We start from the raw sequence: 115,343 nt of genomic DNA on the forward strand, positions 1-115,343 counted from the left end.
CGCTGGCCCCCCCCAAGTGGGGGAGATGTCCGGCAGGACAGAGGGGGGCGCGACGGAACGCGACCTTCGCAAACTCAGCTTTGCATTTCTTCTGGTCGCACTAATTACGCTCCTCGCCACCCCCGCTTCCGCCGCAAAAATCGACGACCAGTTCCGCACCTGGCTCAGCAAAGACCTCTGGCCGGAAGCCGACGCCAAGGGCATCTCCAGAAAAACCTTCGACGCCGCCTTCGACGGTGTCAAACCGAACCTCAAACTGCCCGACCTGGTGATGCCGGGCAAGAAGGCGACGACGCCGCAAAAGCAGCATCAGGCCGAGTTCGGTTCGCCCGGCGCCTATTTCGCCGAAAAGACGGTTCGCGCCGTGACCGCCGGTGGGCGGACGCACGCGGCGGCCAATGCCAGGACGATCGCCGCGATTGAGAAGCGCTACGGCGTGCCGGGCGAGGTGCTGCTGGCGATCTGGGGTCGCGAGACCGGCTTTGGCGCGGCGAAGATGCCTTACGACGCTTTCGAAGTGCTGGGCACCAAGGCGTTCATGGCGACCAGGAAGGATTTCTTCCGCACCGAGCTTATGGCGGCGCTCGAAATCATCGAGCGTGGGCTGGCCCCGGTCGGCGCGATGAAGTCGTCATGGGCAGGCGCGCTCGGCCAGCCGCAGTTCATGCCGAGTTCGTTCCTGAACCATGCCGTCGATTTCGATGAAGACGGTCGGGTCGACATCTGGAACTCGGTGCCGGACACGCTGGCCTCGATTGCCAACTATCTCGTCCACTATGGCTGGGTGAAAGGCCGCGGCTGGGGCTTCGAGGTGACGGTGCCGGAAGCGGTCTCCTGCTCGCTCGAAGGTCCGGACCAGGGCAAGAGGATTTCCGAATGGGCTGATATGGGCATCAAGCGCGTCGCGGCAAGACCGTTTCCGGCGCGCGAGTTGAAGGCCGAAGGCTTTCTTTTGATGCCGGCCGGGCGCAACGGCCCGGCCTTCATCGTCACGCCCAATTTCTACGTGCTGAAGCAATACAACACCAGCGATCTCTACGCCCTGTTCATTGGTCATGGCGCTGACCGCATCGCGAATGGCGACAGTAATTTTTCAGGGCGTTGGGGCGCGGTCGGCGGGCTCCACAGGTCTGATATCGCCACCTTGCAGCGGGCGCTGGAGGCCGAGGGCCACGATGTCGGCAGCGCCGACGGCCTGCCCGGTTTCAAGACACGCCGGTCGATCGGCAAATGGCAGGCCAGGAACGGTCGCGCCGCCACCTGTTTTCCCGACGCCGACCTGGTCACCGCGTTGAAATAGCTGCACTCCGGGTGTCGCTTTCGGCGATGCTGGCTGCCTGATCTGGTCCAACAAACAGCTTTGCAAATGCTCGTTGCCGCGCCTGAAACCGCCGGATATGGTGAGGCCGAACTGGATAAAAATCATCAAGACGACCGGTTCAGGGTCACCGTTCGATTTGGCAAGTAAATGCCAAATCCTTGAGCCGGGAACTCAGGTCAACAAAAACAGGGAACAGTTAAAAATGATGATGGAAAAGTTTGCTCTACGCTCCCGCGTCCTGCTCGCCGGCGCAGCCATGTCCGCGCTGTTTCTGGCAGGCGCGCCTGCCTTGGCGGTCACGCCCGCCGACACGCTGGTCGAGGGGTTCGCCATCGACGACATCATCTCGATGGATCCGGGCGAGGCGTTCGAACTGTCGACTGCCGAGGTCACCGGCAACACCTATGATCTTCTTGTCCGCCTTGATCTAAGCGATACCTCCAAGGTCAAGGGCGATCTCGCCGAAAGCTGGAGCGTCTCCGACGACGGCCTGACCTACACCTTCAAGCTCAAGCCCGGCCTGAAGTTCGCCTCGGGCAATCCGATCACGGCGGCGGACGTCGCCTATTCGTTCGAGCGCGCCATCAAGCTCGACAAGAGCCCGGCCTTCATCATCGGGCAGTTCGGCATCAATGGCGACAACGTCACTGAGAAGGCCAAGGCCGTCGACGACACGACGTTCCAGTTCACCGTCGACAAGGCCTATGCACCGAGTTTCGTCCTGAATTGCTTGTCGGCAACCGTCGCCTCGGTCGTCGACGCCAAGCTGGTCAAGGAGCATGTCGCCGCAGTCACGCCGAGTGCCGACTACAAATACGACAATGACTTCGGCAACGCCTGGCTGAAGACTGGCTATGCCGGCTCCGGCGCCTTCAAACTGCGCGAATGGCGGGCCAATGAGGTCGTCGTCATGGAGCGCAACGACAATTATCATGGCGAAAAGGCCAAGCTTGCCCGCGTCATCTATCGCAACATGAAGGAAAGCTCGGGCCAGCGCCTGGCGCTGGAGGCCGGCGACATCGACGTTGCCCGCAATCTCGAGCCGAACGACCTCGACGCCATCGCCAAGAACGCCGATCTCACCACCACCAGCGCACCAAAGGGCACGGTCTTTTACATCAGCCTCAATCAGAAGAATCCGAACCTCGCCAAGCCCGAGGTTCGCCAGGCCTTTAAATATCTTGTCGACTATGATGCCTTGAGCTCGACTATCCTCAAGGGCATCGGCGAGATCCACCAGACCTTCCTGCCGAAAGGCGTGCTCGGCGAACTGGACGAGAATCCGTTCAAATTCGATGTCGCCAAGGCCAAGGAACTGCTTGCCAAGGCCGGCCTCGCCGACGGCTTCAGTGTCACCATGGACGTGCGCAGCAGACAGCCGGAGACCGGCATGGCCGAATCGATCCAGCAGACGCTGGGACAGGCCGGCATCAAGCTGGAGATCATCCCCGGCGACGGCAAGCAGACGCTGACCAAATACCGCGCCCGCAATCACGACATCTATATCGGCCAGTGGGGCCAGGATTATTTCGATCCGAACTCCAATGCCCAGACCTTCGCCAGCAACCCCGACAATTCGGATGAAGGCAAGACCAAGACCCTAGCCTGGCGCAACGCCTGGGACATCCCGGAATTGACCAAGGAAACCGAGGCGGCTCTGCTCGAGAAGGATGCGGCCAAGCGCGCCGCAATGTACCAGGATCTGCAGAAGAAGGTTCTCGAAACCAGTCCTTTCATCATCATCCACCAGCAGCTGGAAGTGGCCGGCCTGCGCAAGAACCTCAAGGGCTTTGCGCTCGGCCCGAGCTTCGACACCAATTTCGTCGGCCAGATCTCCAAGGAGTGATGTCGGCGGACGCGCCGCATGAGCACTGTTGAAAGCGAAGCGACGGCAGGGCGCGATAGCGCCCGTGCTGTTGCTGTCGCGTCGTCGATCGCCCGTTTCCTGGTCATCGCGATAACCACCTATCTCGGTCTTCTCGCGGTCACCTTCTTCATCGGCCGGGTGATCCCCATTGACCCGGTGCTGGCGGTGCTCGGCGACCGGGCGCCGGCCAATGTCGTCGAGCGCACGCGCCGCGAGATGGGGCTCGACCTGCCGCTGATCGAACAGTTCTACATCTATGTGAAAAATGCCCTGAACGGCAATTTCGGCACCTCGGTGCTGACCACCAATCCGGTGATGACCGACATCCGCCGCGCCTTTCCGGCGACGATCGAGCTGGCGACGCTGGGAACTCTGATCGGTGCGTTCCTTGGTGTGCCGCTCGGCGTGCTGGCCGCGGTCCGGCGCGGCAGCATCATCGACCAGATCGTGCGCATCATCGGCCTGGTCGGCTACTCCGTGCCGATCTTCTGGCTTGGACTGCTGGCGCTTGTGCTGTTCTATGCCAGGCTGCAATGGGTGGCTTTTCCCGGCCGCCTCGATATCGTCTACGAATACACTTTCACGCCGATCACCGGCTTCTATCTCCTGGATGCGCTGTGGCAGCGGCAGTGGGATGTGTTTCGCGATGCCTTCCGCCACATCATCCTGCCGGCCTCGCTGCTTGGCTATTTCTCGCTCGCCTATATCAGCCGCATGACGCGATCGTTCATGCTGAACGAGCTTGCCCAGGAATATATCGTCGCAGCGCGCGCCAAAGGCCTGTCGGAAACACGCATCATCTGGGGCCACGCGCTGCGCAACGCGGCGGTACCAATGGTCACCGTGATTGCGCTCTCCTATGCCGGCCTGCTCGAAGGCTCGGTGCTGACCGAGACGGTGTTTTCGTGGCCGGGTATCGGCCTCTATATCACCAATTCCCTGCAGAACGCCGACATGAACGCGGTGCTCGGCGGGACCATTGTCATCGGCTCGGTCTTCATCGGCATCAACCTCCTGTCCGATCTGCTCTACCGGGTGCTCGATCCAAGGACCAAAGTACGATGAGCGCTGAAACGATACAAAGCCGTCGCGACTGGCTGCTCAGCGAGCGGCCGGCCTCGCGCATGCAGGCAAGGCTCGGCCGCGCCTATGTGGCGTGGCGGCGTTTTTCCACCAACCGGCTGGCGTTTCTCGGCCTGCTGATCATCATCGCTTTGCTGGTGGTCGCGGCCTTTGCCGATGTGCTGGCGCCCTATTCGCCGACATTCGGCGACCTGAAGGGCTCGCGCCTGCTGGCGCCAAGTGCTGAGCACTGGTTCGGCACCGACGACCTCGGCCGCGACATCCTTTCGCGCGTCATCTTCGGCTCGCGATGGACGCTTTACGTCGTCATTCTCGTCGCCGTCATCGCAGCCCCTATCGGCCTGCTGGTCGGCACCGTCGCCGGCTATGCCGGCGGCTGGATCGACGCGATCCTGATGCGCATTACCGACATCTTTCTGGCCTTTCCGAAGCTGATCCTGGCGCTGGCCTTTGTTGCGGCACTTGGCCCCGGCATCGAGAATGCGGTGCTCGCCATCGCCATCACCTCATGGCCACCTTACGCACGTATTGCGCGTGCCGAAACGCTGACCGTGCGCAATTCGGATTACATCAAGGCGGTGCAGTTGATGGGCGCCTCGCCATTCCGCATCGTGCTTCGCCACATCATGCCGCTCTGCATCTCCTCGCTGATCATCAGGGTGACGCTCGACATGGCCGGCATCATCCTGACCGCGGCCGGTCTCGGCTTCCTCGGCCTCGGCGCGCAACCGCCACTGCCGGAATGGGGCGCGATGATCGCTTCGGGCCGCCGCTTCGTGCTCGACCAATGGTGGGTGGCCGGTGCACCGGGCTTTGCCATCCTCATCGTCAGCCTGGGCTTCAACCTGCTCGGCGACGGCCTGCGCGACGCGCTCGACCCCCGAAGCGGCGACCAATGAACGGCGACCCAACGAGCACCCTGCTGGAGGTCGACAATCTGCGCGTCACCTTTCCGACGCGCACCGGCCGGATCGAGGCGGTGCGCGGCGTCTCCTTCTCGCTCGGCCGCGAACGGCTCGGCATCGTCGGCGAGAGCGGTTCTGGCAAGTCGCAGACCGGCCGCGCCATCATGGGCCTGACCCCGCCGCAGGCCGAGGTCACCGCCAGGAAACTTGCTTTCGATGGCATCGACCTGCTCGCGGCCTCGCCCCGCGATCGCCGGGCGCTGCGTGGCAAGCGCATCGCCATGATCCTGCAGGATCCGAAATATTCGCTCGACCCGGTGATGAGCATCGGCCGCCAGATCGTCGAGACGCTGCGAACGCATGAGAAGGTCGGCCAGGCGGAGGCCCGCGACCGCGCGCTCGCCATGCTGGAGGCGGTGCAGATCCGCGATCCCGCCCGTGTCTTCGACCTGCATCCGCATGAGGTGTCGGGCGGCATGGGCCAGCGCGCCATGATCGCCATGATGCTGATCGCCGGGCCTGAAATGATGATCGCCGACGAGCCGACCTCGGCGCTGGACGTCACCGTGCAACTCGACGTGCTCGGCATTCTCGACAGGCTGGTCAGCGAGCGCGGCATGGGGCTGATCTTCATCTCGCACGATCTGCGGCTGGTTTCGTCCTTCTGCGACCGGGTGATCGTCATGTATGCCGGCAAGGTGGTCGAGCAGCTCAAGGCATCGGAGCTCAGCCGCGCCCAGCATCCCTATACGCGCGGCCTGCTCAACTGCATGCCCAAGATCGGCGCCGACCGCCACCCGCTGCCGGTGCTCGACCGCAGGCCGGAGTGGGCGGCATGACGGCGGCGCTTTCCGTCGACAGGCTGGAGGTGATCTTCGACCGGTTTCGCGCGCTGAAGGGCGTCAGCCTCGAAGTGCAATCCGGCGAATCCTTCGGCCTGGTCGGCGAATCCGGCTCCGGCAAATCCACGCTGCTGAGGGCGATCGCCGGCCTCGCACCGGCCGCGTCGGGCAGCATCACGGTCAACGGCAAAAAACTCGGCGCCCGCCGCGACAAGGCCTTTTATCGCGAGGTGCAGATGGTCTTCCAGGACCCCTATGGCTCGCTGCATCCGCGCCAAACCGTCGACCGCCTGCTGCAGGAGCCGCTCGCCATCCACGGCTTTGCCGATAGTGAGAAGCGCATCCAACGGGCGCTGGATGAGGTTGGCCTCGGAACCGGCTTCCGCTTCCGTTATTCGCATCAATTATCGGGCGGCCAGCGCCAGCGCGTGGCGATCGCCCGCGCCCTGATCCTCGAACCGTCGATCCTGCTGCTCGACGAGCCGACCTCGGCACTCGACGCATCTGTGCAGGCCGAAGTGCTCAACCTGCTGGAGGAGATCCGGCGGCGGCGCAAACTGACCTTCCTGATGGTCAGCCACGACCTCGCCATCATCACCCATATGTGCGAGCGGCTGATGGTGATGCAGAACGGCGAGGCGGTCGAGCACCTCACCGCAGGCGACCTCGTCGAGCGCCGCGTCAGCAAGGATTATACGCGCAATTTGCTCAGGGCCAGCGAGGGGTTTGTGCGGACGGCGTGAGTCAAATTCAGCTGTTCGCGAAGGAACACGACGCCAACGGCGGCAGGCCCAATCGCCTGCCGCCAGTGCCAACTTGAGGAAAACGTGAAATAAGGTCAGAACAATTCCCGGCAGTCATCCAAACGAGAACCGGCGCCGCCGGGTGAGGGACATCATGAAGAATTCAGCCATTTCCGAACGCAAGAACCAGTCGATTTCGCGCGGCGTCGGCATGACAACGCAAATCTATGCCGACCGCGCCGAAAACTCGGAAATCTGGGATGTCGAAGGCCGCCGCTACATCGATTTCTCGTCCGGCATCGCCGTCGTCAACACCGGCCACCGCCATCCCAAGGTGATCGAGGCGGTCAAGGCGCAGCTCGACCGCTTCACCCATACCTGCCACCAGGTCGTTCCCTATGAGAGCTATGTCAGGTTGGCCGAACGGCTGAACGGCATGCTGCCGGGCAAATTCGACAAGAAGACGATATTCGTCACCACCGGCGCAGAGGCGGTGGAGAACGCCATCAAGATCGCCCGCAACGCCACAGGCCGGCCGGCGGTCATCGCCTTCGCCGGCGGCTTCCACGGCCGCACTTTCATGGGCATGGCGCTGACCGGCAAGGTCGTTCCCTATAAGGTCGGCTTCGGCGCCATGCCGGCCGATGTCTTCCACGCGCCGTTCCCGGTGGCGCTGCACGGGATCTCGGTCGCCGATTCGCTGGCCGCGCTCGACCGGCTGTTCAAGGCCGATGTCGATCCGGCCCGCGTCGCCGCCATCATCGTCGAGCCGGTGCAGGGCGAGGGCGGCTTCTACGAGGCGCCGCGCGAGTTTATGACGGCGCTGCGCAAGATCTGCGACCAGCACGGCATGCTGTTGATCGCCGACGAGGTGCAGACCGGCTTTGCCCGCACCGGAAAGATGTTCGCCATGGATCATCACGAAGTGGCGCCCGACATCACCACCATGGCGAAAAGCCTGGCCGGCGGCTTTCCGTTGGCGGCGGTCACCGGGCGTGCCGAGATCATGGATGCGCCGAACCCCGGCGGGCTCGGCGGCACCTATGGCGGCAGCCCGATCGGCGTCGCCGCGGCGCATGCCGTGCTCGACGTCATCGACGAGGAGAAACTCTGCGACCGCGCCAGCGCGCTGGGCGCGCGGCTGAAGCAGCGGCTGCAATCGATCCGCGACGACGCGCCGGAGATCGTCGATATCAGAGGCCCGGGCTTCATGAACGCTGTCGAGTTCAACGATGTGAAGAAAGGCTTGCCATCGGCCGAGATCGCCAATGCGGTCCGGCTCAAGGCGCTCGACAAGGGGCTGATCCTGCTCACCTGCGGCGTCTACGGCAACGTCATCCGCTTCCTGGCGCCGATCACCATCCAGGACGAAGTCATGAACGAAGCGCTCGACGTCCTGGAAAGCTCGATCCGCGAGGTCCGCGCCTCCTGACCCTCGTCTGCTCCGGGATGTGATGAGATTCAGGTCAGGCTGCGCCGAGAATGGTGGGTTCCGAGAACCGGAACGGAGCGTACTTTCGGGTACGTGAGTACCGGAAGCGCAGGAAACCGCCGTTCGCAGGCCGGCATCACCTGAATATCAACATATCCTTATTCAGCGGCGCGGACGGGCTCTTCCTGCTGGAAGGCGGCGAGCGCCGCCTTCAGTCCGTCCGGCCCCGTCGCAACTGTCTGCGGCATTGGCGAGAAGCCGGCGCCGAGCATCTTGCGGCCAAGCATATGGTCGCCCGGCCGATTGACCGATTCGATGCCGAGCAGACGATTTCCAGCATAGTGATAGATGGAGAATCTGTTCTCGTTGACATCGCCCAGCACGACATGGCTGTCGCCGCCCGAAATCAGGCCGACCATCTGCAGCTTCATGTCGCCGATGTCGGACCAGAACCATGGCACCGCCGCAAAGGCGTCCGCATGGCCGACGATGGTGCGGGCGGCAAGACGTGCCTGGTCGGTGGCATTCTGCACCGATTCCAGCCGCACATCGCCGCCGGTGAGCCAGTGCCGGTAGGAGGCGGCGTCGCCGATGGCGAGGATTTCGGGCACCGACGTGCGCATCTGCTGGTCGACGCTGATGCCGTTGGCGATAGCGATGCCTGCGGCTTGCGCCAGTTCGACATTCGGAACGACGCCGATGCCGACGATGACCATCTGCGCCGGCAGGCGCTCGCCGCTTGAGGTGACCGCGGCCGCGACACGGCCGCTCTCACCTTCGAGCCGCGCAATCGTGGTGCCGGTAAGGATGCGGACACCGGTCGCTTCCAGCCGCTGCCGTACATGGCGCGCGATGACCGGCGCCACTGCCCGGCCGAGCAGTCGGTCGACCGCCTCGACTACCGTGACCTTGCGGCCGGCCGCTTTGAGCGTTGCGGCGATCTCCAGTCCGATGAAGCCGCCGCCGAGGATGACGACATCCTCGCTCCGTGCGCTCAATTCACGGATCAGCCGCGCGTCGGCGAGCGAGCGCAGCGACACAACGCCTGAAAAATCCGAACCCGGCAGCGGCAGGATGCGCGGCCGCGAACCGGTCGCCAGGATGAGCCGGTCGAACGGCAGCACGCCACCCCCTGATATCTCCAGCCTGCGGCCGCCGGCATCGATGCGCTCGATTCGAATGCCCGGCCGGTAGTCGATCGCGCTGCCGGTATAAAACGCCTCACCGCGCAGCGGCTGCGGTTTGGCCTCTTGATCCTTGATGAAGGTCTTCGACAGCGGCGGCTTGTGGTAGGGCAGTTCGTGCTCGTCACTGACGAGGATCACGGGTCCGTCGTACCCGTCCTCGCGCAGGCTGGCGGCCGCTTGCACGCCCGCATGACCCGCACCGACAATGACCACACCGTTTTTCATCGCAGCCCCAATTCCTTAATCCAAGTCTAGGACGTCTCGCCAAGTGGCGATTGTCTGGCGCCGCCGCAAGACCGCCTTTGCGGGTCGCACCCGGAATGGCGGTCCGTCAATAGTGCCGTTTAACGACGACACGGTAAAATACGGCTAAAGTTGACACTTGCAGTTTAGAATAATTCTAAACTGTTGTTTCGATTGGCTTTTCTCTCTGAAATTGGTTGACTTCCGGTGCCTTCATCGCTTTATGGAAGCTTGCGCGTCAAGCGCATCCCTTTGATGTCTGGGCCTTGAACCCTTTCGATTGGAGGCATTTCGATGTCTTTCTTCCGCAAACCGCGCTATGCCGCGGCCTGTTTCTCGCCCAATGGCAGGGACCTGCCTTGGCGCCGATTGCCTGCCGACGCGCCTTTGGCGCCGGCATTTCACTGAATTCCGAGGAGATGACAATCATGAGAGCGATGATCCCGGCACGATATGGCAGGCTCGCCGCGATCGGCGCTACGGCGGCATTGACGGCGGCGATATTCGTGTTGCCGGCCAAGGCTGAAACCGATGCCAAGGCGGTCATCAAGACGTATTCCGACATTGCGCTCGCCAAGTATCAGGATTCGCTGACCGCGGCGCAGGCGCTCGACAAGGCCGTTGAGGCGCTGCTCGCCAAGCCTTCGGCGGAAACGCTGACTGCCGCCCGCGAGGCCTGGAAGGCGTCGCGCGTTCCCTATCAGCAGACCGAAGTGTACCGCTTCGGCAATGCCATCGTCGACGACTGGGAAGGCAAGGTGAATGCCTGGCCGCTGGACGAGGGGCTGATCGACTATGTCGCCGAGAACTACGGCACCGAGTCGGACGCGAATGCGCTCTACACCGCCAATGTGATCGCCAACAAGTCGATCGAGGTCGACGGCAAGAAGATCGACGCCACCAATCTGACGCCGGAGTTCCTCTCCGGCACTCTGCAGGAGGCCGGCGGCATCGAGGCCAATGTGGCGACCGGCTATCACGCCATCGAATTCCTGCTGTGGGGCCAGGACCTGCACGGCACCGGCCCGGGCGCCGGCGAGCGGCCCTACACGGACTACGATCTCGCCAACTGCACCGGCGGCAATTGCGATCGTCGCGCGCAGTATCTGAAGTCGGCGAGCGACCTTCTGGTTTCCGATCTGCAGGATATGGTCAACGATTGGAAGGAAGGCGGCGGCGCCCGTAAGAACCTCGTCGATGGCGAGCCGAAAGCCGGCATCTCGGCCATCCTCACCGGCATGGGCTCGCTGTCCTATGGCGAACTCGCCGGTGAGCGCATGAAGCTCGGCCTGCTGCTACACGATCCGGAAGAGGAGCACGACTGCTTCTCCGACAACACCTACGACTCGCATCTCTACGATGCCGTCGGCATTCGCGCCGCCTATCGTGGCAGCTACACGCGCCTCGACGGCACCGTCGTCGAAGGCCCTTCGGTGTCCGATATGGTCAAGGAGGCCGATCCGGCGATCGACAAGGAACTGTCGGACAAGCTGGATGTCACCGTGACCAAGATGGAAGCCATCAAGGCGCGGGCGCTTGGCGGCGAGTCCTATGACCAGCAGATCGGCGAAGGCAACGCGGAAGGCAATGCCACCGTGCAGGCGGCGATCGACGCGCTGGTCGACCAGACCAAATCGATCGAACGCGCCGTCGGCACCCTGAAACTCAATGCCATCGCGTTCGAGGGCTCCGACAGCCTCGATGCGCCAGACAAAGTGTTCCAGTAAGGCGTTGCCTTGAGCACGATCCCGAACTGAAGGTCCGCATAAAGAAAAGTGGAAATCGGTTTTCGGTTCGATTGAGAAATAAGCCACACGGCGCCGAGCAAGTGCCGTCAGCCATACAGAGCAAATAATGCTGATCTGCCATTGCAACATCATCACCGAAAAGGAGATTGAGCAGACGATCGTCGGGCTGCTGGATCAGGATCCCTGGCAGCTTATCGTGCCGGCGAAGATCTATCATGCCATGCAGAAGCGTGGTCGCTGTTGCGGCTGCTTCCCAAATGTGGTCGAAACGATCATTCGGGTAACCGAAAATTACCACACCCGCTCGGAGGCGAGCGGCGTGGATGTCGTTTCACACCTGGATCGCGTCAGAGGCCTGCGCGTCCAATACGGGAGCAGAACCCATGAAAGGCGAACAGCAGATCATAGAGCGGCTTAACGAGGCTCTGTTTCTGGAACTTGGAGCGGTCAATCAGTACTGGGTGCATTTCCGGCTGCTGGAAGACTGGGGATACGCCAAGCTGGCAAAGAAGGAACGCGCGGAATCGATCGAGGAGATGCACCATGCCGACCGGCTCGTGGCTCGCATCATCTTCCTCGAAGGCCATCCGAACCTGCAGTCCGTAGCACCGCTGCGCATCGGACAGAATGTCAAGGAAGTGCTCGAATCCGATCTTGCCGGCGAATATGACGCGCGCACTGCCTACAAGCGTTCGCGTGAGATTTGCGAAGAAGCAGGCGACTACGTGACGATGAAGCTGTTCGAGGATCTGCTGTCCGACGAGGAAGATCACATCGATTTCCTCGAGACGCAACTCGACCTGCTCGCCTCGATCGGCGAAGAAAAATACGGCCAGCTCAACGCGGCATCGGCCGACGAGGCGGATTAGGGACATGCAGGAATGCGGCGCCCCTTAGATTTCTTGCGCCGCTTGCGGCGGGCCGAGGATTACGGCCTGCCGTTCCAGCAAAACCCGCGATACAGCTGGCGTCGCTGGCTTTCGCTTGCCGTAGTGGTCGCACATACGGCCTCGGCGCTGGCCGGCGCGCCCGAACCGGCGGGCCTCGCCACCAGCCGCACCGATCTGACGCCGAAGGATCTGGCGCGCGTCATCGCAATAACCATGCCGACCAAGGATTTTTCCAAGCCCGAGCAGTTCGAGCCGATGCAGGGCGGCGCCGGCACGTCGCGGAAAGGTGTCAACAAAGACGCCTTCTCGCAATCCTCGACCAATATCACTTTCGAGGAAGAAGGTACCTTCAAGCTCGGCAATGCCCTCTTTCGCAAGAACTGGGTGTCGTCGCCCTCGTCGACGCAGGCATCGGACGGGCTTGGGCCGCTATTCAACGAGCGGGCGTGCCAGAATTGCCATCTGAAGGACGGTCGCGGTCATCCGCCGGAAGCCGACAGCGGTACCACCTCGATGTTCCTGAGGCTGGCGCGGCAAGCGAGCACCGAGGAGGAGAAGGCAGCGCTGGCCGCCCGCAAGGTGCTCAACTTCCCCGATCCGGTCTATGGCTCGCAATTGCAGGACCTGGCCGTTCCAGGCCTTCGGGGCGAAGGCCGGATGCGTGTCGACTATCAGGAGCAGAAAGTCACGCTGCCGGACGGCACGGTGGTTTCGCTGCGCAAGCCGAGCTATTCGGTCGATGATCTTGCCAACGGGCCGCTCGATCCGCACACCACGCTTTCGCCGCGCATGACGCCGCCGATGATCGGCCTCGGCCTGGTCGAGCAGATCGCGCCGGCGGACATTCTCACCCATGCCGATCCGGACGATCGGAATAGTGACGGCATCTCCGGCAGGCCCAACATCGTGCACGACGGCCAAAGCGGCGAACTGACGCTCGGCCGCTTCGGCTGGAAGGCGCAGACGCCATCGATCCGCCAGCAAGCGGCGGACGCATTCGCTGGCGACATCGGCATTTCGACGCCGGAAGTGCCAAACCACTGGGGCGATTGCACCGCGGCCGAAAAGGCATGTCTTGCCATGCCGAACGGCGTACAGGAGCGCCTCGGCCCGGTCGAGGCGCCGTCGCCGGTGATGGACCTCGTCACCTTCTATTCGCAAAATCTCGCCGTGCCGGCGCGACGCGACCTCGACAAGCCCGACGTGCTGGCCGGCAAAAAACTGTTCTACGACATGGGCTGCATTTCCTGTCATACGCCGAAATTCGTCACCCGGCGCGGCACGCCCAACAAGGCGCAGGCTTTCCAGTTGATCTGGCCCTATTCCGATTTTCTGCTGCACGATATGGGGCCCGGCCTCGCCGACGGGCAAGCGGTGGGCGAGGCTACCGGCAGCGAGTGGCGCACGCCGCCGCTGTGGGGCATCGGTCTTACCCAGACCGTCAACGGCAACAGCTTCTTCCTGCATGACGGGCGCGCGCGCACCCTGACCGAGGCGATCCTGTGGCATGGCGGCGAGGGGCAAAAGTCGCGCGACCGATTTGCCGCCGCCGATGCGGCCGATCGCCACGCACTGGTCAAATTCCTGGAGTCGTTCTGATGTCGAAGCGTCTGGCGCTTGTCCTGGTTCTCCCGCTGGTCCTCGCCGGCGCATTGCCGGCGTCCGCAGCGGTCAAGGCTTCCGACGTGATCCAGCGGGCCATCGACGGCTTTGTCCGCCCGGCCTATGCGCGCCTGCATGATCATGCGGGCAGCCTGACCAAGGCAATGCGCACGCTTTGCGACGCGCCCTCGCAGGACCATCTCGATGCAGCGCGCGCCGAGTTCTCCGGCACCGTGGATGCCTGGTCGATCGTCGAGATCATCCGCATCGGGCCTGTCACGCAGAACAACCGGCTGGAGCGCATGCTGTTCTGGCCGGACCGCAAGAGCATCGGCCTGAGGCAGGTGCAGGCGGCGCTGGCCAGTAAGGACCGGACCGCCGCCGATCCGGTCCAGCTGGCGACAAAGAGCGCCGCCATGCAAGGGCTCGGCGCGCTGGAATTCGTGCTTTACGGCGATGGCGCCGAGCGGCTCGCCGGCAAGGACGATCCGTATCGTTGCGCTTACGGCGCGGCCGTCGCCGGCAACATCAAAACGATTGCTGCCGAGGTCAGCGACGCCTGGAACAGGCCCGACGGTTTTGCAGCACTTTGGGCCAATCCGGGCCCGCAAAATTCGCTCTACCGCGACGGCACGGAAGCGGTGACCGAACTGGTCGGCGTCTTCATCAGCGAACTGGAGATGGTCCGTGACGTGCGCCTGAAAGGCTTTCTGGGCAGTAGCCCGGAGGCCGACAAGCCGAAACAGGCGATCTACTGGCGCTCGCAAAACACCGCGCGTTCGCTGACCGGTAATCTTGCGGGCATGGACGCGCTGTTCCAGGCCTCGCGGCTTGGCGATGCGCTGTCGCCCGACGCGCGCTGGATGGCGGAATCGATCCACATCCAGCTCGTCAACGGGGCCGCCGACGCCACGGCCATCAGAGGTCCGATCGACAAGGCGCTCGCCGATCCGTCGCTGCGCCAGAAGCTCGACCACTTTTCGCTGGTGACATCCAGCCTGACGACCCTGATCGGCACCAGGCTGACCGCCGAATTCGGCCTGACCGCTGGCTTCTCGTCGCTGGACGGCGACTAGTTATGCGCACGGCGCTGATCGATCGTCGTGATTTCCTCAGGGCCGCAGGCGTTGGCTTTGTTGCTGCGATGGTGCCTTCGGCATTGGCAAAGACGCTTGCCGCCGACGCCGTCTTCGCCACCGCGTTCGTCAAGCGCGACGGCAGCTATGGCGCGGCCATCCTGTCCGAAGCCGGCAAGGTCCTGCACGCTATCGACCTGCCCGCCCGCGGTCATGACGTCACCTTCGATCCGGTGTCGAAACGCTCCGTGGTCTTTGCCAGGCAGCCCGGCACCTTCGCGGTGGTCTTCGACCACACGGGCCGCGACGAGCCGCTGACCATTGCCAGCGTAAGTGGACGGCATTTCTTCGGCCATGGCGTGTTTTCGACCGACGGTGCGCTGCTCTACGCCACCGAGAACGATTTCGACAATGCCGCCGGCGTGGTCGGTGTCTACGACGCGCGTGCGAGATTCAAGCGGGTTGGTGAGTTCCCGACCTATGGCATGGGCCCGCACGAGCTTCTGCTGCTGGGCGACGGCAGGACGATTGCCGTCGCCAATGGCGGCATCGAGACGCATCCCGATTATGGCCGCGCCGAGCTCAACATTGCGACGATGAAGCCATCCTATGTTCTGGTCGACCGCCTCACCGGTGACCTCGTCGAAAAGCACGAATTGCCGCCGGCGCTGCACCAGCTTTCGATCCGGCACTTGGACACGGACAAATCCGGCACGGTCTGGTTCGGCGGCCAGTACAGGGGGCCGGGCAGCGATCGTCCGCTGCTGGTCGGCCGCGCCGCCCGCGGCAAGGATCTGCAACTGCTCGACATGCCGGGCGACGTGCTGTCCGGCTTCAGGAACTATATAGGCTCGGTCGCTGCCAACCCTGCTGCCGGTACCGTCGCCGTGTCCTCGCCGGAAGGCAACTCGCTTGCCGTCATCGATGCGGCCAGCGGCCGGATCGTCGCCACCAGCGCGCTGGCCGAGGTCTGCGGCGTGGCGCCCGACGGGGCGAGCTTCATGGCGACGACAGGCACCGGCGAAATCGTCGAAGCGGGCGGCGCAATAAGGTCCGAACCGGACTACGTCTGGGACAATCACATGCTGCGCATCGAGCAGGCCGGATAAGTGCGTCCGGCACCGGTTCCCAAACGGCTACGCTCGCTGGAAGGTACCGCCTTCGGGCGAGATCGAAGCGAAGCCGCCAAACGAATTATGCATTATCCCCTTGCGGGGACGAGCCATGGCAGGCACAGGGAAATTGTTTTTCGAACCCCTGTGCCCAATCGGGTGCTCCAACCGGCCGCCTCATGAAGTTGCTTGCCATCGACTGCGCCGCCAATCTCTGCGCCGCCTGCGTCTACGACGCGGCCGTCCGGAAGGAGCTCGGCCGTTCGGTGTTCGATCTCGGCAAGGGCCATGCCGAGCATTTGATGGCCGTGATCGAGGAGGCGTTGAAGGCGGCCGAGACCGACTATGCCGGCCTCGGCGCCATCGCTGTCTCCACCGGTCCGGGCTCCTTCACCGGCCTTCGCGTCGGTGTCTCGGCGGCGCGGGGCCTGGCGCTGGCGCTGAAAATTCCGGCAATCGGGGTGACGACGCTGGAAGCGCTGGCTGCGCAGGCGAAAGAGACATTTCCCGGCCGCGCCGTGCTGGTCGCGCTCGACGCCGGCCGCGAGGAAATCCATGCAGCACTTTACGACGAAGCATCCGTTTTGATTTACGGTCCCGCGGTGACCACGCTTTCGCAAGCCGCCGCCATGGCGGTGGATAGGTCTCCGGTTATGGCCGGCACGGCGACATCGCAAATTGCCGCTTCGGTCGGGCGCGCCTTCGACATCGGCCCGACGAGTGCCACTGCGGATATCGCAATCTATGCCCGGCTGGCCGCTACCAAGGGTGAAGGCGAAAAGCCGAAACCGCTTTATTTGCGCGGGGCGGACGCCAAGCCGCAGGCGGGGTTTATCCTGTCCAGGAAGAAAGCCGGGAAGAAAAACTGATGCGCATTCCTTTCCTCCAGCCGCGCCGCAGGGACTTTGCGCTCGAGCCGCTGACGATTGCCGACAGCGCGGCCATGTCGGTGCTGCATCGCGAGGATTTCGTCCGGCCGTGGACCGACGACGAATTCGCCGCACTGCTCGAGCAGGACACGGTGTTCGGCTATGCCGCGCGCGAGACCGGACAGGGTGCCAAGCCGCCGGTCGGTTTCGTGCTGGCGCGCCTGGCGGCCGGCGAAGGCGAGATCCTGACTGTCGCGGTGGCGCGCTCCCATCGCCGCCAGGGGCTCGGCTGGCAATTGATGGATGCCGTTCTGCGCGAACTGCACGCACAACGCGCCGAGGCGCTTTTCCTCGAGGTCGACGAGACCAACGTCGCCGCGATCGCGCTCTACCGGCGGCTCGGATTCCGCGAGGTCGGCAAACGTGCCAACTATTACAGATCGCCCGAGCACGGCCCGACCGGGGCGCTTGTCATGCGCCGCGATCTTCGGTAGCGCATCGGCCCGCAAATCGGAACCGATTTTCGGAAAGCACAATGCGTAGATTCGGATGCGCAGATTCAAAATGCTAGAGCGCACTTTGTGCGTACAATTGGGCGCACGTCGCTCTAGCCATCGATGGGGCAGGGCCAAGAGCGGATGATCGGAAAAATCAGGATTTTCCTGGCGCTGGGCCTCGTTGTCGTAGGCTCGTTGATCCTCGTGCCGTTGCAGATACTGTCGATGAAGACCGGGCTCTGGCGCGAGACGTTCATCCTGAAGATCTGGCACCGGCTCATCATCCGGGCGCTGGGCATGCGCATTCATGTCAAGGGGACCCTGTCCAATCAGCGCCCGCTATTGGTTGCGTCGAACCACGTCTCCTGGACCGACATCATGGTGCTGGGGTCGATGGCCGACGTGACGTTCATCGCCAGGGCCGACATGGCCGGCTGGCCACTGATCGGCATGTTGTCGAAGCTGCAGCGCACGGTTTTCATCGAGCGCGAGCGCAAGCGTTCGTCGGGCGACCAGGCGAGCGAGATCGCCAACCGCATGGCCAAGGGCGACGCCATGGTGCTGTTTGCCGAAGGTTCGACCGGCGACGGCAACATGATCTTGCCGTTCAAGAGCACGCTGTTCGGGGCCGCCTCGATGGCGATTTCGGAAGGGGCGGCCGAAAGGGTCTTCATCCAGCCGGTGGCGATCGTCTATACGCGCCTGCACGGCGTGCCGCTCGGCCGCAGGCACCGGCCGATTGCCGCCTGGGTCGGTGACGAGGATTTGATGCCGCATCTCAAGGTCCTGATGGCAGAGGGCGGGCTCGATGTCGAAGTGCATTTCGGCGAGCCGGTTGCCTTTTCCAAGGGTTCCAACCGCAAGGAAACGGCAAGGCTGATGGAGAGCCAGGTGCGCGATATGGTGCAGGCGGCGCTCGCCGATCCACACCCGAGCCGGTAGGCCGGAAAAGCTCCAGCGCAAATTCAAGTGCACCAGCATCCTTTGCGCGTCCAAGAGGACGCGCGGTGCTATAGAGTAGAATCGTCTGTTTTTTGTCGGGGAAAGGCGTTAGAAGCCGCCGGATGGAATTGAATACGATAGAACGGGACGACATCGATACTGCCGCCGAAAGTGCGGTCGCGCCGTCTGCCGCAAGCAGGAAGGTCTTCGTCAAGACCTATGGCTGCCAGATGAACGTCTACGATTCGCAGCGCATGACCGACGCGCTGGCCGCCGACGGCTATGTGGCGACGGACGCCATCGCCGAGGCCGATCTGGTGCTGCTCAACACCTGCCATATCCGCGAGAAAGCCGCCGAAAAGGTCTATTCCGAACTCGGCCGCATTCGTGAGATGAAGGCCGAACGGGCTCGGGCCGGCCGCGAGATGCTGGTCGGTGTCGCCGGCTGCGTGGCGCAGGCCGAGGGCTCCGAGATCATCCGCCGCTCGCCCGCCGTCGATCTGGTCATCGGCCCCCAGACTTATCACCGGCTGCCCGACGTGCTGGCACGGGTGCGCGGCGGCGAAAAGATCGTCGAGACCGACTATGCCATCGAGGACAAATTCGAGCATCTGCCGCAGCCGAAGCGCGCCGAGATCATCAGGCGCGGCGTTACGGCGTTTTTGACCGTGCAGGAGGGCTGCGACAAGTTCTGCACCTTCTGCGTCGTGCCCTATACCAGAGGCTCGGAAGTGTCGCGGCCGGTGGCGCAGATCGTCGCCGAGGCCGAGCGGCTGGCGCAAGCCGGCGTGCGCGAGGTGACGCTGCTTGGCCAGAACGTCAATGCCTGGCATGGCGAGGGCGAAGCCAAAGGGGGCAAGACCGAGGAATGGGGTCTTGGCCGCCTGCTGTTCCGGCTGGCCGAGATTCCCGGGCTGGCGCGGTTGCGCTATACCACCAGCCACCCGCGCGACATGGACGACGAATTGATCGCCGCCCACCGTGATTTGCCGGCGCTGATGCCCTATCTGCATTTGCCTGTGCAATCCGGCTCCGACCGCACACTCAAGGCGATGAACCGCAGGCATACGGCAAAGGACTATCTGACGCTGCTCGACCGGATCCGCGCCGCACGGAGCGATATCGCGCTTTCGGGCGACTTCATTGTCGGCTTTCCCGGCGAGACGGATGCGGATTTCGAGGCGACGATGGACCTTGTCCGCCAGGTGAACTATGCCTCGGCCTTCTCGTTCAAATATTCACCGCGCCCCGGCACGCCGGGCGCAGAAATGGCCGATCATGTGCCGGAAGCCGTCAAGGACGAGCGCCTGCAGCGGCTGCAGGCGCTGCTGCTGAAGCAGCAGCAGGATTTCGGCGCGAGCCTGGTCGGCAGCACCATCGACACGCTGATCGAGAAGCCGGGTCGCCAGGCCGGCCAGAAGGTCGGCCGCTCGCCGTGGCTGCAGCCGGTTATTGTTGATGAAATGTCCGGCGAAATCGGTGAGATTATCCAGGTACGAATCACGAAGACGGGTTACAACAGCCTGTTCGCCGAATTGGCCTGAAGGTCTCGGCAGATGAGGAGAGACGGTTGAGCGCTGCGGAAGTGAAGAACCTGCCCCAGAACCTACCATCGGGGGCTTCGGATATGGCGCACATCGTTCTGACTTTCGACAACAACAAGCTTGCCAGCGCCCTTTATGGCCAGTTCGACGAAAATCTGGCCAGGCTTGAGCAGAAGCTTGGCGTCGATATCCGCTCGCGAGGCAACCAGCTGACCATCAAGGGCTCCGCCTCGGCCGCCGAGCAGGCGCGCCGCGCCCTGGATAATCTCTACGGCATTCTCCAGAAAGGCGCTGACATCGGCCAATCGGACGTCGACGGCGCCGTGCGCATGGCGATCGCCGCCGACGACCAGCTGACGCTGCCGACGCTGGAGCGCAAGGGCAAGGTGTCCGCCGCCCAGATATCGACGCGCAAGAAGACGATCTATGCCCGTTCGCTCAACCAGGACGCCTATATGCGCGCGCTGGAGCGGTCCGAACTCGTCTTCGGCATCGGCCCGGCCGGCACTGGAAAAACCTTCCTCGCCGTGGCGCATGCGGCGATGCTGCTCGAACGCGGCATGGTCGAGCGCATCGTGCTGTCGCGGCCGGCCGTCGAGGCCGGCGAGCGGCTCGGCTTCCTGCCCGGCGACATGAAGGAGAAGGTCGATCCCTATCTGCGTCCGCTCTACGACGCGCTTTACGAGATGATGCCGGCCGACAAGGTCGAGCGGGCGATAGCCGCCGAGGTGATCGAGATCGCGCCGCTGGCCTTCATGCGCGGCCGCACGCTGGCGCACTCCGCCGTCATCCTCGACGAGGCGCAGAACACCACGCCGATGCAGATGAAGATGTTCCTGACCCGTCTCGGCGAGAATTCACGCATGATCGTCACCGGCGATCCGACCCAGATCGACCTGCCGCAAAACACCAAATCCGGTCTGGTCGAGGCGCTCAGGATCCTCGACGGCGTAACCGGCATGGTGACGGTGCGCTTCAACGAAGGCGACGTCGTCAGGCATCCGTTGGTCGCCGAGATCGTCAAGGCCTACGACCGCGACGGCAAGCTGGCCCGGGGCCTCGGCGCCGAAGGCTGATGATGCGGCCTTATGGCTGAGGACAAAAAGTCTGTAGGCGGGGACCTTCCGGTTCCCGTCGACATCGACATAGCGGTCGAAGCGGGCGACTGGCCGGATGAGGTCGCGCTGACGCGGCTGGTCGATCGCGCCGTCGCCGCTGCGTTTGCCGAAACCGGCGCGGCCGGCTATTCCGAGCTCAGCATCGTCTTTTCTGACGATGCCCATATCCGCAGCCTCAATGCCGGTTGGCGCGGCAAGGACAAACCGACCAACGTCTTGTCTTTCCCGGCTTTTCCGCTCGCGAAGGGCGGTCCGCTGCCCCCCATGCTGGGCGACATCGTGCTGGCCGCCGAGACGGTCGCGCGGGAAGCCGCACTGGAAGACAAGCCTGTCGAGAACCATATCATCCATCTCGTCATCCACGGCCTGCTGCATTTGCTGGGCTACGATCACGAGACCGACGCCGAGGCCGAGGAAATGGAAGCCGTCGAACGCGCAGCACTTGCGAGGCTTGCCATTCCCGATCCCTACGCGTAACTAAAAAGATCAAATGACCGGACGACGATGAACGACAAACCAGAGACTGCCGCCCGCCCAGACGCCGGCAGTGCGACCAAGCCATCCGAACAGACGGAAGAGGGCTCTAGTCCGAGTATCCCGACCGGCAGCTTCGACAGCGAGCCATCGCCTGCCGGTCCTTCCCTGTTCGATCGCGTGCTCGGCCTGTTCAGGCAGCGCAACGGCACCAGCCTGCGCGAGGAGATCGCCGACGCGCTTGCCGAAACGGCGAGCGATCCCGGATCCTTCTCGCCCGGCGAGCGGGCCATGCTCAACAACATCCTGCGCCTGCGCGAGGTGCGCGTCGAGGACGTCATGGTGCCGCGCGCCGATATCGAGGCGGTCGAGATCACGACGAACCTGGGCGATCTTCTGGGACTGTTCGAGCAGTCCGGCCATTCCCGCATGCCGGTCTATTCGGAAACGCTCGACGACCCGCGCGGCATGGTCCACATCCGCGACGTCCTCGCTCACATCACCAAGATCGCCCGCGTCAGGAAGGGCAGGACGACCAGGAAAGCCGCCGCCACCACGCTTCTCGATCTTGCCAAGGTCGATCTCGCGCGCACCATCGGCGACCTGAACCTGATCCGCCCGGTGCTTTTCGTGCCGCCGTCGATGCTCGCCTCCGATCTCATGGGGCGGATGCAGGCGATGCGCACCCAGATGGCGCTGGTCATCGATGAATATGGCGGCACTGATGGTCTGGCCTCGCTCGAGGATATCGTCGAGATGGTGGTCGGCGACATCGAGGACGAGCATGACGAGGACGAGCCGATGATCACCCAGACCGGCGAGGGCGTGTTCGTCGTCGACGGCAAGGCCGAGATCGACGAAGTCACCAAGATGATCGGCGAGGATTTCGCCGCCGGCGAGCATGGCGAATATGTCGACACGATCGGCGGCATGATCTTCAACACGCTTGGCCGTGTTCCGGCCCGCGGCGAAGTGGTGCAGGCCATACCTGGTTTCGAATTCCTTGTGCTCGACGCCGATCCACGCCGCGTCAAGCGCGTGCGCATCGTGGAGACCCAAAAGGGCGAGCGCCGCCGGCGCGCGGTGCGCGCCGAGCAGGCTTGAAAGACGCCGCTCGCCCGATGACGGTCGACGATCCGTTCAAGCACTCAACCTTGGGCTCTGGCATATTCTACAAGAATCCGCGCGCCGCATTGATCTGGCTTGAAAAGGCTTTCGGATTCGAGCCAAGCATGGTGGTCGGCGACGCTGATGGCAGGCTCGTCCACTCCGAGATGCGGTTCGGTGACGGCTATATCATCGTCGATGCCGAATGGGCCGACCATGTCGCCAGCCCCGCGTCGGTCGCCGGCAAGAACACGCAGTCAGTCGGTCTATGTGCGCCTCAAGGACGGCATTGATGCCCACTGCGATCGTGCAAGGGCGGCGGGAGCCGAGATCGTCCAGGAGCCTGCTGACCAGTTCTACGGTGAACGGCAGTACAGGGCGCGCGATCCTGAAGGTCACGTCTGGACCTTTTCCCAGACCGTACGCTCCGTTCCACGCGAGGAGGCTGAGCGGCTGGGCGATCTACACATCGAAGGCTGGCACCAATAGCGTCTCGTTACCCAACAATCAATGGTGGCTCCCGACCAGCCGGAGAAACCCGCTTCGCGCAGCCTTCGATATTCAACATTGTAGTCGTGCATCAGCGCATAATCTTCGATTCCGCAAATTTCCGCTACGGTTGGTGAGCGGAAGTTCCCACGCCTGTGCTCAATTGGGAAGATGCGCCGATACCGGTCATTCACGGCCGCGCAGCCTTAGCGCCCGGTTATGCACTCGCCCAGGCGCCTCCGGCAGCGTCGCACCCATCCAACACCACCCCAAATTTATCAAGTATCGCCCGCGCCGTCGGAACCGCTCACACCGGCACTCAGCCCCGGGCGGATGTTCTGGTTATGGTGGAAGACGTTGTCGGGGTCGTACGAGGACTTCACGTCAGCCAGCCGGTCAAAGACGGAGTCGCCGTACGCCTCTCGGACCCGGCCCGGGTCTTCGTCGCCGCCGAGGAAATTGACGTAGACGCCTTCGCGGAAGCGGCCAAGAGCGGCGAGGAACCCCCTCGTCCAGGCCGTCTCTCGGTCGCCGAAGTCCTCGCCGGGCCGCCACGCAGCGTGGACGATGATCGCGTGCGACGCTTGCCGGTTCCCGAACGCCGTCGCGCCCTCGGCCACTCGGCTCACCGCCCCCTTCAGATGGAACATTGCCACATACGACCGTGGCGACGAGCAGGAGAATGCGTGCCCGGCGATCACGTCGATGAGGTCGTCGCGGAGCGCGGGGAGGTGGGTGGCCTTCCAGTAGTAGTTCCAACCGTGGAGGACGGTCGAGTCGAGCGCGCTCTGGAATACCACGTACGGCTTGGGCCCGGCCAGATCGAGGAGGGGAGTCCGAAATGTGCGGAGCGGGCGGAGCGCCTTCTCACCGTCCTCGATCGGCCCGGCGTAGCACGCGCCCACCATCACCACCGGGCGCCAGTGCAGTTCCTCGGGAATGACCGATAGAGGCGGCACGGTGCAGAATTTTACGACCGTGCCGAGCTCGTCGGGAGCGTCGCGGATGAAGTCGCGGTAGAAACGGAGGACCTCCCCGGCGTCGCTCGCGTCCCAGAGGATAGGCCCGGCCAGAACCGTGGGCCCGACGGGGTGGAGGCGGAACTCGAACGAGGTGACCACGCCGAAGTTGCCGCCGCCGCCGCGCAACGCCCAGAACAGGTCGGGGTGCTCGTCCTCGGACGCCCGCAGCCGCTCGCCGTCGGCCGTCACGACGTCGGCGGCGAGGAGGTTGTCGACCGCGAGGCCATGCTTGCGCATCAGCCAGCCGATGCCACCGCCGAGGGTGAGCCCGGCGACTCCGGTATGGCTCACGATTCCGCCGGTGGTGGCCAGGCCGTGCGCCTGCGTCTCGCGGTCGACGTCGCCCCACAGCGCGCCACCCTGCACCCACGCCCTGCGGCCGGCGGGATCGACCCGCACGCCCCGCATCGCCGAGAGGTCGATGACGATCCCGTCGTCGCAAACGGCAGTGCCCGCCACGCCGTGGCCTCCGCCCCGTATGGCGATCTCTAGATCGTGGTCGCGAGCGAAGCGCACGGCCGCGACCACGTCGGCGGTCCCGATGCATCGGGCGATCAGATGCGGGCGCCGGTCAATGGCGCCGTTCCAGATTGCACGGGCGACATCGTAGTCGGCGTGGCTGGCATTGATCAGCCGGCCTCGGAACCCGTCGATTTCCACGACGGTTGGCTGCATGCTCCCGTGGTGGGCTTCTGCGTACGTTGTTGTCGTCATAGGTGTCGTCATCGTGTCCTCCTCACGTCGAGAGAGGCCACATCGGACCACGGCGGGCCGCTGCCGTATAGTCAACAATCTGGACTCCACAATCGGAGGCGGATGCGCAACACTGCTGTTGTGAGGACGTCCGTCATGAGGACATACGGCCAGTACTGCCCCATCGCCCGTGGCGCCGAGATTTTCGCCGAGCGCTGGACGCCGCTGATCATCCGCAACCTGTACCTTGGCTGCGGAAGCTTCAGCGAGATCCTGGAGGGCGCGCCCGGACTCTCCCGTACCCTGCTCTCAGAGCGGCTCAAGCAGCTCGAATGGGTCGGTGTCGTCGAGTCGAATCCCAAGCCAGACGGGCGCGGGCGCCACTACGAGCTCACGTCGGCGGGCCACGACCTCTTCACCGTCTGCCAGTCGCTCGGCGAGTGGGGCGCGCATTGGCTCGAGATCGCCCCCCAGCACCTAGACCCCTTTGTGGCCCTGTGGTCGATGTGCAAGGCGCTCCGCCGGGACCGGCTCCCGGATCGACGCGTCGTCATCCGCTTCGACTTCACCGGCCGCCCACACCGGGAGCGCTATTGGCTACTCATCGAGCTCGGAGACACAGAGATCTGCAAGACTTACCCTGGCTTCGACGAGGACCTCTACATCACGGCGGAAGCCGAAGCTTTCGTCAAATGGCACGCCGGCCAGCTCAGTTGGTCCCAAGCCACCCGCGAGGACCGAATCCAGCTAGACGGCGACCTGTCGCTCGCAAGAGCCTTCCCGACCTGGAACGCCCGCAGCATGTTCGCTCACATCATGCCGGTCTCCCGCACCGTCACGAGTCATGCAGGTTGACATTCCGGATGCGGCCTCCCGATGCGGCACCGCACCGCCGGCGTGTGACGTGAACAAACTCCCATACCTCACATGCTATCCGGAATGGAAAGCCGCCGGATTGCCGATCGTCTGATATTCACATAATTCGAAGCACTGATGCCGAGAGCGGGCGTATTACCAAGGTCCGGAAGACATCCAGTGTTTTGCCATTGGCTCGACGATTGCGAATGACAGCAACGGGTCGCGAGCCGAAATTCAATCCGGCACGCAGGCTGAAGCGTGGCCGTTTGGAACGTGGACCGCAGCCTGATAAATCTTCTGCCGTGATTCGAACGACTCGGAAGCATTGATGAAGCGCCTGGCCGGCCGGATAATTCTGCTGTGGGGTTGGCGTCGCGCCCTTGTGGCGTTTCTTGCCGGGGCGCTGGCGGTTCTTGCCCAGGCGCCTTACGATTTCTTCGCCGTCGGTTTCGTTTCGTTTCCGCTGCTGGTCTGGCTTCTCGATGGTGCGACCGGCGAAGCTTCCGATGGTTGGTTCCGGCGTTTGCGGCCGGCTTTCGCCATCGGCTCGTGGTTCGGCTTCGGCTATTTTCTCGCCGGCCTGTGGTGGATCGGCTCGGCACTTCTGGTCGAGGCCGACAGTTTCGCCTGGGCGCTTCCCTTCGCAGTGGTCGGAATTCCGCTGGCGCTCGCCTTTTTCTACGGTTTCGCAACAGCGGTTGCCCGGCTGCTGTGGAGCAACGACATCGGCCGCATCGCCGCTCTTGCCTTCGGCTTCGGCCTGGCGGAATGGCTGCGCGATTTTCTTTTCACCGGGTTCCCCTGGAATGCCGTCGGCTACGCGGCGATGCCGGTGCCCTTGCTTATGCAGAGCGTGTCGGTGACCGGCATAGTCGGCATGAACGCGCTGGCGGTCTTCGTCTTTGCACTGCCGGCCCTGCTTGCGGCGGGCCGGCATGTCCGCCTGGGAGCTGCACTGCTTGCCGTTCTAGTCGCGGCCCATGTCGGCTTCGGCTATGTCAGGCTTGCTGCCAAGGTCGAGCCCGCAACCCGCGCAATCGACGTCCGCATCGTGCAGCCGGCTGTCGACCTCAGCGAGAAGTGGGACGCTTCGGTGCCCGACCGGATCTTCGCCACGCTGATGGGGCTTTCGGCCAAGGCGCCGGAGGCCGGCCATGACAAGCCGCAATTGATTCTGTGGCCGGAAACCTCCGTGCCGTTTTTTTTCGCCGAACGTCCCGATGCGCTGACCGCGCTGGGAGAGATGCTTGGCGACGGCCAGATGCTGATCGCCGGCGTCGTCCGGGAGGAGGGCGGCTCGGCGGCAGATGCCGACAGGCGGTACTACAATTCGGTGGTGGCGATCGACGACAAAGGTGAAATCGCAGATGCTGTCGACAAGGTTCATCTGGTGCCCTTTGGCGAATATCTGCCTTTTGCCGACCTGCTTGGCCGCTTAGGGCTCAAACAGCTCGTCGCCGGGCCGACGACCTACGCGGCCGGCAATGAGCGGCATCCGATCACGCTGTCCGGTGGCATTCGCATGCTTCCGTTCATTTGCTATGAAGTCATCTTTCCCGATCTGGTGGCGATTGACGCTACGTCAGCTGAGCTTATTGTGAATGTCACGAACGACGCGTGGTTCGGTGACACGCCGGGTCCATACCAGCATTTCAGGCAGGCGCAGGTTCGTGCTGTGGAGAACGGGGTGCCCTTGTTGCGTGCAGCCAATAACGGCATCTCCGCTGTCGTCGATCCGCGCGGGCGCATCCTCGATGCACTGGCGATCGACGCACGCGGAGCCGTCGATGTCCATGTTCCGATTTCCAATCAAGCCATCGTTTCTTCCAGCCAAAGACGCATTAACGGACTGCTGATCTTGTTGCTGTTTGCCCTGGCCGCTTTCACATTGAATGTAAGGCAAAAGCTACGGGCGAATTGACAGTCGACACATTAGAAACTCATACTGTAACGGCCTGAAATTTCTCGAAGTCGGTACGTCGTTGTGTTGGGGCACTGGCCGCCGGCTTCGTTTGGGCAGAAAAACACAAAAAGCCGGAAAAATTCGGCGAGGAAAAAATGGCAGAAGAAAACAAGAAGAAGCCGAATCCTATCGACATCCATGTCGGAAGTCGCATCAGGCTTCGTCGCAATATGTTGGGAATGAGTCAGGAGAAGCTGGGCGAGAATCTCGGCATAACGTTTCAGCAGATACAGAAATACGAAAAGGGGACCAATCGCGTTGGCGCCAGCCGGTTGCAGGCAATCGCCTCGATACTCGGCGTTCCCGTCGCTTTCTTTTTCGAGGACGCGCCGGGCCAGGAGACCGTGGGCAACCGCGGATTTGCCGAGGATGCATCAATGGCTTTTGCCGTCGAATTCTGCGGCACTCCTGAAGGTCTTCAACTCAACCGGGCCTTCGTCAAGATCGCCGACGTGAAGATACGCCGCAAGATCATCGAGCTTGTGAAGGCCCTTTCCACCGACGAAGTCGATTGATTTGGGCCGATTGAGTTGGCGGGCCCTTGAAAAGCCGGAAATGGCGAGGCCGTCATAGCGGGGCAGGCAAATTCTCGCGATCTCGCGCATCGTGGAATTTACATCCCATAGGCATGCCGGAGAGCGGATCGATTTTGCTCGACGCCCGTGCTCAAAGTCTTTTTCATCAACGTGTTGAAGCTAAGCACGTGTTGGAGCTAAGGCACGCTGGCGGCATCCTGCCGCCGGTCACAGCCGGTCGCAGTTGGTATAAGATATAGCGCGATTTTTACACCAGAATGACCGCACCGCTTGACGAGCGCCGCCCGGCACAGCTAACACGTGGCGCGCCAATCGGCAGCGTGCCGATATTTTTTTTCAAGAGGGGACACCCGTGACGCGGCAAAACTATCTATTCACCTCGGAATCCGTTGCCGAGGGTCATCCCGACAAGGTTTGTGATCGTATCTCCGACGAGATCGTCGATCTGGTCTATCGCGAGGCCAGAAAGACCGGCATGGACCCTTGGAAGGTCCGCGTCGCCTGCGAAACGTTGGCAACCACGAATCGCGTCGTCATCGCCGGCGAGGTGCGCGTCCCCGAGACGCTGCTCAAGAAAGACAAGGCCGGCAACATCCTGATGGATGCCGCCGGTCATCCGCTCGTCAATCCAGCGAAATTCAAGTCGGCCGCCCGCAAGGCGATCCGCGAAATCGGCTATGAACAGGCCGGTTTCCACTGGAAGACGGCAAAGATCGAGGTTCTGCTGCACGGCCAGTCGCCGGATATCGGCCAGGGCGTCGACAATGCCTCCGACCGGCAAGGCGAGGAAGGGGCCGGCGACCAGGGCATCATGTTCGGCTATGCCTGCCGCGAGACGCCGGATCTGATGCCGGCACCAATCTACTACAGCCACAAGATCCTCGAATTGCTGGCCGCCGCGCGCCATGAGGGCAACGGCGATGCCGGCCGGCTCGGGCCGGACGCCAAGAGCCAGGTCACCGTCCGCTATGTCGACGGCAAGGCGGCGGAAGTGACGCAAATCGTGCTGTCCACCCAGCATCTCGACGCCAGCTGGGATTCGAAGAAGGTCCGCAACGTCGTCGAACCCTATATCCGCGAGGCGCTGGGCGAGCTGAAGATCGCCGACAGCTGCAACTGGTACATCAACCCGACGGGCAAATTCGTCATCGGCGGGCCAGACGGCGACGCCGGCCTGACCGGGCGCAAGATCATCGTCGACACTTACGGCGGTGCTGCACCCCATGGCGGCGGTGCTTTTTCCGGCAAGGACACCACCAAGGTCGACCGTTCCGCAGCCTATGCGGCACGCTACCTCGCCAAGAACGTGGTGGCCGCCAAGCTCGCCGATCGCTGCACCATTCAGCTTTCCTATGCCATTGGCGTCGCCCAGCCGCTGTCGGTCTATGTCGACCTGCACGGCACCGGCAAGGTCGATGAGGCAAAGCTCGAGCAGGCGCTGCGCACCGTGATGGACCTGTCGCCGTCCGGCATCCGCCGTCACCTCGATCTCAACAAGCCGATTTACGCCAAGACGTCGTCTTATGGCCATTTCGGCCGCAAGGCCGGCCGCGACGGGTCCTTCTCCTGGGAAAAGACCGACCTCGCCAAGGCGCTCAAGGATGCACTCGCCGAGGCGCCCGCCGAAGCAGTCGCGGCCTAGCCGCGGCGTCCATGGATCCGAAAGACCGGCCAAGCCGTGCGACCGAAGCATTTTTCGGTCGCCGGCGCGGCAAGACCATCCGTCCGCAGCAGGCAGCGGCACTGGAAAGCGGCTTCAGCACCTACCGGCTCGATCTGGCGGCTGGACCGCCGGCCGAATTGCGCAGCCTGTTCGAAGCCGATGTCCGCGCCATTCATCTCGAAATTGGTTTCGGCGGCGGCGAGCACCTGCTGCATCGGGCGACGGCGGCTCCTGAGACCGGTTTTGTCGGCGTCGAGCCTTTCGTCAACGGCATGGCCAAGCTGATGATGGCGGTCATGAAAAGGCCACTTGCCAATCTTCGGGTCTATGACGACGACGCCACACGCCTGCTCGACTGGCTCCCGCAAGCCTCGCTCGACGGCATCGACCTGCTCTATCCCGATCCCTGGCCGAAGAAGAAACACTGGAAGCGCCGCTTCGTCAGTCCGGTCAATCTCGACCGTCTCGCCCGCGTGCTGAAGTCAGGCGGAAAATTCCGCTTTGCGTCCGATATCGATAGCTATGTGAACTGGACGCTGCTGCACTGCCGGGCACATGGTGCGTTTGCGTGGCAGGCTGAAGAGGCAGCCGACTGGCAGCGGCCCTATGAGGGCTGGCCGGGTACCCGCTACGAGGCGAAGGCCATTCGCGAAGGCCGGCGGCCGGCCTATCTCACCTTCGTCCGAAGATAGGCATATTTCGTTAAGCATCGCGCATCGCGCGCTTTGCCGTCGACGAGGACCAAAGATGTCCTCGCCCTGCATCGCCGGTCTTAGAAGCGGCCGATCTTGTTGAAGGCGGCCGGATCCATGCCGAGATTGCGCAGATCGTGCGCGCGCGGCTTGCGCCCGGCTTCGACGGCGTGCGAAGCGGCGACGGCGCTGCCGAACACGGTGAAGAAATCGCCGATGGCCGAGAAAACCTTGCGGTTGGTCATGATTATGCCCTTTCACCGCTGCAATGCGTGATTGAATTTGTGCAGCGCAACATAAATAGGCGCGTATTGCCTGATATCACAGGGATGTCGCCGCATGGCCGCTATGCGTTCTGTGCAAGGCTGCCGCCTCCGGCAGTTTCGCCCGGCCCTGCATACGGGCCACGCATGCGGACTTGAAACGACGGCCGCGATCGTCTATATCAAGCTCAAATTCTTGGTCGGTATGGCGAAGAGTGGGTCCACCCGGTCCCGCTCTTTTTTATTACCTTCCGACCACCAATGAAGCGACAGGAATAGAATGACGGCAACGGTACCCGACAGCGACGACCGCATCATCCGCGAAAGCGGCATCGATGCGCGCATCGCGCTGATCGTGCAGCCGGTGCTGCGTGCCATCGGCTTCCGCCTTGTCAGGGTGCATCTGACAGGCCAGAACGGGCTGACGCTGCAGATCATGGCCGAGCGCGAGGACGGCACCATGACCGTCGAGGATTGCGAAGAGGTCAGCCGGGCGGTGTCGCCTGCGCTTGATGTCGATGATCCGATCGAAAAGGCATATCATCTCGAAGTGTCGTCGCCGGGTATCGACCGGCCGCTGGTCCGTAAGTCGGATTTCGCGACCTGGACGGGTCATCTGGTGAAGATGGAAACCTCGGTCCTTGTCGCCGACCGCAAGCGCTTCAAGGGCAAGATCGCCGAGAGCGACGCGGACGGCGTGCTGATCGAGCGCGACAAGGCGGCCTATGGCGAACAGCCGACGGTGCGTGTGCCCTACGGTGCGATTGCCGAAGCACGGCTGGTCCTGACCGACGACCTTATCCGCGACGCACTGTCGAAGGACAACAGGGCGCGCAAGGAAACTAAGAAGCGCCGCGGCGAACCCGAAGACGCGCCAGAGGGCGTAGAAGCGGGCGCGGAAGATGAAACCGAACAGGAAATGTGATTGGGCTGCCGGGCGCAAGGCTCGGCAACAAGCTCGGGAGAAAAACGATGGTTGTAAGCGCCAACAGGCTTGAACTGCTGCAGATCGCCGATGCGGTCGCGCGTGAAAAGTCGATCGACAAGTCGATCGTCATCGCCGCCATGGCCGATGCGATCCAGAAGGCGGCGCGCTCGCGCTATGGCCAGGAAACCAACATCCGTGCCGACATCAATCCGAATACCGGCGAGATGAAGCTGCAGCGGCTGATGGAGGTGGTCGAGAAGGTCGACGACTATGCGACGCAGATCGCCATTTCCTCGGCGCGCGAGCGCAATCCCGACGCCCAGCTCGGCGACTTCATTGCCGAACAGCTGCCGCCGATGGATTTCGGCCGCATCGCCGCCCAGTCGGCCAAGCAGGTCATTGTGCAGAAGGTGCGCGAGGCCGAGCGTGACCGCCAGTATGACGAGTACAAGGACCGCATCGGCGAGATCGTCAACGGCACCGTCAAGCGCGTCGAATACGGCAATGTCATCGTCGATCTCGGCCGCGGCGAGGCGATCATCCGCCGCGACGAGCTGATCCCGCGCGAAAACTACAAATATGGCGATCGCGTCCGCGCCTATGTCTATGACGTGCGCCGCGAGCAGCGCGGTCCGCAGATATTCCTGTCGCGCACCCATCCGCAGTTCATGGCGAAGCTGTTCACCATGGAAGTCCCGGAAATCTACGACGGCATCATCGAGATCAAGTCGGTCGCCCGCGATCCGGGTTCGCGCGCCAAGATCGCCGTCATCTCGCGTGACAGTTCCATCGATCCGGTCGGCGCCTGCGTCGGCATGCGCGGCAGCCGCGTTCAGGCGGTGGTCGGCGAATTGCAGGGCGAGAAGATCGACATCATTCCGTGGTCGCCTTCGGCCGCTTCCTTCATCGTCAACGCGCTGCAGCCGGCGGAAGTCGCCAAGGTCGTGCTCGACGAGGACGCCGAACGCATCGAGGTCGTGGTGCCGGACGACCAGCTGTCGCTGGCCATCGGCCGCCGCGGCCAGAACGTCCGGCTCGCCTCGCAGCTCACCGGCTGGGATATCGACATCCTGACCGAGCAGGAGGAGAGCGAGCGCCGCCAGAAGGAGTTCGTCGAACGCTCGGCTCTGTTCATGGATGCGCTCAACGTCGACGAGATGGTCGGCCAGGTGCTCGCCTCCGAAGGCTTCACCAGCGTCGAGGAAGTCGCCTATGTCGATGCTGACGAGATCGCGTCGATCGACGGCTTCGACGAGGACACCGCCTCGGAAATCCAGGCCCGCGCCCGCGAGTATCTGGAGAAGATCGAAGCCGAGCATGACGAGAAGCGCAAGGCGCTGGGCGTCAAGGACGAGCTGCGTGAGATTCCCGGCGTGACCACCGCCATGATGGTGACACTCGGCGAGGACGGCGTGAAGACGATCGAGGATTTCGCCGGCTATGCGGCCGATGACCTGACCGGCTGGAAGGAACGCAAGGACGGCGAGACGAAGGTGTTCCCCGGCGTGCTCGCCAGTCACGGCGTGTCGCGTGCCGATGCCGAGCAGATGGTTCTGGCCGCCCGCCTCAAGGCCGGCTGGATCACCGAAGACGAGCTTGCGGCCAAAGACGTGACGGCTGACGAAGCCGTTGGTGCGTGAGGTGAAACCGCATCGCACACAACCCGCCCTTGGACGAGATGAACGATCGCACTTGCATCGTCACGCGCAGACAGGCCGAACCGGATGAACTGATCCGTTTCGTCGTCGGCCCGGATTCGGCCGTCGTTCCGGATATCAGGAAAAACCTCCCCGGCCGCGGTTGCTGGGTGACCGCCGACCGCCTACATATCGACAAGGCGGCAGCGAAAAACCTGTTCGCTCGCGCCTTCAAGGCGCAGGTGACTGTGCCGACCGATCTTGGCGGCATGGTAGACGGGCTGCTTTCCAGATCCGCTCTGGGCATGCTCGGTCTTGCCCGCAAGGCAGGCGCGATCGCGCTCGGCGCCACTAAGGTCGAGAGCGCGGTACGTGGTGGGCTGGCGCTTTTCGTGTTGCATGCGACCGAGGCGTCAGATGACGGCGTCCGCAAGATCAGTCAGGCGCGACGGGCAACCGTCCACCTTGGCGGCCCCGCCATCCCTGCCTACAAACTTTTCTCCGAGGCCGAGTTGAGCTTGGCATTGGGGGGTACAAATGTGATACATGCTGCCGTTCTCGCGGGAGACGCGGGCAGGGCGGTCAAGAAGCGCATGGTTGCGCTCGACCGGTATCGGGGCGGTTCCCCGGACGATCTGGCAATGCTTGCGGCCGTTGCTGACGAAGATGATGCCGCAGAGGATATGGAATGAACGATACGAAATCGGGCGACGACAAGACGTTGAGTGTTACGCCGAAGAAGACTTTGACGCTGAAGCGCCCCGGTACGGAACAGGGCACCGTGCGCCAGAGCTTCTCGCATGGCCGCACCAAGGCGGTCGTGGTCGAGACCAAGAAGCGCAAGTTCTCGCTGCCCGGTGACAAGCCGGAGCCGGCCGCTGCCCCGTCCGTCTTCACGCCGAAGGCGCCGGTCGCGGCAGCGCCCGTTGTGCAGGAGGCGCCCAAGGCGCCGCCGCCTCTGCCGCCTGTCGAACGCGGCGGCATGGTGCTGAACGAATTGTCGCGCAATGAGATGGAGGCGCGCCGCCGGGCCCTTGAGGGCTCGAAGGTGCGCGACGTCGAGGATCGCCAGCGCGCCATCGACGAGGCCAAGCGCCGCGCCGAGGATGAAGAGCGCCGCCGTCGCGAGCGCGAGGAATCCGCGCGCCGCCAGGCCGAGGAAGAAGCCCGGCTGCAGGCCGAAGCGGAGTCCCGCCGGCGTGCCGAGGAAGAGGCGCGCCGCCGCGCGCCGCTGGCTGCCGAACTGGCGACGGTCGACGACGAGGACGTCAAGCCGAAGCGCACTGGCGCCGGAGCGCCGGTGCGCCGTCCGGTCACGCCCGAAGTGGCGCGTCCGGCCAAGCCGACCAAGGGCGAGGAAGATCGCCGCCGCGGCAAGCTGACGTTGAATGCCGCACTTTCCGATGAGGATGCGCGAGCGCGTTCGCTGTCGTCGATGCGTCGGCGCCAGGAGAAATTCAAGCGCGCGCTGCATAATGAACCGCGCGAGAAAGTCATGCGCGAAGTGATACTGCCCGAAACCATCACCATCCAGGAGCTGGCGCAGCGCATGTCCGAGCGCGCCGTCGATGTGGTCAAGTTCTTCATGAAACAGGGCCAAATCCTGAAGCCGGGCGACGTCATCGACGCCGACACGGCCGAGCTGGTCGCCACCGAATTCGGCCACACGGTTCGCCGCGTCGCCGAGTCCGACATCGAGGAAGGCCTGTTCAACATCGCCGATCGTCCCGAAGATCTCGAGCCGCGTCCGCCGGTGGTAACCATCATGGGCCATGTCGATCACGGCAAGACGTCGCTGCTCGATGCCATCCGCAATGCCAATGTCGTGTCCGGCGAGGCCGGCGGCATCACCCAGCATATCGGCGCCTATCAGGTCGAGAAGAACGGTCATAAGATCACCTTCATCGACACGCCCGGCCACGCCGCCTTCACGGCGATGCGCGCCCGCGGCGCCCAGGCGACAGACATCGCCATCCTCGTGGTGGCGGCCGACGACAGCGTGATGCCGCAGACGATCGAATCGATCAGCCATGCCAAGGCGGCCGGCGTTCCGATCATCGTGGCGATCAACAAGATCGACAAGCATGATGCCGACCCGCAGAAGGTGCGTTCGGAACTGCTGCGCCACGAAGTCTTCGTCGAATCGATGGGCGGCGAGGTGCTGGACGTCGAAGTGTCGGCGACCAAGGGTACCAATCTGGACAAGCTGCTCGAAGCGATCCTGCTGCAGGCCGAAATCCTCGACCTGAAGGCCAATCCGGACCGCACCGCCGAGGGCGTCGTCATCGAAGCCCAGCTCGACAAGGGCCGCGGCCCCGTCGCCACCGTGCTTGTCCAGACCGGCACGCTGATGCCTGGCGATATCCTCGTTGCCGGCAACGAATGGGGCCGGGTGCGCGCGCTGGTCAACGACCGCGGCGGGCAGATCAAGGAAGCGCCGCCGGCGATGCCGGTCGAGGTGCTCGGTCTGCAGGGAACCCCGCAGGCCGGCGACCGCTTCGCCGTGGTCAACAACGAAGCCCGCGCCCGCGAGATCACCGAATACCGTCAGCGTCTGGCGCGCGAGAAGGCGGTGGCCAAGCATGCCGGCCAGCGTGGTTCGCTCGAACAGATGATGTCGCAACTGCAGACGAGCGGGCTGAAGGAATTCCCGCTGGTCATCAAGGGCGATGTGCAGGGCTCGATCGAGGCGATCAACGCGGCGCTGGACAAGCTCGGCACCGACGAGGTGCGTGCGCGCATCGTCCATGCGGGCGCTGGCGGCATCACCGAAAGCGACGTGTCGCTGGCGGAAACATCGGGTGCCGCGATCATCGGTTTCAACGTCCGCGCCAATGTGCAGGCGCGCGCGGCTGCCGCGGCGGCAGGCATCGAGATCCGCTACTACTCCATCATCTACAATCTCGTGGATGACGTGAAGGCGGCGCTCTCCGGCCTGCTTTCGCCGGAGCGTCGCGAGACCTTCATCGGCAATGCGGAGATCCTCGAGATCTTCGACATCACCAAGGTCGGCAAGATCGCCGGCTGCCGTGTCACCGAAGGCAAGGTCGAGCGCGGTGCGGGCGTTCGCCTGATCCGCGACAACGTCGTCATCCACGAAGGCACGCTGAAGACCCTGAAGCGCTTCAAGGACGAAGTTGCGGAAGTCCCGGGCGGCCAGGAATGCGGCATGGCCTTCCAGAACTACGAAGACATGCGCGTCGGCGACGTCATCGAGTGCTTCCGCGTCGAGATGGTGACCAGGACGCTCTGAGTTTCGAGCAACTTGAGTTCGAGCATCTACTGAGACCCGGGCGGTGGTCGAAAGGCTGCCGCCTAAACCATGATCCCGAAAAGTGGAATCGGGTTTTCGGAGAAGATCATGGTCAAACAAAAAAATAGAGCCTGATCCATTCCGATTCTTATCGGGATGGGTCAGGCTCTAAAGCATATGAGACATGCGGCGCGGTCCCATCCCGTGCCTCACGATTTCAGGATAGAGAAAAATGCCCCGTTCAACCACGTCAGGTCCATCCCAGCGCATGCTTCGCGTCGGCGAGCAGGTGCGCCATGCGCTGTCGGAAACCTTGCAACGCGGCGAGATCATCGATCCGCTGATCGAGAACGCCGTGGTTTCGGTCTCGGAGGTGCGCATGTCGCCCGATCTGAAGATCGCCACCGCCTTCGTCTCGCCGCTCGGCGCTGGCGATGCCGATGCGGTGGTCGAAGCGCTCAACAAGCATGCGAAATTCGTGCGCGGCCGCGTTTCCGGCGCGCTCCGGCAGATGAAGTACATGCCGGAATTCCGCTTCCGGCTCGACACCAGCTACGACAATTTCCAGAAGATCAACGAATTGTTGCACTCGCCCGAAGTGGCGCGCGATCTCTGCCCCGACGATCAGAATAAAGACAACGACAAGGACGAAAAATAGTGGCGCGTCGCGGCAAGAAGAAGGGCCGGCCGATCTCCGGCTGGCTGGTGCTGGACAAGCCCGTCGGCATGGGCTCGACCGAAGCCGTCTCCAAGATCAAATGGTTGTTCCAGGCGGAAAAGGCCGGCCATGCTGGCACGCTCGACCCGCTCGCTTCCGGCATGCTGCCGATTGCGCTCGGCGAAGCGACCAAGACCGTGCCCTATGTCCAGGATGGCGCCAAGGTCTACCGCTTCACGGTTGCCTGGGGTGAGGAGCGTTCGACCGATGATCTCGAAGGGCCGGTGACGAAAAGCTCCGACCAGCGTCCGGCGGAAGCCGATGTGCTTTTGCTGATGCCGAAATATACCGGCGTCATCATGCAAACGCCGCCGCAATTTTCGGCCATCAAGATCGCAGGCGAGCGCGCCTATGACCTTGCCCGCGACGGCGCGACGGTCGACATCCCGGCGCGGGAGGTCGAGATCGGCCGTCTCGACCTGATTGAGCACAGTGCTGATCGCACCATTTTCGAGGTCGAATGCGGCAAGGGCACTTATGTGCGGTCGCTGGCACGCGACATGGGCCGCGACCTCGGCTGTTTCGGTCATATCGCCGAACTGCGCCGGATCGAGGTCGAGCCGTTCACGCAGGAAGACTTCGTCACCATCGCCGAGCTGGAAGCCGCTCGCTTCGGCGAACAGGGCGATGAACGTTCGGATTCAGCGGACACGGTGCCGGTCGATTTCGACGCCATCGATGCGCTTCTGGTCGACACATCAGCCGCGCTCGACTGCCTGCCGCAAATCGCGATCAGCGACGACGCTGCAACAAAAATCCGCCTCGGCAATCCGGTCATCATCCGTGGCCGCGACGCGCCGGTGGAAGCCGAGGAAGCCTGCGCTACGGCGCGCGGCAAGCTGGTCGCCATCGGCGCCGTCGAACAAGGCATGTTCAAGCCGAAGCGGGTCTTTGCCGGGTGAGTCCCGTCGTCTAATCTCGATCAGACGTAGCATCCGAGGGGCACATGGCAAAGGCCGAGACGATCAAGAAGCGGGCGCCGGTGACAGCGCGGCGGCCGCCGGTCGGCGCATCACCGGGCACGCTGATCGCCGACCCGGCGGCGCGGCGCAGTGAACTGCGACTGACGCTGATGTCGCTCGACAAATTCGAGACAATCGAAAATGCCAGCATCGACGACGTCAACGCTCATTGCGACACATGGCCGGTCATTTGGCTCGATTGTACCGGTCTCGCCAACATCCCGCTGATCGAGGAGATCGGCCGGATTTTCAGCCTGCATCCGCTGGCGCTGGAAGACGTCGTCAACACCGGCCAGCGGCCGAAGGTGGATTTCTTCGAGGACCATGCCTTCGTCGTCGTCAGGATGATCGACGACGTCACCGCGCATCGTTACGAGCAGATCGCGGTCTTCTTCGGCAGGAACTTCGTCGTCACCTTCCAGGAGCGCGAAGGCGATCCGTTCGATCCCGTGCGCAAGCGCATCGCAAGCTCGATGCCCAACCGGCTGCGCGCACGCGGCGCTGACTATCTCGCCTATGCGCTGATCGACGCCATTGTCGACAGCTATTTCCCGCCGATCGAGACTGCCGGCGAATTGGTCGACAGCATCGAGGATCAGATGCTGCGCGCGGCGGACAAGCACCAGATGCGGCGGCTTCACGAGTTGCGGCGCGACGCCAATGTGCTGAAGGGGGTGCTTTGGCCGATGCGCGATGCGCTGGCGACGCTGATCCGCAACGACGTGCCCTATGTGAAGCCCGAGACCAAGATCTTCCTGAACGACACGCTCGATCACTCGCTTCGGCTCATCGAACTGGTCGAAACCCAGCGCGACATGCTGACCGGTCTGATCGAGATGCATCTGTCGCTGAGCCAGGCGCGCACCAGCGATGTCATCAGCTATCTGACGATCGTCTCGGTGATCTTCATCCCGCTCACCTTTCTCGCTGGCGTTTGGGGCATGAACTTCGATCCCGAAACCTCGCCATGGAACATGCCGGAGCTGAAGGCCCAATACGGATATCCGGCGGCGCTCGTGTTCATGGCTGTTGTCGCGCTCGGGCTTATCGCTTTCTTCAGATGGAAGAAGTGGCTTTAGCCGAAGACAAATCTTCGTTTGTGCAGCAAAAAGCCGGCTTGTGAATTGGGCTGGTGTTTTTGCCTGAATTGCACTATATGCGCCGCAGCATCGTGCAATGACACGTTGCTTGTACCGGCCCCTGCTGGACGACATCCCGGCCGAGGGCGTCCCGTTTCCTCAAACAGATAAGGAAAAACACGATGTCGATTACTGCCGAGCGCAAGAAGGAATTGATGGGTGAATTCGCAACCGCCAAGGGCGATACCGGGTCCCCGGAAGTCCAGGTGGCCATCCTTTCCGAGCGCATCAAGAACCTGACCGACCATTTCAAGGACCACAAGAAGGATAACCATTCCCGCCGTGGTCTGCTCGCTCTCGTCTCCCAGCGCCGCAGCCTGCTTGATTATCTCAAGCGCAAGGATGACGCGCGCTATCAGACGCTGATCGAGAAGCTCGGTCTGCGCCGTTGACGAATTGACCGGCGGGTTCTTTCGAGGGCCCGCCGGTCGCGCATTGGAGCAGTCCATTGCTCTAATGAAGGAAGTAGAGCGCCGCGCATCGATTTGGACGCGCACATAGGACGCTCTGAAACTTTGAATTTGCGCAAGGCATTTTCCGAGAGCCGCGGTTTTCGGGGTCATGCGCAAGGCCAGTCGGATCGATTGGCCAGACCCGGTTTCGAGATAGCACAGGGCCATTCGAAACCGCCCATGGACGGTCATGGGGCAGGATTGCAGGACGCTCGCCCGGCACCGCGCCGGATTTACCCGAGCTTCCCGTTGTCTTGCCCGTGGCTGCCCGAGAAACGAAGCCAAGGGAAAGGGGCACTCGCGCACGGTGAAATGGCGCGGCTCTTTCCGCATATGAAGGACAAGACATGTTCAATCACCACAAAGTGGAAATCGAATGGGGCGGCCGCCCGCTCATCCTCGAAACCGGCAAGATTGCGCGCCAGGCTGACGGCGCGGTGCTCGCCACCTACGGCGAAACCAAGGTTCTCGCCACCGTCGTTTCGATGAAGGAACCGAAGCCCGGCCTCGATTTCTTCCCGCTGACCGTCAACTATCAGGAAAAGACCTATGCCGCCGGCAAGATCCCGGGCGGCTATTTCAAGCGCGAAGGTCGTCCGAGCGAAAAGGAAACGCTGGTTTCCCGCCTTATCGACCGGCCGATCCGCCCGCTCTTCGCTGACGGCTACAAGAACGACACGCAGATCGTTGTCACCGTCGTCCAGCATGATCTCGAAAACGACCCGGATATCCTGTCGATCGTCGCCACCTCGGCGGCCTTGACGCTGTCCGGCGTCCCTTTCATGGGCCCGATCGGCGGCGCCCGCGTCGGCTACATCAACGGCGAATATGTGCTCAATCCGCATGTCGACGAGATGCAGGAATCCAAGCTTGACCTGATCGTCGCCGGCACCTCCGACGCCGTGCTGATGGTCGAGTCCGAAGCCAAGGAACTCGGCGAGGACCTGATGCTCGGCGCCGTTATGTTCGGCCATCGCGGCTTCCAGCCGGTGATCGACGCGATCATCAAGCTGGCCGAGGTCGCCGCCAAGGATCCGCGCGATTTCACCGCGCCGGACTATTCGGCGCTTGAAGCGGAGATGCTGAAGATCGTCGAAGGCGAGCTTCGCGATGCCTACAAGATCACCGACAAGCAGAAGCGCTATGCCGCCGTCGACGCCGTAAAGGCGAAGGTCAAGGCTGCGTTCGCACCCGCCGAAGGCGAGGAAGCAAAATACACGTCCGAACAGATCGGCACCGTGTTCAAGGAGCTCCAGGCCAAGGTCGTGCGCTGGAACATCCTCGACACCGGTTCGCGCATCGACGGCCGCGATCTGAAGACGGTCCGCAAGATCGTCTCCGAAGTCGGCGTCCTGCCGCGTACCCACGGCTCGGCGCTGTTCACCCGCGGCGAGACCCAGGCGCTGGTCGTCGCCACGCTCGGCACCGGCGAGGACGAGCAGTATGTCGATTCGCTGACCGGCATGTACAAGGAGAAGTTCCTCCTTCACTACAACTTCCCTCCCTATTCGGTCGGCGAAACCGGTCGCATGGGTTCGCCCGGCCGCCGCGAAATCGGTCACGGCAAGCTGGCCTGGCGCGCGATCCGCCCGATGCTGCCGACATCAGACCAGTTCCCCTACACGCTGCGCGTCGTCTCGGAGATCACCGAGTCCAACGGTTCGTCGTCGATGGCCACCGTCTGCGGCACCTCGCTGGCGCTGATGGATGCCGGTGTTCCGCTGGCCAAGCCGGTCGCCGGCATTGCCATGGGTCTCATCAAGGAAGGCGAGCGCTTCGCGGTGCTCTCCGACATTCTCGGCGACGAGGATCATCTCGGCGACATGGACTTCAAGGTTGCCGGCACCGCCAACGGCATCACCTCGCTGCAGATGGACATCAAGATCGAGGGCATCACCGAGGAGATCATGAAGATCGCCCTGGACCAGGCCAAGGACGGCCGCCAGCATATCCTCGGCGAAATGGGCCATGCGCTGTCCGGCGCGCGTGCCGAACTCGGCGAATTCGCGCCGCGCATCGAGGTCATGCACATCCCGACCGACAAGATCCGCGATGTTATCGGCTCGGGCGGCAAGGTCATCCGCGAGATCGTCGAAAAGACCGGCGCCAAGATCAACATCGAGGACGACGGTACGGTCAAGATCGCTTCGTCCAATGCCAAGGAGATCGAGGCGGCGAAGAAGTGGATCCACACCATCGTCGCCGAGCCGGAAGTCGGCGAAATCTACGAGGGCACGGTCGTCAAGACCGCCGACTTCGGCGCTTTCGTCAACTTCTTCGGTCCGCGTGACGGCCTCGTCCACATCTCGCAGCTCGCTACCGATCGCGTCGCCAAGACCTCCGACGTCGTCAAGGAAGGCGACAAGGTCTGGGTCAAGCTGATGGGCTTCGACGAACGCGGCAAGGTCCGCCTGTCGATGAAGGTCGTCGACCAGGCCACGGGCAAGGAAATCGCCCGCGACAAGAAGGCCGAAGGCGAAGAAGACGCCGCCTGAGCGATTTAGAGCGACGTGCGTCCAAAATGGACGCACGTAGTACGCTCTAAGGCTTTGAATGTTCGCATCGTGCTTTCCGAAATCGATTCCGATTCGGGCCGATGCGAAGCGATACAATCGAAACGGGCGCGCCGACAGGTCGCGCCCGTTTTCATTTTCTAGACAAGCCAGCTGCATTTCGAGATCGAAGAATGTCCGCCGAGCCGCTGAAGACACTGTTCCATCCGTTCGAGGCCGAGGCTGTCTCCCCGCCGCGTAAGGGCGAGCGTGTCCTCTTTCTCGGCGCTGAACCGGGTTTCCGCCTGCCCGCAGGCTTCGATGCGGCACTGCATCTGGTGCAAGGCTTCCGCCCGCATTTTCGCACGCTGCAGGGGTCGGGCTTCACGGTCACGCCGCGGCTGGAGGGCGGGGGTTTCGACGCGGCACTGGTGCTTGCCGGCCGTCATCGCGGGCAAAACGAATTGCGCATCGCTGAGGCGATTGAGCGTGTGAGGCCGGGCCGATCGATTATCGTCGCCGGCGCCAAGGACGATGGCATTGCCAGCCTGCGCAAGCGCATCGGCGAGCTTGTGCCGCTCGACGGCCATTTGCCGAAACATCACGGCATCGCCTTCTGGTTCCATCGACCTGCCGATGCTGCGGTCGCGGCAGCGCTTCGCGCCGCCAATCCAACCCTTCTGCTCGAGGGCCGGTTCCGCACCGCGCCAGGCATGTTCTCTTTCGACAAGATCGATACAGGTTCGAAATTGCTGGTCGACAATCTGCCCGGCGACCTGCGTGGCAGCGTTGCCGATTTCTGTGCCGGCTGGGGCTATGTGGCGGCCGAGGTCGCCGCCCGCTCACCTGGCATATCGGCGCTCGATCTCTACGAAGCCGAGTTCGATACGCTGGAGGCGGCGAAAGGCAATATCGGCAATACAGCGGCGGAACCAGGTTTCTTCTGGATCGATCTTTTGAGCGAGCCGGTCGAGCGGCGCTATGACGCCATCGTCATGAACCCGCCCTTCCATCGCAGCCGGGCGGCCGAGCCGGAGATCGGTGCCGGCATGATCCGCGCCGCGGCAAAGGCGCTGAAGCCGGGTGGGCGGCTGTTCATGGTGGCGAACCGTCAGCTTCCCTACGAGCCGGTGCTGGCGGCCGCCTTCTCCAGCCATGCCGAGATCGCCCGCGACGGCATGTTCAAGGTTCACGCGGCGCGCCGCTGAACGCGGAGTTCAGTGCAGATCGGCAAGGCGCCGTATCTATGGCCGCGCTCTTCGACCATCGTTCCAGTCTGCTTGCCGGCAAGGCCGTCGCATTTTTTACGGGCCGAATTAATCTCGTACGTTGTCGGTCCGCTTCAGCTCGTCGAGCGTCGGCATCGAGACGATGTGGTAGCCGGAATCGACATAGTGGATTTCGCCGGTGACGCCTGACGACAGGTCGGACAGGAGGTAGAGCGCGGAACCACCGACTTCGTCGATGGTCACTGTACGGCGAAGCGGCGAGTTGCGCTGCTGGTAGGAAAACATGTGGCGTGCATCGGAAATCCCGGCACCCGCCAATGTCCGCACCGGTCCCGCGGATATGCCGTTCACCCTGATGCCGCGCGGGCCGTAGTCGTTGGCGAGATAGCGGACGCTGGCTTCCAGACCGGCCTTGGCGACGCCCATGACGTTGTAGTTCGGCATGACACGGACGGAACCGGCATAGGTCAGCGTGATCATCGAGCCGCTGCCCTTCATCAGCGCGGCGGCATGACGGGCGACCTCGGTGAAGGAGTAGCAGGAGATGACCATGGTGCGGACGAAATTGTCGCGGCTGGTGTCGGCGTAAAGGCCCTTCAGCTCGTTCTTGTCGGAAAAGCCGATGGCGTGGACGACGAAGTCCAGCCCTCCCCAGGCCTCGCCCAAGGTCTCGAAGGTAGCGGCAACCGATCCGCTGTCCTCGACGTCGCAAGGCACGACCAGCGAGGAGCCGAGTTTGTCGGCGAGCGGCTTGACCCGGCGCCCAAAGGCTTCGCCCTGATAGGTGAAGGCGAGTTCTGCCCCATGTTCGGACAGTTTTCGGGCGATGCCCCAGGCGATCGAATGGTCGTTGGCGACACCCATGACAAGCCCACGCTTGCCTTTCATCAATCCGCCCATGATCGGCAATCCTTATGCGGAATAGCGCTGGAAAATCAGCGTTGCGTTGGTGCCGCCGAAACCGAACGAGTTGGACAAAACGGTGTCGATCCTGGCATCGTCGATGCGCTCTCGCACGATGGGCATGCCCTCGAATTCCGGATCGAGCTGCTCGATGTGGGCGCTCTCGCCGATGAAGCCGCCTTGCATCATCAGGATCGAGTAGATCGATTCCTGCACGCCGGCCGCACCCAGCGAATGGCCGGTCAGTGATTTCGTCGAGGTGATGAAAGGCATCTTGTCGCCGAACACCTCGCGGATTGCGCCCATTTCCCTGGAGTCGCCGACCGGCGTCGAGGTGCCGTGCGTGTTGATGTAGTCGACCGGCGAAGAAACGGTCGCCAGCGCCTGCCGCATGCAGCGCACCGCGCCTTCGCCCGAGGGCGCCACCATGTCGTAGCCGTCGGAGGTCGCGCCATAGCCGACGACCTCGGCGTAGATCTTTGCGCCGCGCGCCTTGGCGTGCTCGAGCTCTTCCAGCACCAGCACGCCGGCGCCGCCGGCAATGACGAAGCCGTCACGATCGACGTCATAGGCGCGCGAGGCGGCCGATGCCCGGTCGTTGAACTTGGAGGACATGGCGCCCATCGCGTCGAACAGGTCCGACATCGTCCAGTCGAGATCCTCATGGCCGCCGGCAAAGACCATGTCCTGCTTGCCCCACTGGATCAGTTCGTAGCCATTGCCGATGCAATGGGCCGAGGTCGAGCAGGCCGAAGAGATCGAATAGTTGACGCCGTGGATCTTGAACCAGGTTGCGAGCGTCGCCGAAGCGGTCGACGACATCGCCTTCGGCACCGCAAACGGACCGATGCGCTTGGGGCTGCCGTTCTTGAGCGTGGTTTCAGCGGCTTCGACGATGGTTCGGGTCGACGGTCCGCCCGATCCCATGACGATGCCGGTGCGCTCATTGGTGATGTCGTTCTCGCCCAGTCCAGCGTCCACGATAGCCTGGTCCATGGCGACATGGTTCCAGGCCGCACCTTGCGACAGGAAGCGCATGGCGCGACGATCGATCAGCGCGGAAGGGTCGAGCGTCGGCGCCCCCCAGACCTGGCAGCGGAAGCCGTGTTCGGCGAAGGAATCGGAGAAGCTGATGCCGGATCTGGCATCGTGGAGCGAGGCCTGCACCTCGTTGGCATTGTTGCCGATCGACGACACGATGCCGAGGCCCGTCACTACGACCCGTCTCATTCGCAACTCCTTCCAGCGCATGAACCCGAAACCTGTCGGACCAGGATCATGCGCAAATTAAAGTTCTACAGCTTCCTTGCACGTCCCGCGGACTCGCGGCGCTGTGAAGGCGCCGGTTAGGCGGCGGCCGATTGCTTGGACAGACCCACCTTGAGATCCGTTGCTGCGTATATGGGTTCGCCATCCGCCTTCAGCCAGCCATCGGCGATTCCAAGCACCAGCCGCCCGCGCATCACGCGCTTGAAGTCTACGCCATATTCCACCTTCTTGACCGACGGCGTCACCATGCCTTTGAATTTCACTTCGCCGGTCGACAGTGCCATGCCCTTGCCCGGCTCGCCGAGCCAGCCGAGATAGAAGCCCGTCAGTTGCCACATGGCGTCGAGGCCCAGGCACCCCGGCATGATCGGATTGCCGATGAAATGGCAGGCGAAAAACCACAGGTCCGGCTTGATGTCGAATTCGGCGCGGATGAAGCCCTTGTCGAAGGCACCGCCCGTCTCGCTGATTTCGGTGATGCGATCGAACATCAGCATCGGCGGATAGGGGAGCTGGGCGTTTCCAGGTCCGAACAGCTCGCCGCGGGCGCAGGCAAGCAGTTCCTCGTAATCGTAGCTGGATTTCGAAACCGCCATCAATCTCCGTCCCCAATAATCGTCCGGGCGGTAGCGCGCCCTTGTCGTTGGTTTCCTAACACAATCTTTTTCAGGCCGGAAACCGGCGTTTGCGCTTAACCCGCCCGTCTGCCTGGGTCAATGCGCGCTATTGATCGTATTCGGGCGACAGAATATATGTCGGGGGGTGTCCAGTTTCGGTCAATATTCGTTTTTTGCCATTCTGGGCATATCTTGAGGCGAAACTTTGAGCTTGGACGGATAGATGGATCTGGGCTGCCGGAAGGAAAATGTCGCTGTGGACAAGCGGGTTCGCGAAGCTGGCCTGAGGCCGACGCGTCAGCGCATTGCGCTGGCCGATCTGCTTTTCGCCAAAGGCGACCGCCATCTGTCGGCCGAGGAGCTGCATGAGGAAGCGATCGCCGCCGGCGTGCCGGTTTCGCTTGCCACCGTCTACAACGCCCTTCATCAATTCACCCAGGCGGGCCTTCTGCGCATCCTGGCAGTCGAGGGGTCGAAGACCTACTTCGACACCAACACCTCCGATCACCATCATTTCTACATTGAGGGTGAAAACAGGATCTTCGACATCGCCAGCGGTCCTGTCACGGTTTCCAACCTGCCGGAGCCGCCGGAAGGCATGGAGATCGCCAATGTCGACATCGTGGTGAGGCTGCGCCCCAAACGCTCCGATTGATCTGCGCTTCATAAGGCCGCGAGATACCGTCTCGCCTGTATCGGCCTCTAGACCGTGATCCCGACCGACAAGATGAGGTCAGTTCTTGACCCGTTCGCCCGGATAAGCGCCCCAGACAAGCGACTGGGCGAGCCAGCCGGTGTGGCCGTTGAAGGTCATCTCGCACCACTGGCCGTCACAGGACTTGATCGTGCCCATGGCGCCCGGCTCGATGATTGCGACGATGCTGGCATCATTTTCCGGGTCATCGAGAAGGTTGACTCGGGCATCTTTGCCCCGCTGCCAGGGAGCTACGATCGCCGTACGGCGGCCTGAAAGCAGCGACTGGTTGATCCAGCCTTCCGAGCCGTCGGCATCGCGCACACGACGCCAGGTGTCGAATTCCTGGATGATCTCCATCGGCAGGCCGGGCTTCATATACATCCAGTCGACGGAATAGTTGACGCCTGGTCCGACGCGGGAGTTGACGCGGCCCGCTTTCAGGCTGACGAAACGCGGCAGCGGCAGGCCGCTCGGGCCGAGCGTTGTGCTCTGGGCGGGTGCTGCCGCATTCTGTGCCGCCACATGCGGGGAATGAAGGAGCGCGCCGAGAAATGCTGCGCTGAGGGCCAGGCGGAGCGACGCGAAACCAGACACTTTCATTCCTTTCGGCACCGGCTCATCGGCCTTGGCGCCCCTTTTTCTTTGTCTTCGGCGGAACCTCTTGATACATGAAGAACTGGCACCGCGACCGGCCTGCAGTTTCGCCTGTCTTGGTTAAAGAGGTCTCAACGAGGTCGGGTTCGAGGAAACAATGGTAGGCAGAAAAAGGCCCCTCGTCGTCATCACGCGCAAGCTGCCCGACCCGGTCGAGACCCGTATGCGTGAGCTGTTCGACGCCCGGCTGAATGTCGAAGACAGGCCGATGACGCAGCCGGAACTGGTCGCGGCGGTCAAGGAAGCCGACGTGCTGGTGCCGACCATAACCGATCAAATCGACGCGGCGCTGATCGCTCAGGCTGGCGACAACCTCAAGCTGATCGCCAATTTCGGTAACGGCGTCGACAAGATCGACGTATCAGCAGCTGCGAAGAAGGGCATTACCGTCACCAATACGCCGAACGTGCTGACCGAAGATACGGCCGACATGACCATGGCGCTGATGCTGGCGGTGCCGCGGCGGCTTGCGGAAGGCGCTAATGTGCTGACAGGCGACAAGAAATGGGCCGGCTGGTCGCCAACCTGGATGCTCGGCCGGCGTATCTGGGGCAAACGCCTCGGCATTGTCGGCATGGGCCGCATCGGCACCGCTGTCGCCCGACGGGCCAAGGCCTTTGGCCTGTCGATCCACTATCACAACCGCCATCGCGTGCTGCCGGCGGTCGAGGACGAGCTGGAGGCGACTTATTGGGAAAGCCTCGACCAGATGCTTGCCCGCATGGACATCATATCGGTCAATTGTCCGTCGACGCCGGCGACCTTCCACCTGCTTTCGGCGCGGCGGCTGGCGCTTCTGCAACCGTCCGCTTACATCGTCAACACAGCGCGCGGCGACATCATCGACGAGGACTCTCTGGTCAAGCTGATCCAGGACGGCAAGATCGCCGGCGCCGGCCTCGATGTCTACGAGCATGAGCCGGCGCTGAACAGCAAATTGCTGAAGCTTGCCGCCAAGGGCAAGGTCGTGTTGTTGCCGCACATGGGGTCGGCGACGCTCGAAGGCCGGATCGACATGGGCGAGAAGGTGATCATCAACATCCGCGCCTTCTTCGATGGCCACCGTCCACCGGATCGCGTACTGCCACTGCGGACGTGATGCCATCTTAAGTTAGCGCAGGCTTACGAATCACCTTGCGCATGGTAATCGAGGTCGGACGGTCATAGCCCTTGTGCGCTGTCCGTTCCGTTTCGCGAAAGCCGAGCCGGGCAAAGGCCGCATGATTCCCGGTCAGTTCGATCCGCGTCTGAAGCTCGATCGCAGGCTTGCCGCGGTTGCGGGCGAGGTCCTCGACAACTTGCATCAGCTGCCTGGCAATGCCCTGTCCCTGAAAGTCCGGTTCGACCGCGAGCTTTCCGATATAATGCATGTCGCGCAAAAGTGTGCAGCGGTTTTGCGATAACGACATGCATAAAACAACAACCTAAAGCGCGTCGCATGAGGCCGGTCAAACGCGACGCGCTTTAGAAATCGTTGGCCCGCTCCAGAACAAAAACGCAGCCGACCGTCCTGCCGTCCTTCAGCGCCGCAAAGCCCGTCTCTTGCCGGGCCTTGTCCCGGAGATTTTCGACCGTGAGCCGATGCGCCGAGGATGGCGGAGCGATGACACCGTCCATGGCGGCGAAGGCGCGCACGATCAGCGCCAGCACCTCGTCCCAACGGTCGAAATCGGTCGGAAGCTGCTCGACGGAGACCAGGCTGCCCAAGGTCTAGTTTCTCTTGTAGCGGATCGTGTCGAAGCGCGCTGTCAACGCATCGTAAAGCAGTAGCCGGCCGACCAGCGGCTCGCCAATGCCGGCGATCAGCTTGATCGCCTCCATAGCCTGCAGCGTGCCGACGACACCGGTTAGCACGCCGAGTACGCCGGCCACAGCGCAGGATGGCACTAGGCCGGGTGGCGGCGGTTCCGGAAAAAGATCGCGATAGCTTGGGTTCGGCCTGCCGTCCGCGCCGGTTTCGAACGGTTTCAGCACGGTCACCGAGCCGTCGAAGCGGCCGACGGCGGCATGTACCAGCGGCCGCTTTTCCGCGGCGCAGGCGTCGGCCGCGGCATAACGTGTTTCGAAATTGTCGGAACCGTCGACGACGATGTCATAACGGGCGACGAGGGCAGGCGCGTTGTCCGCCTTCAGCCTGAGATTGTGCAGTTCCACGGCGACGTTGGGATTGATGCGGGCGATGGCCGCTTTGGCACTGTCGGTTTTCGCCATGCCGACAGTGTCGGTGCCGTGGATCACCTGTCTTTGCAGGTTCGACAGCGAGACGCTGTCGTCGTCGACGATGCCGAGTGTGCCGACGCCTGCTGCGGCAAGATATTCAAGCACCGGCGCTCCCAGGCCGCCGGCGCCGATGACCAGGACTCGAGCCCGCTTCAGTCGCTGCTGACCGGCGCCGCCGATCTCGGGCAGCACGATGTGGCGGGCGTAGCGTTCGAGTTCTTCGTTAGTGAGCGCGGTGGTGATCATCGCCCGACCATATATGCATGTCGCGCAAAAGTGTGCAGCGGTTTTGCGATGACGACATGCATAAAACAACAACCTAAAGCGCGTCGCATGAGGCCGGTCGAACGCGACGCGCTTTAGCGGGAGAAAAACCTTGTCAGGCGCCAATGCATGGTGCCAAAAGCCTGCCCTCGGGCTCGGCCATCGGGTGCGCAGCAGTTTTGGGATAACGATATCAAGGAAGTCAAATGGTTGGCCCGACCGTGCCGTGATCGACGGTCAGGAACTGCGCGCGTCCCTTGAGACTGGAAAACAGCGCCGCATCGGTCCCGGTCATGAAAGCCTGGCAATTCAGCTCTTCCAGGATCGAGAACAGCGCGGCGCGCCGGCCGCTGTCGAGATGGGCAGCGATCTCGTCGAGCAGCAGGATCGGCGTCATGCCCGACATCTCGCCGGTCAGTCGGGCATGCGACAAGACCATGCCGACCAGCAACGCCTTCTGCTCGCCGGTCGAACAGAGTTCGGCCGGCATCGCCTTGGGCCGGTGCCGCACCACGAGGTCCGAACGGTGCGGGCCGTCGAGCGTGCGCCCGGCGGTGCGGTCGCGATCGCGGCCTTCGGCAAGCGCTTGGCGGAACTGCTCCTCGACATCGACAGCCGCGGAGGTGCCGACTTCGCTTTCCAGCGCGCCGGACAGGCCGATGTCGGCTTGCGGAAACGGACCGGCACTTGGCAGCCTGTCGATCATGGCGGCGAGCAGGCGCACCAGTTCGGCACGCGCCGCGGCAATCGCCACACCGGTTTCGGCCATTTGCGTCTCGATCGCATCGAACCAGGCGCCGTCACGCGAGCCTTCGGCGAGCAGCCGATTGCGGCCGCGCATCGCTTTTTCGTAGTCGAGCGCGCGCTGGCCGTGGCCGGGATCGATTGCCAGGACCTGCCGGTCGAGAAAGCGCCGGCGGTCTGCGGCCGGCCCGGTGAACAATGCATCCATCGCCGGTGTGAGCCAGACGACGCGCAGCCATTCCAGCATGTCCTCCGCCGAGCGCGCTGCCGCGCCATTGATCCGTACCCGCCGGCCGCTCTCGCCGGCGGCATCGCCGCCTGCAACGCCGGTGCCGATCTCGACCGGTCCGTCCGGCCCATCGAGCCGGGCATGGATGGCAAAGCCGCCGTCGCCGCCTTCACGCGCCACGTCGGCATAAGGTGCACGGCGCAGGCCGCGACCCGGTGTCAGCAGGGAAATCGCTTCCAGCAGGTTGGTTTTGCCGGCGCCATTGTCGCCGGAAAAAACCACGGCGCCGGGGTCGAGGCCGATCGACAGCGTTGCGTAATTGCGGAAATTCGTAAGTGACAGCTTACTTATATGAGTCTGCTGATCGTGCTCAGGCTGCTTCGCAACTCCGGTCATGACAGCAAGATGGCCTCGTTCCGGCCTATACCCGCATCGGCATCAGCACGTAGAGTGTGGTTTCGTCGGCCATATCGTGGATCAGCGTTGGCGAACCGGCGTCCGCCAGCATGAATTTTGCCTCAGTGCCGGTCAACTGGGCGGCGACGTCGAGCAGATATTTGGCGTTGAAGCCGATTTCGATCGCGTCGGACGAATAGTCCGCGGCCAGTTCCTCAGTGGCGCTGCCCGAATCCGGATTGTTGACCGCAAGCGTGACCTGGCCTTCTCCAATCGAAAGCTTCACCGCCCGGCCGCGTTCGGACGAAATGGTCGAGACGCGGTCGACGGCGGCGGCGAAACTCTGGCGGTCGATGATCAGCTTCTTGTCGTTGCCGGTGGGGATGACCCGCTGATAGTCCGGGAAGGTGCCGTCAATCAGCTTCGAGGTCAAAACGACACTGCCGATGGTGAAACGGATCTTGGTGTCGGACAATTCGGTGGTCACGGCGACGTCCGGGTCATCGACAAGCTTTTGCAGCTCGCTGACCGTCTTGCGCGGAATGATGATGCCCGGCATGCCTTCGGATCCTGCCGGCGCGTCGATCTCGGCGCGCGCCAGCCGATGGCCGTCGGTCGCTACCGAGCGCAGCTTCAGCTTGCCGTCGGCGTCATGCGTGTGCAGATAGATGCCGTTCAGGTAGTAGCGCGTCTCTTCGGTGGAGATGGCGAATTGGGTCTTCTCGATCAGGCCCTTGAGCGCGACCGAATCGAGCCGGAAGATATGCGAGAACGATCCGGCCGAAAGCTCCGGGAAATCGGATTGCGGCAGGCACTGGAGACGGAAGCTTGAGCGGCCCGAGGTCACCGTCATGGCGTTGCCGTCCTCGTCGGTCTTCAGCATGACCTCCGCGCCGTCGGCGAGCTTGCGCACGATGTCGTAGAGCAGATGCGCCGGAACCGTCGTCGCCCCGCCGCGCTCAACCTTGGCGGGCGTGGCTTCGGTCACCTCCAGATCGAGGTCGGTAGCCTTCATTTCGAGGGTGGCGCCTTCGGCGCTCAGCAGCACGTTCGAAAGGATCGGTATGGTGTTGCGCCGCTCGACCACGCGATGAACGTGGTTGAGCGACTTCAGGAGATTTGACCGTTCCAGGATAACACGCATGACGAAACAGGCTCGCTTGAATGAATGAGCGGGTCTCCGGCAAGCGGCAACCCGCGAAAGCTCTGAACAGGCTCAGAATCTGCACAAACTGACAGGAAAAAACCCGTAAGCGCAAGCCCGTGCTACCGGTTCGGGCCGGTTACGCGGGCTTTCTGGGGATAAAACTGGCGAAGTCCGCAAGCCAATGCTTGTCGCCCAAAAGTGCGCAGCGGTTGTGGGGCAACGACATGCATAAAAAACAAAGATTTCAAGCGCGTCGCAGCCATCCAAATGCGACGCGCTTTTGTTTTTCGGGCCGGTCAGGCCTGATCGTTGATGAGTCTTCTCAGCAATTCGAGCTCCTGCGCCAGCGTGTTGTCGACGCCTGAAAGATCCTCGATCTTGCGCACGGCATGCAGCACCGTCGTGTGATCGCGGCCACCGAAACGCCGTCCGATCTCCGGCAAGGAGCGCGGTGTCATCACTTTCGACAGGTACATGGCGACCTGCCGCGGCTTGACGATCGTGCGCGTGCGCCGGTTAGACAGAAGTTCTGTCTTCGACACGTTGTAGTGGCGCGCTACGATGCGCTGGATGTCCTCGATGCGCACCCGCTTCGGCTCGCCCGAACGATAGATGTGGCCGAGGATCTCGTCGATGCGGTCGATGGTGATCTGCGGTTCGAACGACTGGCGGAACAGGAGCTGGTTGAACGCACCTTCGAGTTCGCGCCCGCTGCCGGTCACCGTGCGAGCGACATGGTTGAGGATCTCCTCCGAGATGTCGAGCGACGCATCATCGGCCTTGGCGGTGGCAAGGCGCAGCTTGAGCATGCCGATCCGCATGGCGAAATCCGGCGCCGACATTTCGAGCGCGACGCCGCCGTTGAGGCGCGAGCGGACGCGAGGCTCCAGCGATTCCAGTTCCGACGGCGGCCGGTCGGCTGCGACCACCACCTGCTTGGCGCTGTCGAGCAGCATGTTGATCAGATGGCAGAATTCATGCTGGATCGACTTGCCTTGCAGGAACTGCATGTCGTCGATGATGAGAAGATCGATGTCGCGCAGCTGTTCCTTCAGCGTCAGTGCGTTGTTGTCGCGGATCGCGGTGGCAAACCGCCACATGAAATATTCGGCGGTGAGATAGACTACACGCGACTTCGGATTCTGCTTCAGCGATTCCGCCGCGATCGCCTGCAGCAGGTGAGTCTTGCCCAGTCCCACCGTCGCGTGAAGAAACAGCGGATTGAAGCGCACCGCGCTCGACTGCGATTCCGCCACCGCTTTGGCGGCGGCGAAGGCCACCCGGTTTGACGGTCCCTCGATGAAGGAGCCGAACGTGTAGCGCGGGTCTAGCGGCGAACCGAGCACATTGTGCCGGAACTCGGTCTCTGCAGGCGCTCCCGGGCGAGGTGCCGGTACCCGCTCCAGCCTGCCGGGGCTTGCTGTTCCCGCGGCCAGCGCCGTTTGCGCTTGCCTGGTCATCTTGCGCGCCGGGGCCACTTCGGGCTCGACGCCGTTGCGCCCCGGGCGGGTAGCGGTGCGCACCACGATCTCGATCTTGAGGATTTCAGGATCCTCGTGTTTCCACAGCTCGGCGATAAGGTCGAGATAGTGGCCGTTGATCCACGAGCGCAGGAAGGCGGTGGGAACCGAGATGCGGACAATGCCCCGGGACGCCTCGGCGACCTTCATGCGTCCGAACCAGCTCGAATAGACTTCGGTTCCCAGACGCGCCTTCAACTGGGCCTTGACCCGGTCGAACTTTTGTTCCGCGTCGATGGAAGCCGACATATCGTCCCCTTCGGTTAAGGTTCCAGGGAATGGGAGGTCGCCCGTAAGCTCCCTTTCGATGCCGCTCTGCATGATCGAGTTCCTTGTCCTTTTGTACCTTTTTCCGCCGGGAATGCGCCTCCTGCATCCATGTTTCCGGCGACCGTGTCCTTGCTGCGACACCATCGCCGCCGCCGGCAGATGATGTCGCCTCATTGTCAGGGAACCGGCGCCGCCTCATCAGAGCCAGCCCGCTTTGGTCATGTCAGGGCAATACAATTCCGTCCGGCGAAAACGCCGGCGCGTTATTGATCTGCCATGTACAATTACGCCAATCCCCTACCGTATCGAAAAGACAAACCAAGCCCGTACGCGGAAATGATCCACGTCACGAATTCTGCCATTTTTGCTGGCCGATTCAGGCTGGGTTTAAGGGCCAACGGCCCGTCCCTCTCGATAGACCGACATTAACGAAATCGCTGTGGATAGGGCAAGGCCACGACTAACGGATTTTTAAGGAATGTGGTTAGCGCAGAGGGGTTCGGAGCCTGCGTTGCACTGGCATGTTTTGACAAAGCCATTGTGATTCAAACCCTTTTCCGGCGAATATGAAAAAGGCCGCCTCGCGCGAAATTTTCTGAAATAATTTTCTTGACAGGCAAATGTTCCCCGTCCCTCGCGCCAGATGTGAACAAGCTGTGGATGACCGTCAATAACTTATTGAAAAATAAAGCTTATTTTTGACAGCTGATATTTTTGCCGTGAACGCTTTCAGCGGCTGCGCCTATCAGCAGGCATGTATATGCCGGCAAAGCATTTCGAACATTGAAATCGTGCGGAGTGTCTGTTTGGGAGATTTCTTTTTAAGTACTTGCCGGCAAACGAAAAACCCGGCACGAGCGGCCGGGCTTGAAGAAGGCAAGATCAGTAAAGGTATATTAGGCCGACAGCACCTTGAGTCGCTGGGCCAGGCGCGACACCTTGCGCGATGCCGTATTCTTGTGCACCACGCCCTTGGTCGCGGCGCGCATCAATTCCGGCTCCGCCACCTTGAAAGCAGCCTGCGCGGCAGCCTTGTCGCCCGAGGCGAGCGCCTCTTCGACCTGGCGGATGTAGGTCCGCACGCGCGAGCGGCGGTTCTTGTTAATCGCCGTGCGACGGGCGATCTTGCGCGTTGCCTTTTTGGCCGAGGAGGTATTGGCCATGATGCCTCTCTTCTGATCTGGTGGGCGCATGCGGGATGTCGCAGGGCGCAAAAACAAACGGGCAGCCACAGGGCCGCCTCGGTTGGTGCGGCTTATAGTTCAGCTTTTCCGGCGCGTCAACGCTGCTTCGCCTTCTTTTTGGCCGCTGCTGTCGCTCGCTTCTGGCCGCTGTCGTCACGATCTATCGGTTCGTGAAATTTGGCTTCCGCTTCTCGGCAAAGGCCGCCATGCCTTCCTTCTGGTCATCGAGGGCAAACAGCGAGTGAAACAGCCGGCGCTCGAACCGCAGCCCTTCGGCCAGTGTCGTTTCATAGGCGCGGTTGACGGCCTCTTTCGCCATCATCACCGACGGCAGCGAAAAATCGGCTATCTTGGCTGCCGCCTTCAACGCCTCCTCGAGCAGCTCGACGGCGGGCACGACACGTGACACCAGGCCGCAACGCTCGGCTTCCGCCGCATCCATCATCCGTCCGGTCAGGCACATGTCCATCGCCTTCGATTTGCCGACGAAGCGGGTGAGGCGCTGTGATCCGCCCATGCCCGGCATGACGCCGAGCGTGATCTCGGGTTGGCCGAATTTGGCGTTGTCGGCGGCGATGATGAAATCGCACATCATCGCCAGTTCGCAGCCGCCGCCAAGCGCATAGCCGGCCACCGCCGCGATAACAGGCTTGCGCGCCCGGGTGAACTCTTCCCAGCCGACAAAGAAATCCTGCACATAGGCGTCGACAAAGGAGATCGCCTGCATTTCCTTGATGTCCGCACCTGCCGCGAAGGCTTTTTCGGAGCCAGTGATGACCATCGCGCCGATGTCGGCATTCGCGCAGAAGCCGTTCACGGCCGCGACCACTTCCGTCAGGACCTGAGAGTTCAGCGCATTGAGCGCCTTCGGCCGGTTCAGCGTGATCAGCCCGACCTTGCCGCGGATTTCGACGATAATCGTTTCATGGGCCATGACTGTATCTCCTCACTCGGTCATCTGGCTTACATCTGGCGTCCAGCTCGGCATCTAGGTCACACCCGGCACCTAGCTCACAACTGACAAGTCCGGCAGTAGAAGGTGGAACGCCCGCTTTGCACGATGCGCTCTATGTGGCCGCCGCAGCCGTGCTTGGAGCAGGGTTCGCCCTCGCGATCATAGACCGCGAACGAATGCTGGAAATAGCCCAAAGACCCGTCGGTCTGCACATAGTCGCGCAGCGACGATCCGCCGGCGGCGATCGCATCGGCAATCACCGCGCGGATTGCTTCGGCAAGGGCGTCGCGCTGCTGTTTGGCCCTCTTTCCAGGCTTTGCGATGGTGCCTGCCTCGCGCAACGGCGACAGACCGGCGCGCCACAGGGCCTCCGACACATAGATATTGCCGAGCCCGGCGATCAACCGCTGATCGAGAAGTGCTGCCTTCAGCGGCGACTTCCGGCCCTTCAGCAGCGAGGCGAGCAGCTCGCCGTCCAAAGCATTGCCTGTCGGCTCGACGCCCAGCCCCGCCAGCATCGGATGCGTGTCGGGCGCCCCTTCGGAAAACAGCATGAAGCCGAAACGGCGCGGATCGTTGAAGGTCACGCGGGACCGGGCGCCTTCGGGAGAGACGATATGGAAGACGACATGGTCGTGCACCGCACCTTTCGAGCGCTCGAGATAAAACGCGCCCAACATTTTGCTGCTATCGGGCATTTCGCCGTCATCGGACGTTTCAATGCGGAACGAACCCGACATGCCGAGATGGCAGATCAGCACCGGACCGCCTTCGAGATGCATCGTCAGGTATTTGGCCCGGCGGCCGAGCGCCGTAATCGTCTTGCCGGTCAGCCTCTCCAAGAATTTTTCGGGAAACGGAAAGCGCAGGTCGGGCCGGCGTGCCTCGACGCGGGCGATGCGGGCGCCTTCCAGAACCGGCTGCAGGCCCCGCCGCACCGTTTCGACCTCAGGCAACTCAGGCATGGCCGCCTATCGTTGTATAGAAGGAGGTGCCGTGACGGCCGCGTGCCAGCCCAAGATGCTCGGCGACGGTTTCACCGATGTCGGCGAACGTCGTTCTGAGCCCAATGTCGCCGCCAAAACCTGGTCCCGTGCCGATCACCGGAATGCGTTCGCGTGTATGATCGGTGCCCTGCCAGGTCGGATCGTTGCCATGGTCGGCCGTGAGGATGAGAAGGTCGCCGTGCCTCAGCCGTGCAAGCGCCTCCGGCAGCCGCCGGTCGAAGGCCTCGAGCGCGGCGGCATAGCCGGCAACGTCACGCCGATGGCCGAACTCTGTGTCGAAATCGACGAAATTGGCGAAGACGAGATCGCCGTCGCCCGCGTCATCCATCGCGCCGAGCGCCTTGTCGAACATCGCCATGTTGCCGGCGGCCTTGCGTACTTCCGATATGCCGCGATGGGCGAAGATGTCGCCGATCTTGCCGACCGCGATGACCCGGCTGCCGCGCGCCGTCAACCGGTCGAGCAGGGTCGGTTCGGGCGGCGGCACCGAATAGTCCCGGCGGTTGTGCGTCCGTTCGAAGCTGGCGGCGGTTTCCCCAATGAAAGGCCGCGCGATCACCCGTCCGATGTTCAGCGGATCGACCAGCCTGCGCACCACCTTGCAGAATTCGTAGAGCCGTTCCAGGCCGAAGTGAAGTTCATGCGCGGCGATCTGCAGGACGGAGTCGACCGAAGTATAGCAGATCGGCTTGCCGGTGCGGATATGCTCCTCGCCGAAACGCTCGATGATCTCGGTGCCCGCGGCATGGCAATTGCCGAGAATGCCCGGCACCTCTCCTTCGCGGATGATCGCTTCGGTCAGATCGGCTGGAAAGGCGGGAACTGTGTCCGGGAAATAGCCCCAGTCGAAGCGGACCGGCAAGGCGGCGATTTCCCAATGGCCCGATGGCGTGTCCTTGCCGCTCGAAATCTCCTGCGCCGCGCCATGGAAGGCGGAGGCGAGCTGGACCTTGCTGCCGATGTCGATGCTGAATCCCGTCGCTGTTTTCGCCGCGTGACCCAGGCCGAGCGAGAGCATGTTGGGTACGAAAAGTGGGCCTTTGCGCAGCCCCTCGCGATCCGCCCGGCCCTCCGCGCAGGCTCTGGCGATGTGTCCGAACGTGTTGGAACCGGCGTCGCCATAGCGCCCGGCGTCAGCCGCGCCGCCGATGCCGAAGGAATCGAGAACAAAAAGAAAGGCGCGCGCCATTGCAGGGGTTCATTATTATCGTTTGTCTGTCCGCCCAGACATAGGGGGCCGCGCTGCCATTGGCAATTCGGAAGCAGACGGCTTGGCGCAATAGTTGAGATGTGGCCACGAACCGTGCCGATGTCATCCCCGCCCTTCGGCGCGTAGTGGGTTCGACCAAGCCGCACCTAGTAGAGCCACGATGGCTGCAGCCATCGTGCGCCTGGCGTCAGGTAACGGCCGATAGCAGGCGATCGGAATCGGGCGCGGTCGTTTCAGCAGGTGCTGCAGGGAATCGTTGGGCTTCTGCGGGGTCTGAGATAATAGGTTTCGCCCATCGATATCGAGTCGAAAGCCGAACTCAATCCAAGCCGCTTCTCACTGTCGGCCGACCAGGTGATGATCGGCTGGTATGCGAGATTGCTGTCGACGCGAATGAGAAAGGTGCCCTTGATCTCGAGTGTCGGTGCAACCGTGGTGATGGAGTTCTTGGCGGCGGCGGCGCTGAAGGCGCCAGCGACCATCTTGCGTGACCAAACGACCACTACCTTCGGCGTCGCTTCGTCCGTGACCTGGATTGCGGTGATGATGATTTCCGGGGTCGATCGGTTGTACGGCTGAAGGGTGGAGTTGCCGATCTGCATGATGGCATCGAGATCGGCTGCCGTGATGGTCTGCTGCTGGGTAACGAGATCCGCCACCATGCTGCCGATGCGACTGACCTTCTTGCTGGTTTCGATGGCTTGCGAGGCTTCCATGGTCATGAAGTACATGATCAGCAGGACGGGCACGATGAAGGCAAACTCAACCGCTGCGACACCGCGGCGATCACAGCAGAACCGAATGGCTTTCGTGCAGATCCCAGCGATCCCCATATCTGCCCCCGCACGCGCCATGGCCTCGTCCTTTTCCCACCCACGCGCGGTGCGTTTTTCAGTTGTCGAACGGCTCGTTCTGCCAGGTCACCGATGCGAAATGCAGCGTGTTGCCGTCTTTCAGATTGGCCATCGACTTGGCCATGAAATCGGTCATGACGGGCCATTTGTAAAAGACCCGCAGCATGTTTATTGATTCAGCCAAGCCCGGTGATACCGTAAAAGCCGCGGGGTCCGTGCCGGTCAGCACGATTTCGCGGTCCTGTATCTTGAAGCCCGCCTGGGCCGCGGCGGCGAAGGTCGGATACTCGCGCAGGTCCACCTCCAATCCCGGGCAGTCCTTGGCGACCATGATCTCCAGCCGGCTGCAGATCATGGTCTTCAGCGTGGCCTCCGTTACATTGGCCTGCCTTATCTGGCCCGTCCGTAGCTGGCGCGCGACATCGTCGGTGATATTGGCCATCACCTCTTGCCCGGCAAATGAAATGCAGCTCTCCAGTATGGCAAAGACGAGAAGCGCAAACGGCACCGCAAGCATCGCGAACTCCAAAGCAGTGCTGCCGCGCCGGTCGCCAAGGAAGCGCGCGGAAAAGCATGCTGGTCCTGCTTTGATCATGTCCCGTGCCTGCCGATCCTGAAGGGGTGTCGGAGGGAACATTAGCGCAAACCCATTGAAGTGCGGTTTGGATGATCGTTAAATTCGAGGGAGAGGTTTTAACAGGCCGATAACCGAAGCGGCATATCAGCGGGGCGAGAACAATTCGCTCGCTACCGGCCGGCGCTCATCTCGGCTTCCGAGGCTTTCTCCGCATCACTTTTATACGAGCTTTCGCAATACGGCGTGCACGACATGGTCTGTATTTCGGCACGCCGATAGATGCGCACCGACGACGCGTCCTGCCGCACCACGGTGATCTGCTCGTCGACGATCGGACGGCCCTCTTGATCGAGGACGACGAGGTTGGTGATGCCGAAGCCCTTGCCCGTCAGCACGATCGTCGAAGCATCCTGCACGGAGGCGTCGGCGATCGCCGGGTTGCCGACGACGATCGTATCGGCGGCGCGCGACAGTTTGACGATCTTCGCCTGGTTCATCGTGACCTCGATGCCGGCGCCAGCCTTGGCCGGCACGACAAAGGCCGTGGCGGCAAGAAGCGCGACAATCGGAAAGGACGATCTCGGCCCGGTCATTGAAGTGCTCCACGGCGGCAAACTGCTCAACGGAACATGAACGAGATTGGTGAACCAACGGTTAAGCGGATGGGGAGGCGTGATGATGTCGGGATTGGCATCGTCATCGCCTGAAGCGGATCGCCCCTTTCCCAATCGGTGAATTGCGGCTTTCGCGCCCTTTGACGTGCCGGTCGGGTCCATTAGGCGTCACTTAGTTTACGGTTAACCACGCCATGTCATCGAAGCCGGAAAGGAATCGGTAAGGCTGTTTATTAAGCCGATCGAAAGAGCTTCTCCATAGATTGGCAGCATCCGATCAGCCGCCAAGAGAAGTTGACGGAATTGCTGTAACACCTGGAGTAGGAGCTCTCGAATGTCTAATCTCATTGCACGTTTTGTGAAGGACGAATCCGGCGCGACCGCTATCGAATACGGTCTGATCGCCGCTCTCATCGCGCTCGCCATCATGGTCGGCGCCGGCTCACTGGGCACCGCGCTGAACGGTAAGTTCAACGCGATCGCCACTTCGATCAACAATTCGTAACAGATCACGAAGTCCGGTCGTTTTCCAGAACAGGGCCGCCTCACTGGCGGCCCTGTTTCGTCGTACCGGCAGATTTTCAGCTCGCAGCCTCATCAATCGTTAATCGAACATGTCTAAGCTGGGCTAGGCATAGTTGACCATAGGCCCGCGCAGATGCTTGAAGCCCTGATCTTCGTCGTCTTTCCGTTCTGCATGCTTTTCGCCGCGATCTCAGACATGCTGTCGATGACGATCGCCAATCGCGTGCCGGTGCTGCTTGTGGCCGTCTTCGCCCTGGTCGCGCCGCTGACGGGCATGGACTTGGCAACCTATGGCTGGCATTTCGCCGCCGGTGGCCTGGTTCTCGCCGTAACCTTCGGTCTGTTTGCCCTCGGCGGCATGGGAGGCGGCGACGCCAAGTTGCTGGCCGCCACCGCCATCTGGATGGGACTGAACATCCATCTCATCCAATATCTCGTAACCTCGACATTCATCGGTGGCCTCCTGACGCTCGCCATCCTCGTCTATCGGAAATCGCCGCTTGCGGCCGTCACAAGCCACAATCCGTTTCTACGCCACTTCGCCGACGAGACGACCGGCGTTCCCTATGGCATCGCGCTTGGCATTGGCGGCCTGCTCACCTTTCCGAACTCGCCGTTGATGGCGTGGGCGCTCGCAAGGCTGGCGGCCTAATATTCTCGCCGCCGGCTTTCCCCGTCAGACCAGACTTCTACTGTTCGATTTCGCGTTGGAACTGGCGGCTTGGCCGCCTTTTGCGGGCCGGACCGGATGCTTCAAATTTATGTAAACCTTAAATTAATCACGATCGTAAGTATTAAATTAACCTTGTTTTGACGATTGCCGCTGCATGGTCCGGCTTGGCGAGGTTGTTTGCCAAGGACGAGGTTCGGACAGATGCCAGCATCCCGACTGATCATTCTGGGCGTGGCGGTGGCCGCGGCAGGTGGCGCAGGATATGTCGCAAAAAACATGGCCACGGCTCCGCCGCCTCAAATCGTCGATTCCGGCCCCAAGGCGCCGGCAATCGCACTGCAGGACGTGCTTGTCCTGTCCGGCGACGTTCCGATGGGCAGCCCGCTCGAGAACAACATCAGCTGGCAGTCCTGGCCGGCCGACGGCATCAACGCGAATTTCATAACCCGCGCTGCGGAGCCCGATGCGCTTGAGAAGCTGAAAGGCGGCGTCGCCCGTGTTGCGATGTATACCGGCGAGCCGCTGCGGCGGTCCAAACTGATCGGCGAGGGACAGAGCTTCATGTCGTCGATCCTGCCCTCCGGCATGCGGGCCGTTGCCACAGCCGTATCGGCCGACACTTCGGCCGGCGGCTTCATTCTTCCCAATGATTTCGTCGACGTCATCATGACCCGCAGAGCCGATGCCGCGGGCGGCGGCAGCGGGTTTACGACCGAAACCATTCTCAAGAACATTCGCGTCCTGGCAATCGACCAGACCATCCAGGAGGATGAGGAAGGCAAGAGGACCAGGGTCGGCCAGACCGCGACGCTGGAACTCACATCGCAGCAGGCGGAAATCATCACCGTCGCCCAGCAGATGGCCGATCGCCTGACATTGGCGCTGCGGTCGATCAGCGACACCCAGGAGAAGAATCTGGGCGAGGCCGACTATCTCGTTTCCGGCAATGGGCGGCGCGGCACGGTGCGATTGATCAAGTCGGGCGAAGTTTCCGAAGTGGGAGCAAGGCAATGAGGCTAAGCGCTAGACTGCCGGTTACCCTGGCTGCGGCAATCGGCCTGTTCCTCCTTGGGACGAACGCGCAAGGCCCCGTCGAGGCGAATGCGGCAGGCAGGAACGCCGAGGTGTCGGCTTCGACCGCCACCCAGCGCGTCAAGCTCGGTCTCAACAAATCGGTGGTCATCGACTTGCCTAGCGATGCCTATGATATTCTAGTCGCCAACCCGGCGGTCGCCGATGCGGTGACCCGCACCGCCAGGCGCATCTATCTGTTCGGAAAGGCCGTGGGCGACACCAACATCTTCGTCTTCGGCCCCAATGGCGAACAGATCGTCAGCCTGGATCTGGCAGTCGAACGCGATGTTGCCGGACTGGAAGACTATATCAGACGCTTCATCCCGTCATCGACCATCACTGTCGAATTGCTGAACGACAACGTCGTCCTGACCGGAACCGTGGACACTCCCCTGGATGCCAAGCGCGCGGTCGATCTGGCCACCATCTTCGTGTCCGGCGGTGAAGCGACCACGGGGCAATATTCGCAAACCGCCTCCGGCGGTTCGGCCGAAGCCGGTGTCGACATCGACAATCCGGATTCCGAGCGTCGCGTCAGCCAGATCGTAAACCTGCTGCAGATCGTCGGCGACGACCAGGTGACGCTGAAGGTGACGGTTGCGGAAGTCAGCCGCTCGGTCATGAAGCAGCTTGGCGTCAACCTGATCGGCAACGGCAGCAGCAACGGCTTCTCCTTTGGCGCGATGAGTTCTCCTCCCTATGGCCTGGGCAAGCCGATTTCGCAGTTCTCCAACTTACGGTTGGGTGATGCGCTCGGAAACGGACTTCAGGCGTATATCAATGCCATGGAGCAGAGCGGCGTCATGAAGACACTGGCCGAGCCGACGCTGACCGCGGTTTCGGGCGAGAAAGCGACATTCAAAGTGGGCGGCGAATTCAATCTTATCACAAGCCGGACGAGCAACGTTTCAGACGACAATATAACGGGCCAGGTTACTTACACCAACGAAAAGCTCGAATATGGAATTGGCCTCGAATTCCAGCCTGTCGTGCTCTCGGCGGGCCGCATCAGCCTCAAGGTGAGGACGTCGGTGTCGGAGCCTACGACGGAAGGCGCCACAGTGCTCGAAGCGGCCGGTGACTTGCCCGGCACCACTTTGTTGTCGATCCGCAAGCGCCTGGCAGATACCACCGTTGAACTGCCTTCCGGCGGCTCGATGATGATCGCCGGCCTGGTTCGGGACGACATCAGGCAGGCGGTCGCCGGGCTGCCCGGGCTGACCAAAATCCCAGTGCTCGGCACGCTGTTCCGCAGCCGGGACTTCGTCCGCAACGAGACCGAACTCGTCATCATCATCACGCCCTATTTGGTGAAGCCGGTGGCGCGCAACGCCCTTGCCAAGCCGGACGACAATTTCAACGCCGCCAGCGATGGCGCCGGCATGTTCCTTGGCCGTGTCAATCGCGTCTACGGCACCATGCAGACCGACAAACCCAATGGTCGTTATCACGGCGTTGTCGGTTTCATCTACAAGTAAGCGGGGAAGCGGACATGTCTCAGTCAGCGTTGAAGCCAAGGCGGATCACCGCAGCGATACGATCCGGCCGTTCGCGGATCTGCCGGTCGGTCCTTCCGGTCCTGGCGGTTGCAGTCGCGGCATTGCTGGCGGGCTGCGCCAACCTCAAGCGGGACAGCATCACGGTCGGTGCTGTCCCGGATGATTATCGCACCACCCATCCGATCGTGATTGCTGAGAAGAACCTGAAGATCGACCTTCCGGTCGGCGCCGGCGATCGCGGCATGACCGGGTCTCAGCGAGACACGCTTCTGGGCTTCCTGGACGGCTATGACAAGAGCGCCGCTCCGACCCTGACGATCTCGATCCCGAGCGGTTCGGCCAACGAGATCGCCGCGACCGCGGCCGGTCGCGATTTCGCCAGACTTGCGATTGCCAGCGGCATCAGCCGGAACCGGATCGTCATGACCACCTACCAGTCGGTTTCGGCCGAAGCGTCGGCGCCGATCCGCGTCGCCTATGTCTCGGTGAAGGCGCAGACCGACAGATGCGGGCGCTGGCCCGAAGACCTGCTGCAGACCTCGGAAAACAAGCACTATGCCGATTTCGGCTGCTCGTATCAGAACAATCTTGCCGCCCAGATGGCAAATCCGACCGATCTGCTCGGACCGCGCAAGCAATCCGATATCGACGCGGAAAATCGCGGCGCAGTGATCGACGTCTACCGCCAGAGAGGCATTTCGGAAGAGTTCCTCGGCAATTCGGAAGTTGAGTTTTGAGCTTGAGCCGCGCAAGTCACGGAAAGAAATGACGATGAGCAATCTTGCCTACGACACAGCGGTAGATGGCGGCGAAACCTCGCAGCAGGACATCGCCGCCATGCAGGCGTTGCGGCCGATTCCGCGCATCTCGATCCAGGCATTTTGCGAGACCGAGGGCGTTGCCAATCCGGTCGAGCGCGCCGGCGAGGATCGTCGCATGGCGAAGGCCCATCTGAAGGTCCATATGGGCGGCATCGCCACCGCCATCGAATTCTATCAATCGGCGCCGACGCCGAACCTGATCCTGCTGGAATCGCGCAGCGAGCCGACGCAATTGCTGGAGCAGCTCACGCAGCTCTCCGAATATTGCGATCCGGCCTCGAAGGTCGTGGTCATCGGCCACTACAATGACGTTGGGCTTTATCGCGAGCTCATCCGCTCCGGCATTTCCGAATATGTCATCGCGCCGGTGTCGATGGCCGATATCGTCAGCGTGATATCGTCGATTTTCGTTGATCCGGAAGCGGAGCCGATCGGCCGCTCGATCGCCTTCATCGGCGCCAAGGGTGGCGTCGGCTCCTCGACCATTGCCCACAACGTGGCTTGGGCGATGTCGTCGCTGTTCAAGTCCGAAGTGGTTGTCGCCGATCTGGACCTGGCTTTCGGAACGGCCAACATCAATTTCGATCAGGATCCGGCGCAAGGCATTGCCGAAGCCGTTTTCTCACCGGAGCGCATCGACGAGGTCTATCTCGATCGGCTGCTTGCCCAGTGCGCCCAGCATCTGTCGCTGCTTGCAGCGCCTTCAACGCTCGAGCGGGTCTACGATTTCGATCCCGACGCTTTCACGCAACTTATCGACACGGCGCAGCGCAGCGTGCCGCTTCTGGTGCTCGATGTTCCGCACGTCTGGACAGGCTGGACCAAGAGCATACTGGTCAAGGCCGACGACATCGTGATCACGGCGACGCCGGAACTGGCCAATCTGCGCAACACCAAGAATCTGGTCGACATGTTCAAACGGGTTCGCCCGAACGATCCGCCGCCGAAGCTGATCATCAATCAGGCCGGCGTGCCAAAGCGCCCGGAGATTACGTCATCCGACTTCGCCGACTCGCTCGGCCTGTCGCCGATGTCGGTTATTCCCTTCGAGCCGCTGCTGTTCGGAAACGCCGCCAACAACGGGCGCATGCTCGGCGAAATGGATGCCAAGAACCCGGTTGTAGGCACGATCAACGAGATTGCGCATGTGCTGACCGGGCGCAGCGAAATCAAGGCAAGAAAGAAAGCGGGCCTCGGCAATCTCCTTGGCAAGCTCTCGCGCAGCAAGAAGTGATGCTTTCGGAGCGGATTTGGTAGTCGATCATGTTTGGTAAAAGAGGCAGCGACGACGGCAGCCGGTTCACCCCGGAATTCCGTCAGCCGGCACCTGCGCCTGCCGCGCCGGCGGCAAACCCTGCAGAAACGTCGGTTCTTGCCAAGCCCGCACCGCCGCCGTCGCTTGGCGCGTCTGCCGCGCCGCCCGTGCGCCGTGCGGTCGAGGCGCCGCCATTGGCGCCGGAGCCGAAAAAGGTCCAGCGCCAAAAGAGCGAAACCTACTACGATACCAAGAGCCAGGTCTTTTCCGCGCTCATTGACACGATCGACCTGTCGCAGCTCGCCAAGCTCGATCCCGAAAGCGCACGCGAGGAAATCCGCGACATCGTCAACGACATCATCGCGATCAAGAATTTCGCGATGTCGATCGCCGAGCAGGAAGAACTGCTCGAGGACATCTGCAATGACGTGCTGGGTTACGGGCCGCTGGAACCATTGCTCGCCCGCGACGAAATCGCCGACATCATGGTCAATGGTTCCAAGAACGTCTACATCGAGGTCAACGGCAAGGTCGAGCAGACCGGCATCCGTTTCCGCGACAATCAGCAGCTCCTCAACATCTGTCAGCGCATCGTCAGCCAGGTTGGTCGCCGCGTCGATGAATCGAGCCCGATCTGCGACGCACGCCTTCCCGACGGCTCCCGCGTCAACGTCATCGCGCCGCCGCTCGCGATCGACGGCACCGCGCTCACCATCCGCAAGTTCAAGAAGGACAAGCTGACGCTTGACCAGCTGGTCAAGTTCGGCGCCATTTCGCCGCACGGCGCCGAAATTCTCAAGATCATTGGACGCGTCCGCTGCAACATCGTCATTTCGGGCGGTACCGGTTCGGGCAAGACCACGCTGCTCAACTGCCTGACCAATTATATTGACCGCGAGGAGCGCGTCATCACCTGTGAGGACTCGGCCGAGTTGCAACTGCAGCAGCCGCATGTCGTACGCCTTGAAACCCGCCCGCCCAACCTCGAAGGTGAGGGCGAGGTGACCATGCGCGACCTGGTCAAGAACTGCCTGCGCATGCGGCCCGAGCGCATCATCGTCGGCGAAGTACGCGGACCTGAGGTGTTCGACCTTCTGCAGGCGATGAACACCGGTCACGACGGCTCGATGGGCACGATCCACTCGAACAGCCCGCGCGAATGCCTGAACCGTATCGAATCGATGATCGCGATGGGCGGCTTTACGCTGCCGCAGAAAACCGTCCGTGAAATCGTCGTCGGTTCCGTGGACGTGATCATTCAGGCCGCACGCCTGCGCGACGGATCGCGGCGCATCACCCACATCACCGAGGTGATTGGAATGGAGGGCGACGTCATCATCACGCAAGACATCGTCCTCTACAACATAAAGGGCGAGGACGTGAATGGCAGGCTGCTGGGTGAGCACGTGTCGACAGGTATTGGGCGCCCGCATTTCTGGGACCGTGCCCGTTACTATGGCGAGGAACAGCGCCTCGCCAACGCGCTCGAGGCGATGGAGAAACGCGCTGACTGATGCATTTGGAGGCGTAGGGGCCAAGGTCAATGTTCGGGATTGACGGCATCGTATTGGCATTCATCGTGCTCGCCGGCTTCAGCGCCGGCGCGGTGGCCTATGCTTTTCTGTTCAACCAGATCAGCACCGAGAAGCAAGTCGGCAGGCGGCTTGAAACGATCAAGACCGCCGAGACGGATGGCGCCGTCGTCAAGGCCTCGCGCGATCGCGTGGCGGAAGCGGCCAAGCGGCGCAAATCGGTTCAGGATTCACTGAAGGACCTCGAACAGAAGCAAAAAACCAACCAGAGTGTCGTCAAAAAGCCGCCACTGAAGGCCCAGATTCGTCAGGCGGGCATGAAGATGTCGCTTGAGCGCTTCTATCTCTACTCGGCGGTTTGCGGCGTCGTCCTGACGTTTCTTGCCTATTTTACCGGCGCGCCGCTTTATGTCTTGCCCGGTGCGCTGCTGGTCGGCGTCCTCGGCCTGCCACGCTGGTTCGTCTCGTTTTGCCGCGCCCGCCGGGTGAAGGCGTTCCTCAACGAATTTCCGAACGCGCTCGACATCATCGTGCGTGCAGTCAAATCCGGCCTGCCGCTGAACGACGCCGTCCGCCTGATCGCCAACGAAGCCCCTGAACCGGTCAAGACCGAGTTCCGCCGCATCGTCGATTCGCAGCAGATGGGGCTGTCGATTCCCGACGCCAGCATGCGTATGGCCGAAACGATGCCGTGCACGGAAGCGAGCTTCTTCGGCATCGTCATCCAGATCCAGTCCCAGGCCGGCGGCAATCTTTCCGAGGCGCTGGGCAATCTTTCGCGCGTGCTTCGCGACCGCAAGAAAATGAAGGCCAAGGTCCAGGCGCTGTCCATGGAAGCGAAGGCGTCCGCCGTGATCATCGGCGCGTTGCCGTTCGTTGTCGCCTTTCTCGTCTACCTGACAAGCCCGAACTACATCATGCCTCTGTTCACCACCAGCGTCGGCAATCTGATCCTCGGCTGCTCGGCGGCCTGGATGTCGATCGGCATCCTGGTGATGCGCAAGATGATGAACTTCGAAGTTTAGGATTTCGAGCGTATGACTGAGAACGTCGTCAAGACCCTTACCGACCCGGCGTTCCTGATTGCCTTGTTGGTCGGCATCGCGGTATTTGCGACCGTCTTCACGCTGCTGCCTGCTTTTGGCGGAAACCAGCTCAAGGCGCGCATGAAATCCGTGGCGCTGGAGCGCGACGAATTGCGCGCCAAGCAGCGTGCGCGGCTTGCCGTCGAGGCCGATCGCCGCCGCAAGGGCCTGCGCGAGGAACAGTCGATAGGCATGCGCAATATTGTCGATCGGCTGGACCTGAGGCGCGCCTTGGCCGATGAAGGCACCTTGCAGAAACTCAAGGTGGCTGGCTTTCGCGGGCAGAATCCGCTGACGCGTTTCCTTTTCTTCCGTCTGGTCCTGCCCTTTGTCGGCTTTGCCCTGGCAGCGATGTATCTGTTCGTGCTCGGGGGTTTGCCGGAGCAGCCGCCTCTCATCAAATTGTTCGTGTGTATCGTCGTCGCCTATGCCGGTTTTTACGCGCCGGTGCTCTATGTCAACAACCGCGCCACCAAGCGCAAGCAGTCGATCCAGATGGCGTGGCCGGACGCGCTCGATCTGATGCTGATCTGCGTCGAATCCGGCATGTCGGTGGAGGCGGCGTTTCGCAAGGTCGCGGACGAGATCGGCACGCAATCGGTGGCACTTGCCGAAGAGTTCATCCTGACCAATGCCGAGCTTTCCTACTTGCAGGAACGCAAGCAGGCTTACGAAAACCTTGCAAGCCGCACCGGCCTAGAATCGGTTAAGTCGGTGTCGCAGGCGCTGGTGCAGGCCGAGCGCTACGGCACGCCGGTGGCGCACGCGCTGCGCGTGCTTGCCGGCGAAAGCCGCGACATGCGCATGAACGCTGCCGAGAAGAAGGCCGCCGCCTTGCCGCCGAAGCTCACCGTGCCAATGATCCTGTTCTTCCTGCCGGTGCTGTTCGCCATCATCCTGGGCCCCGCCGGTATCCAGGTGAGCCAGCGCGGCATCTTCGGCGACCAGCCGACATCGAGCAGCCAATAGCCTCGCCAAGGCGACAACACATGCGAAAGCCGCGGTGCTGATGCAACGCGGCTTTGTATTTCCAGCATGTCGATGAGTTGAGGAACTGGCGGTTCGAAGCAAAGCCGGCGTAGTTAGTTGGTGGCAGGCTTTGCCTTGTCCTGGTCCTTGAGCTGGCTCCAGGCGTTCTGCTGGGCGAGCATCTGGCGAAGGTAAGCCACGTTCGCCTGCGCCTGGTCGGGCGAGAGCTCCTGAGAAGCGATTTTCTCGGCCTCGTCGAAACGGCCCTGCAGACCGACGACCAGCGCCAGGTTTTGGCGGACGCGGCTGTCGGCGTTCGGCTGCTGGGCGGCCGAGCGCATATAGGTTTCAGCCGTGCGCAGATCACCTTCCAGCACATAGGACATGCCGAGATTTGAAAGGATCGAAGGTTCGTTCGGCTTGAGGTCAAGCGCCTTGCGGTAATTCTGGCGCGCCTCGTCTCTCTGGCCAAGCTGGTCGAGAATCGCCGCTTCCGCCGACACCAGCTTCCAGTCGGGATATTCCGGTGTCTGCGCGCGGCGCACCGCGTCGAGCGCCGGCTCGAACTGCCCATTGGCGGCCAGTGCCTTGCCATAGGCGGCGAGCACGTCGCGGTCCTTCGGCAGGGCGATCGCCAGTTTGCGCATCACGGCGAGCGATTGGTCGGCGTCGCCATCCATTTGCAGCGCCGCGGCATAATTCGTCGCGATCCGCTTGTCGTTGGGGTTCTTGGCGTAGGACTGACCGAGCGCGATCGTCGCCTTGTGCAACTCGCCGGCCGACATGGTTTCCAAGGGTTTGCCGCTGGTGCGTCCGATCGAGCCGGTTATCAACTTGCTGGTCCCGCAGCCTGCAACGCTTGCAGCGAGCGCTATTATGAGCGCCGTGGTGATCAGCCGCTTCCCCGTGGCGTTCGTCATGCGGTTGGTCGGCATCTGCACCAGGGCCTCCATTCGTGTACGTGGCCATTACATGGCCATCTTCCCTCCCGCAGAAATATTCTGTTAACCCTAACGGACAGTTAAAAAAGCGCCGACTCGGAAGCCGGAGGCCATCGAATGCCAGTGGAACTCATCGAGGGAAAACTGAAGACCACGCTGCCGGTTCACCTGGTGGCGAAGGATAGACTGGATGCAGCGGGCCTTGCCTCGTCCTCGCTCGCCTGGGCCAAGGCCAACGGCTTTTCCGGTGAGGCCGGCAGGACGCTGATCCTACCCGACGAAAACGGCACGCTTGCCGGCGCCCTGTTCGGCACGGGCGATGGCGAAGGCGCGCTTGCCATCGGTGCGCTGGCGAGAGCCTTGCCCGAAGGCGACTGGCATTTCGCCTCGGCACCCGCCGAACCGGAACTGGTGGCCGTCGCACTGGCGCTCGGCGGCTATGTCTTCACCCGCTACGGCAAAAAACCCGGCAAGGCGCTGCGTTTTTCGCTGCCGTCCGGCGCCGACGCGGCGCGTGTTCGCCGAACTGCCGATGGCGTCTTCCTGACGCGCGATCTGGTCAACACGCCGACCAGCGACATGGGACCTGAACAGCTGGAGCAAGCGGTGCGGACGCTGGCCAGGACGTACAAGGCCGAAGTGTCGGTGACCAAGGGCGACGATCTGCTCAAGAACAACTTTCCGATGATCCATGCCGTTGGCCGCGCTTCCGTCGGTGCACCGCGGCTGATCGACATGATTTGGGGACCGAAGAACGCGCCGAAGGTGACGCTGGTCGGCAAGGGCGTCTGCTTCGACACCGGTGGCCTCGACATCAAGCCGTCCTCGGGCATGCTCCTGATGAAGAAGGACATGGGTGGCGCGGCCAACGTATTGGGCCTCGCTTCGATGATCATGGCCGCCGGGCTGAAAGTCCGGCTGCGTGTGCTGATCCCGGCGGTCGAGAATTCGATCGCCGGCAACGCCTTCCGGCCCGGCGACGTGCTGGTGAGCCGCAAGGGCATCACCGTCGAGATCGGCAACACCGACGCCGAGGGACGGCTGGTGCTGGCGGACGCTTTGGCGCTGGCAGACGACGACGAGCCGCAGCTGCTGATCGACATGGCGACCTTGACGGGGGCTGCTCGCGTTGCGCTCGGTCCCGATCTGCCGCCTTTCTACACCGGTGATGAAGCGCTGGCGTCCGATCTGGCGGAGGCTTCCGCCGCGGTCGAGGATCCGTTATGGCGCATGCCGCTGTGGAAACCCTATGACGCAAAGTTGTCGTCGAAGATCGCCGACATCAACAACGTCACGTCAGACGGTTTCGCCGGCTCGATCACCGCGGCGCTGTTCCTGAAGCGCTTCGTCGAGAAGACCGCCGCTTGGGCGCATTTTGACATCTTCGCGTGGAATCCGTTCGATCGTCCGTACGGTCTCGTCGGCGGCGAGGCGCAAGGCATCCGCGCGCTGGAAAGGGTCATCTCGAAACGCTACGCCTGACGCTAGCGGTCCGACAGGAAGGTATCGAGACTGAAACGGAACCGAAACAATTTTCCGCCATGCTAGCCGGATGTCGATTTCGATGCGCCCGAGCCAGGCCTTGCGACTGTGGCAGCAGGTGATGCTGTCTCAGGTGCGCGACGACGCACCGGACCTCACCATGCGCCAGACAGCGATCCTGTTCACCATCTATCTCGATCCGCCGCCGCACACGGTGCGCGGGCTCGCCGCCCGCCTCAATGTCACCAAGCCGGTCATCACCCGCGCGCTCGACACGATGGGCGCACTGAAGCTGGTGTCGCGCCATCGCGATGAGCTCGACAAGCGCAACGTGCTAGTCAAGCGAACCGTAGAAGGTGCTCTCTTTGTCGAGCGCTTCGGCGATGTTATCATCGCCAGAGCCCAGGAATTGCCCATCTGACCGAAACGCCCTTCTGAACGAGTTGCCGATTTGACCGCCAGGGATGCCCGCCTTCACGCCTTCCGTTCCGATCTCGCCGATGCCAGGCTGAAAGGCGAGGTCGCCGCCGATCGCTTTGTCGCCGGACGGCCGGCGCGTATCGCCGCTTCCGTTGCCGATGTCCGCAAGGCGCCGCGGCCGGATGCCGGCGTCAACACGCAAGCCCTGTTCGGCGACGATGTCCTCGTCTTCGAAGACGCTGAGGGCTGGGCCTGGATCCAGGCCGAACGCGACGGCTATGTCGGCTATGTCGCCGATACCGTGCTAAGCGCGCGGGACCATGCGCCAACCCATGTCGTCTCCGTGCCGCGTACTTTCCTCTATCCCGGACCGGATTTGCGGCTTCCGCTGAGTAGGCACCTGTCGATGGGATCGGCGGTGACGGTGGCGGGCGCGACAGAAACCCGCGGCACGCATTATGCGCTGCTGCCGTCCGGCGAGGCGGTCATATCGGGCCATCTCAGGCCTGTGGGAGAGCCGGCTGCCGACTACGTCGCGGTCGCGGAAACCTTTCTCGGCACGCCCTATCTGTGGGGCGGCGCCTCCGGCTTCGGCATCGATTGCTCCGGTCTCGTGCAACTGGCGATGCACATGGCCGGCAGGCAAGTGCTGCGCGATTCCGACATGCAGGCGGCGACCATCGGTGAGCCGCTCGACCCGGGGCCGGATTTCGCCGGGTTGCGGCGCGGCGACCTGGTGTTCTGGAAAGGCCATGTTGCTGTTATGACCGACCCGGAGACCATGATCCACGCCAACGGCCACACCATGTTGGTCTCATGTGAAGGGTTCAAGGAAGCCGTCGCTCGTATCGGCTATCTCTATGGCGGGCCGACAGGGTTCCGGCGGCCTTAGGGCATCCTTACCTCTCCCCTGTGGGAGAGTTCGGATTGCCCCGATTTGTCCTTCACAAATCGGTTGGCAATCCGGGTGAGGGGTAAGTTGGCGCCAAGCTGGAACACCCCTCATCCGTCTTGGCGCTAACGCGCCAATCCACCTTCCCCCCACAAAGGGGGAAGGAAAGAAAATGATCACCTTTTGTTCCGATTCTGCTTGGCGATCGCGCGCCGCCGCGCTACCTCTGGCGGGTGACAGAGCAGCCGCGTCTCGCCGAACAGAATGCCGCCGTTCACTTGCCCGAGCCATTCCTCAAATGGTTTGCGGAAAGAGGCTGGTCGCCGCGCGCCCACCAGATAGAATTGCTGGCGACTGCCCAAGCCGGGCAATCGGTTCTGCTGATCGCGCCGACCGGCGCCGGCAAGACGCTGGCCGGGTTTCTGCCTTCACTAACCGAGCTGGCCGGGCGGCCAGGGAGAAAGCCGGGGCAGGCGCGTCGCGGCATCCACACGCTCTACATCTCGCCGCTGAAGGCGCTGGCTGTCGATATCGAGCGCAATCTCGGCAAGCCGGTCGAAGAGATCGGCCTGCCTGTCACCATCGAGACGCGCACCGGCGACACGCCCTCGCATAAGCGCCAGCGCCAAAAGCTGGTGCCGCCCGACATCCTCCTGACCACGCCCGAGCAACTGGCGCTGCTGATTGCTGCGCCCGACGCCAGACGCTTCTTCGAGGAACTGCGCTATGTCGTGCTCGACGAACTGCATTCTTTGGTGACGTCGAAGCGCGGGCATCTCCTGTCGCTCGGGCTGGCGCGTTTGCGATCCTTTGTTCCCGGCTTGCAGACGATCGGCCTGTCGGCGACGGTCGCCGAGCCGGACGAATTGCGGCGCTGGCTGGTCAGCCAGAATCCACCGGGCGGCATGGCCGAATTGATCGTCGTCACCGGCGGCGCCAAGCCCGAGATCTCCATTCTTGACTCGGAGGAGCATGTGCCGTGGGCCGGACATTCAGCCCGCTACGCGACGCCGGAGATCTATAGCGAGATCAAGCGCCACAAGACGACCCTGCTGTTCGTCAACACGCGCAGCCAGGCCGAGCTGTTGTTTCAGGAATTGTGGCGGGTCAATGACGACACTTTGCCGATCGCGCTGCACCACGGCTCGCTCGACGTCGCCCAGCGCCGGCGCGTCGAAAAGGCGATGGGCGAAAACGCGCTGCGCGCCATCGTCGCCACGTCGACGCTCGACCTCGGCATCGACTGGGGCGATGTCGACCTGGTCGTGCATGTCGGCGCTCCCAAGGGTGCGAGCCGGCTGGCGCAGCGCATCGGCCGCGCCAACCACCGCATGGATGAGCCATCGAAGGCGATCCTGATTCCGGCCAACCGCTTCGAGGTGCTGGAATGCCGGGCGGCGCTCGACGCCAATTATCTCGGCGCCCAGGACACGCCGCCCCTGGTCAATGGCGGGCTCGACGTGCTGGCGCAGCATGTTTTGGGTTGCGCCTGCGGCGCGCCTTTTCATGCCGATGACCTGTTCGAGGAAGTGCGAACGGCTGCGCCCTATGCCAGTCTTGAGCGGCCGACATTCGATCGTGTCATCGACTTCGTCGCCACCGGCGGTTATGCGCTGAAGAACTACGAGCGCTACGCCCGCATCCGCCTGAACAAGGACGGGCTGTGGCGCGTGTCCAATCCTCGCATCGCCCAGCAGTACCGGCTGAATGTCGGCACCATCATCGAGGTGCCGGCGCTCAACGTGCGTTATATCAAGGCCGGCAGCAAGGGGTCCGCGTCGCGCGGCGGCCGCGTTCTCGGCAAGATCGAGGAGGCCTTCCTCGAAACGCTGACGCATGGCGATACCTTCATGTTCGCCGGCAGGGTGCTGCGCTTCGAGGGCATCCGCGAGAATGAGTGCTTCGTCTCGAATGCGCCCGGCAGCGACGCCAAGGTGCCTTATTATGGCGGCGGCAAATTCCCGCTTTCGACCTACCTTGCCGAACAGGTCCGCATCATGCTGGACGACCCGCAGCGATGGAAGAAGTTGCCGGAGCAGGTCGCCGACTGGCTACGCTTCCAGGCCGACAAATCGGTGCTGCCGAAACGCGACGACCTGCTGATCGAGACCTTTCCGCGTGGCAACCGCTACTATATGGTGGCCTATCCGTTCGAGGGCAGGCTGGCGCACCAGACGCTTGGCATGCTGCTCACCCGCCGGCTCGACAGGACGGGAGCCAGGCCGCTCGGCTTCGTCGCCACCGACTATGCACTTGCCATATGGTCGCTGGCCGATATGGGCAGGATGCTCAGGGCGAAGAAACCGTCGCTGGCCGCGCTCTTCGACCAGGACATGCTGGGCGACGATCTCGAAGCCTGGCTGGCCGGCAGCTGGCTCTTGAAGCGCACCTTCCGCAATTGCGCGCTCATCTCGGGACTGATCGAAAAACGTCATCCGGGCCAGGAGAAAAGCGGCCGTCAGGTCACCGTCTCGACCGACCTCATCTACGACGTTCTGCGCAGCCATGAGCCCGACCATATCCTGCTGCAGGCGACGCGTGCCGATGCGGCCACGGGCCTGCTGGATGTCAGTAGACTTGCCGAGATGCTCTCGCGCATCCAGGGACGAATCGTGCATAAGAACCTCGAACAGATTTCGCCGCTCGCCGTGCCGATCATGCTTGAGATCGGCAAGATGCCGGTGCATGGCGAGGCCGATGATACGCTGCTGATGGATGCGGCAACGCTGGTCGAGGAGGCCATGGGGACGAAATGACGCGCGTGCTGGCCACGACTTTGCCCCTGGCGGACGCCGACTCTATCGGCATCGCCGGCGAGCGCGTGATCTGCGATCGGCGCGGCGTGCTTTATTTTCCCGAGCTTCGGCTGCTGACTGTCTCCGACCTGCATCTGGAAAAGGGCTCGTCGCTGGCCCGGCGCGGTACGTTGATCCCGCCCTATGACACGGGTGCGACATTGCTCCGGCTGCAGGCGGTGATCGCCGACTACCAGCCTGCGATCGTCATCAGCCTCGGCGACAGCTTTCATGATGGTGGCGGCGCGGCGCGCATGCACTCAAGCTTTCGCGAACGGCTGGAGGCACTGATGGCCGGTCGCGACTGGTTCTGGGTTGCTGGCAATCATGACCCCGATGCACCGGCCGACCTGCCTGGCGAGACGGTGCGCGAGCTGGCCATCGGCTCTCTGGTATTCCGGCATGAGCCTTCGGCAGTGAGAGTGGAAGGCGAAATATCAGGCCATCTGCACCCTTGCGCCCGCATCGTGCAGCAAGGCCGCTCGGTGCGGCGACGCTGCTTTGCCGGCGATGGCGGCCGCATGATCATGCCGGCTTTCGGCGCCTATACCGGCTCGCTTAATGTGCTCGACCGCGCCTATGCCGGGCTGTTCCGCCGCGAAACGCTGATGGCCTATATGCTCGGCGCTGAGCGCATCTTCGCGATTTCCCGCTCGATGCTCAGGCCAGGCTGAGCTGCTCTACCTGCCATAGTAGAGGGTGACGGTGTGCTTGGCTTCGGCGAAGAACAGCCAGCGCTCGACCAGCATGCCGGCGAACTGGACGATTGCGGCGAGTGTCGACAGCACCGCCGCGTAGGGCCATGGCAAGGAGAACGCGGCAACCAGCAGCAGGGCGGGCAGAGCGAAGGCCAGAACTTGAGTGATCTGACGCAGCCGCGCCCTGTGCTTACGCGCGACGCGAAAGCCCATCTCCTTGAGCAGATAGTTTTCCTCGGTGTGCGGCCATTCCAGCGACCGCACCGTACCGCCGGCAAGCCCGGTCGCGGTGTTGGCGTTGGTCGGCATTTCCAGCCCGTCATTGTATCGCCAGGTTGCCACCTTCCAGCCCCAGCCGAGCAAGGTCAGCAGCATGCAACCTGCCAGAAGGATGGTCGAGCCGATGGCGAAACCATGCAGCAGCGCGTTGAGAAGCACGCTGCCGCTCATCGCCGAAAAGATCAGATAGCCGGGCAGAGTGAACCGGCTGTGCCACTGGGCTATCGGCTTTAGCGAAGCATAGATCATGCCGGTGGTGCAGACGGTAGCGACCGCGCTGACCGCAGCCAGCACCCCGGCGACGGCCACCCAGCCGTCTGTGCGGCCGAGGAACACCCAGCCGATGGCGAACAGTCCCGCCGGCACGAAGGTCGCGACCGACGCGACGCCTTCGCGTGACAGCCACGAACTGCGCCATTGCGAAAATGCCCGCCAGGCGCGTTCGGGCCGGCCGAGATGGCCGGCCGACGACAACAGGCCGGCCGAGATCAGGCCGAGCGCCAGGCCCATGCCGACGAGGCCGAGCCAGAAATCGGGCGGGACAAACCCTTGTCCGGCCAGCAAGCCGAGCAACGCGAGCAGGCCGTAACCGGCGCCGGTGGCGGTGGTGAAAAAGACGACGGAGAAGGCTGGATGCATGGAGGCGCTGGTCAGTGCGAAAGCATGCGGTCGACCCAGCCGAGGAAACCGCCTTCGGCCTGCACCGGTTCGAGCGCCGGCGCCGGCACCGATGCCGCACGCTGCGTGTGGGCGCGCGGCGGCAAATATTTGTTGGTCGGGTGATAGCCGAGTTCGGGCATCAGGTCGACACCGCCGCGCTCGGCCACCAGTTGCGAGATCGCCGACGCCGGGTCGCCGAGATCGCCAAAATGCCGCGCGCTGGTTGGACAGGCGGCGACGCAGGCCGGCACGCGGTCTTCTTCCGCCAGATTGTCGTTGTAGATGCGATCGACGCACAACGTACATTTCTTCATCACGCCGACATCGGTGTCGAATTCGCGCGCGCCATAGGGGCAGGCCCAGCTGCATAATTTGCAGCCGATGCACTTGTCCTCGTCGACCAGCACGATGCCGTCCGAAGCCCGTTTGTAGGAGGCGCCGGTCGGGCAGACGGTGACGCAGGCCGGAGTCTCGCAATGCAGGCAGGAGCGTGGGAAATTGACCGTCCGCCCACCCATCTCGGTGATGTGCTCATAGCTGTGCACGCGGTTGAACCAGACCCCGTCGACATCGCCGCCATAGGGATCGATGTCGGTCAGCGGCGCCATGTGACCGCCGGTGTTCCATTCCTTGCAGGCGGTAACGCAGGCTTGGCAACCGACGCAGGTGTCAAGGTCGATGACGAGGCCGAGCTTTTTGTCGGTATGGGCGGGGAGACAGGTCATGGTCTGGCGGCTTCTCTTTCCCGGCGAAACTCGGCGCCGAAACTGAGCTTGTCGGGCGAGGGTTCGAAATGCGGCGGCTGCCGGAAGCGCTCGAACTGCGGCTCGGTGAAGCCGGCTTCTTCAGCCGCGCATTTGACGATGCGGACGCGCAGGTCGAACCATGCCGCCTGGCCGGTGACCGGGTCGGAATTCGAGTAGCGTTTATCATTGGCATCGGCAGAGGTCTGGTCGCCGATAATGTGATTGAGCAGGAAGCCACGGTTGGATTCGGCGGCGTCGTCCTTCAACCCCCAGCTGCCGCGCCGTTTGCCGATGGCGTTCCAGGTCCAAACCGTATCCGCGTTGACGCCGTCGACCAGCTTGATCTGTCCCTTGACCTTGCCGTTGATGCTCTCGATCCACACCCAGTCATCGTCGACAAGGCCGAGGCCGGCGGCGGTCCGGTTGTGCACGAACAGCCGGTTCTGGCTGGTGATCTGCCTGAGCCAGGCGTTCTGCGAGCCCCAGGAATGATACATGTGCATCGGCCGCTGGGTCAGCGCGTGCAGCGGGTATTTCTCGAGGTCGACAGCCGCCTCCTCGAAGGGCGTGTACCAGAACGGCAGCGGGTCCATATAAGTCTCGATGCGGGTGCGCTCCGCCTCCGGCGGCAGCACCCGCCCATGGCCGCGCGCTGCGAGGCGGAACCGCTGAATCGGTTCCGAATAGAGCTGGAAGACGATCGGCTCGGCTTTCGGGATGAAGCCCATGTTCTCGGCGAAGTCGAGATAGGAGCGGTTGGCCATCTTGTAGTAGCGCTGGTCGTCCGCAAAATCATGATGCCAAAAGCCGCCATTGTCGATGTAGCGCTGAAGCTGATCAGGATTGGCCTCGCCTTTGCCGATCGATGTTCCGTCCTTGCCGCGCCAGCCGGCGAGCGGGCCGATGCCCGGCGTGCGCTCATGATTGACGATGTAATCGGCATAGTCGCGGTATTTGGCCGAACCGTCGTCGTCGACGAAGCCGGGCAGGCCGAGGCGCGCGCCGAGCTCGATCAGCACCGTCTGGAATGGCCTGACGTCACGATCCGTCTCGACGACGGGATGGCGGATGGCGTCGCCCGGGCCGTCGGCATGGCTGATCGGCCGATCGAGCAGGCTGATGCAGTCGTGACGCTCGAGATAGGTCGTGTCGGGAAGCACGAGATCGGCGAACGGCACGGTCTCGGAATAATAGGCGTCGGAATAGATGATGAAGGGGATCTTGTAGTTTCCGGCCTCGTCGCTGTCGGTCAGCATCGCCATCGTCTCGACGGTGTTCATCGACGAGTTCCAGGCCATGTTGGACATGTACATCATTAGCGTATCGATCATGTAAGGATCGCCGGCCCAGGCATTACGGATGACCGTGTGCATGAGCCCGTGTGCTGCCAGCGGCGCATCCCAGGAATAGGCCTTGTCGATACGGATCGGCGTGCCGACGTCGTCGACCAGCAGATCGTCCGGGCCGCAGACGAATCCAAGTGGCATGCCTTGGAGCGGCGTCATCGGCCTGACGTCCTTGCCCGCCGGCTTCGGCCCCGGCGGCGCCGACCGCGGATAGGGCGGCTTGAAGCGAAATCCGCCGGGCACGTCCACCGTACCCAGGAGTACTTGGAGCAGGTGGATGGCGCGGCAGCTATGAAACCCGTTCGAATGGGCCGAGATGCCGCGCATCGCGTGCATCGACACCGGCCGGCCCTTCATCGTCTCATGCCGGCGCCCGGCCCAGTCGGTCCACGCCACCGGCAGTTCGATCGCCTGTTCGAAGGCGACATGCGCCAGTTCGGCGGCGATCCGGCGGATGGTGTCGGCGGGAACGCCACAGCGTTCGGCGACCGCATCGGGAGAATAGCTCTCGTGCAGGTAGCGGTCGGCGACGAGCTGGAAGACCGGAACGCAGCGGCGGCCATCGACCTGGAAGTTGCCGGTCAGCGCCGGTTTTGCATCGGTATCGGTGGCGCTGACGGGCACTTTCGCCACCCAGTCCCAAGCCAGCGGATTGCCGTTTCCGTCGCGTGCGAACAACCCATCGTCGGCAGCATTCGGCTCCTGGATGACGAGGACATGAGCATTGGTGTAGCGCAGCAAATAATCGAGATCGACGCGGCCGGCCTTCAGCAGTTCATGGATGAGGGCTAACACGAACAGTCCGTCGGTACCGGGCCGGATGCCGATCCAGTCATCGGCAATGGCGTTGTAGCCGGTGCGGCACGGATTGATCGAGACCACCTTGGCGCCGCGCGCCTTGAGCTTGCCGAGACCGATCTTGATCGGATTGGAATCATGGTCCTCGGCAACGCCGAACAGCATGAAGTATCTCGTATTGTCCCAGTCGGGTTCGCCGAACTCCCAGAACGAACCGCCGATCGTATAGAGCCCGCCGGCCGCCATGTTGACCGAGCAGAAGCCGCCATGGGCGGCGAAATTCGGCGTGCCGAACTGGCTCGCCCACCAGCCGGTCAACGATTGCGACTGATCGCGCCCGGTGAAGAAGGCGAGTTTCTTCGGATCGGTCCGGCAGATTTTCGAAAGTCGTTCCGTCGCGATTGAGAAAGCCTCCTCCCACTCGATCTCACGAAATTCTCCCGAGCCGCGCGGACCTGTGCGCAGCAATGGTTTCTTCAACCGGGCCGGACTGTAGTGCTGCATGATGCCGGCACTGCCCTTGCCGCACAGCACGCCGCGATTGACCGGATGGTCCTTGTTGCCGTTGATGTAGCGGACCTTGCCGTCCTTGATGTGGACGTCGATGCCGCAGCGACAGGCGCACATGTAGCAGGTGGTCTTGGCGATGCTGTCGGAGATATCGGGCGAAGTATCGACGCCATCGCCCTCGTCGGGCGCGCGCGTGTCGGCAAGCGACCGTTGGGACGGTGCGGAATTGGCGCCGCGCAACGGTCCGTGGTTCATGATCCGGTGCTTTTGCGGTCTGCGAATTTGGCTCTCGTCTTCGGCCCGGGGCCGCGCATGTAATGCTCTTCCGGATGATAACGGTTGCCGGCAAGCCGACGCCGCAGACCGCGGGTCCAATAGGCAAACAAGGATTTGAACCGCCCGATCACTTTTCTACCCGTTGCAGGTTGGCCGCGATTTTTTTCCAACTTCGTCCGGAAAATTAGAACAATGCAATCGATCCGTCTAACAAGTTGCTCTTGTAATTCCAATCGAATTTCTTTCTTAATTCTCCCCATGACTCTGGACCAACTGCGGATCTTCGTTGCTGTCGCCGAACGGGGGCACATGACCAAGGCGGCCGAGCTGCTGGGTATTTCCCAATCGGCCGCCTCGGCCGCCATCCGCTCGCTCGAACGGCAGCATGGCGTCCAGCTGTTCAACCGGGTCGGTCGCAACATCGAGCTGGCGCAGACCGGGCGCCGGTTCCTGCCCGAGGCCAAGGCCGTGCTTGAACGGGCGACTGCCGCCCACGACGTGCTGGAGCACGTCTCGCAGACGATCACCGGCAGCCTTTCCATCGCCGCCAGCCAAACCATCGCCAGCTACTGGCTGCCGCGCCGGCTGGCCTCCTTCCACGAGGCCTATCCCGCCGTCAGGCTGAGCGTGACCATCGGCAACACCAGGCAGGTTGAGACCACCGTACTGGACGGTACGGCTGATTTTGGCCTGGTCGAGGGGCGCACCGAATCCGACATATTGCGGCGCACCAAGGTCGACGTGGATCGCCTGATGCTGGTCGTGGCGCATTCGCATCCCGAGATCGCTGAAGTCTCGCGCGGGCATCCCGATATCAGGGAGCTCCGCTGGATCATCAGGGAGGGCGGGTCGGGCACCCGCGAGGTGCTGGAAGATCTTGCCCGCCGCGAAGGGATCTCGTTCGCGGACCTGCGAATATTCCTGGTGCTGCCGAGCAACGAGGCGGTCCGTCAGGCGGTCGAGGCCGGCGCCGGCGCCACCATCATTTCGGAACTCGTTGTCGAGCGCGCCGTTGCCGAAGGCAGCTTGCGTTCCGTGCCGATCGATCTGCCGAAACGTGATTTCGCCATGATCACGCATCGTGACCGGCAGGCAAGCCTGGCCCAGATGGCGCTCAAGGCGCATCTGGGCGCGAAGGCCGGCGAGACCGTCCGCGGGTAAGCCGAGTCAGCCGAATTTCCGCTGCGCATCGAGCGCCAGCCCAAGCCCGACCGAGCCGAACATATCACCTTCGATGACGGACGCCTGCGGCACCAAGGCCAATATCTGCTGCCTTGCCAGCGGGATGGCGGTCGATCCGCCGGTCAGGAACACTGCGGTGATGGCGGATGGTTTCACCTGCGCGTCGCGGATCGTCTCGCCAACCGTCGCGGCACCCGTTCGATATCCCTGGCAATCGTGGCCTCGAGCCCGGCGCGGGAAATTTCTGCCGCGAAACTCGCTCCGGGCAGCACGACTACGACATCACCAGAAAGTTGCTGCGTCAGCTCGATCTTGGCCGTTTCGACCAAAGCCGCCAGCGCGTGCCCGTAACGATGCTCGACGATGTGGATGAAGCGGTCGACCAGGTCGGCGCGTTCCGCCTCGTAGCGGATCTGGCGCAGATGGGTCATCGCCCTGGCGGTGTAGACCAGATTGATGCGTTGCCATGTCGCCAGGTCGATGAAGTAGCTGGCCGGCAAGTTGCGCTTGCCGTCCTTGGTCGGCGAGAGGTAGCCGAGTTGCGGCATCACATGGGTGATGCTCAACAGCCGATCGAAGTCGGTGCCGCCGATGTGGATGCCTCGGCTTGCCAGGATGTCGTCCTTGCGATCGAGGGAGCGGGCGCGCTGCGGCGAGACCCGCACGATCGAGAAGTCGGACGTGCCGCCGCCCATGTCGACGATCAGCGCCAGTTCTTCCCGCGTGACATTCTGCTCGTAGTCGAGCGCCGCCGCGATCGGCTCGAACTGGAAGGCGATATGCTTGAAGCCCTGGGTGCGGGCCGCGTTTTCGAGTTCACCTTCGGCCTTGGCATCGGCCTCGGAATCGTCGTCGACGAACTGCACGGGACGACCGAGCACCACGCTTTCAACCGTGTCGTCCGCATCCTCTTCCAGCCTTTTCCTGAGATGGCCGACGAACAGACCAATGATCTCGGTGAAGGCGATTGATCGGGACTTGATGCGCGTCTTTTCATGGACAAGCGTACCGCCGAGTACGCTCTTCAGCGAGCGCATCAGACGACCATCGATGCTGTCGGTATAGTTGGCGATGGCGCGGCGCCCAAAATAGGTGCGGTTGTCCTCGAAGTTGAAGAACACCGCGCTCGGCAGCGTCACCTGACCGTCTTCCAGCGCCACGAGCTGCGGCTGCCCGTTCCTAACCACGCCCACTGTGGAATTCGAAGTGCCGAAGTCGATACCGCCGAATGCTGATCGCATCGTGAAGCCTGTATTCTGATTGTGGGGAGCGACAGCTCGTGTCCGGTCGGGCCGGGGTCGCGGTCTAACCCATGCGCGTAAAAAGGGGAACCGCCTTTTGAAGAGAGTTTAATCCTTCCGGAAGACGAGCCTTCCGAGCCAGCCTGTCAGCATGGCCAACGACACCGCGAAGACGCCATACAGGAAAGAATAATCGTGGGCGACGCGGAAGATCGACTGTTCGAAACCGGATTTGCGAATTTCGAGCTGGGCGGAGCTTTCCTTGACGAACAGGCCGCTCTTGAACAGGAACGCGCGGGCCTTATGGGTGCCGACCGGAACATTGGGGGCGAGCCTGACGGTGGCGCGGAACAGGTTCTGCGACAGGAACTGCACGCCGCCGACATTCACGCTGTAGAGGCCGGTCGCCGTTTTACGCTCGCGCAGCGCTGCGGTGAATTCCTGGATGGTCGCCGGACTGTCGTCATCGTCGGCCGGCTGCATGTAGATGTTGGCGGCGCCGAGCGACAGTTGCTTGTAGCTGTTGGGGTCGGTGACGTCCTGCAGCGGCCGCGTCGTCGCCACCGAATAGGACACCGGCACATTCTTGAAGGTCTCGGACTCCAGATTGATCCAGATGCCGAGCACCCGGTCCTTGCGGCGCACGACGACCTTCCGGGCCGGACCCTCAAGCACGACGACGATGTCGTAGCGCCCTTGGCGGGCGACAAGCGGGTCGGCATTTTCCAATGAGCCAAAGATGGTAAGGTCGGCACCGGAAAAGCCGGCGGTGATTGAGACATAGTCGGTGGACAGGCCGATCTGGATGTTTTCGGTAACCGGCGTCTGCGCTCTTGCCGGTGACGAGGCGGCGAACAGCGACAGCGAGGCAACGGCCAGGAACGCCCTCAAGCCCGCCATCAGGTCGGGTCCACGCCGGACAGCGAATAGAGGCTGGGAGGCGTCACGAACAGGTCGATTGCGAGCCGAATGGCGACCGCCAGCACCAGCAGTGCCAGCAGCGCCCTGAGTTGCTCGCCACGCAGCCTTTGGCCGGCCTTGGCGCCGTATTGCGCGCCGGCGACGCCGCCCGCCATCAACAGGAAGGCGAGCATGACATCAACCGTCTGGTTGGTGGTGGCATGGACCAGCGTGGTGTACGCCGAGGTGAAAATGATCTGGAATAGCGAGGTGCCGATGACGACGTTGGTCGGCACTTTCAAGAGATAGATCAGCGCCGGTACCATGATGAAGCCGCCGCCGACGCCCATGATCGACGACAGGAAACCGATGCCGGCACCGAGGCCGAGAACCGGGATGACGCTGACGAAAAGCTTCGAGGCCCTGAACCGCATCTTCAGCGGCAAGCGGTGGATCCAGTTGTGCTGGCCGGATTTCTTCAGCACTGGCGCCGCGCCGCTGCGCGTGGCGCGCAGCGCATTGACGCTCTCGACCAGCATCAGCCCGCCGACGGTGCCGAGCAGCACGACATAGAGCAGCGAGATGAACAGGTCGAGCTGGCCGAGCCTGCGCAAGAAACCAAAGACAAAGATGCCGCCCGTTGAGCCAACGATGCCGCCTGCCAAAAGCACACCGCCGAGCTTGAAGTCGAGCGTGCCGCGCTTCACGTGCGACAATGCGCCGGAGAAGGAGGAGGCGATGACCTGGTTGGCGCCGGTAGCGACCGCGATCGCCGGCGGAATGTTGTAGAAGATCAGCAGCGGCGTGATGAGGAAGCCGCCGCCCACTCCGAACATGCCCGAAAGGAAACCCACCGCCGCGCCCATGGCCAGCAGCACGAAAATGTTGACGGAAATTTCCGCGATCGGGAGATAGATGCCCACCCGTCAGTCTCGATCAGTTTGCCTCTCGACGAATGCAACCGTTGCGGGCATTTCGCGCCTAAAAGCCTATCTCGTTCTTGCGCCGGCCGGGCGGCGAAGTCAAACCTCGCCACGCCGCCGAAACAAAAAACAACTCAATCAGTTAACAGGCAAATGTGTGGCAAAGGCGTCGTGGAAGCGACGCATCTGCCGTTATTTGCGCGCAAGCAGCGCCTTGACCAGTTTTTCGTCGACCGCGCCCGTCGGCTTCAAGTCGTTGTCGGTCTGGAAAGCCATTATGGCATCCTCGGTTTTCTGGCCCATCACGCCGTCGGCATTGCCGGCCTCATAGCCGTTCTTGTTGAGAATGCGCTGGATGTTCTGAACGACCTTCTTCATGTCGACGCTGGCGGTCGTTTGCGGCGTGCCGTCCTGCCAGGATTCGGGAATGTCGGCCGAATTGGCCGCAGGATCGAGCGGCTTCGCCTTCCACAGTTCGGCGGCGGCGCGTGCGCGTTCGAGCTGCTCGGGCCTGAGCGCCTTGGCGATCTCGTCGCGCTTTGCCGCCGCATCCTTGTCGCCGGTCTTGGCAACGAGCGCGAACCATTTGTAGGAATCTTCGAGATTCTGCTTCATGCCGACGCCCTTCGCCGCCAGGATGCCGAGATTGAACTGGCTGTCCTTGACACCGAGATCGGCGGCCGCCTGGAACCAGTGCGCGGCCGATTCATTGTCGGTCACGCCGTCCGCAGCCATGGCAAAGAGCACGGCGAGATTGTGCATGGCGCTGGCGTTGCCCTGCTCCGCGGCGAGCTGGTACCAGGTCTTCGCCTTCTTGACGTCGCGCGCGACGCCGGTGCCCTTCTCATAGAAGTTGCCGATGCGGTATTCCGCCGGCGCGAAGCCGAGCTCGGCGGCCTTTTCATACCATTTGGCGGCCGCTGCCATGTCTTGCTTGACGCCGCGCGATTCGGCGTAACGCGAGCCGATCTCGAACAACGCCTTGGCGTCGCCGCCGGCCGCTGCGTCACGCAAGGCAGCCGGGCCGGCATCGGCTGGGATGTCGATCTTGGCAGCGGCCGCCGTCGTCGAAGCATCCGCGGGCGTGACCGTGCCGGTCATGTCCGGGGTCGCGGGCGTGGCGGCCAGCGCTGTGGCCATTGGCTCGGTGTCCGCAGCCGTCGGGCCCGCATGTGCCGAGGCTGTCACGTTCGCCGCCGGATCGGGCGACGCCGTTGGAGTGATGGGCGCAGGAACAGGTTCGGCCTCGGGTCCGATTTCCATCGGCGTTTCGGCGTCCGACGGCGCGGCGAGGGCGGTCTGCGCCGGCATGTCGTCTTCGGTTACCGATTCGGACGGCTCTGCCTGCCGGACGACGCGGGCCGGCGCGCTGTCCTGTCCTGCAGTTTGCGCGTCCGTCTTCGGCTCGCTGGCGGTACCGGCCGACGCGGTTTTCGCTGGCTGCGCGGCCGCGATCGGCGCCGCATCGTTGCTGGCTATTTCAACGGGGTCGGAGAAAAAGGCCGTGCCCAGTTGCAGGCCGGCGAGCGCCAGCATGACTGCCGCGGCCGCCATCAGGATCGGCTTGCGCCGCGCCTTGAGCAGGTCGCCGATCCTGAGCGCCTTCACCGGGCCGCTCATCTTCGATTGTCGCTTGAGAGCGTCGGCCTCGGCGGCCGCCGCTTGCGCCGCGCGTCTGGCTGCGGCGATGAAGTCGGCTTTCGATGCATCGGCACTGCCGGGCCTGACCGGCGGTCCGCGTTCGTCGCGCACGCGTTTCATGATGGCGTTGAGGTCGGGTGGGCCGGAGCCGGGCTCCAGCGGCCGGTTGGCAACCTTCGGATCCAGCGGCTCGTCGAGATCGGCGCTCGGTATCTCGACATCAGGCGCCGAGCCGGCAAGCGGTGGAACGTCTGCCTCCTTCTTACCCTTGAAGACGCGCGCCAGTCCGCCGAGCATCGACTTCCGGCCGCCGGGCTGCTCACTTTTCTCCGTCACAGTATCCGAACCAAGCGCCGCCATCGCCGCGGCCGCAGCGGCTTCGGCCGGCGTACGCGTGCCCGGTTCGCTACGCGAACCTGGTTCATTGCGCATGATGGCCGTGGCATGGCTGTCGAGGTCGGCCATGTCACCCGTCAGCGGCAATGGCTGGTCGATGTCCATGGACGGCGCGTCACGTACGGCCATCTTTGACGGTCGCGCGCCGCGCCAGCTGTCCGGCTCGGCCGATTGCGTATTCAGAAGTTCGCTCACCGCGTCGGTCGGCTCGCCGGTTTCCAGTGAGCCCAGCCGGTCGACGATCTTGAGCAGCGTGTCGTGGATGGCCTCGAAGGTCCTCGAATTGCGCTCGTCGGAACGGCGCGTCAGTGATTCGAGCGTCTTCAGATCCTGGGCGAGGCCAGAAACGGCCGCCGTGTTGGCACTGGAGTCGGCCAGTGAGCGGACGGCGCTCTCGGCTGCCTCGCGCGCTGCGCTGAGGATGGAATCGCGGGTGCCAGCCAGCGACTTCTCGATTTCGTCGAGACGAGGGCTGATGTCCTCGAATTCCGGCAATGGCGTGCCGGGCTTCGAAAGATGCGCCGACAGACCCGCGACTTGCGCCTCCAGGCTGCGGATCAGGGCCGGGTCGATGCCGGCGACTTGTGCGGCCGATGAATCCAGCCGGCTTGAAATATCTTCGAGGCGGCCTTCCAGGCCACGGATCGCCGCTTCGCTTGCGGAATCGGGAACGCGCGTTTCCATGCGCTGGGCCAGCGCGCTGAAGCGGGCGTCGATGGCATCCATGATGCCGGCGCCGTCGATCTGCGGCATGCGCTGGTCCAGCCTGTCGACGACTTCGTCCAGCCGGCGCTCGAGATCACGAAACAGCAAGTTGCCTTGTTCGATCGCGTCGCCTTGGCGGCGCTCCATCATGCCGGACAGCACGTCGAAACGTTGCTCCAGCCCCTGGAAGATATAGTCGGCATCCGGCATTGCAGGCGCCCTGTCGATCTTGTCGGCAATGAGCGCGATCTGCTTGTCGAGACGCTCCATCGCCTGCTCCGGCAAATTGGCCCGGCCGGCAAGATCGTCGACCCGGCTCGACAGCATGTTGAGGCGGTCGATGACCTCGCCGCTGGGGTGAACTTGCGTGACTTCCTCGATCTGCTGGGCAAGCGAGGCGATCCGCTTCTCGATGCGTTCGAAGGGTTCGGGGTCGAATGAATTGGCCTGCGCGGCGACGGTGGATGCGACGATAGCTCGGGAAATCTCGTCCAGCCGCTCGTCGATCATACCGAATGTGCTGCTGCCGCGATTGTCCTGCTGCCTGGCGAAATGATCGACGGCGCTGGCAAGCGTGCGGACCTTCTCTTCGATCGACCGCAGCGACAGCGACTCCGGCAAATTGTTGACGGCGTTGCCAATCTGTTCGAGCCGGTCGGTCAGCATCGAAAGACCGGGTGCGTCCGACCGCTTGCGCTGATCGGCATCGACACGATCCTCGAACGCGGTCCAGCGGCGGTCGAAATCGTCCCAGCGGCGGCCAACCGCCTGCACGCTCTCCTCTCGCGCCAGCGTGTCGAGCGCGGCCTTGACCTGCTCCAGTTCGAGCCGGAGCATGTTGACGCTTCTGTCGTCGCTCCTTTCGGCCAGAGTCTGGATGGCGCCGGAAAGCCGCTCAAACTCGACGCCGAGTTCGGCGCTGCCTTTGCCGCCTCCCGATTGACCACCCGGCTCGGCGCTTGCCTGGAAAGCCCGCTCGATGTCCTTGCGCAGCGCTTCGAATTCGCGCTGCAGGCCGGCGGTCATCTGGTGGCGCAGTTCCTCGCGCAGGCCGCGCAATTCGCCGGCGATCTTGCCGACCACGGCGACGCCGTCTTCTTGGCCGCGCACACGGTCGATATCGCGGGCGATCGCCTGGTAAGTCTGGTCAAAGGCAGCCGGCTCCGGGCTTTTCGGCGGCTGCGCCGGGCGCGGATCCTCATAGGGCCGGGCGCTGGCATAGCGCGGCTCCGCGCTCGGCCGGCGCGAATCGGGACGCTCGCTCAGGTCCTCGCGCGTCCGCTCCAGCCGCTGCTCCAGCGTTTCCAGGGAACGGTTGAGCTGTTCAAGCGTGGTGTGCGGCCTGCGCTGCCTGCCGACGTTGAGTGTATCGAGATAGGACCGCTTGCTGTTCATCGATGCGCCCGTTCAGAATTACTGCTGGCTTATGACCAGTTTCCCAAAGTCCTGCCGGAAACGAAGGCGGCCGCGCGGCTTGCTGCGGTGGAAGACGACCTTCCCGGGTTTCACCCACGCTCCGAAAAACCGTGAAAAATTCGCTACAGGATAAACACGGGTAACCGACATGCGCACATTTCGCCCAACGTGGTAAACAACGCGTTAACCAAGCTTAAGAAGTTGCAACGTTGTTGACGGGCTGCCTAAGCGCCGCCGGGCCATGCGCTGGCGGATGCGGCAAAAAGTTCCTCCCCCACAACGCCCTTGCTTCGTGAGGCGGCTATCGGTATAGAATTGACGTAAACGTAAAGGTGCACAGACTGTGCCGTTTGCGATTTGTTTGTTGAAACCACGAGTGGAAGCACGCCCCCGCTTCCGCTCAGGCGACGCAAGGTCCGGGACCGCGGCGCCACCAGATGGGGAAAGCCAGTGACCATGAAACTTGTTTCGCCCGGCGAAGCCGCGGCCAATACCAATGACATGTCTGACAAAGCCGGCGAGGATCTTGTCCGCATCGGCGAGATGGCCAAGAAATACGGAGTAACGCTGCGCACGCTGCGTTTCTACGAGGACAAGGGTCTTCTCACTCCGCAGCGCGACGGCTCGACCCGTCTCTACACGCGACGCGACAAGGCTCGGCTGAAGCTGATCCTGCTCGGCCGCAAGGTCGGATTCTCGCTGCGCGACGTCAAGCAGATGATGGATCTGTATGACCCGACTGGCTCCAACACCAAGCAGTTGCGACTGGCGCTCGACAAGTCGGAGAAGCAGCTTGCCCGTCTGCAGAAGCAGCGGGCGCTGATCGACGATGCCATCAACGAGTTGAGCAACTCGATGGCGGCGGTGCGTCAGATGTTGATCGAACGTTCGGCGCCGCAGGCCAGCGCCGCCGGATAATTCGGCCTCGCCGGCTTCCGGTGAACGGCCTTCTGACGAACGAGAGCCGCGGGGCGTTGGCCGCGCGGCTCTTTCTGCCTTCCGGCTGCGTCGGGATGAATACACATTTCAATCGTTCCGCACTGGCTTCAATGGTGAAGCGCCGCTACGCTCGCGGGTGAGGCCCTGGAAAAATTTGCCACATCAAAAAGTTGACGTTTACGCAAACGTCAACTTTTGCTATCCCGACCTGAACATTGGTCCGCATGCTGTCCCTGATTCATTTTTTGGGGCTTGATTTCGGAGCCAAGGCCGCATGGTGGAGGAAACGCATGCCGATCTACAGGGCGCCGGTCCAGGACACGCTGTTCGTGCTGAACGAGGTGCTGGGCTACCGGCGCTATTCCAATCTTCCCGGATTTTCCGACGCGACGCCGGATGTGGTCGAGGCCATCCTCGCCGAAGGCGCCAAGCTCGCCGAAAACGTCATGCAGCCGCTGAACCGCGTCGGCGATATGCAAGGCTGCGTGCGCCATGACGACGGTTCGGTGACGACGCCGAAAGGCTTCAAGGAGGCCTTCGACCAGTATCGCGATGGCGGCTGGATGGGGCTGGCCGCACCCATCGAATTTGGCGGCCAGGGTCTGCCTTACGCGGTGCATACCGCTGTTTCCGAATATATGGTTTCGGCCAACATGTCGCTGATGATGTATCCCGGCCTGACGCAGGGCGCGATCGCGGCGATCATTACCCATGGCACCGACGAGCAGAAGGCGACATGGCTGCCGAAGCTGGTCGAGGGCATCTGGACCGGCACCATGAACCTGACTGAGCCGCATTGCGGCACCGATCTCGGCCTGCTGCGCACCAAGGCGGTTCCCAATGGCGACGGCACCTACAGGATTTCAGGCCAGAAGATCTTCATCTCGGCCGGCGAGCACGACATGTCGGACAACATCGTCCACCTCGTGCTGGCCCGCATCGAGGGCGCACCGGAAGGCGTGAAGGGCATTTCGCTGTTCATCGTGCCGAAGCTCAAGCTCGATGCGTCCGGCAATCCGGGCGAGAAGAACACCGTCTCCTGCGGCTCGATCGAGGAGAAGATGGGCATCCATGGCAATTCGACCTGCGTCATGAACTATGACGAGGCGCAAGGCATGCTGCTCGGCGACGCCAATGGCGGGCTGAAGGCCATGTTCACGATGATGAACGAGGCCCGGCTCGGCGTCGGCCTGCAGGGGCTTTCTCTGTCGGAAGTCGCCTACCAGAACGCTGTGTCCTATGCCAAGGATCGCCTGCAGGGCCGCTCGCTGTCCGGGCCGAAGGCGCCGGACAAGAAGGCCGACCCGATCATCGTCCACCCCGAAATCCGCCGCAGCCTGATGACTATGAAGGCCTTCAACGAGGCCGGCCGCGCGCTGGCGCTGTGGACGGCGATCAAGTCGGACATCGCGCACCGTGCCAGTGACGACAAGGACCGCCAGGCCGCCGACGACTACACCAGCCTGATGACACCGGTGGTCAAGGGCGTGCTCACCGACAAGGGCTTCGACCACGCGGTGATGGCGCAGCAAGTGTTCGGCGGCCACGGCTATATCGAAGAGCACGGCATGAGCCAGTTCGTGCGCGATGCCCGCATCGCCATGATCTACGAGGGCGCCAACGGCATCCAGGCGCTCGACCTCGTCGGCCGCAAGCTGGCCTTGAATGGCGGCCGCGCCGTGCAGGCCTTCTTCAAGGAGGTCGGCGAGTTCTGCGAGGAGAACCGCACTGACGAGAAGATGGCGTCCTTTACCAAGGCTCTGAAGAAGGGCCTCAACGATCTGCAGGCGGCGACGATGTGGCTGATGCAGAACGGCATGACCAAGCCCGACAACGCCGGTGCCGCCTCGACCGACTACATGCATCTCTTCGGCCTGGTAGCGCTGGGCTATATGTGGGCGCAGATGGCCAAGGCAGCCGGGGCGAAATTGGCGAATGACGCCAATGGTTCTTCGGCCTTCTACGACAGCAAGCTGGTGACGGCGCGCTTTTTCATGGAGCGGATCATGCCGGAGACGTCGGCTCACCTCGCCCGCATCTCCAGCGGCGCGGAGACATTGATGGCACTGCCAGCGGAAGCGTTCTAAGCTCGACGTTCCCCTCCCCCTCGAGGGGAGGGCGGCCCGAAGGGCCGGGAGGGGTCCTGCGTGCAGTGCGCGACCTCTTTTATGGTGACATGCCCTGGGAGGAGAATGATCGCAATGCCGTGGCATATGGCGCAGGTTGTAAAAGATAAGATCGAGCACGCCACCGGCTACCCCACCCGGCCGCTTCGCGGCCACCCTCCCCTCGAGGGGGAGGGGAGCGTTGGCGCGGGAGAAATAGCATGACCAACCCCGCCGAAATCCTCGGCCTCCCCAAACCCGCCTGGGCGGCGGACGAGGTGGGCATGCTCTACGACATGGCGCACCGCTTCATGTCGGAAGAGATCGCGCCGCGCTATGAAGAGTTCGAGAAGAACGAGATGGTCGACCGCGAGAGCTGGCTGAAGGCAGGTGCGGCCGGTCTGCTTTGTGCCTCGATGCCGGAGGAATATGGCGGTTCGGGCGGGACATTCGCGCATGAGAGCGCCATCATCGAGGCGATCGGCCATGTCGGCGTCGACGGTTTCGGCATCGGCTTGCACAATTCGATCGTCGCCCCTTACATCCTCCACTACGGCTCGGAGGAGCAGAAGAAGAAATGGCTGCCGAAACTGGCGACCGGCGAGTTGATCGGCGCCATCGCCATGACCGAGCCCGGCGCCGGCTCCGACCTGCAGGGCGTCAAGACGCGAGCCGAGAAGGATGGCAACCAATACAAGGTCAACGGCTCGAAGACCTTCATCACCAACGGCCAGCTCGCCAACTTCATCATAATCGTCACCAAGACCGATCCGGAGAAGGGCGCCAAGGGCACTTCGCTGATCGTCATCGAGACCGACGAGGTGGAAGGGTTCGAGCGCGGCCGCAACCTCGACAAGATCGGGCTCAAGGCCAACGACACGTCGGAACTGTTCTTCAACGATATGCGCGTGCCGACCTCCAATCTGCTCGGCCACGAGGAAGGCCAGGGCTTCGTCCAGCTGATGCAGCAATTGCCGCAGGAGCGGCTGCAGATCGGCACCGGCGCCATCGCCATGATCGAGCGGGCGCTGGCGCAGACCATCGACTACGTCAAGGAGCGCAAAGCCTTCGGCAAAGCGATTATCGAATTCCAAAATACCCAGTTCAAGCTGGCCGAACTGAAGACCGAAGCGACCATCGGCCGGGTCTTCTACAATGACTGCGTTGCCCGCCATATCAATGGAGGCCTCGACCCGGTGACGGCCTCGATGGCCAAATACTGGCTGTCCGACCTGCAGGGAAAAGTCGTCGACGAATGCCTTCAATTGCATGGCGGCTATGGCTACATGAATGAGTATCCGATCGCCCGCATGTTCCGCGACGCCCGCGTCCAGCGCATCTACGGCGGCACCAACGAGATCATGAAATTGCTGATCGGGCGCTCTCTCTGAGCGACTTTCAGCAAACCAAGGAGCAAGAAAATGGCCGAAGCTTATGTCTATGATGCCGTGCGCACGCCGCGCGGCAGGGGCAAGAAGGATGGCTCGCTGCACGAGGTGCCGGCGGTGCGGCTCGGCGCCAAGGTGCTCGAGGCGATCCGCGACCGCAATGGGCTGGATACCGGCACCGTCGACGACATCATCTTCGGTTGCGTCGACCCGGTCCGCGAGGCGGGGTCTGTTATTCCGCGCGCCGCCGCCTTCGAGGCGGGCTACGACACGAAAGCGCCCGGCATGCAGATCTCGCGCTTCTGCGCCTCTGGCCTGGACGCCATCAATTTCGGCGCAGCCAAAATTGCGCAAGGCGCCGACGAGATTGTCATCGCCGGCGGCGTCGAATCGATGTCGCGCGTCGGCATGGGCGCATCCGGTGGCGCCTGGTTCATGGACCCCTCCGTTGGCCTGCCGGGCTGGTTCGTGCCGCAAGGCATCTCGGCCGACCTGATCGCCACGAAATACGGCTTTTCGCGCGACGACGTCGACGCCTATGCGGTCGAGAGCCAGAAGCGTGCTGCCAAAGCCTGGGGCGAGGGCCGCTTCAAGAATTCGGTGATCTCGATCAAGGACCAGAACGGCCTGACCATCCTCGACCACGATGAGCACATGCGGCCCGCGACCGATATGCAGTCGCTGGCGGCACTCAACCCGTCTTTCGTCATGCCCGGCGAAATGGGCGGCTTCGATGCCGTCGCGGTGCAGAAGCATCCCGAGGTGGAAGAGGTCAACCACGTCCACCACGCCGGCAATTCGTCCGGTATCGTCGACGGCGCGGCGGCCGTTCTGCTCGGCTCGAAGAAGGCTGGAAAGACGATCGGCCTGAAGCCGCGCGCGCGCATCCGTGCATTCGCCAATATCGGTTCGGAACCGGTGCTGATGCTGACCGGTCCGGTAGACGTGACCGAGAAGCTGCTGAAGCGCGCCAGGATGAAGCTGTCGGACATCGATCTGTTCGAGCTCAACGAGGCTTTCGCCTCGGTGGTGCTGCGCTACATGCAGGCTTTCGATATTTCGCACGACAGGATCAACGTCAATGGCGGCGCCATCGCCATGGGCCATCCGCTCGGCGCCACAGGTGCGATGATCTTCGGAACGGTGCTGGACGAACTTGAGCGTCGCGACCTCGATACCGCGCTGGTGACCCTCTGCATCGGCGCCGGCATGGGCACCGCAACGATCATCGAACGCGTCTGACGGGAGAGAGACCGATGAGCTATACCAATTTCACGCTGGACATCGACGCCGACGGCATCGCGCTGGTCACCTGGGACATGCCGGGCCGGTCGATGAACGTCTTCACCGAAGAAGCCATGCTGGAACTGAATTCCATTGTCGACAAGGTGGCGAGCGACGCGGCGATAAAGGGGGCGGTGATCACTTCCGGCAAGGATAGTTTCTCGGGCGGCGCCGACATCACCATGCTGCAGAAGATGTTGGCGACCTTCGCCGCTGACAAAGCCAAGGACCTGGACAAGGCGACCAAGGCGCTGTTCGACAACGCCGGCTATATGACCGGCCTGTTCCGCAAGCTGGAAACCTCAGGCAAGCCGTGGGTGTCGGCGATCAACGGCACCTGCATGGGCGGCGCGTTCGAGCTGTCGCTCGCTTGCCATGGTCGTGTCGCGGCCGATTCCGACAAGGTCAGGATGGCGCTCCCCGAAGTGAAGATCGGCATTTTCCCAGGCGCCGGCGGCACCCAGCGCGTGCCGCGGCTGACCGACCAGCAGCAGGCACTGCAGATGCTGACCTCCGGCCAGACGCTGTCGCCGCAGAAGGCCAAGTCGATGGGCCTGATCCACGAGATCGCCGAGCCGCAAAAGCTGGTCGAGACCGCCAAGGCCATGATCAAAAATGGCTTGAAGCCGGTGGCGCCGTGGGACGAGAAGGGCTTCAAGCTGCCCGGCGGCCCGATCTATTCGGTGGCCGGCGCCAATCTGTGGCCACCGGCAATCGCCATCCTGCGTCGCGAGACCTATGGCAACTATCCTGCCGCCGCAGCCATCCTGAAATGCGTCTATGAAGGCCTGCTGGTGCCGTTCGACACCGCTTTGCGCATCGAGCAGCGCTATTTCACCGAGATCATGCAGACAAGAGAAGCGGCGGCGATGATCCGCTCGCTGTTCGTGTCGCTGCAGGAACTGAACAAGGGTGCGCGCCGCCCCGCCGGCGTGCCGGAAACCAAGTTCAAGAAGATCGGCGTGCTCGGCGCCGGTTTCATGGGCGCCGGCATCGCCTATGTTACGGCCAAGGCCGGCATTCCGGTGGTGCTGCTCGACCGCGACATGGAAGCTGCCGCCAAGGGCAAGGCGCATTCGGACAGCTTGATCTCGGATCAGGTCAGGAAGGGCCGCGCCAAGCCGGAGGACAAGGACAGGCTGCTGTCGCTGATCACGCCGACGGCCGACTATGCCGACCTCGCAGGCTGCGACCTGGTGGTCGAGGCGGTGTTCGAGGATTCGGGCGTCAAGAAGGACGCCACCGAAAAGGCGGAGGCCATGCTGAAGCCGGCGGCGGTCTTCGCCTCGAATACATCCACCATCCCGATCACATCGCTGGCGAAGAATTCGGCGCGGCCGAAGAATTTCATCGGCATCCATTTCTTCTCGCCGGTCGACAAGATGATGCTGGTCGAGATCATTTTGGGCAAGAAGACGGGCGACAAGGCGCTGGCCACCGCGATCGACTTCGTCCGCGCCATCAAGAAGACGCCGATCGTCGTCAACGACACGCGCGGCTTCTATGTCAACCGCTGCGTGCTGCGCTACATGTCGGAAGCCTACAAGATGCTCATCGAGGGCGTTCCGGCGCCGATGATCGAGAATGCGGCGAAGGCCGCCGGCATGCCGGTTGGTCCTTTGGCGCTCACGGACGAAACGGCGATCGACCTCGCGCAGAAGATCATGAAGCAGACCATGCGCGATCTCGGCGAAAACGCGGTCGACCCGAAGCAGATGGCGCTGATCAACACGCTGGTCGATACTCATGGCCGCTTTGGCCGCAAGAACGGCAAGGGTTTTTACGACTATCCGCAAAAGCCTGCCAAGAAGAAGTTGTGGCCGGGCCTGAAGGATCTCTATCCGCAGTTGCCGCCTGAAAAGGTTGACTATGAGGAACTGAAGCAGCGGCTCCTGGTCACCATTGCATTGGAGGCGGCCCGGGTGATGGAGGAGGGCATCGTCACCGATCCGCGTGAAGCCGATGTCGGCTCGATCCTCGCCTTTGGCTTCGCGCCCTTTACCGGCGGCGTGCTGTCCTACGTCGACGGCATCGGCGCAAAGAAATTCGTCAAGATCGCCAAGGGCCTGCAGAAGAAGTACGGTGCCGAGTTCAAGGCGCCGAAGCTCCTGCTCGATATGGCGGAAAAGGGCGAGACTTTCTACGAACGCTTCGATCCCTATGCCAGGAGCGAGGCCAAGAAGGCGGCGTGACGCCGCCTTCTTGGTGGACAAGATCGCGGCCACCGGTTAGAACAGAGAAGGTATTTTTTCCTGTTCTGAAGGAGAGCAAAAGTGCTCTCGCATGACCGCGTATGGGCCGCAATCGATGCTCTCGCCGAGCGTTATTCGCTCTCGGCCTCGGGGCTGGCGAAGCGTGCGGGCCTCGATTCGACAGCCTTCAACAAGTCGAAGCGGCTGTCCTCGGACGGGCGGCCGCGCTGGCCGTCGACCGAATCGCTGGCCAAGATCATTGAGGCGACGGGCGCCTCGCTCGACGAATTCACGGGACTGGTCGAAGGCCGGGGCAAGCCCGGCCCCGGACCCCTGCCCGCACGGCGGTCTTCGGTGCCGCTGCTCGGCTTCGCCCAGGCCGGCGCCGGCGGTTTCTTCGATGATGCCGGCTTTCCGGCGGGGCAGGGCTGGGACCTGATCGAGCTTCCGGCACAGGCGACCGGAACCTCCTATGCGCTGCAGGTCCAGGGCGATTCCATGCTGCCGCTCTACCGCAACGGCGACGTGCTGATTGTCGAGCCGGGCGCTGCCACCCGCAAGGGCGACCGGGTCGTCGTCAAGACCAATGCCGGCGAGGTGATGGCCAAGGTGCTGGACCGTCAGACGGCGAAGTCGATCATGCTGGTCTCGCTCAATCCCGATCACCCGGACCGCGACATCCCCATGCGCGATGTCGAATGGGTGGCGCGGATTGTCTGGGCAAGCCAGTAAGGGCCGCCGGTGCGCCCGCTTCATGCAGCCGCTGCGGTGTCGACGATCCTGGTGATCGGGGCCGCGATTGCCGCCGGCGGCCGCGCCGTGCTGCATGACGAAAACGGCCGTGTCGCAGCTCGAGCGCAGGCCGGCATGGCGGCGCAATCCGAAGCGCCTGCCACATCAGCGAACCCGCGACCCAAGGCGGCGAGGCCGGAGGCGCATTCCAGGGCCATCGATCCCGAGGTCGTCGCGCCGCCGCAGCTTCAACCCGAAGAGCTTGAACGGGTCGAGCCGCGCGCGCCGCTGAGTGATCTGGCGCTGGCCAGACCGCCCAAATCGAAAATGCCCGACGACTGGAACGGGACAAAACTGTTCCAGCCGATTGCAACTGCCGCCGGTGTGATCGAGGCCAAGGGCTACTCGGTCGCGGTTTCGGGTATCGACATCATCACGCAGGACGAGACTTGCGCCGACGGCGGCAAGTCCTGGACGTGCGGCAGCCGGGCGCGAACGGCGTTCCGTGCTTTCCTGCGCGGCCGGGCGGTGGTTTGCGCGGTGCCGCCCGAAGGCGGCCGCGACCTGATCGCCGCCGAATGCCGCGTTGGCAACCAGGATGTCGGTCAGTGGTTGATCGAAAACGGCTGGGCGCGCGCAGCCAAGGGTGGCCCTTACGTCGAGGCCGGCGAGAAGGCGCGTACGGCGAGGAAGGGCATTTTCGGGCCGGCGCCCAGTCTCTCCGGCCTGCCTCCGGCACCAGCCCCTGTCGCGGCAGCGCAGCCGACGCAGCCGATTCTCGATTCGTCGGCGACGGCTACGCCGCCAACTGACCAGCCAGCGCCTTCTGAATGAGCGCGCGGGTTTCTGCGATGCCGTAGAGGGCGGCGAAGGAACCGAAGCGCGGGCCGCGCTCCTGGCCGATTAAAACCTGGTAGATCATCTGGAAGAAGGCGACGGAGACGCCCGGCCCGCCTTCCGGGCTCTGCTTCGAATGGTCCTGATAACGTTCGATCTTGCGCGCAACGTTGAGGGCGGCATTCTGGATCACCTCGCCATCGGCATCTGGCGGCAACGCGGCGAGCGCGTCAGAGAGTTTCGTCAGCGCCTCGCGCTCGACCGCGTCGGCGGCCCGGTACACCTTGGCCGGCTTCACGAAATCGTCGAAATAGCGGATCGCATACTCGGCCAGCCGGTCGAGCTCGGGATGGGTCTTCGGCGTCACGCCTGATGTGTGGCGCGAAATGAACCCCCACAGCACGTCCTTGTTCTGGGCGTTCGAGGCACTGACCAGATTGAGCAGCAGCGCGAACGACACCGGCAGGTCGACGACAGGCGGGTTACCGTCATGCATGTGCCAGACGGGATTTCCCAGCCGCTCCTTCCACTCCTGCCGGCGATAGGCGGACAGAAAGGCGTAATACTCGTCCACCGCCTTCGGAATGACGTCGAAATAGAGCTTCTTGGCCTGCCGCGGCCGCTGGTACATGTAGAGCTCGAGGCTTTCGGTCGGCGCGTAGGTCAGCCACTCGTCTATGGTCAGTCCGTTGCCCTTCGACTTCGAAATCTTCTGGCCGTTCTCGTCCAGGAACAGCTCATAGACGAAATGCTCGGGCGCGCGCCCGCCCAGGATATTGCAGATACGGTCGTAGATCACCGCATTCGTCTGGTGGTCTTTGCCGAACATTTCGAAGTCGACGCCGAGCGCCGCCCAGCGCATGCCGAAATCCGGCTTCCACTGCAGCTTCACCCTGCCGCCGGTTATGGGCAGCGTGGTTTCGGTGCCGTCATCATCGAAGGTGATAGTGCCGGCCTTGGCGTCGACATGCTTCATGGGGACGTAAAGCACGCGGCCACTTTTGGGGGAAATCGGCAAGAACGGACTGTAGGTCGCCTGACGCTCCTCTCCGAGCGTCGGCAGCATCACGTCCATAATCTTATCGAAACGTTCGGCAGCGCGCAGCAGAACGTCGTCGAAACGGCCAGCCTTGTAGTATTCCGTCGCGCTGGCGAACTCGTAGTCGAAGCCGAACGTGTCCAGGAAACGGCAAAGCATTGCGTTGTTGTGGTCTGCGAAGCTCGCATAGTCGCCGCCGAAAGGATTGGGGACGGACGAGAGCGGCTTGTGCAGGTGCGGCTCGAGTGCGGCGCGATCGGGGACGTTGTCCGGAATCTTGCGCATACCGTCCATGTCGTCGGAAAAGCACAAGATCTTGGTCTTGACCGTGTCCCGGGTGAGGACGCGGAAGGCGTGGCGCACCATCGACGTGCGTGCGACCTCGCCGAAAGTACCGATGTGCGGCAGCCCCGACGGACCGTAGCCGGTCTCAAACAGGACGGTCTCGGGAAAGTCAGTGTCTTTGTAGCGCTCGACGATCTTCCTGGCTTCCTCGAACGGCCACGCCTTGCTTTCAGCCGCTGCCGCAAGCACCTCGGGATTGAGATCGATGATGTTTGATCCCGCCATGTCACTGTTTTCCAAATTGTTCGCCGGCATCGCCGCAAATAGGGGGCCGGAAGAGATTTTTTCCACCGGTCTCTAGGCGTGCCTGCCGTAGGCGTCAACGATCGCGGCTCTTTTTCCTTGCAGCGTCGGTGCCGCGTTCCTAACTTCGGAGCCCGTTTGAGGAGTTTTTAAATGTCGTTGCCGCCGCATGAAGCCCTGATCTATCTGATGGTCATCACCTCCGCGTCCGATCGCGACATGACCGATGTCGAACTGGCGCGGATCGGCGACGTCGTCCGCTCATGGCCGGTGTTCGAAGACTTCGACCATGACCGGCTGGTCGGCGTCGCCCAGGACTGCCAAAAGATGCTGCACGAAAAGGACGGGCTGGAAGGCGTTTTGGCGCGCGTCGCTGAAGCACTGCCCGAACGCCTGCTTGATACCGCCTATGCCGCAGCCTTCGAGGTTGCGGCCGTCGACCTCGAAATGCGCTTGGAGGAGGTGAGGGTGCTGCAGCTTATCCGTCGCCAGCTCGATCTCGACACGCTCACCGTCGCAGCCATCGCCCGCTCCGCCAAAGCCCGCCTTCGCACGCTGACCTGATCCGGGCACTGAAGGGTCAGAAGAAGCTGACCGGACCGGATCAGAAAAAACTGACCGGGAAATAGCGCAAATAAAATTCGGCGAAGATGCCCTTCACTGAGATCTGCTGCAGCGCGTAGTTGAATGCCGCGGCCAGCGCCGGATCGTTGGCCCTGGTGGCGATGGCCATTCCCGAGCCCAGATATTCTGGCGCCAGATAGGGGCCGCCGGCGAAGCGGCAGCATGCTGCGGCATCCGAACCGCCCAGCCAGAAGGCGAAGCGCATGCCGTCGCCGAAGGCGGCGTCGACCTTGCCGGCCTTAAGATCATCATGGAGTTCTTCCGGCCGGCCGAAGGGTACGACCTGAACGGTGCTGAAATAATCGCGCAGCATGCGCTCATGCGCGGAGCCGGCCACCACGCCGACGCGCCTGCCGCGCAGCCTGTCGAAGATCGGTTCCGCGAGCGCCTTTGTCTTCGGCATGATGAAGCGTGCCGGAAACTGCAGGTAGGAGCGCGAGAAGGCATATTTCGACCGCGACTCCGGCGTGGCGGCGATGCCGGCAATGATCGCTTCGCCTTCGCCCTTCTGCAGCGCCCCTTCGAGCTCGGCCCAGGGCAGTGCCTGGATCTGGCATTTTTCCGCGATGCCGAGTTCGGCGCAGATGGCGCGCGCCAGATCGACGTGGAAGCCGGACAGGCGGCCCGCCCCGTCGAGGAAGTTGAACGGCGGGAAATCGGTGGTGGTCAGGAATCTCAGACGCGGCAGCGCGGAAAGGTCAGGCTTCGGCAGCCGCTCCTTTGCATCCCACAGCACCGGCACTTGCGGCTCCGCGGCACGCGCTGCCGTGAGCCACTGTGCCCCCGTCATTGCCAGCATCAAGACGACGGGTATCCACCGAATTGCCACGATCGAGCTCCGCCCTGTCCTGTCCAATGTGGCTTTTGGTACGAAAATGACACAGGCACAACGGTTTTTGATTTCATCACGCCGATTTAGGGTTATGCTTCAGCGAGCTTGCAAACATGTGTGGCGTCGGCTGGAGGGTAGCTGCAAGGCGCTGCAAACAGAGAGGAGCAGGTTTGTAATCCGGGGTCGATGGCAAAGTGCAGGTAGCACTGGACCGTTGATCTTAACGCGGAAGGCAACATGGGGTAGATGTTGCGATGGGCCACTTCGATCGTACACTGGAATTCATAGATCAGCTGCAGCACGCCAACACGGCGACCGCGGTCTGCGAAAAACTGCTTGGCATAACCTCGGAGTTCGGCCTGACGGCGCTGATGGCCGGAACGGTTCCGCAACCGGGCACGCCAAGAGGCCAGCAAAAGGACCATGTGCTGCTTTGCGAGTGGCCGGGAGAATGGCTCGAGCGCTATGTGGCGCGCAACTATGTCGACCACGACCCCGTCGTCAGCCACATGAAGCAGCTTCAGGCGCCGTTCCAGTGGCGGGAGGCGTCCCAGAGCATCCGCATCGACAAGAGCAGCGGCGAAGTGATGGGCGACGCCGGCGAATTCAAGCTGCGCGACGGTTTGGCCTTCCCGCTGGTTACGCTCGATGGCCAGATCGTCATGGTGTCGCTCGGCGGCGAAGCCGTCGAATTGTCTGGCGCCGATTTCGGACTGGTGTCGCTGGCCGCGACCTATGCGATCGGCCGTGCCATGCAACTCCACACGATGGCGGCCCAGACCATCGACCACGTCGAACTGACGCCGCGTGAGCGCGAATGCATGCAATGGGCCGCCGTCGGCAAGTCCGAATGGGAGATTTCACAGATTCTCGGCATTTCGGAACACACGTCAGAGAAACACCTTCTTAACGCCAAAAGCAAACTCGGTGCCGTCAACCGGGTGCAGGCGGTCGCGGAAGCGATAAGGCGCGGCTATATTAGCTAGCTCGGCCGTGCCGGCCTAGAAATTCTTGCCTACGTGATCGCGTAATTTTCTCGGGACAGCCCGGCCGTATCTTCCTATTGAACCTAGGAGACGGCAGATGCTTTTTTCCCTTACCACACAGGAACTTATGGAACGTCCCGACCTTTGGGAGGCCGTTCATCGTTTGCGCTACAAGATTTTCGTCGAGGAGATGGGCTGGACCGACCTGCAGCGCCCCGATGGCCTTGAGATCGATCAGTTCGACCATGACGAGGCGGTGCATCAACTCGTCGTCCGCAATGGCGAACTCGCCGGTTATCAGCGGATGTTGCCGACAACGCGGGCGCATCTTCTGACCGAGGTGCTGGCGGACCTCTATGAAGGGACGCCGCCGTCCGGCCCGAACGTTTGGGAACTGACCCGCTACGCGGTGGCGCCGGGCTTTCGTGACGGCAAGCGCGGCGTCTCGACGGTCGGCACCGAGCTCATTGCCGGCTTCGTCGAGTGGGGGCTGAAGCGGAACGTCAACCAGGTGATCATCGAGTTCGAGCCGATGTGGGTCCTGCGGGCGCTGCAGTTGCACTTCCTGGCGAAGCCGCTTGGCTACCAGCGCACCTATGGCAACCAGCAGGTCGTCGCCACACTGCTCACCTTCAACGAGCATACGCTTGAGGTGGTGCGTTCTCGTCGCAGTCATTTCGCGCCGGTGCTGGCCAGGGGATATCCCGACAGGCTCGGAATGAGGCAGGCCTCGTGAGAATTGGAGACAGCCATGAACATCCACCCGCAAACAGAGTTTCGGAATCATACCCTGATTGTCACGGTGTCGTCGGAAGACGGCCGGCCGGTGCTGGACGGGCGAGCTTATGAAAGCCTAGCCAAGATCTTCCACGAAGCCGCAATCGACGATGATGTGCGCGTCGTGGTGCTGCGCGGCCTCGCCGGCTGCTTCTGCCTCGGCGGCGATTTTTCCGAATTCCTCGACGCCACCAAGCATCAAAGATTGATCGCCGCCGTCACCGACATGTTCCGCACGTTGGCGACGTTCCCGAAACCGGTCCTTGCCTGTGTCGATGGCGACGCCGTCGGCGTCGGCTGCACCATCCTGTTCCATTGCGACATGGTGATCGCATCTGATGAAAGCACGTTCCGGGTGCCGTTCGTCGATTTCGGCCTCGTGCCGGACGCGGCGACCAGCATCCTGGCGCCGCAGAAACTCGGTTATGCCGGCGCTTTCCGCTTCTTCTGCCTGGGCGACACGCTCAGTGCCGAGGACGCCAGGTTGCTTGGCCTGGTCACGGAGATCGTGGTGGGCGATGTCGAGGAAGCCGCACTTGGCAGAGCCAGGCAACTCGCCAAGAAGCCGGTCGCCGCACTGCTGCAGACGCGCGACCTGCTCAAGGGCGACACGGGCGCGCTCTGCGATCGCATTGACCAGGAGATTTCGCTGTTTCAGCAGGCTTTGCAGGACGATACCACGCTGCGGCGGCTGCAGCGGATTGCTCGGCTGGCGGCATGAGAAGTCATTCGGCAGAATGACAGGAACATCTGGAATCGTGCCGCGCGTCCTTGGGGCGCGCGGCACTGCTTCAGGCCTGTATTCCCAGGAACGAAGGCCCTTCCCCGATGATCTTCTTGTCTTCCTTGCCGATGGCGTCGAGATCGCGGCCGTCATAGGGAAGCGACAACAGGATGCGCCGGATGATGGCAAGTCGCGCGCGCCGCTTGTCGTTGGCACGCACGATGATCCAGGGCGCGAATTCCTCGTGCGTGCGTTCGAACATGAGATCGCGCGCCTTGGTGTAGTCGTCCCATTTGGTGATGCCGGCAATATCGATCGGCGAGAATTTCCAGCTCTTCAAAGGACTCCAGCGGCGATCGTGAAATCGCTCAAGCTGTGTTTCCCGACCGATGTTTAGCCAGAACTTGAAGAAATGGATGCCCTCGTTGCAGATCATCCGTTCAAAATACGGCGTCTCGTCCAGGAATTTCTCGTGCTGCTCCGGCGTGCAGAAGCTCATGACCGGCTCGACGCCGGCGCGATTATACCAGGAGCGGTCGAAGGTGACGAACTCGCCGGATGTCGGGAAGTGCGCGACATAGCGCTGAAAATACCATTGCCCGAGTTCGGTTGGGCTAGGCTTGGTCAGCGCTACGTTGCGCGCTGTCCTGGGGTTCATGTACTGGCGCAGCGCGAAGATCGTGCCGCCCTTGCCTGCGGCATCGCGTCCTTCGAACAGCGACATCACCCGCTTGCCCGTCGATTGCAGCCATGCCTGCGCCTTGACCAGCTCGATCTGCAGCCGCTCGAGCGTCTCGTCATACTCGTCGCTTTTCATTTTCTTATCGTAGGGGTAGCCGCCGGCGCTCAGCTTGTTGTCTTCGACCCAGTCCGGAAGCTTTGGATCCTCGATGTCGAACTCGCGCTCCTTGCCGTCGATGCGGATCTTCAGCGGACCTGGAACGGGCGCGGCGGCATCTTCCTTGGGGTTTTTCATCGAGACGAACCTTTCCAGTTTCCGGACTCATGCTATTGGGAGCCTTACTGCATCGGCCTGAAAATCGGAATCGTTTTCGGAACGAACGGTGCAGCAGATTAACAGTGGTAGGGCGTCCTCTGTGCGTCCAATTGGACGCACGGCGCTCTAGGCCGGTCCAGCGGGAAGTTTGCACCCGGCCGGACCGGGTGGAGGAATGCGCGCGAATGGCTGACAATGGCTGACATGGGCGGCACAGAACAGCGAAGCACGGCGCAACTGGTCGCCACTCGGTTGTGGAACAGCCGCTGGCTGCTGGCGGCCGGCATCGTCGCGGTCCTGACGGTCTATGGTTTCGCAGACATGACCGGCTACGTGGTGCTGCTGGCATGTGCCGTGCTGCTGTTTGCCGCCGCGATGCTGCCGGCCGGCGTTGCGCGCCAGCCCGCGAAGGATGCCGCGGCGATCGAGGCGGGCGGGCTACAACAGCTGTCGGGAGAATATCTGGCGGCCGCCGTTGCCGATCCGCTGATCATCTTCGATCGCACCGCCACGATCGTCCATGCCAACGCCGCCGCCTTCGCCGCCTTCGGTGGCATCGCACCGGGCATGTCGCTGTCGCTGAAATTCCGGGCGCCCGAGATGCAGGCCTTGCTGGACAGTATTTTATCGGGCGCCGCCGCTTCGGATGTCGTTGACTATACCGAAAAGCTGCCGGTCGAACGGGCCTACCGGGTGAGTGCGTCTTCGGTCGGTCACGGTACCGACTTCTATGTGCTGGTCTTCAAGGACCAGAGCGAGGCACGCCGCATCGACCGGATGCGGGCCGACTTCATCGCCAATGCCAGCCATGAATTGCGCACCCCGCTCGCCTCGATCTCCGGTTTCATCGAGACGCTGCGCGGCCCGGCTCGCAACGACCCGGCGGCGCGCGAGCAGTTCCTGCAGATCATGCAGAACCAGACCGGCCGCATGGCGCGCCTGATCGACGACCTGCTGTCGCTGTCGCGACTGGAAATGAAACCTTATCTGAAGCCGGGAACTGAGGTCGATCTCCGCCAGACCCTCGACAGCGTCATCGATTCGCTGGGGCCGCTTGCCAGGGAGAACGGTGTTGCCATAGAGCGGGATTTCGCGGAAGGGCCGCTCAATGTGCCGGGGGATCGCGATGAACTTTTCCAGGTTTTCGAGAATCTGCTGGAAAACGCCTGCAAATACGGACAGTCGGGTGGACGTGTCGTGGTGACGATTTCTCATAGCGACGACGGTCCCGAACCGGGCATCGACGTCACCATCCGGGACTTCGGTCCCGGCATTCCCGAGGAGCACATCCCGCGCATCACCGAACGCTTCTACCGCGTCGATGTCGAAAACAGCCGGACCCAGAAAGGCACCGGGCTTGGCCTGTCCATCGTCAAGCATATCCTGACGCGCCACAACGCCAGGCTCTCAATCAAGTCGGAGGTCGGCAAGGGCGCAGCTTTCACGGTGCATTTGCCGGCGCACTGACGCCTCACTACCTAAGAACGCGTCGGCCGAAAACCGGAAGATTTTAGGACAGCCGGATGCGTGGATAAGGGACTTAGGGCGTACTCTGTCTCCAAGTGGACGCACGTCGCTCTAACGGTTTCTTTTTTCTGTCATCCGGCTAGCGTATCAGCGGGGATTCGAGGAAACGACTCGGACCAGAAGACCCCGGGAAGGCATCTCTATGCAGTCCGTGCACATCGTCAGCGCCTATGACGAGGAGCTGAAATATCTGTCAAAGCGCATCGCCGCGATGGGCGGGCATGCCGAACGCATGGTCGAACAGGCGATCGCGGCCCTGGTCAATGCCGACCCCGGCCTTGCCCAGAAGGTCATCCGTGACGATGCCGTTCTGGACGAAGGGCAGCGCGAGATCGACGACAAGGCGATCATCATCATCGCCAAGCGCCAGCCGATGGCGACGGATTTGCGCGAGATCGTCGGCGCGATTCGCATCTCGGCGGACCTCGAACGGGTCGGCGACCTCGGCAAGAATGTCGCCAAGCGCGTGGTTGCCGTCATAGAAGGGCGCCAGCCGACCAGCCTGTTCCGCGGCATTGAGGCCTTGGCCGACCTGGCGTTGACGCAGCTCAAGGAAGTGCTCGACGTCTACGCGTCGCGCTCGGTGGAAAAGATCGGCTTCGTGCGTGATCGCGATGATCAGATCGACGCCGTGTACACCTCGCTGTTTCGCGAGTTGCTGACGTACATGATGGAAGATCCGCGCAACATCACGCCTTGCACGCACCTGCTGTTTTGCGCCAAGAATATCGAGCGGATCGGCGATCACGCCACCAATATCGCCGAGACGATCTACTACATCGTCACCGGCGACCAGATGCCGGCCGAGCGGCCGAAGGGCGACAAGACAGACAAGATTGTGCTTCCCGTAACGCTTCCGGCGAAGTGAACGGCTGCCTCTCGAACCCATTGCTGATTTAGGCTAAGCTTTACCGAACGTTCCTGATCCTGACCCGAGGCCATGCCTCCAGGAGGTAGCGATGGAAACCGTTCGGAACCTGACGCCGGCCCCGCCGACATCGGCCATCGTCGCTTCCAGCGTCTATACCGCCGGCCGGCGTGTCGCCGACATTCCGATCGAGGAAGCTGGCGAATGGGCCAAGAAGCCAGGTCATGTCGTCTGGATCGGCCTGCTGGAGCCGGACCGCAACCTGTTGCTTCGCGTCCAGGCGCAATTCCACCTGCACGATCTGGCGATCGAGGACGCCGAGCATCCGCATCAGCGGCCGAAGATCGAGCAATATGGCGATGCGTTGTTCATCGTTGCCCGCACGGCTCAACTGATCGACAGGCGCGTCACCTTCGGCGAGACGCATCTGTTCGTCGGCGCCGGCTACATCGTCAGCGTCAGGCACGGTCCCTCGACTTCTTATGCCGTCGTTCGCCAGCATTGGGAAAGCTGCCCGCATTCGCTAGCCAAGGGCGAGGATTTCGTCCTCTATGCCATTCTCGATTTCATCGTAGACAACTACATGCCGGTGCTCGAGCAGATCGAGGACGAGGTCGAGGCGATCGAGGACAGGGTTCTGCTGAAGCCGATGACCGGCTCCGACATAGAGCGGCTCTACATGCTGCGCCGCGATCTCTTGCGCCTGCGCAACGCCGCGCTGCCGCTGGTGGAAGTCTGCCGCCGGCTGACCAGCGCCGACCTGCCGCAGATCCATGCGGCCATGCACCCGCTGTTCCGCGACGTCACCGACCACATCCGCACCGTCCAGGAGAAGATCGACAGCTTGCGGGAGGTGCTCGCATTTGCCTTCGAGGCGAGCCTCCTGGTTGGCCAGAGCCAGGAAACGGCGATCACCAAGAAGCTCGCCTCATGGGCTGCAATCCTGGCGGTGCCGACGGCGCTCGCAGGCATCTACGGCATGAACTTCAACGACATGCCGGAACTTAGGATGGAATATGGCTACCCGGTCGTTCTGGGAGCGATTATTTTGGTCTGCTCGGTTCTCTATTGGCGCTTCCGCAAGAGCGGCTGGCTGTGAAGAGTAGGGCAGTAGGGCAGTAGGGCAGTAGGGCAGTAGGGCAGTAGGGCAGTAGGTAAAGATGGCGCCTCACGAGCGCAGTCTTTTGCAGTTCACCACATACTGCCGTACTGCCTTACTCCCCTATTCCCCTACCTACTGCGCCGCCGCTCCGAAGCGGGCTGAAACGCAATGCGAGCGTGGTACTTGCAATAGGGTCCGGTTTCGGCCGCGTCGTTGCCGCAGAAATGGAACTCTTCCGAAAGCGGATCGCCATTCGGCCATTTGCATGTCCGCTCGGTCAACTCGACGAGTTGCAGATGCCGCGAGATCGGCACGACGACGTTCTCGACCGGACGGACGTAATGACGCGCCACCGGTACGGTGTCGAATTGCGCCTGCAGCGCGGTCGCGCCGATCGACGTGGTGATATGCCGCGCGGTGCTTGCCGCCCGCGACACCGATTTCTGGACGCTCGATCCTTGCACGCTCTTCTTCTGGCGTGCCGGCGTGGCGGTCGAGCGTCCGCGGCCCGACAGTTTCAGCCGATGCACCTTGCCGATGACGGCATTACGGCTGACGCCCCCGAGCTGTGCCGCGATCTGGCTGGCGCTCAGTCCCTCCGACCACAATTTTCTAAGAAGTTCGACCCGCTCGTCAGTCCAATTCATGAGACCGCGCTCCTGCTGAAATGTGCGGCGATCGGAATCCTTCCACGATCCGGCTTCCGCCGGGCAGACACCACATATATCGGGTGATTAGGTCCGCCGCACGAAATCTAGTTATTTCTCGACTACAATTACCTTATGCGCTGACTCAGTGACAAGAGTCTGAGGGCCAACACGAATCAGTTTTTTCGGTTTTCCCCAACTTGCCCGGTCGCTGATGAGCCGGCGTCTCGCTGGAGAGCTTGCCGCGCGTCCTTGCGCGACGTTTTCGTTGACTTCATGGCCGAAAAACACGATAAGCCGCAACGCCGCCGCTTTGGCGGCTTTTTGATTTTCCGGTTCCGGAGACGCATATAATGAGCGGTTCGGCGCTTTTCGAGACCTTTACCCGCGCACCCCTGGCCTTCGACCATGGGGAAGGCACTTGGCTGGTCACCGACAAGGGCGAGCGATATCTCGATTTTGGCGGCGGCGTCGCCGTGAATTCGCTGGGCCATAGCCATCCGCACCTGGTCTCGGCACTCACCGAGCAGGCGGCCAAGGTCTGGCATGTCTCCAACCTCTACGAGATTCCGGGACAGAGCCGTCTGGGCGAGCGGCTGGTCGACGCCACCTTCGCCGACAAGGTGTTCTTCACCAATTCCGGCGCCGAGGCGCTGGAATGCGCCATCAAGACGGCGCGGCGCTATCACTTCGTCAAGGGCCATCCCGAGCGCTTTCGCATTATCAGCTTCGAAGGCGCCTTTCATGGCCGCACGCTGGCGACCATCGCCGCCGGCGGCCAGTATAAATACCTGGAAGGCTTCGGACCCAAGGTCGAAGGTTTCGACCAGGTCGGCTTCGACGACATCGACGCCGCCGAAAGGGCGATCACATCAGAGACCGCCGCGATACTGATCGAGCCGGTGCAGGGCGAGGGTGGCATCCGCCCGGTGCCGACGCAGTCGCTGAAGCGGCTGAGGCAGCTCTGCGAACAGCATGGCCTGCTCCTGATCTTCGATGAGGTCCAGTGCGGCATCGGCCGCACCGGAAAACTGTTCGCGCATGAATGGGCTGGCGTCACGCCCGACATCATGGCGGTTGCCAAGGGCATCGGCGGCGGCTTTCCGATGGGCGCCTGTCTCGCCACCGACGAGGCGGCCGTCGGCATGACCGCCGGCGTGCACGGCACGACTTTCGGCGGCAATCCGCTGGCGATGGCGGTCGGCAACGCCGTGCTCGACGTGGTGCTGGAAGACGGCTTCCTGGAGGAGGTCCAGCGCAAGGCGTTGCTGCTGAAGCAGGGGCTGGCGGGCGTCGCCGACGAGTTTCCTGACATCATCGAAGACATCAGGGGCACCGGCCTGATGCTCGGCCTGAAATGCGCCGCACCCAACACCAAGGTGAACATGGCGTTGCGCGACCAGCATCTGCTTGCGGTTCCGGCCGGCGACAACGTTCTTCGCCTGCTGCCGCCGCTCACCGTCACCGACGCCGAGATCCATGAGGCGCTCGACCGCATCCGTGCCGGTGCCCGGGGCCTGGCCGATGCCATCGCCGCGGCTGCCGCGAAGTAACAGTCGAAAGACCCCAAATGAGCCTTCGCCATTTCACTGATCTTTCCGCCGTTTCCGAGGGCGATCTGCGCTTCATGCTGGACGATGCCGTGGTGCGAAAGGCAAGGCTCAAGGCTGGCGAGCGGACAAAACCGCTCGAAGGCAAAGTGCTGGCGATGATCTTCGACAAACCGTCGACGCGCACGCGCGTGTCCTTCGACGTCGGCATGCGCCAGCTCGGCGGCGAGACCATCATGCTGACCGGCACCGAGATGCAGCTCGGCCGCTCCGAAACCATCGCCGACACGGCCAAGGTGCTGTCGCGCTATGTCGATGCGATCATGATCCGAACCACATCGCATGACCGGCTGCTGGAGCTGACCGAGAACGCCACCGTTCCCGTCATCAACGGGCTGACCGACGATACCCACCCCTGCCAACTGATGGCCGACATCATGACCTTCGAGGAGCATCGCGGTCCGGTCGCCGGCAAGACAATCGCCTGGACCGGCGACGGCAACAACGTGCTGCATTCCCTGCTGGAGGCATCGGCGCGGTTCCGCTTCAACCTCAACGTCGCCGTGCCGGAAGGCAGCGAGCCGGCGCAGAAGCATGTCGATTGGTCGACGGCGCATGGCGGCAAGTTGCACTTCACCCGCTCGCCCGAGGAGGCGGTCCACGAGGCCGACTGCGTCGTCACCGACTGCTGGGTGTCGATGGGCCAGGAGCACCGTGCTCGCGGCCACAATGTCTTCTCACCCTACCAGGTCAATGCGGCGCTGATGGCGAAGGCAAAGCCGGACGCATTGTTCATGCACTGCCTGCCGGCGCATCGCGGCGAGGAGGTCACCGACGAAGTCATCGACGGGCCGCATTCGGTAGTGTTCGACGAGGCCGAGAACCGGCTCCACGCCCAGAAGGCGGTTTTGGCCTGGTGTCTGGGCGCTTGATCCGGGCCACCTTGATCCGGCACTGCGTGGTGCCTATCTCAGGCGCATCACGCAAATCGAGCGCGTTTCGACGCATGCGCCCCGGAGGGCGGCATGGCCGCGCCCTGGAGCTTTGTCATGTTGGAAACTCATCAATTGGCTGAACAACAACCCAAACTCGGCGAATTCGGCTACGCCGGCGACGATTATGTCGTGCCCTTCGAGGTCGGCCCGCTCGACGTGCGCGGCCGCACCGTCCAGCTCGGGCCGATGCTCGACGCGATCCTCAGCCGTCATGACTATCCCGAGCCCGTCGCTCGCCTGCTGGCGGAAGCCTGCGTACTGACGGTGCTGCTCGGCACCTCGCTCAAGTTCGAAGGCAAGTTCATCCTGCAGACCCGCACGGACGGACCGGTCGATATGCTGGTGGCGGATTTTTCCACGCCGCATGCGCTACGCGCCTACGCGCGCTTCGACGCCGACCGGCTGGATGCTCTGACGTCTGCCGGCGAGACTTCTCAACAGACGCTGCTCGGCAGCGGTGTCCTGGCGCTGACGATCGACCAGGGCGCCCACACGCAGCGCTATCAGGGCATCGTCCAGCTCGACGGCGAGACGCTGGAGGAGGCCGCGCGCACCTATTTTCGGCAGTCGGAACAGATCCCGACCGATCTCAGGCTCACGGTGGCCAAGCTGTTGACGCCCGGCTTCGGCGGCGCCCGCGAGCAATGGCGTGCCGGTGGCATCCTGGCGCAGTTCCTGCCGCAATCGCCGGACCGCATGCGCGTGCCCGATCTTCCAGGCGGCGACGGCGATCCGCGCCAGGAGATCCACGATCCGGCCGACAATTCCTGGCAGGAACTGCTGGCGTTGCTTGGCACCATCGAGCCTACGGAACTGATCGACCCGACGATCGGCGCCGAGCGGCTGCTTTACCGGCTGTTCCACGAGCACGGCGTGCGCGTCTTCGGCGGCGTACCGGTTGCCGACCAGTGCTCATGCTCCAGGGAGAAGATCCGCGGCATTCTCGAAGGCTTCTCCGCCGACGAGATCAGGGACAGCAGCGAGGATGGCGGCATTCATGTCGCCTGCGAATTCTGTTCGAAGCAATATGACTTCGACCCGGCGGAGTTTGCCGCCGCGCAATAACGAGCGTCAGTGCTGCCTATCTGCCCGCTGGCATTCTTCCAATGGAAGTAGGAATCGCCAAATACCGGGTGCGGTGCCTTCGCAGAACTTGGGTTCCTCGCCCCACGGAGTGGGGCCACCTCTCCCCCGCTTCGCGAGGGCGTGGAACCCAAGTGAGCGTCAATTGACGGTGCGCCGCGTGCCCGGCAGGTCGAGCGAAAAGGCGGGGATGGCGATATCGAACGTCTCGCCCCGCTTGTTGCGCATCGTGTAGTGGCCGACCATGATGCCGGATGGCGTTGAGAGCGGGCACCCAGACGTGTATTGATAACTGTCGCCGGGGTTGAGTTCGGGCTGGTCGCCGACAACGCCGGCGCCGCGCACTTCCTCGACCCGGCCGGTGCCGTCGGTGATGTGCCAATAGCGTGACAGAAGCTGCACGAATTCATCCGACTGGTTGTCGATGGTCACCTGGTAGCCCCAGACATAGCGGTTCTCCGACGGGTCGGAGCGATCTTCCAGATAGAACGGCCTGACCTGTACTTCGATGTTGCGCGTAACGGCGCTGTACATAGACTACTCCACAATATGTAGACGGAACTCTCGACGGTCTCCGCAGCTTGGTCAACGGGGTGCTTCCCGTCGCTGCCCGCCTGCTTTGCGCGCAGGTGCCGAAGAACAATGTCATTTAAGTGACACATGACAATGATGGTGTGCAGGGCCGGGCGACTCAGCATCCTGTCGAACTGTTGAAACGGCTTTCATGCGGCCGGTTTTTTTCTGGAGTGACCAGATATCGATGGAATTGACAGTCACAGCCGCCTTGCTTTCCACAGCCCTGCTTCTTGTCAATCTCGCCAGCATCCTGCTCGCTTCGTTGAAGCTGAATCGGCCTGGCAGGATCACGCCGGCAGCTGGCAAGGCGCCGCCGGTGTCGATCGTCGTGCCGTCGCGCGGCGTCGAA

At 62.7% G+C, this 115,343-nt stretch carries 103 protein-coding genes and 2 pseudogenes (1 of these 105 cut by a window edge); 72 read left to right on the forward strand and 33 right to left on the reverse strand.

Translation table 11 applies throughout. The features are described from left to right. Positions 1-25 precede the first annotated feature (25 nt). From BQ8482_RS04945 to BQ8482_RS04975, 7 genes are all read left to right on the forward strand, one after another. Positions 26-1,300, forward strand: coding sequence for a lytic murein transglycosylase (locus BQ8482_RS04945; protein WP_123146498.1), 1,275 nt, complete (start codon positions 26-28; stop codon positions 1,298-1,300). A gap of 223 nt (positions 1,301-1,523) precedes the next feature. Continuing rightward, positions 1,524-3,167, forward strand: a complete 1,644-nt coding sequence (locus BQ8482_RS04950) for an ABC transporter substrate-binding protein (RefSeq protein ID WP_123146499.1) — start codon at positions 1,524-1,526, stop codon at positions 3,165-3,167. 18 nt (positions 3,168-3,185) lie between these two features. After that, positions 3,186-4,253 carry an ABC transporter permease gene (locus tag BQ8482_RS04955; protein ID WP_123146500.1) on the forward strand — a complete coding sequence of 356 codons (1,068 nt, stop codon included), beginning with the start codon at positions 3,186-3,188 and terminating at the stop codon, positions 4,251-4,253. Next, positions 4,250-5,170, forward strand: a complete 921-nt coding sequence (gene nikC / locus BQ8482_RS04960) for a nickel transporter permease (RefSeq protein WP_123146501.1) — start codon at positions 4,250-4,252, stop codon at positions 5,168-5,170. Before BQ8482_RS04955 ends, nikC begins: the two co-directional genes overlap by 4 nt. After that, positions 5,167-6,015 (forward strand): ABC transporter ATP-binding protein, encoded by an 849-nt coding sequence (locus tag BQ8482_RS04965; protein WP_123146502.1) that lies wholly within the window; start codon positions 5,167-5,169, stop codon positions 6,013-6,015. Before nikC ends, BQ8482_RS04965 begins: the two co-directional genes overlap by 4 nt. Further along, positions 6,012-6,761, forward strand: coding sequence for an ABC transporter ATP-binding protein (locus tag BQ8482_RS04970; RefSeq protein ID WP_123147388.1), 750 nt, complete (start codon positions 6,012-6,014; stop codon positions 6,759-6,761). Before BQ8482_RS04965 ends, BQ8482_RS04970 begins: the two co-directional genes overlap by 4 nt. Before the next feature lie 154 nt (positions 6,762-6,915). Continuing rightward, positions 6,916-8,193: a 4-aminobutyrate--2-oxoglutarate transaminase gene (locus BQ8482_RS04975; RefSeq protein WP_123147389.1), complete on the forward strand. Its 1,278-nt coding sequence runs from the start codon at positions 6,916-6,918 to the stop codon at positions 8,191-8,193. Between the two features lie 158 nt (positions 8,194-8,351). Here the strand turns inward: BQ8482_RS04975 and BQ8482_RS04980 are convergent, their stop codons facing one another. Continuing rightward, positions 8,352-9,605, reverse strand: a complete 1,254-nt coding sequence (locus tag BQ8482_RS04980; protein WP_123146503.1) for an NAD(P)/FAD-dependent oxidoreductase — start codon at positions 9,603-9,605, stop codon at positions 8,352-8,354. Positions 9,606-10,060: 455 nt separating this feature from the next. Here BQ8482_RS04980 and BQ8482_RS04985 point away from each other — a divergent pair, with 455 nt between their 5' ends. From BQ8482_RS04985 to BQ8482_RS05050, 15 genes are all read left to right on the forward strand, one after another. After that, positions 10,061-11,350 (forward strand): imelysin family protein, encoded by a 1,290-nt coding sequence (locus tag BQ8482_RS04985; RefSeq protein WP_165848490.1) that lies wholly within the window; start codon positions 10,061-10,063, stop codon positions 11,348-11,350. A 127-nt stretch (positions 11,351-11,477) separates the two neighbouring features. Beyond that, positions 11,478-11,789 carry a (2Fe-2S)-binding protein gene (locus tag BQ8482_RS04990; protein WP_123146504.1) on the forward strand — a complete coding sequence of 104 codons (312 nt, stop codon included), beginning with the start codon at positions 11,478-11,480 and terminating at the stop codon, positions 11,787-11,789. Continuing rightward, a complete protein-coding gene (bfr, locus tag BQ8482_RS04995) occupies positions 11,755-12,240 on the forward strand; it encodes a bacterioferritin (RefSeq protein WP_123146505.1) in 486 nt (161 codons plus the stop codon). The genes BQ8482_RS04990 and bfr overlap by 35 nt, the downstream gene beginning before the upstream one ends. A 12-nt stretch (positions 12,241-12,252) precedes the next feature. Continuing rightward, entirely contained in the window at positions 12,253-13,860 is a 1,608-nt protein-coding gene (locus BQ8482_RS05000; RefSeq protein ID WP_123146506.1) for a di-heme oxidoreductase family protein, read from the forward strand. Further along, on the forward strand, positions 13,860-14,939 hold the full coding sequence (locus BQ8482_RS05005; RefSeq protein ID WP_123146507.1) for an imelysin family protein: 1,080 nt from the start codon (positions 13,860-13,862) through the stop codon (positions 14,937-14,939). Before BQ8482_RS05000 ends, BQ8482_RS05005 begins: the two co-directional genes overlap by 1 nt. Before the next feature lie 2 nt (positions 14,940-14,941). Next, positions 14,942-16,048, forward strand: coding sequence for a DUF1513 domain-containing protein (locus tag BQ8482_RS05010; RefSeq protein ID WP_123146508.1), 1,107 nt, complete (start codon positions 14,942-14,944; stop codon positions 16,046-16,048). Positions 16,049-16,230: 182 nt separating this feature from the next. Further along, positions 16,231-16,920, forward strand: coding sequence for a tRNA (adenosine(37)-N6)-threonylcarbamoyltransferase complex dimerization subunit type 1 TsaB (tsaB, locus tag BQ8482_RS05015; protein WP_123146509.1), 690 nt, complete (start codon positions 16,231-16,233; stop codon positions 16,918-16,920). After that, positions 16,920-17,414, forward strand: a complete 495-nt coding sequence (gene rimI, locus BQ8482_RS05020) for a ribosomal protein S18-alanine N-acetyltransferase (protein ID WP_123146510.1) — start codon at positions 16,920-16,922, stop codon at positions 17,412-17,414. Before tsaB ends, rimI begins: the two co-directional genes overlap by 1 nt. Before the next feature lie 144 nt (positions 17,415-17,558). Next, positions 17,559-18,359 carry a lyso-ornithine lipid O-acyltransferase gene (olsA, locus tag BQ8482_RS05025; RefSeq protein ID WP_123147391.1) on the forward strand — a complete coding sequence of 267 codons (801 nt, stop codon included), beginning with the start codon at positions 17,559-17,561 and terminating at the stop codon, positions 18,357-18,359. Positions 18,360-18,481: 122 nt separating this feature from the next. Continuing rightward, on the forward strand, positions 18,482-19,903 hold the full coding sequence (miaB, locus tag BQ8482_RS05030; RefSeq protein WP_123146511.1) for a tRNA (N6-isopentenyl adenosine(37)-C2)-methylthiotransferase MiaB: 1,422 nt from the start codon (positions 18,482-18,484) through the stop codon (positions 19,901-19,903). Positions 19,904-19,986: 83 nt separating this feature from the next. Next, on the forward strand, positions 19,987-20,979 hold the full coding sequence (locus tag BQ8482_RS05035) for a PhoH family protein (RefSeq protein WP_287305617.1): 993 nt from the start codon (positions 19,987-19,989) through the stop codon (positions 20,977-20,979). A 12-nt stretch (positions 20,980-20,991) separates the two neighbouring features. Beyond that, on the forward strand, positions 20,992-21,498 hold the full coding sequence (ybeY, locus tag BQ8482_RS05040) for an rRNA maturation RNase YbeY (RefSeq protein ID WP_123146512.1): 507 nt from the start codon (positions 20,992-20,994) through the stop codon (positions 21,496-21,498). Positions 21,499-21,525: 27 nt separating this feature from the next. After that, a complete protein-coding gene (locus tag BQ8482_RS05045; RefSeq protein WP_123146513.1) occupies positions 21,526-22,599 on the forward strand; it encodes a hemolysin family protein in 1,074 nt (357 codons plus the stop codon). Next, positions 22,596-22,895, forward strand: coding sequence for a VOC family protein (locus tag BQ8482_RS40490; protein ID WP_425294088.1), 300 nt, complete (start codon positions 22,596-22,598; stop codon positions 22,893-22,895). Before BQ8482_RS05045 ends, BQ8482_RS40490 begins: the two co-directional genes overlap by 4 nt. After that, entirely contained in the window at positions 22,780-23,091 is a 312-nt protein-coding gene (locus tag BQ8482_RS05050) for a VOC family protein (protein WP_425294070.1), read from the forward strand. The genes BQ8482_RS40490 and BQ8482_RS05050 overlap by 116 nt, the downstream gene beginning before the upstream one ends. A gap of 278 nt (positions 23,092-23,369) precedes the next feature. Here BQ8482_RS05050 and BQ8482_RS05055 read toward each other — a convergent pair whose 3' ends face one another. Beyond that, positions 23,370-24,839, reverse strand: a complete 1,470-nt coding sequence (locus BQ8482_RS05055) for an FAD-binding oxidoreductase (protein ID WP_123146514.1) — start codon at positions 24,837-24,839, stop codon at positions 23,370-23,372. A gap of 123 nt (positions 24,840-24,962) precedes the next feature. Here BQ8482_RS05055 and BQ8482_RS05060 point away from each other — a divergent pair, with 123 nt between their 5' ends. From BQ8482_RS05060 to trmB, 5 genes are all read left to right on the forward strand, one after another. Next, positions 24,963-25,661, forward strand: a complete 699-nt coding sequence (locus BQ8482_RS05060; RefSeq protein WP_123147392.1) for a winged helix-turn-helix transcriptional regulator — start codon at positions 24,963-24,965, stop codon at positions 25,659-25,661. A gap of 331 nt (positions 25,662-25,992) precedes the next feature. Then, the gene (gene lnt / locus BQ8482_RS05065; RefSeq protein ID WP_123146515.1) at positions 25,993-27,585 is read left to right on the forward strand and encodes an apolipoprotein N-acyltransferase; all 1,593 of its coding nucleotides are present in this window, start codon (positions 25,993-25,995) and stop codon (positions 27,583-27,585) included. 137 nt (positions 27,586-27,722) lie between these two features. Further along, positions 27,723-28,142, forward strand: a complete 420-nt coding sequence (locus BQ8482_RS05070) for a helix-turn-helix domain-containing protein (RefSeq protein WP_123146516.1) — start codon at positions 27,723-27,725, stop codon at positions 28,140-28,142. Positions 28,143-28,515: 373 nt separating this feature from the next. After that, complete coding sequence (gene metK, locus BQ8482_RS05075) at positions 28,516-29,805, forward strand: methionine adenosyltransferase (protein ID WP_095488070.1); 1,290 nt, start codon at positions 28,516-28,518, stop codon at positions 29,803-29,805. Positions 29,806-29,816: 11 nt separating this feature from the next. Next, positions 29,817-30,518: a tRNA (guanine(46)-N(7))-methyltransferase TrmB gene (gene trmB / locus BQ8482_RS05080; RefSeq protein WP_123146517.1), complete on the forward strand. Its 702-nt coding sequence runs from the start codon at positions 29,817-29,819 to the stop codon at positions 30,516-30,518. A gap of 80 nt (positions 30,519-30,598) precedes the next feature. On the opposite strand, the gene BQ8482_RS05085 is transcribed toward trmB, so the two are convergent. Next, positions 30,599-30,763 (reverse strand): hypothetical protein, encoded by a 165-nt coding sequence (locus tag BQ8482_RS05085; protein WP_077377234.1) that lies wholly within the window; start codon positions 30,761-30,763, stop codon positions 30,599-30,601. Between the two features lie 298 nt (positions 30,764-31,061). Between BQ8482_RS05085 and rimP the strand changes: the two genes are divergently transcribed. The 10 genes from rimP (at position 31,062) to BQ8482_RS05135 (ending at position 43,570) form a co-directional block, all read left to right on the forward strand. Beyond that, positions 31,062-31,706: a ribosome maturation factor RimP gene (gene rimP / locus BQ8482_RS05090; RefSeq protein WP_123146518.1), complete on the forward strand. Its 645-nt coding sequence runs from the start codon at positions 31,062-31,064 to the stop codon at positions 31,704-31,706. 47 nt (positions 31,707-31,753) lie between these two features. After that, the gene (gene nusA / locus BQ8482_RS05095; protein WP_123147393.1) at positions 31,754-33,349 is read left to right on the forward strand and encodes a transcription termination factor NusA; all 1,596 of its coding nucleotides are present in this window, start codon (positions 31,754-31,756) and stop codon (positions 33,347-33,349) included. Positions 33,350-33,387: 38 nt separating this feature from the next. After that, a complete protein-coding gene (locus BQ8482_RS05100; protein WP_123146519.1) occupies positions 33,388-34,038 on the forward strand; it encodes an RNA-binding protein in 651 nt (216 codons plus the stop codon). Continuing rightward, positions 34,035-36,599, forward strand: a complete 2,565-nt coding sequence (gene infB, locus BQ8482_RS05105) for a translation initiation factor IF-2 (RefSeq protein WP_123146520.1) — start codon at positions 34,035-34,037, stop codon at positions 36,597-36,599. Before BQ8482_RS05100 ends, infB begins: the two co-directional genes overlap by 4 nt. A gap of 232 nt (positions 36,600-36,831) precedes the next feature. Then, positions 36,832-37,257 (forward strand): 30S ribosome-binding factor RbfA, encoded by a 426-nt coding sequence (gene rbfA / locus BQ8482_RS05110; RefSeq protein ID WP_123146521.1) that lies wholly within the window; start codon positions 36,832-36,834, stop codon positions 37,255-37,257. Next, positions 37,257-38,219 (forward strand): tRNA pseudouridine(55) synthase TruB, encoded by a 963-nt coding sequence (gene truB / locus BQ8482_RS05115; protein WP_123146522.1) that lies wholly within the window; start codon positions 37,257-37,259, stop codon positions 38,217-38,219. The genes rbfA and truB overlap by 1 nt, the downstream gene beginning before the upstream one ends. Positions 38,220-38,263: 44 nt before the next feature. After that, positions 38,264-39,358: a magnesium/cobalt transporter CorA gene (corA, locus tag BQ8482_RS05120; protein WP_123146523.1), complete on the forward strand. Its 1,095-nt coding sequence runs from the start codon at positions 38,264-38,266 to the stop codon at positions 39,356-39,358. A gap of 167 nt (positions 39,359-39,525) precedes the next feature. Further along, positions 39,526-39,810 carry a 30S ribosomal protein S15 gene (gene rpsO, locus BQ8482_RS05125; protein ID WP_407660271.1) on the forward strand — a complete coding sequence of 95 codons (285 nt, stop codon included), beginning with the start codon at positions 39,526-39,528 and terminating at the stop codon, positions 39,808-39,810. A 407-nt stretch (positions 39,811-40,217) separates the two neighbouring features. Further along, entirely contained in the window at positions 40,218-42,365 is a 2,148-nt protein-coding gene (gene pnp / locus BQ8482_RS05130; RefSeq protein WP_095493596.1) for a polyribonucleotide nucleotidyltransferase, read from the forward strand. 191 nt (positions 42,366-42,556) lie between these two features. After that, complete coding sequence (locus BQ8482_RS05135; RefSeq protein ID WP_123146524.1) at positions 42,557-43,570, forward strand: class I SAM-dependent methyltransferase; 1,014 nt, start codon at positions 42,557-42,559, stop codon at positions 43,568-43,570. Between the two features lie 108 nt (positions 43,571-43,678). On the opposite strand, the gene fabI is transcribed toward BQ8482_RS05135, so the two are convergent. The 3 genes from fabI to fabA all read right to left on the reverse strand — a co-directional run bounded on the left by fabI (position 43,679) and on the right by fabA (position 46,359). Continuing rightward, the gene (fabI, locus tag BQ8482_RS05140; RefSeq protein ID WP_123146525.1) at positions 43,679-44,491 is read right to left on the reverse strand and encodes an enoyl-ACP reductase FabI; all 813 of its coding nucleotides are present in this window, start codon (positions 44,489-44,491) and stop codon (positions 43,679-43,681) included. A gap of 12 nt (positions 44,492-44,503) precedes the next feature. Then, positions 44,504-45,724, reverse strand: a complete 1,221-nt coding sequence (gene fabB, locus BQ8482_RS05145) for a beta-ketoacyl-ACP synthase I (protein WP_123147394.1) — start codon at positions 45,722-45,724, stop codon at positions 44,504-44,506. Positions 45,725-45,840: 116 nt separating this feature from the next. Beyond that, the gene (gene fabA, locus BQ8482_RS05150; protein WP_023802127.1) at positions 45,841-46,359 is read right to left on the reverse strand and encodes a 3-hydroxyacyl-[acyl-carrier-protein] dehydratase FabA; all 519 of its coding nucleotides are present in this window, start codon (positions 46,357-46,359) and stop codon (positions 45,841-45,843) included. A gap of 244 nt (positions 46,360-46,603) precedes the next feature. On the opposite strand from fabA, the gene irrA reads away from it, so the two are divergent. Further along, positions 46,604-47,035 (forward strand): iron response transcriptional regulator IrrA, encoded by a 432-nt coding sequence (gene irrA, locus BQ8482_RS05155; protein ID WP_027151698.1) that lies wholly within the window; start codon positions 46,604-46,606, stop codon positions 47,033-47,035. A gap of 78 nt (positions 47,036-47,113) precedes the next feature. Here irrA and BQ8482_RS05160 read toward each other — a convergent pair whose 3' ends face one another. Beyond that, on the reverse strand, positions 47,114-47,671 hold the full coding sequence (locus tag BQ8482_RS05160) for an SH3 domain-containing protein (protein WP_123147395.1): 558 nt from the start codon (positions 47,669-47,671) through the stop codon (positions 47,114-47,116). Positions 47,672-47,828: 157 nt separating this feature from the next. Between BQ8482_RS05160 and BQ8482_RS05165 the strand changes: the two genes are divergently transcribed. Beyond that, positions 47,829-48,830, forward strand: a complete 1,002-nt coding sequence (locus BQ8482_RS05165) for a 2-hydroxyacid dehydrogenase (protein WP_123146526.1) — start codon at positions 47,829-47,831, stop codon at positions 48,828-48,830. Positions 48,831-48,837: 7 nt separating this feature from the next. Here BQ8482_RS05165 and BQ8482_RS05170 read toward each other — a convergent pair. From BQ8482_RS05170 to BQ8482_RS05230, 13 genes and pseudogenes are all read right to left on the reverse strand, one after another. Further along, positions 48,838-49,095: pseudogene (locus BQ8482_RS05170) on the reverse strand (GNAT family N-acetyltransferase); the annotation flags it as partial. Positions 49,096-49,195: 100 nt separating this feature from the next. Continuing rightward, positions 49,196-49,438, reverse strand: a complete 243-nt coding sequence (locus BQ8482_RS05175; RefSeq protein ID WP_425294071.1) for a hypothetical protein — start codon at positions 49,436-49,438, stop codon at positions 49,196-49,198. 3 nt (positions 49,439-49,441) lie between these two features. Next, positions 49,442-50,197, reverse strand: coding sequence for a molybdopterin-synthase adenylyltransferase MoeB (locus BQ8482_RS05180; protein WP_123146527.1), 756 nt, complete (start codon positions 50,195-50,197; stop codon positions 49,442-49,444). A gap of 220 nt (positions 50,198-50,417) precedes the next feature. Beyond that, positions 50,418-51,584, reverse strand: coding sequence for a DNA replication/repair protein RecF (gene recF, locus BQ8482_RS05185; protein WP_123146528.1), 1,167 nt, complete (start codon positions 51,582-51,584; stop codon positions 50,418-50,420). Between the two features lie 25 nt (positions 51,585-51,609). Next, positions 51,610-52,728, reverse strand: coding sequence for a DNA polymerase III subunit beta (gene dnaN / locus BQ8482_RS05190; protein WP_123146529.1), 1,119 nt, complete (start codon positions 52,726-52,728; stop codon positions 51,610-51,612). Positions 52,729-53,027: 299 nt separating this feature from the next. Beyond that, positions 53,028-54,572, reverse strand: coding sequence for a chromosomal replication initiator protein DnaA (dnaA, locus tag BQ8482_RS05195; protein WP_123146530.1), 1,545 nt, complete (start codon positions 54,570-54,572; stop codon positions 53,028-53,030). Between the two features lie 845 nt (positions 54,573-55,417). Further along, positions 55,418-55,684 carry a 30S ribosomal protein S20 gene (rpsT, locus tag BQ8482_RS05200; protein ID WP_029356919.1) on the reverse strand — a complete coding sequence of 89 codons (267 nt, stop codon included), beginning with the start codon at positions 55,682-55,684 and terminating at the stop codon, positions 55,418-55,420. Between the two features lie 181 nt (positions 55,685-55,865). Next, entirely contained in the window at positions 55,866-56,639 is a 774-nt protein-coding gene (locus tag BQ8482_RS05205) for an enoyl-CoA hydratase (RefSeq protein WP_123146531.1), read from the reverse strand. Positions 56,640-56,716: 77 nt separating this feature from the next. Continuing rightward, positions 56,717-57,625: a bifunctional DNA-formamidopyrimidine glycosylase/DNA-(apurinic or apyrimidinic site) lyase gene (mutM, locus tag BQ8482_RS05210; protein ID WP_123146532.1), complete on the reverse strand. Its 909-nt coding sequence runs from the start codon at positions 57,623-57,625 to the stop codon at positions 56,717-56,719. Then, positions 57,618-58,856: a phosphopentomutase gene (locus BQ8482_RS05215; RefSeq protein ID WP_123146533.1), complete on the reverse strand. Its 1,239-nt coding sequence runs from the start codon at positions 58,854-58,856 to the stop codon at positions 57,618-57,620. Before BQ8482_RS05215 ends, mutM begins: the two co-directional genes overlap by 8 nt. 254 nt (positions 58,857-59,110) lie before the next feature. Beyond that, entirely contained in the window at positions 59,111-59,731 is a 621-nt protein-coding gene (locus tag BQ8482_RS05220) for a TadE/TadG family type IV pilus assembly protein (protein ID WP_123146534.1), read from the reverse strand. A 37-nt stretch (positions 59,732-59,768) separates the two neighbouring features. Beyond that, complete coding sequence (locus BQ8482_RS05225; RefSeq protein WP_244602617.1) at positions 59,769-60,326, reverse strand: TadE/TadG family type IV pilus assembly protein; 558 nt, start codon at positions 60,324-60,326, stop codon at positions 59,769-59,771. A 152-nt stretch (positions 60,327-60,478) separates the two neighbouring features. Beyond that, positions 60,479-60,901: a pilus assembly protein N-terminal domain-containing protein gene (locus tag BQ8482_RS05230; RefSeq protein ID WP_123146536.1), complete on the reverse strand. Its 423-nt coding sequence runs from the start codon at positions 60,899-60,901 to the stop codon at positions 60,479-60,481. Between the two features lie 355 nt (positions 60,902-61,256). On the opposite strand from BQ8482_RS05230, the gene BQ8482_RS05235 reads away from it, so the two are divergent. The 9 genes from BQ8482_RS05235 to BQ8482_RS05275 all read left to right on the forward strand — a co-directional run bounded on the left by BQ8482_RS05235 (position 61,257) and on the right by BQ8482_RS05275 (position 70,355). Next, positions 61,257-61,427: a Flp family type IVb pilin gene (locus BQ8482_RS05235; RefSeq protein ID WP_123146537.1), complete on the forward strand. Its 171-nt coding sequence runs from the start codon at positions 61,257-61,259 to the stop codon at positions 61,425-61,427. Positions 61,428-61,580: 153 nt separating this feature from the next. Beyond that, positions 61,581-62,099: an A24 family peptidase gene (locus BQ8482_RS05240; RefSeq protein WP_123146538.1), complete on the forward strand. Its 519-nt coding sequence runs from the start codon at positions 61,581-61,583 to the stop codon at positions 62,097-62,099. Between the two features lie 222 nt (positions 62,100-62,321). Beyond that, on the forward strand, positions 62,322-63,134 hold the full coding sequence (gene cpaB, locus BQ8482_RS05245) for a Flp pilus assembly protein CpaB (RefSeq protein WP_123146539.1): 813 nt from the start codon (positions 62,322-62,324) through the stop codon (positions 63,132-63,134). Continuing rightward, on the forward strand, positions 63,131-64,672 hold the full coding sequence (locus tag BQ8482_RS05250) for a type II and III secretion system protein family protein (protein ID WP_123146540.1): 1,542 nt from the start codon (positions 63,131-63,133) through the stop codon (positions 64,670-64,672). Before cpaB ends, BQ8482_RS05250 begins: the two co-directional genes overlap by 4 nt. Positions 64,673-64,686: 14 nt before the next feature. Then, a complete protein-coding gene (locus tag BQ8482_RS05255) occupies positions 64,687-65,430 on the forward strand; it encodes a CpaD family pilus assembly protein (RefSeq protein WP_123146541.1) in 744 nt (247 codons plus the stop codon). A 34-nt stretch (positions 65,431-65,464) separates the two neighbouring features. After that, a complete protein-coding gene (locus tag BQ8482_RS05260; RefSeq protein ID WP_208867595.1) occupies positions 65,465-66,748 on the forward strand; it encodes a CpaE/TadZ family protein in 1,284 nt (427 codons plus the stop codon). 29 nt (positions 66,749-66,777) lie between these two features. After that, positions 66,778-68,283 carry a TadA family conjugal transfer-associated ATPase gene (locus tag BQ8482_RS05265; protein WP_123146543.1) on the forward strand — a complete coding sequence of 502 codons (1,506 nt, stop codon included), beginning with the start codon at positions 66,778-66,780 and terminating at the stop codon, positions 68,281-68,283. A gap of 29 nt (positions 68,284-68,312) precedes the next feature. After that, positions 68,313-69,326 carry a type II secretion system F family protein gene (locus BQ8482_RS05270; RefSeq protein ID WP_123146544.1) on the forward strand — a complete coding sequence of 338 codons (1,014 nt, stop codon included), beginning with the start codon at positions 68,313-68,315 and terminating at the stop codon, positions 69,324-69,326. Positions 69,327-69,338: 12 nt separating this feature from the next. Continuing rightward, entirely contained in the window at positions 69,339-70,355 is a 1,017-nt protein-coding gene (locus BQ8482_RS05275) for a type II secretion system F family protein (protein ID WP_123146545.1), read from the forward strand. Between the two features lie 113 nt (positions 70,356-70,468). On the opposite strand, the gene BQ8482_RS05280 is transcribed toward BQ8482_RS05275, so the two are convergent. Beyond that, the gene (locus BQ8482_RS05280) at positions 70,469-71,290 is read right to left on the reverse strand and encodes a tetratricopeptide repeat protein (RefSeq protein WP_123147396.1); all 822 of its coding nucleotides are present in this window, start codon (positions 71,288-71,290) and stop codon (positions 70,469-70,471) included. Positions 71,291-71,413: 123 nt separating this feature from the next. Between BQ8482_RS05280 and BQ8482_RS05285 the strand changes: the two genes are divergently transcribed. The 5 genes from BQ8482_RS05285 to pdeM all read left to right on the forward strand — a co-directional run bounded on the left by BQ8482_RS05285 (position 71,414) and on the right by pdeM (position 77,559). Continuing rightward, complete coding sequence (locus BQ8482_RS05285) at positions 71,414-72,778, forward strand: leucyl aminopeptidase family protein (protein ID WP_123146546.1); 1,365 nt, start codon at positions 71,414-71,416, stop codon at positions 72,776-72,778. Positions 72,779-72,848: 70 nt separating this feature from the next. Further along, positions 72,849-73,199 (forward strand): MarR family winged helix-turn-helix transcriptional regulator, encoded by a 351-nt coding sequence (locus BQ8482_RS05290; RefSeq protein ID WP_123146547.1) that lies wholly within the window; start codon positions 72,849-72,851, stop codon positions 73,197-73,199. A gap of 30 nt (positions 73,200-73,229) precedes the next feature. Next, a complete protein-coding gene (locus BQ8482_RS05295; RefSeq protein ID WP_123146548.1) occupies positions 73,230-74,090 on the forward strand; it encodes a C40 family peptidase in 861 nt (286 codons plus the stop codon). Positions 74,091-74,323: 233 nt separating this feature from the next. Further along, a complete protein-coding gene (locus BQ8482_RS05300; RefSeq protein WP_123146549.1) occupies positions 74,324-76,846 on the forward strand; it encodes a ligase-associated DNA damage response DEXH box helicase in 2,523 nt (840 codons plus the stop codon). Beyond that, a complete protein-coding gene (gene pdeM / locus BQ8482_RS05305) occupies positions 76,843-77,559 on the forward strand; it encodes a ligase-associated DNA damage response endonuclease PdeM (RefSeq protein ID WP_123146550.1) in 717 nt (238 codons plus the stop codon). The genes BQ8482_RS05300 and pdeM overlap by 4 nt, the downstream gene beginning before the upstream one ends. A gap of 6 nt (positions 77,560-77,565) precedes the next feature. On the opposite strand, the gene BQ8482_RS05310 is transcribed toward pdeM, so the two are convergent. From BQ8482_RS05310 to BQ8482_RS05320, 3 genes are read right to left on the reverse strand one after another with little or no spacing between them, the layout of a single operon-like run. Next, positions 77,566-78,501, reverse strand: a complete 936-nt coding sequence (locus BQ8482_RS05310) for a dimethyl sulfoxide reductase anchor subunit family protein (RefSeq protein ID WP_123146551.1) — start codon at positions 78,499-78,501, stop codon at positions 77,566-77,568. A gap of 11 nt (positions 78,502-78,512) precedes the next feature. Then, complete coding sequence (locus BQ8482_RS05315) at positions 78,513-79,247, reverse strand: 4Fe-4S dicluster domain-containing protein (RefSeq protein WP_123146552.1); 735 nt, start codon at positions 79,245-79,247, stop codon at positions 78,513-78,515. Further along, entirely contained in the window at positions 79,244-82,177 is a 2,934-nt protein-coding gene (locus BQ8482_RS05320; RefSeq protein WP_123146553.1) for a molybdopterin oxidoreductase family protein, read from the reverse strand. Before BQ8482_RS05320 ends, BQ8482_RS05315 begins: the two co-directional genes overlap by 4 nt. Before the next feature lie 279 nt (positions 82,178-82,456). Here BQ8482_RS05320 and BQ8482_RS05330 point away from each other — a divergent pair, with 279 nt between their 5' ends. Further along, complete coding sequence (locus tag BQ8482_RS05330) at positions 82,457-83,359, forward strand: LysR family transcriptional regulator (protein WP_123146555.1); 903 nt, start codon at positions 82,457-82,459, stop codon at positions 83,357-83,359. A gap of 6 nt (positions 83,360-83,365) precedes the next feature. Here the strand turns inward: BQ8482_RS05330 and BQ8482_RS05335 are convergent. The 4 genes and pseudogenes from BQ8482_RS05335 to BQ8482_RS05350 form a co-directional block, all read right to left on the reverse strand. Beyond that, positions 83,366-84,621 (reverse strand): annotated as a pseudogene (locus BQ8482_RS05335) (Hsp70 family protein). A 108-nt stretch (positions 84,622-84,729) separates the two neighbouring features. Next, positions 84,730-85,521, reverse strand: a complete 792-nt coding sequence (locus tag BQ8482_RS05340) for a TIGR02186 family protein (protein WP_123146556.1) — start codon at positions 85,519-85,521, stop codon at positions 84,730-84,732. Beyond that, positions 85,521-86,444, reverse strand: a complete 924-nt coding sequence (locus BQ8482_RS05345) for a sulfite exporter TauE/SafE family protein (RefSeq protein ID WP_123146557.1) — start codon at positions 86,442-86,444, stop codon at positions 85,521-85,523. Before BQ8482_RS05345 ends, BQ8482_RS05340 begins: the two co-directional genes overlap by 1 nt. A 192-nt stretch (positions 86,445-86,636) precedes the next feature. After that, a complete protein-coding gene (locus BQ8482_RS05350; RefSeq protein WP_123146558.1) occupies positions 86,637-90,581 on the reverse strand; it encodes an SEL1-like repeat protein in 3,945 nt (1,314 codons plus the stop codon). A 477-nt stretch (positions 90,582-91,058) separates the two neighbouring features. Between BQ8482_RS05350 and BQ8482_RS05355 the strand changes: the two genes are divergently transcribed. The 7 genes from BQ8482_RS05355 to BQ8482_RS05385 all read left to right on the forward strand — a co-directional run bounded on the left by BQ8482_RS05355 (position 91,059) and on the right by BQ8482_RS05385 (position 100,076). Next, positions 91,059-91,520, forward strand: a complete 462-nt coding sequence (locus BQ8482_RS05355; protein WP_095493558.1) for a MerR family transcriptional regulator — start codon at positions 91,059-91,061, stop codon at positions 91,518-91,520. 311 nt (positions 91,521-91,831) lie between these two features. Next, positions 91,832-93,628: an acyl-CoA dehydrogenase gene (locus BQ8482_RS05360; protein WP_123147397.1), complete on the forward strand. Its 1,797-nt coding sequence runs from the start codon at positions 91,832-91,834 to the stop codon at positions 93,626-93,628. A gap of 239 nt (positions 93,629-93,867) precedes the next feature. Continuing rightward, on the forward strand, positions 93,868-95,037 hold the full coding sequence (locus BQ8482_RS05365; RefSeq protein WP_123146559.1) for an acyl-CoA dehydrogenase family protein: 1,170 nt from the start codon (positions 93,868-93,870) through the stop codon (positions 95,035-95,037). 30 nt (positions 95,038-95,067) lie between these two features. After that, entirely contained in the window at positions 95,068-96,276 is a 1,209-nt protein-coding gene (locus BQ8482_RS05370) for an acetyl-CoA C-acetyltransferase (RefSeq protein ID WP_123146560.1), read from the forward strand. A 14-nt stretch (positions 96,277-96,290) separates the two neighbouring features. Beyond that, positions 96,291-98,510 carry a 3-hydroxyacyl-CoA dehydrogenase NAD-binding domain-containing protein gene (locus BQ8482_RS05375; RefSeq protein WP_123146561.1) on the forward strand — a complete coding sequence of 740 codons (2,220 nt, stop codon included), beginning with the start codon at positions 96,291-96,293 and terminating at the stop codon, positions 98,508-98,510. Between the two features lie 81 nt (positions 98,511-98,591). Continuing rightward, positions 98,592-99,242, forward strand: a complete 651-nt coding sequence (locus BQ8482_RS05380) for a S24 family peptidase (RefSeq protein WP_123146562.1) — start codon at positions 98,592-98,594, stop codon at positions 99,240-99,242. A 9-nt stretch (positions 99,243-99,251) separates the two neighbouring features. Next, on the forward strand, positions 99,252-100,076 hold the full coding sequence (locus tag BQ8482_RS05385; RefSeq protein WP_123146563.1) for a thermonuclease family protein: 825 nt from the start codon (positions 99,252-99,254) through the stop codon (positions 100,074-100,076). Here BQ8482_RS05385 and BQ8482_RS05390 read toward each other — a convergent pair. Beyond that, positions 100,039-101,688 carry a lysine--tRNA ligase gene (locus BQ8482_RS05390; RefSeq protein ID WP_123147398.1) on the reverse strand — a complete coding sequence of 550 codons (1,650 nt, stop codon included), beginning with the start codon at positions 101,686-101,688 and terminating at the stop codon, positions 100,039-100,041. The two genes, BQ8482_RS05385 and BQ8482_RS05390, sit on opposite strands and share 38 nt — an antisense overlap. Positions 101,689-101,859: 171 nt before the next feature. Here BQ8482_RS05390 and BQ8482_RS05395 point away from each other — a divergent pair, with 171 nt between their 5' ends. Further along, complete coding sequence (locus BQ8482_RS05395) at positions 101,860-102,270, forward strand: tellurite resistance TerB family protein (protein WP_165848425.1); 411 nt, start codon at positions 101,860-101,862, stop codon at positions 102,268-102,270. Between the two features lie 40 nt (positions 102,271-102,310). Here BQ8482_RS05395 and BQ8482_RS05400 read toward each other — a convergent pair whose 3' ends face one another. Then, the gene (locus BQ8482_RS05400) at positions 102,311-103,129 is read right to left on the reverse strand and encodes an ABC transporter substrate-binding protein (RefSeq protein WP_123146564.1); all 819 of its coding nucleotides are present in this window, start codon (positions 103,127-103,129) and stop codon (positions 102,311-102,313) included. Positions 103,130-103,416: 287 nt separating this feature from the next. Between BQ8482_RS05400 and BQ8482_RS05405 the strand changes: the two genes are divergently transcribed. The 3 genes from BQ8482_RS05405 to BQ8482_RS05415 all read left to right on the forward strand — a co-directional run bounded on the left by BQ8482_RS05405 (position 103,417) and on the right by BQ8482_RS05415 (position 105,646). Next, a complete protein-coding gene (locus BQ8482_RS05405) occupies positions 103,417-104,148 on the forward strand; it encodes a helix-turn-helix transcriptional regulator (RefSeq protein ID WP_123146565.1) in 732 nt (243 codons plus the stop codon). 97 nt (positions 104,149-104,245) lie between these two features. Next, positions 104,246-104,884, forward strand: coding sequence for an acyl-homoserine-lactone synthase (locus tag BQ8482_RS05410; RefSeq protein WP_095493548.1), 639 nt, complete (start codon positions 104,246-104,248; stop codon positions 104,882-104,884). Positions 104,885-104,899: 15 nt separating this feature from the next. Further along, the gene (locus BQ8482_RS05415) at positions 104,900-105,646 is read left to right on the forward strand and encodes an enoyl-CoA hydratase-related protein (RefSeq protein WP_123146566.1); all 747 of its coding nucleotides are present in this window, start codon (positions 104,900-104,902) and stop codon (positions 105,644-105,646) included. A gap of 70 nt (positions 105,647-105,716) precedes the next feature. Here BQ8482_RS05415 and ppk2 read toward each other — a convergent pair whose 3' ends face one another. Next, on the reverse strand, positions 105,717-106,625 hold the full coding sequence (gene ppk2 / locus BQ8482_RS05420; protein ID WP_123146567.1) for a polyphosphate kinase 2: 909 nt from the start codon (positions 106,623-106,625) through the stop codon (positions 105,717-105,719). Positions 106,626-106,841: 216 nt separating this feature from the next. On the opposite strand from ppk2, the gene BQ8482_RS05425 reads away from it, so the two are divergent. The 3 genes from BQ8482_RS05425 (at position 106,842) to BQ8482_RS05435 (ending at position 110,140) form a co-directional block, all read left to right on the forward strand. Next, positions 106,842-108,113 carry a sensor histidine kinase gene (locus tag BQ8482_RS05425; RefSeq protein ID WP_123146568.1) on the forward strand — a complete coding sequence of 424 codons (1,272 nt, stop codon included), beginning with the start codon at positions 106,842-106,844 and terminating at the stop codon, positions 108,111-108,113. A 202-nt stretch (positions 108,114-108,315) separates the two neighbouring features. Continuing rightward, the gene (gene phoU / locus BQ8482_RS05430; protein WP_123146569.1) at positions 108,316-109,041 is read left to right on the forward strand and encodes a phosphate signaling complex protein PhoU; all 726 of its coding nucleotides are present in this window, start codon (positions 108,316-108,318) and stop codon (positions 109,039-109,041) included. 91 nt (positions 109,042-109,132) lie between these two features. Beyond that, positions 109,133-110,140 carry a magnesium and cobalt transport protein CorA gene (locus BQ8482_RS05435; protein ID WP_123146570.1) on the forward strand — a complete coding sequence of 336 codons (1,008 nt, stop codon included), beginning with the start codon at positions 109,133-109,135 and terminating at the stop codon, positions 110,138-110,140. Positions 110,141-110,271: 131 nt separating this feature from the next. On the opposite strand, the gene BQ8482_RS05440 is transcribed toward BQ8482_RS05435, so the two are convergent. Continuing rightward, positions 110,272-110,790, reverse strand: coding sequence for a GcrA family cell cycle regulator (locus tag BQ8482_RS05440; protein ID WP_095493542.1), 519 nt, complete (start codon positions 110,788-110,790; stop codon positions 110,272-110,274). Positions 110,791-111,143: 353 nt separating this feature from the next. On the opposite strand from BQ8482_RS05440, the gene BQ8482_RS05445 reads away from it, so the two are divergent. From BQ8482_RS05445 to BQ8482_RS05455, 3 genes are all read left to right on the forward strand, one after another. After that, the gene (locus tag BQ8482_RS05445; protein WP_123146571.1) at positions 111,144-112,343 is read left to right on the forward strand and encodes an aspartate aminotransferase family protein; all 1,200 of its coding nucleotides are present in this window, start codon (positions 111,144-111,146) and stop codon (positions 112,341-112,343) included. Positions 112,344-112,360: 17 nt separating this feature from the next. Next, complete coding sequence (argF, locus tag BQ8482_RS05450) at positions 112,361-113,272, forward strand: ornithine carbamoyltransferase (RefSeq protein WP_123146572.1); 912 nt, start codon at positions 112,361-112,363, stop codon at positions 113,270-113,272. Positions 113,273-113,365: 93 nt separating this feature from the next. Continuing rightward, complete coding sequence (locus BQ8482_RS05455) at positions 113,366-114,400, forward strand: Hsp33 family molecular chaperone (protein ID WP_123146573.1); 1,035 nt, start codon at positions 113,366-113,368, stop codon at positions 114,398-114,400. A 159-nt stretch (positions 114,401-114,559) separates the two neighbouring features. On the opposite strand, the gene apaG is transcribed toward BQ8482_RS05455, so the two are convergent. Then, on the reverse strand, positions 114,560-114,952 hold the full coding sequence (apaG, locus tag BQ8482_RS05460) for a Co2+/Mg2+ efflux protein ApaG (RefSeq protein ID WP_095487997.1): 393 nt from the start codon (positions 114,950-114,952) through the stop codon (positions 114,560-114,562). A 226-nt stretch (positions 114,953-115,178) separates the two neighbouring features. Between apaG and BQ8482_RS05465 the strand changes: the two genes are divergently transcribed. Then, positions 115,179-115,343, forward strand: the 5' end (the start) of a protein-coding gene (locus tag BQ8482_RS05465; RefSeq protein WP_123147400.1) for a ceramide glucosyltransferase. Its footprint extends 990 nt past the window's final position; 165 of the gene's 1,155 nt are visible here — the first part of the coding sequence; it begins with the start codon at positions 115,179-115,181; its stop codon lies off the right edge, out of view.

This window comes from Mesorhizobium delmotii (genome assembly GCF_900149755.1).
In the GTDB taxonomy this organism is placed as follows: Bacteria; Pseudomonadota; Alphaproteobacteria; order Rhizobiales; family Rhizobiaceae; genus Mesorhizobium; species Mesorhizobium delmotii.

Coding starts and splice junctions, on each gene's coding strand:
- BQ8482_RS04945 (WP_123146498.1), top strand. CDS start 26: ATGTCCGGCAGGACAGAGGGGGGCGCGACGGAACGCGACCTTCGCAAA.
- BQ8482_RS04950 (WP_123146499.1), top strand. CDS start 1,524: ATGATGATGGAAAAGTTTGCTCTACGCTCCCGCGTCCTGCTCGCCGGC.
- BQ8482_RS04955 (WP_123146500.1), top strand. CDS start 3,186: ATGAGCACTGTTGAAAGCGAAGCGACGGCAGGGCGCGATAGCGCCCGT.
- nikC (WP_123146501.1), top strand. CDS start 4,250: ATGAGCGCTGAAACGATACAAAGCCGTCGCGACTGGCTGCTCAGCGAG.
- BQ8482_RS04965 (WP_123146502.1), top strand. CDS start 5,167: ATGAACGGCGACCCAACGAGCACCCTGCTGGAGGTCGACAATCTGCGC.
- BQ8482_RS04970 (WP_123147388.1), top strand. CDS start 6,012: ATGACGGCGGCGCTTTCCGTCGACAGGCTGGAGGTGATCTTCGACCGG.
- BQ8482_RS04975 (WP_123147389.1), top strand. CDS start 6,916: ATGAAGAATTCAGCCATTTCCGAACGCAAGAACCAGTCGATTTCGCGC.
- BQ8482_RS04980 (WP_123146503.1), bottom strand. CDS start 9,605: ATGAAAAACGGTGTGGTCATTGTCGGTGCGGGTCATGCGGGCGTGCAA.
- BQ8482_RS04985 (WP_165848490.1), top strand. CDS start 10,061: ATGATCCCGGCACGATATGGCAGGCTCGCCGCGATCGGCGCTACGGCG.
- BQ8482_RS04990 (WP_123146504.1), top strand. CDS start 11,478: ATGCTGATCTGCCATTGCAACATCATCACCGAAAAGGAGATTGAGCAG.
- bfr (WP_123146505.1), top strand. CDS start 11,755: ATGAAAGGCGAACAGCAGATCATAGAGCGGCTTAACGAGGCTCTGTTT.
- BQ8482_RS05000 (WP_123146506.1), top strand. CDS start 12,253: ATGCGGCGCCCCTTAGATTTCTTGCGCCGCTTGCGGCGGGCCGAGGAT.
- BQ8482_RS05005 (WP_123146507.1), top strand. CDS start 13,860: ATGTCGAAGCGTCTGGCGCTTGTCCTGGTTCTCCCGCTGGTCCTCGCC.
- BQ8482_RS05010 (WP_123146508.1), top strand. CDS start 14,942: ATGCGCACGGCGCTGATCGATCGTCGTGATTTCCTCAGGGCCGCAGGC.
- tsaB (WP_123146509.1), top strand. CDS start 16,231: ATGAAGTTGCTTGCCATCGACTGCGCCGCCAATCTCTGCGCCGCCTGC.
- rimI (WP_123146510.1), top strand. CDS start 16,920: ATGCGCATTCCTTTCCTCCAGCCGCGCCGCAGGGACTTTGCGCTCGAG.
- olsA (WP_123147391.1), top strand. CDS start 17,559: ATGATCGGAAAAATCAGGATTTTCCTGGCGCTGGGCCTCGTTGTCGTA.
- miaB (WP_123146511.1), top strand. CDS start 18,482: ATGGAATTGAATACGATAGAACGGGACGACATCGATACTGCCGCCGAA.
- BQ8482_RS05035 (WP_287305617.1), top strand. CDS start 19,987: ATGGCGCACATCGTTCTGACTTTCGACAACAACAAGCTTGCCAGCGCC.
- ybeY (WP_123146512.1), top strand. CDS start 20,992: ATGGCTGAGGACAAAAAGTCTGTAGGCGGGGACCTTCCGGTTCCCGTC.
- BQ8482_RS05045 (WP_123146513.1), top strand. CDS start 21,526: ATGAACGACAAACCAGAGACTGCCGCCCGCCCAGACGCCGGCAGTGCG.
- BQ8482_RS05055 (WP_123146514.1), bottom strand. CDS start 24,839: ATGACGACACCTATGACGACAACAACGTACGCAGAAGCCCACCACGGG.
- BQ8482_RS05060 (WP_123147392.1), top strand. CDS start 24,963: ATGAGGACATACGGCCAGTACTGCCCCATCGCCCGTGGCGCCGAGATT.
- lnt (WP_123146515.1), top strand. CDS start 25,993: ATGAAGCGCCTGGCCGGCCGGATAATTCTGCTGTGGGGTTGGCGTCGC.
- BQ8482_RS05070 (WP_123146516.1), top strand. CDS start 27,723: ATGGCAGAAGAAAACAAGAAGAAGCCGAATCCTATCGACATCCATGTC.
- trmB (WP_123146517.1), top strand. CDS start 29,817: ATGGATCCGAAAGACCGGCCAAGCCGTGCGACCGAAGCATTTTTCGGT.
- BQ8482_RS05085 (WP_077377234.1), bottom strand. CDS start 30,763: ATGACCAACCGCAAGGTTTTCTCGGCCATCGGCGATTTCTTCACCGTG.
- rimP (WP_123146518.1), top strand. CDS start 31,062: ATGACGGCAACGGTACCCGACAGCGACGACCGCATCATCCGCGAAAGC.
- nusA (WP_123147393.1), top strand. CDS start 31,754: ATGGTTGTAAGCGCCAACAGGCTTGAACTGCTGCAGATCGCCGATGCG.
- BQ8482_RS05100 (WP_123146519.1), top strand. CDS start 33,388: ATGAACGATCGCACTTGCATCGTCACGCGCAGACAGGCCGAACCGGAT.
- infB (WP_123146520.1), top strand. CDS start 34,035: ATGAACGATACGAAATCGGGCGACGACAAGACGTTGAGTGTTACGCCG.
- rbfA (WP_123146521.1), top strand. CDS start 36,832: ATGCCCCGTTCAACCACGTCAGGTCCATCCCAGCGCATGCTTCGCGTC.
- corA (WP_123146523.1), top strand. CDS start 38,264: ATGGCAAAGGCCGAGACGATCAAGAAGCGGGCGCCGGTGACAGCGCGG.
- pnp (WP_095493596.1), top strand. CDS start 40,218: ATGTTCAATCACCACAAAGTGGAAATCGAATGGGGCGGCCGCCCGCTC.
- BQ8482_RS05135 (WP_123146524.1), top strand. CDS start 42,557: ATGTCCGCCGAGCCGCTGAAGACACTGTTCCATCCGTTCGAGGCCGAG.
- fabI (WP_123146525.1), bottom strand. CDS start 44,491: ATGGGCGGATTGATGAAAGGCAAGCGTGGGCTTGTCATGGGTGTCGCC.
- fabB (WP_123147394.1), bottom strand. CDS start 45,724: ATGAGACGGGTCGTAGTGACGGGCCTCGGCATCGTGTCGTCGATCGGC.
- fabA (WP_023802127.1), bottom strand. CDS start 46,359: ATGGCGGTTTCGAAATCCAGCTACGATTACGAGGAACTGCTTGCCTGC.
- irrA (WP_027151698.1), top strand. CDS start 46,604: ATGGATCTGGGCTGCCGGAAGGAAAATGTCGCTGTGGACAAGCGGGTT.
- BQ8482_RS05165 (WP_123146526.1), top strand. CDS start 47,829: ATGGTAGGCAGAAAAAGGCCCCTCGTCGTCATCACGCGCAAGCTGCCC.
- BQ8482_RS05180 (WP_123146527.1), bottom strand. CDS start 50,197: ATGATCACCACCGCGCTCACTAACGAAGAACTCGAACGCTACGCCCGC.
- recF (WP_123146528.1), bottom strand. CDS start 51,584: ATGACCGGAGTTGCGAAGCAGCCTGAGCACGATCAGCAGACTCATATA.
- dnaN (WP_123146529.1), bottom strand. CDS start 52,728: ATGCGTGTTATCCTGGAACGGTCAAATCTCCTGAAGTCGCTCAACCAC.
- dnaA (WP_123146530.1), bottom strand. CDS start 54,572: ATGCAGAGCGGCATCGAAAGGGAGCTTACGGGCGACCTCCCATTCCCT.
- rpsT (WP_029356919.1), bottom strand. CDS start 55,684: ATGGCCAATACCTCCTCGGCCAAAAAGGCAACGCGCAAGATCGCCCGT.
- BQ8482_RS05205 (WP_123146531.1), bottom strand. CDS start 56,639: ATGGCCCATGAAACGATTATCGTCGAAATCCGCGGCAAGGTCGGGCTG.
- mutM (WP_123146532.1), bottom strand. CDS start 57,625: ATGCCTGAGTTGCCTGAGGTCGAAACGGTGCGGCGGGGCCTGCAGCCG.
- BQ8482_RS05215 (WP_123146533.1), bottom strand. CDS start 58,856: ATGGCGCGCGCCTTTCTTTTTGTTCTCGATTCCTTCGGCATCGGCGGC.
- BQ8482_RS05220 (WP_123146534.1), bottom strand. CDS start 59,731: ATGGCGCGTGCGGGGGCAGATATGGGGATCGCTGGGATCTGCACGAAA.
- BQ8482_RS05225 (WP_244602617.1), bottom strand. CDS start 60,326: ATGATCAAAGCAGGACCAGCATGCTTTTCCGCGCGCTTCCTTGGCGAC.
- BQ8482_RS05230 (WP_123146536.1), bottom strand. CDS start 60,901: ATGACCGGGCCGAGATCGTCCTTTCCGATTGTCGCGCTTCTTGCCGCC.
- BQ8482_RS05235 (WP_123146537.1), top strand. CDS start 61,257: ATGTCTAATCTCATTGCACGTTTTGTGAAGGACGAATCCGGCGCGACC.
- BQ8482_RS05240 (WP_123146538.1), top strand. CDS start 61,581: ATGCTTGAAGCCCTGATCTTCGTCGTCTTTCCGTTCTGCATGCTTTTC.
- cpaB (WP_123146539.1), top strand. CDS start 62,322: ATGCCAGCATCCCGACTGATCATTCTGGGCGTGGCGGTGGCCGCGGCA.
- BQ8482_RS05250 (WP_123146540.1), top strand. CDS start 63,131: ATGAGGCTAAGCGCTAGACTGCCGGTTACCCTGGCTGCGGCAATCGGC.
- BQ8482_RS05255 (WP_123146541.1), top strand. CDS start 64,687: ATGTCTCAGTCAGCGTTGAAGCCAAGGCGGATCACCGCAGCGATACGA.
- BQ8482_RS05260 (WP_208867595.1), top strand. CDS start 65,465: ATGAGCAATCTTGCCTACGACACAGCGGTAGATGGCGGCGAAACCTCG.
- BQ8482_RS05265 (WP_123146543.1), top strand. CDS start 66,778: ATGTTTGGTAAAAGAGGCAGCGACGACGGCAGCCGGTTCACCCCGGAA.
- BQ8482_RS05270 (WP_123146544.1), top strand. CDS start 68,313: ATGTTCGGGATTGACGGCATCGTATTGGCATTCATCGTGCTCGCCGGC.
- BQ8482_RS05275 (WP_123146545.1), top strand. CDS start 69,339: ATGACTGAGAACGTCGTCAAGACCCTTACCGACCCGGCGTTCCTGATT.
- BQ8482_RS05280 (WP_123147396.1), bottom strand. CDS start 71,290: ATGCCGACCAACCGCATGACGAACGCCACGGGGAAGCGGCTGATCACC.
- BQ8482_RS05285 (WP_123146546.1), top strand. CDS start 71,414: ATGCCAGTGGAACTCATCGAGGGAAAACTGAAGACCACGCTGCCGGTT.
- BQ8482_RS05290 (WP_123146547.1), top strand. CDS start 72,849: ATGTCGATTTCGATGCGCCCGAGCCAGGCCTTGCGACTGTGGCAGCAG.
- pdeM (WP_123146550.1), top strand. CDS start 76,843: ATGACGCGCGTGCTGGCCACGACTTTGCCCCTGGCGGACGCCGACTCT.
- BQ8482_RS05310 (WP_123146551.1), bottom strand. CDS start 78,501: ATGCATCCAGCCTTCTCCGTCGTCTTTTTCACCACCGCCACCGGCGCC.
- BQ8482_RS05315 (WP_123146552.1), bottom strand. CDS start 79,247: ATGACCTGTCTCCCCGCCCATACCGACAAAAAGCTCGGCCTCGTCATC.
- BQ8482_RS05320 (WP_123146553.1), bottom strand. CDS start 82,177: ATGAACCACGGACCGTTGCGCGGCGCCAATTCCGCACCGTCCCAACGG.
- BQ8482_RS05330 (WP_123146555.1), top strand. CDS start 82,457: ATGACTCTGGACCAACTGCGGATCTTCGTTGCTGTCGCCGAACGGGGG.
- BQ8482_RS05340 (WP_123146556.1), bottom strand. CDS start 85,521: ATGGCGGGCTTGAGGGCGTTCCTGGCCGTTGCCTCGCTGTCGCTGTTC.
- BQ8482_RS05350 (WP_123146558.1), bottom strand. CDS start 90,581: ATGAACAGCAAGCGGTCCTATCTCGATACACTCAACGTCGGCAGGCAG.
- BQ8482_RS05355 (WP_095493558.1), top strand. CDS start 91,059: ATGAAACTTGTTTCGCCCGGCGAAGCCGCGGCCAATACCAATGACATG.
- BQ8482_RS05360 (WP_123147397.1), top strand. CDS start 91,832: ATGCCGATCTACAGGGCGCCGGTCCAGGACACGCTGTTCGTGCTGAAC.
- BQ8482_RS05365 (WP_123146559.1), top strand. CDS start 93,868: ATGACCAACCCCGCCGAAATCCTCGGCCTCCCCAAACCCGCCTGGGCG.
- BQ8482_RS05370 (WP_123146560.1), top strand. CDS start 95,068: ATGGCCGAAGCTTATGTCTATGATGCCGTGCGCACGCCGCGCGGCAGG.
- BQ8482_RS05375 (WP_123146561.1), top strand. CDS start 96,291: ATGAGCTATACCAATTTCACGCTGGACATCGACGCCGACGGCATCGCG.
- BQ8482_RS05390 (WP_123147398.1), bottom strand. CDS start 101,688: ATGGCGGGATCAAACATCATCGATCTCAATCCCGAGGTGCTTGCGGCA.
- BQ8482_RS05395 (WP_165848425.1), top strand. CDS start 101,860: ATGTCGTTGCCGCCGCATGAAGCCCTGATCTATCTGATGGTCATCACC.
- BQ8482_RS05400 (WP_123146564.1), bottom strand. CDS start 103,129: ATGCTGGCAATGACGGGGGCACAGTGGCTCACGGCAGCGCGTGCCGCG.
- BQ8482_RS05405 (WP_123146565.1), top strand. CDS start 103,417: ATGGGCCACTTCGATCGTACACTGGAATTCATAGATCAGCTGCAGCAC.
- BQ8482_RS05410 (WP_095493548.1), top strand. CDS start 104,246: ATGCTTTTTTCCCTTACCACACAGGAACTTATGGAACGTCCCGACCTT.
- BQ8482_RS05415 (WP_123146566.1), top strand. CDS start 104,900: ATGAACATCCACCCGCAAACAGAGTTTCGGAATCATACCCTGATTGTC.
- ppk2 (WP_123146567.1), bottom strand. CDS start 106,625: ATGAAAAACCCCAAGGAAGATGCCGCCGCGCCCGTTCCAGGTCCGCTG.
- BQ8482_RS05425 (WP_123146568.1), top strand. CDS start 106,842: ATGGCTGACATGGGCGGCACAGAACAGCGAAGCACGGCGCAACTGGTC.
- phoU (WP_123146569.1), top strand. CDS start 108,316: ATGCAGTCCGTGCACATCGTCAGCGCCTATGACGAGGAGCTGAAATAT.
- BQ8482_RS05435 (WP_123146570.1), top strand. CDS start 109,133: ATGGAAACCGTTCGGAACCTGACGCCGGCCCCGCCGACATCGGCCATC.
- BQ8482_RS05440 (WP_095493542.1), bottom strand. CDS start 110,790: ATGAATTGGACTGACGAGCGGGTCGAACTTCTTAGAAAATTGTGGTCG.
- BQ8482_RS05445 (WP_123146571.1), top strand. CDS start 111,144: ATGAGCGGTTCGGCGCTTTTCGAGACCTTTACCCGCGCACCCCTGGCC.
- argF (WP_123146572.1), top strand. CDS start 112,361: ATGAGCCTTCGCCATTTCACTGATCTTTCCGCCGTTTCCGAGGGCGAT.
- BQ8482_RS05455 (WP_123146573.1), top strand. CDS start 113,366: ATGGCCGCGCCCTGGAGCTTTGTCATGTTGGAAACTCATCAATTGGCT.
- apaG (WP_095487997.1), bottom strand. CDS start 114,952: ATGTACAGCGCCGTTACGCGCAACATCGAAGTACAGGTCAGGCCGTTC.